This window comes from Empedobacter tilapiae (assembly GCF_004785645.1).
GTDB classification, from domain to species: Bacteria; Bacteroidota; Bacteroidia; order Flavobacteriales; family Weeksellaceae; genus Empedobacter; species Empedobacter tilapiae.
The window spans coordinates 230687-346029 of record NZ_SRPE01000002.1; the positions used below are offsets into that span (position 1 = coordinate 230687).

The 115343-nt window shown below is 30.6% G+C and carries 111 protein-coding genes and 1 riboswitch; of the genes, 54 read left to right on the top strand and 57 right to left on the bottom strand.

All coding sequences use genetic code 11. The annotated features are described in order from the left end of the window. The first annotated feature begins 223 nt into the window (after positions 1-223). Positions 224-652 carry a cold shock domain-containing protein gene (locus E4J94_RS03190; protein ID WP_135834426.1) on the top strand — a complete coding sequence of 143 codons (429 nt, stop codon included), beginning with the start codon at positions 224-226 and terminating at the stop codon, positions 650-652. 13 nt (positions 653-665) lie between these two features. Here E4J94_RS03190 and E4J94_RS03195 read toward each other — a convergent pair whose 3' ends face one another. The 5 genes from E4J94_RS03195 to E4J94_RS03215 form a co-directional block, all read right to left on the bottom strand. Next, entirely contained in the window at positions 666-869 is a 204-nt protein-coding gene (locus E4J94_RS03195) for a (4Fe-4S)-binding protein (protein WP_135834427.1), read from the bottom strand. Positions 870-896: 27 nt separating this feature from the next. Further along, a complete protein-coding gene (locus E4J94_RS03200; RefSeq protein WP_168801818.1) occupies positions 897-2168 on the bottom strand; it encodes a sensor histidine kinase in 1272 nt (423 codons plus the stop codon). A 115-nt stretch (positions 2169-2283) separates the two neighbouring features. Beyond that, positions 2284-2967: a response regulator transcription factor gene (locus E4J94_RS03205; protein ID WP_135834429.1), complete on the bottom strand. Its 684-nt coding sequence runs from the start codon at positions 2965-2967 to the stop codon at positions 2284-2286. Between the two features lie 3 nt (positions 2968-2970). Then, positions 2971-3858 carry a diacylglycerol/lipid kinase family protein gene (locus E4J94_RS03210; RefSeq protein WP_135834430.1) on the bottom strand — a complete coding sequence of 296 codons (888 nt, stop codon included), beginning with the start codon at positions 3856-3858 and terminating at the stop codon, positions 2971-2973. Then, positions 3848-5812, bottom strand: coding sequence for an LTA synthase family protein (locus tag E4J94_RS03215; protein ID WP_168801819.1), 1965 nt, complete (start codon positions 5810-5812; stop codon positions 3848-3850). The genes E4J94_RS03210 and E4J94_RS03215 overlap by 11 nt, the downstream gene beginning before the upstream one ends. Positions 5813-6004: 192 nt before the next feature. Between E4J94_RS03215 and E4J94_RS03220 the strand changes: the two genes are divergently transcribed. From E4J94_RS03220 to purM, 5 genes are all read left to right on the top strand, one after another. After that, positions 6005-6250 carry a hypothetical protein gene (locus E4J94_RS03220; protein ID WP_038332385.1) on the top strand — a complete coding sequence of 82 codons (246 nt, stop codon included), beginning with the start codon at positions 6005-6007 and terminating at the stop codon, positions 6248-6250. 195 nt (positions 6251-6445) lie between these two features. Then, positions 6446-6544: riboswitch (purine riboswitch) on the top strand. Between the two features lie 104 nt (positions 6545-6648). After that, positions 6649-10356: a phosphoribosylformylglycinamidine synthase gene (locus E4J94_RS03225; protein ID WP_135834431.1), complete on the top strand. Its 3708-nt coding sequence runs from the start codon at positions 6649-6651 to the stop codon at positions 10354-10356. 542 nt (positions 10357-10898) lie between these two features. Continuing rightward, positions 10899-11621 (top strand): phosphoribosylaminoimidazolesuccinocarboxamide synthase, encoded by a 723-nt coding sequence (purC, locus tag E4J94_RS03230; protein ID WP_135834432.1) that lies wholly within the window; start codon positions 10899-10901, stop codon positions 11619-11621. 19 nt (positions 11622-11640) lie between these two features. Further along, positions 11641-13146, top strand: a complete 1506-nt coding sequence (gene purF / locus E4J94_RS03235; protein ID WP_135834433.1) for an amidophosphoribosyltransferase — start codon at positions 11641-11643, stop codon at positions 13144-13146. Between the two features lie 46 nt (positions 13147-13192). Further along, positions 13193-14185, top strand: coding sequence for a phosphoribosylformylglycinamidine cyclo-ligase (gene purM / locus E4J94_RS03240; RefSeq protein ID WP_135834434.1), 993 nt, complete (start codon positions 13193-13195; stop codon positions 14183-14185). Between the two features lie 68 nt (positions 14186-14253). Here purM and E4J94_RS03245 read toward each other — a convergent pair whose 3' ends face one another. From E4J94_RS03245 to E4J94_RS03265, 5 genes are read right to left on the bottom strand one after another with little or no spacing between them, the layout of a single operon-like run. Beyond that, a complete protein-coding gene (locus tag E4J94_RS03245; protein ID WP_135834435.1) occupies positions 14254-15399 on the bottom strand; it encodes a DUF6620 family protein in 1146 nt (381 codons plus the stop codon). Between the two features lie 16 nt (positions 15400-15415). Next, complete coding sequence (locus tag E4J94_RS03250) at positions 15416-16432, bottom strand: hypothetical protein (protein WP_135834436.1); 1017 nt, start codon at positions 16430-16432, stop codon at positions 15416-15418. Next, positions 16432-16680 (bottom strand): hypothetical protein, encoded by a 249-nt coding sequence (locus tag E4J94_RS03255; protein ID WP_135834437.1) that lies wholly within the window; start codon positions 16678-16680, stop codon positions 16432-16434. Before E4J94_RS03255 ends, E4J94_RS03250 begins: the two co-directional genes overlap by 1 nt. Positions 16681-16686: 6 nt before the next feature. Further along, positions 16687-16887, bottom strand: coding sequence for a hypothetical protein (locus E4J94_RS03260; protein ID WP_135834438.1), 201 nt, complete (start codon positions 16885-16887; stop codon positions 16687-16689). Between the two features lie 19 nt (positions 16888-16906). Continuing rightward, positions 16907-17890 carry an SPFH domain-containing protein gene (locus tag E4J94_RS03265; protein ID WP_135834439.1) on the bottom strand — a complete coding sequence of 328 codons (984 nt, stop codon included), beginning with the start codon at positions 17888-17890 and terminating at the stop codon, positions 16907-16909. 176 nt (positions 17891-18066) lie between these two features. On the opposite strand from E4J94_RS03265, the gene E4J94_RS03270 reads away from it, so the two are divergent. The 9 genes from E4J94_RS03270 to E4J94_RS03315 all read left to right on the top strand — a co-directional run bounded on the left by E4J94_RS03270 (position 18067) and on the right by E4J94_RS03315 (position 28282). Then, entirely contained in the window at positions 18067-19746 is a 1680-nt protein-coding gene (locus E4J94_RS03270) for an AAA family ATPase (RefSeq protein ID WP_135834440.1), read from the top strand. Positions 19747-19877: 131 nt separating this feature from the next. Next, positions 19878-20378 carry an FKBP-type peptidyl-prolyl cis-trans isomerase gene (locus tag E4J94_RS03275; RefSeq protein ID WP_135834441.1) on the top strand — a complete coding sequence of 167 codons (501 nt, stop codon included), beginning with the start codon at positions 19878-19880 and terminating at the stop codon, positions 20376-20378. A 159-nt stretch (positions 20379-20537) separates the two neighbouring features. Continuing rightward, positions 20538-21098, top strand: a complete 561-nt coding sequence (purN, locus tag E4J94_RS03280) for a phosphoribosylglycinamide formyltransferase (protein WP_135834442.1) — start codon at positions 20538-20540, stop codon at positions 21096-21098. Positions 21099-21187: 89 nt separating this feature from the next. Then, entirely contained in the window at positions 21188-22699 is a 1512-nt protein-coding gene (purH, locus tag E4J94_RS03285) for a bifunctional phosphoribosylaminoimidazolecarboxamide formyltransferase/IMP cyclohydrolase (RefSeq protein WP_135834443.1), read from the top strand. Positions 22700-22756: 57 nt separating this feature from the next. Next, the gene (locus tag E4J94_RS03290) at positions 22757-23128 is read left to right on the top strand and encodes a four helix bundle protein (protein ID WP_135834444.1); all 372 of its coding nucleotides are present in this window, start codon (positions 22757-22759) and stop codon (positions 23126-23128) included. Continuing rightward, positions 23115-24407, top strand: a complete 1293-nt coding sequence (gene purD, locus E4J94_RS03295; protein ID WP_135834445.1) for a phosphoribosylamine--glycine ligase — start codon at positions 23115-23117, stop codon at positions 24405-24407. The genes E4J94_RS03290 and purD overlap by 14 nt, the downstream gene beginning before the upstream one ends. Positions 24408-24564: 157 nt before the next feature. Further along, positions 24565-26439 carry a glycosyltransferase family 9 protein gene (locus E4J94_RS17805; RefSeq protein WP_246034245.1) on the top strand — a complete coding sequence of 625 codons (1875 nt, stop codon included), beginning with the start codon at positions 24565-24567 and terminating at the stop codon, positions 26437-26439. A gap of 53 nt (positions 26440-26492) precedes the next feature. Next, positions 26493-27371, top strand: coding sequence for an ACP S-malonyltransferase (gene fabD / locus E4J94_RS03310; RefSeq protein WP_135834446.1), 879 nt, complete (start codon positions 26493-26495; stop codon positions 27369-27371). Between the two features lie 5 nt (positions 27372-27376). Further along, positions 27377-28282: a GYDIA family GHMP kinase gene (locus E4J94_RS03315; RefSeq protein WP_135834447.1), complete on the top strand. Its 906-nt coding sequence runs from the start codon at positions 27377-27379 to the stop codon at positions 28280-28282. Positions 28283-28320: 38 nt separating this feature from the next. On the opposite strand, the gene E4J94_RS03320 is transcribed toward E4J94_RS03315, so the two are convergent. Both E4J94_RS03320 and E4J94_RS03325 read right to left on the bottom strand, forming a co-directional pair. Further along, the gene (locus E4J94_RS03320) at positions 28321-29097 is read right to left on the bottom strand and encodes a lipopolysaccharide kinase InaA family protein (RefSeq protein ID WP_317129207.1); all 777 of its coding nucleotides are present in this window, start codon (positions 29095-29097) and stop codon (positions 28321-28323) included. 71 nt (positions 29098-29168) lie between these two features. Continuing rightward, on the bottom strand, positions 29169-29930 hold the full coding sequence (locus tag E4J94_RS03325; RefSeq protein ID WP_221411277.1) for a hypothetical protein: 762 nt from the start codon (positions 29928-29930) through the stop codon (positions 29169-29171). A 301-nt stretch (positions 29931-30231) separates the two neighbouring features. Here E4J94_RS03325 and E4J94_RS03330 point away from each other — a divergent pair, with 301 nt between their 5' ends. The 5 genes from E4J94_RS03330 (at position 30232) to E4J94_RS03350 (ending at position 40807) form a co-directional block, all read left to right on the top strand. Then, positions 30232-30780, top strand: coding sequence for an L-threonylcarbamoyladenylate synthase (locus tag E4J94_RS03330; protein ID WP_135834594.1), 549 nt, complete (start codon positions 30232-30234; stop codon positions 30778-30780). 31 nt (positions 30781-30811) lie between these two features. Continuing rightward, entirely contained in the window at positions 30812-32233 is a 1422-nt protein-coding gene (locus tag E4J94_RS03335; RefSeq protein WP_135834450.1) for a CCA tRNA nucleotidyltransferase, read from the top strand. A gap of 3 nt (positions 32234-32236) precedes the next feature. Beyond that, on the top strand, positions 32237-32749 hold the full coding sequence (locus E4J94_RS03340) for a plasmid pRiA4b ORF-3 family protein (RefSeq protein WP_135834451.1): 513 nt from the start codon (positions 32237-32239) through the stop codon (positions 32747-32749). A 150-nt stretch (positions 32750-32899) separates the two neighbouring features. Then, on the top strand, positions 32900-38950 hold the full coding sequence (locus E4J94_RS03345) for an alpha-2-macroglobulin family protein (protein WP_135834452.1): 6051 nt from the start codon (positions 32900-32902) through the stop codon (positions 38948-38950). Between the two features lie 210 nt (positions 38951-39160). Beyond that, complete coding sequence (locus E4J94_RS03350) at positions 39161-40807, top strand: dipeptidyl-peptidase 3 family protein (protein WP_135834453.1); 1647 nt, start codon at positions 39161-39163, stop codon at positions 40805-40807. 46 nt (positions 40808-40853) lie between these two features. Here the strand turns inward: E4J94_RS03350 and E4J94_RS03355 are convergent, their stop codons facing one another. The 4 genes from E4J94_RS03355 to E4J94_RS03370 all read right to left on the bottom strand — a co-directional run bounded on the left by E4J94_RS03355 (position 40854) and on the right by E4J94_RS03370 (position 45467). Beyond that, complete coding sequence (locus tag E4J94_RS03355; protein WP_135834454.1) at positions 40854-41045, bottom strand: hypothetical protein; 192 nt, start codon at positions 41043-41045, stop codon at positions 40854-40856. A 330-nt stretch (positions 41046-41375) separates the two neighbouring features. Then, on the bottom strand, positions 41376-41879 hold the full coding sequence (locus E4J94_RS03360) for a YqiA/YcfP family alpha/beta fold hydrolase (protein ID WP_135834455.1): 504 nt from the start codon (positions 41877-41879) through the stop codon (positions 41376-41378). Between the two features lie 114 nt (positions 41880-41993). Continuing rightward, positions 41994-45116: a preprotein translocase subunit SecA gene (gene secA, locus E4J94_RS03365; protein WP_135834456.1), complete on the bottom strand. Its 3123-nt coding sequence runs from the start codon at positions 45114-45116 to the stop codon at positions 41994-41996. A gap of 129 nt (positions 45117-45245) precedes the next feature. Then, positions 45246-45467, bottom strand: coding sequence for a DUF2795 domain-containing protein (locus E4J94_RS03370; protein WP_019976296.1), 222 nt, complete (start codon positions 45465-45467; stop codon positions 45246-45248). Positions 45468-45638: 171 nt separating this feature from the next. Here E4J94_RS03370 and E4J94_RS03375 point away from each other — a divergent pair, with 171 nt between their 5' ends. Both E4J94_RS03375 and E4J94_RS03380 read left to right on the top strand, forming a co-directional pair. Further along, complete coding sequence (locus E4J94_RS03375) at positions 45639-46580, top strand: NAD(P)H-dependent flavin oxidoreductase (protein WP_135834457.1); 942 nt, start codon at positions 45639-45641, stop codon at positions 46578-46580. 58 nt (positions 46581-46638) lie between these two features. Beyond that, on the top strand, positions 46639-47409 hold the full coding sequence (locus E4J94_RS03380; RefSeq protein WP_135834458.1) for a GH12 family glycosyl hydrolase domain-containing protein: 771 nt from the start codon (positions 46639-46641) through the stop codon (positions 47407-47409). Between the two features lie 32 nt (positions 47410-47441). On the opposite strand, the gene E4J94_RS03385 is transcribed toward E4J94_RS03380, so the two are convergent. From E4J94_RS03385 to E4J94_RS03395, 3 genes are all read right to left on the bottom strand, one after another. Then, entirely contained in the window at positions 47442-48341 is a 900-nt protein-coding gene (locus E4J94_RS03385; protein ID WP_135834459.1) for an MBL fold metallo-hydrolase, read from the bottom strand. A 1-nt stretch (position 48342) separates the two neighbouring features. Next, positions 48343-48798: a hypothetical protein gene (locus tag E4J94_RS03390; protein WP_135834460.1), complete on the bottom strand. Its 456-nt coding sequence runs from the start codon at positions 48796-48798 to the stop codon at positions 48343-48345. Positions 48799-48871: 73 nt separating this feature from the next. Next, positions 48872-49357, bottom strand: a complete 486-nt coding sequence (locus E4J94_RS03395; RefSeq protein WP_135834461.1) for a TlpA family protein disulfide reductase — start codon at positions 49355-49357, stop codon at positions 48872-48874. A gap of 117 nt (positions 49358-49474) precedes the next feature. Here E4J94_RS03395 and E4J94_RS03400 point away from each other — a divergent pair, with 117 nt between their 5' ends. Continuing rightward, positions 49475-49942, top strand: a complete 468-nt coding sequence (locus tag E4J94_RS03400; RefSeq protein WP_135834462.1) for a DUF4268 domain-containing protein — start codon at positions 49475-49477, stop codon at positions 49940-49942. Between the two features lie 39 nt (positions 49943-49981). Here the strand turns inward: E4J94_RS03400 and E4J94_RS03405 are convergent, their stop codons facing one another. Next, the gene (locus E4J94_RS03405) at positions 49982-50833 is read right to left on the bottom strand and encodes an ATP cone domain-containing protein (RefSeq protein ID WP_135834463.1); all 852 of its coding nucleotides are present in this window, start codon (positions 50831-50833) and stop codon (positions 49982-49984) included. Positions 50834-50943: 110 nt separating this feature from the next. Here E4J94_RS03405 and E4J94_RS03410 point away from each other — a divergent pair, with 110 nt between their 5' ends. Next, complete coding sequence (locus E4J94_RS03410; RefSeq protein WP_135834464.1) at positions 50944-51522, top strand: PhnA domain-containing protein; 579 nt, start codon at positions 50944-50946, stop codon at positions 51520-51522. A 33-nt stretch (positions 51523-51555) separates the two neighbouring features. On the opposite strand, the gene E4J94_RS03415 is transcribed toward E4J94_RS03410, so the two are convergent. The 10 genes from E4J94_RS03415 to E4J94_RS03460 all read right to left on the bottom strand — a co-directional run bounded on the left by E4J94_RS03415 (position 51556) and on the right by E4J94_RS03460 (position 63449). Continuing rightward, complete coding sequence (locus E4J94_RS03415) at positions 51556-52383, bottom strand: hypothetical protein (RefSeq protein ID WP_135834465.1); 828 nt, start codon at positions 52381-52383, stop codon at positions 51556-51558. Positions 52384-52445: 62 nt separating this feature from the next. Then, positions 52446-53249, bottom strand: a complete 804-nt coding sequence (locus E4J94_RS03420; protein ID WP_135834466.1) for a helix-turn-helix domain-containing protein — start codon at positions 53247-53249, stop codon at positions 52446-52448. Between the two features lie 82 nt (positions 53250-53331). Beyond that, entirely contained in the window at positions 53332-53805 is a 474-nt protein-coding gene (locus tag E4J94_RS03425) for a hypothetical protein (RefSeq protein ID WP_135834467.1), read from the bottom strand. 109 nt (positions 53806-53914) lie between these two features. Continuing rightward, positions 53915-55546 carry an ABC-F family ATP-binding cassette domain-containing protein gene (locus E4J94_RS03430; protein WP_135834468.1) on the bottom strand — a complete coding sequence of 544 codons (1632 nt, stop codon included), beginning with the start codon at positions 55544-55546 and terminating at the stop codon, positions 53915-53917. A gap of 158 nt (positions 55547-55704) precedes the next feature. Then, complete coding sequence (locus E4J94_RS03435) at positions 55705-58296, bottom strand: T9SS-dependent M36 family metallopeptidase (protein ID WP_185145627.1); 2592 nt, start codon at positions 58294-58296, stop codon at positions 55705-55707. Positions 58297-58447: 151 nt separating this feature from the next. Then, positions 58448-59332, bottom strand: coding sequence for a Ppx/GppA phosphatase family protein (locus E4J94_RS03440; protein WP_135834469.1), 885 nt, complete (start codon positions 59330-59332; stop codon positions 58448-58450). Next, positions 59322-61388, bottom strand: coding sequence for a polyphosphate kinase 1 (gene ppk1 / locus E4J94_RS03445; RefSeq protein WP_135834470.1), 2067 nt, complete (start codon positions 61386-61388; stop codon positions 59322-59324). The genes E4J94_RS03440 and ppk1 overlap by 11 nt, the downstream gene beginning before the upstream one ends. Then, positions 61385-61870 (bottom strand): SixA phosphatase family protein, encoded by a 486-nt coding sequence (locus tag E4J94_RS03450; RefSeq protein WP_135834471.1) that lies wholly within the window; start codon positions 61868-61870, stop codon positions 61385-61387. The genes ppk1 and E4J94_RS03450 overlap by 4 nt, the downstream gene beginning before the upstream one ends. 89 nt (positions 61871-61959) lie before the next feature. Further along, positions 61960-62391, bottom strand: coding sequence for an acyl-CoA thioesterase (locus E4J94_RS03455; RefSeq protein ID WP_135834472.1), 432 nt, complete (start codon positions 62389-62391; stop codon positions 61960-61962). Positions 62392-62414: 23 nt separating this feature from the next. Beyond that, positions 62415-63449, bottom strand: a complete 1035-nt coding sequence (locus tag E4J94_RS03460; protein WP_135834473.1) for an AI-2E family transporter — start codon at positions 63447-63449, stop codon at positions 62415-62417. Positions 63450-63595: 146 nt separating this feature from the next. On the opposite strand from E4J94_RS03460, the gene E4J94_RS03465 reads away from it, so the two are divergent. The 4 genes from E4J94_RS03465 (at position 63596) to E4J94_RS03480 (ending at position 66779) form a co-directional block, all read left to right on the top strand. Continuing rightward, positions 63596-64615, top strand: a complete 1020-nt coding sequence (locus E4J94_RS03465) for an isoaspartyl peptidase/L-asparaginase family protein (protein WP_135834474.1) — start codon at positions 63596-63598, stop codon at positions 64613-64615. Between the two features lie 35 nt (positions 64616-64650). Further along, the gene (locus E4J94_RS03470; protein WP_135834475.1) at positions 64651-65433 is read left to right on the top strand and encodes a hypothetical protein; all 783 of its coding nucleotides are present in this window, start codon (positions 64651-64653) and stop codon (positions 65431-65433) included. Positions 65434-65517: 84 nt separating this feature from the next. Further along, positions 65518-66093, top strand: coding sequence for a hypothetical protein (locus tag E4J94_RS03475; RefSeq protein ID WP_135834476.1), 576 nt, complete (start codon positions 65518-65520; stop codon positions 66091-66093). Between the two features lie 86 nt (positions 66094-66179). Then, the gene (locus E4J94_RS03480) at positions 66180-66779 is read left to right on the top strand and encodes a hypothetical protein (RefSeq protein ID WP_135834477.1); all 600 of its coding nucleotides are present in this window, start codon (positions 66180-66182) and stop codon (positions 66777-66779) included. 61 nt (positions 66780-66840) lie between these two features. Here E4J94_RS03480 and E4J94_RS03485 read toward each other — a convergent pair whose 3' ends face one another. After that, positions 66841-67722, bottom strand: a complete 882-nt coding sequence (locus tag E4J94_RS03485; RefSeq protein WP_135834478.1) for a NifU family protein — start codon at positions 67720-67722, stop codon at positions 66841-66843. 59 nt (positions 67723-67781) lie between these two features. On the opposite strand from E4J94_RS03485, the gene E4J94_RS03490 reads away from it, so the two are divergent. Next, positions 67782-68294, top strand: a complete 513-nt coding sequence (locus E4J94_RS03490) for a gamma carbonic anhydrase family protein (protein WP_135834479.1) — start codon at positions 67782-67784, stop codon at positions 68292-68294. 175 nt (positions 68295-68469) lie between these two features. Here the strand turns inward: E4J94_RS03490 and E4J94_RS03495 are convergent, their stop codons facing one another. Together E4J94_RS03495 and E4J94_RS03500 are read right to left on the bottom strand one after the other, a co-directional pair. Continuing rightward, positions 68470-69312, bottom strand: coding sequence for a DUF4197 domain-containing protein (locus E4J94_RS03495; RefSeq protein ID WP_135834480.1), 843 nt, complete (start codon positions 69310-69312; stop codon positions 68470-68472). A gap of 53 nt (positions 69313-69365) precedes the next feature. Beyond that, positions 69366-70952: a peptide chain release factor 3 gene (locus tag E4J94_RS03500; RefSeq protein ID WP_135834481.1), complete on the bottom strand. Its 1587-nt coding sequence runs from the start codon at positions 70950-70952 to the stop codon at positions 69366-69368. A 116-nt stretch (positions 70953-71068) separates the two neighbouring features. Between E4J94_RS03500 and E4J94_RS03505 the strand changes: the two genes are divergently transcribed. The 3 genes from E4J94_RS03505 (at position 71069) to E4J94_RS03515 (ending at position 75783) form a co-directional block, all read left to right on the top strand. Further along, positions 71069-74206: a T9SS type B sorting domain-containing protein gene (locus E4J94_RS03505; protein WP_135834482.1), complete on the top strand. Its 3138-nt coding sequence runs from the start codon at positions 71069-71071 to the stop codon at positions 74204-74206. Positions 74207-74222: 16 nt separating this feature from the next. Further along, positions 74223-75182, top strand: coding sequence for a PorP/SprF family type IX secretion system membrane protein (locus E4J94_RS03510; RefSeq protein ID WP_135834483.1), 960 nt, complete (start codon positions 74223-74225; stop codon positions 75180-75182). A 208-nt stretch (positions 75183-75390) separates the two neighbouring features. Continuing rightward, entirely contained in the window at positions 75391-75783 is a 393-nt protein-coding gene (locus tag E4J94_RS03515; RefSeq protein ID WP_135834484.1) for a hypothetical protein, read from the top strand. A gap of 33 nt (positions 75784-75816) precedes the next feature. Here E4J94_RS03515 and E4J94_RS03520 read toward each other — a convergent pair whose 3' ends face one another. The 3 genes from E4J94_RS03520 to E4J94_RS03530 form a co-directional block, all read right to left on the bottom strand. After that, entirely contained in the window at positions 75817-76758 is a 942-nt protein-coding gene (locus tag E4J94_RS03520; RefSeq protein ID WP_135834485.1) for a PstS family phosphate ABC transporter substrate-binding protein, read from the bottom strand. Further along, complete coding sequence (locus E4J94_RS03525; protein WP_135834486.1) at positions 76742-76936, bottom strand: C4-dicarboxylate ABC transporter; 195 nt, start codon at positions 76934-76936, stop codon at positions 76742-76744. Before E4J94_RS03525 ends, E4J94_RS03520 begins: the two co-directional genes overlap by 17 nt. Positions 76937-77120: 184 nt before the next feature. Next, a complete protein-coding gene (locus E4J94_RS03530) occupies positions 77121-78122 on the bottom strand; it encodes an energy transducer TonB (protein WP_135834487.1) in 1002 nt (333 codons plus the stop codon). 64 nt (positions 78123-78186) lie between these two features. Between E4J94_RS03530 and E4J94_RS03535 the strand changes: the two genes are divergently transcribed. The 10 genes from E4J94_RS03535 (at position 78187) to E4J94_RS03580 (ending at position 87529) form a co-directional block, all read left to right on the top strand. Further along, positions 78187-78849 (top strand): carboxypeptidase-like regulatory domain-containing protein, encoded by a 663-nt coding sequence (locus E4J94_RS03535; RefSeq protein ID WP_246034246.1) that lies wholly within the window; start codon positions 78187-78189, stop codon positions 78847-78849. Between the two features lie 111 nt (positions 78850-78960). Then, positions 78961-79935, top strand: a complete 975-nt coding sequence (gene trpS / locus E4J94_RS03540) for a tryptophan--tRNA ligase (protein WP_135834488.1) — start codon at positions 78961-78963, stop codon at positions 79933-79935. 161 nt (positions 79936-80096) lie between these two features. Beyond that, the gene (locus E4J94_RS03545; protein ID WP_114999854.1) at positions 80097-80426 is read left to right on the top strand and encodes a HesB/IscA family protein; all 330 of its coding nucleotides are present in this window, start codon (positions 80097-80099) and stop codon (positions 80424-80426) included. 1 nt (position 80427) lies between these two features. Next, positions 80428-81282: a hypothetical protein gene (locus E4J94_RS03550; protein WP_135834489.1), complete on the top strand. Its 855-nt coding sequence runs from the start codon at positions 80428-80430 to the stop codon at positions 81280-81282. A gap of 4 nt (positions 81283-81286) precedes the next feature. Next, positions 81287-82744 carry a Fe-S cluster assembly protein SufB gene (gene sufB / locus E4J94_RS03555; RefSeq protein ID WP_038333579.1) on the top strand — a complete coding sequence of 486 codons (1458 nt, stop codon included), beginning with the start codon at positions 81287-81289 and terminating at the stop codon, positions 82742-82744. Positions 82745-82843: 99 nt separating this feature from the next. Next, positions 82844-83599: a Fe-S cluster assembly ATPase SufC gene (sufC, locus tag E4J94_RS03560; protein WP_038333580.1), complete on the top strand. Its 756-nt coding sequence runs from the start codon at positions 82844-82846 to the stop codon at positions 83597-83599. A 149-nt stretch (positions 83600-83748) separates the two neighbouring features. Beyond that, entirely contained in the window at positions 83749-85068 is a 1320-nt protein-coding gene (gene sufD / locus E4J94_RS03565; protein WP_185145628.1) for a Fe-S cluster assembly protein SufD, read from the top strand. A 101-nt stretch (positions 85069-85169) separates the two neighbouring features. Then, positions 85170-86393 (top strand): aminotransferase class V-fold PLP-dependent enzyme, encoded by a 1224-nt coding sequence (locus E4J94_RS03570; protein ID WP_135834490.1) that lies wholly within the window; start codon positions 85170-85172, stop codon positions 86391-86393. 81 nt (positions 86394-86474) lie between these two features. After that, complete coding sequence (locus E4J94_RS03575) at positions 86475-86723, top strand: hypothetical protein (RefSeq protein ID WP_135834491.1); 249 nt, start codon at positions 86475-86477, stop codon at positions 86721-86723. A 14-nt stretch (positions 86724-86737) separates the two neighbouring features. Beyond that, positions 86738-87529 (top strand): DUF3667 domain-containing protein, encoded by a 792-nt coding sequence (locus tag E4J94_RS03580; RefSeq protein WP_135834492.1) that lies wholly within the window; start codon positions 86738-86740, stop codon positions 87527-87529. 57 nt (positions 87530-87586) lie between these two features. Here E4J94_RS03580 and E4J94_RS03585 read toward each other — a convergent pair whose 3' ends face one another. The 3 genes from E4J94_RS03585 to E4J94_RS03595 all read right to left on the bottom strand — a co-directional run bounded on the left by E4J94_RS03585 (position 87587) and on the right by E4J94_RS03595 (position 89147). Then, entirely contained in the window at positions 87587-87913 is a 327-nt protein-coding gene (locus E4J94_RS03585) for a single-stranded DNA-binding protein (RefSeq protein WP_135834493.1), read from the bottom strand. An 81-nt stretch (positions 87914-87994) separates the two neighbouring features. Beyond that, positions 87995-88378 (bottom strand): DUF3037 domain-containing protein, encoded by a 384-nt coding sequence (locus E4J94_RS03590; protein WP_135834494.1) that lies wholly within the window; start codon positions 88376-88378, stop codon positions 87995-87997. Beyond that, on the bottom strand, positions 88356-89147 hold the full coding sequence (locus E4J94_RS03595) for a HipA family kinase (protein WP_135834495.1): 792 nt from the start codon (positions 89145-89147) through the stop codon (positions 88356-88358). Before E4J94_RS03595 ends, E4J94_RS03590 begins: the two co-directional genes overlap by 23 nt. Before the next feature lie 109 nt (positions 89148-89256). Between E4J94_RS03595 and E4J94_RS03600 the strand changes: the two genes are divergently transcribed. Then, positions 89257-89904, top strand: coding sequence for a SanA/YdcF family protein (locus E4J94_RS03600; RefSeq protein ID WP_135834496.1), 648 nt, complete (start codon positions 89257-89259; stop codon positions 89902-89904). 37 nt (positions 89905-89941) lie between these two features. On the opposite strand, the gene E4J94_RS03605 is transcribed toward E4J94_RS03600, so the two are convergent. The 3 genes from E4J94_RS03605 to E4J94_RS03615 form a co-directional block, all read right to left on the bottom strand. After that, complete coding sequence (locus tag E4J94_RS03605) at positions 89942-90472, bottom strand: adenine phosphoribosyltransferase (RefSeq protein ID WP_135834497.1); 531 nt, start codon at positions 90470-90472, stop codon at positions 89942-89944. A gap of 93 nt (positions 90473-90565) precedes the next feature. Next, positions 90566-90994, bottom strand: coding sequence for an acyl-CoA thioesterase (locus E4J94_RS03610; RefSeq protein WP_135834498.1), 429 nt, complete (start codon positions 90992-90994; stop codon positions 90566-90568). 84 nt (positions 90995-91078) lie between these two features. Further along, positions 91079-91339 (bottom strand): hypothetical protein, encoded by a 261-nt coding sequence (locus E4J94_RS03615; protein ID WP_135834499.1) that lies wholly within the window; start codon positions 91337-91339, stop codon positions 91079-91081. Between the two features lie 257 nt (positions 91340-91596). Between E4J94_RS03615 and dnaA the strand changes: the two genes are divergently transcribed. The 3 genes from dnaA to E4J94_RS03630 are packed head-to-tail and all read left to right on the top strand — an operon-like array spanning position 91597 to position 94203. Continuing rightward, a complete protein-coding gene (dnaA, locus tag E4J94_RS03620) occupies positions 91597-93021 on the top strand; it encodes a chromosomal replication initiator protein DnaA (protein WP_135834598.1) in 1425 nt (474 codons plus the stop codon). Between the two features lie 18 nt (positions 93022-93039). Beyond that, positions 93040-93486 carry a low molecular weight protein-tyrosine-phosphatase gene (locus E4J94_RS03625; protein ID WP_135834500.1) on the top strand — a complete coding sequence of 149 codons (447 nt, stop codon included), beginning with the start codon at positions 93040-93042 and terminating at the stop codon, positions 93484-93486. 9 nt (positions 93487-93495) lie between these two features. After that, complete coding sequence (locus E4J94_RS03630; protein ID WP_135834501.1) at positions 93496-94203, top strand: SAM-dependent methyltransferase; 708 nt, start codon at positions 93496-93498, stop codon at positions 94201-94203. A gap of 146 nt (positions 94204-94349) precedes the next feature. Here E4J94_RS03630 and E4J94_RS03635 read toward each other — a convergent pair whose 3' ends face one another. Next, on the bottom strand, positions 94350-94649 hold the full coding sequence (locus E4J94_RS03635) for a type II toxin-antitoxin system RelE/ParE family toxin (protein WP_135834502.1): 300 nt from the start codon (positions 94647-94649) through the stop codon (positions 94350-94352). Further along, a complete protein-coding gene (locus E4J94_RS03640; RefSeq protein WP_135834503.1) occupies positions 94642-94893 on the bottom strand; it encodes a type II toxin-antitoxin system ParD family antitoxin in 252 nt (83 codons plus the stop codon). Before E4J94_RS03640 ends, E4J94_RS03635 begins: the two co-directional genes overlap by 8 nt. Positions 94894-95196: 303 nt before the next feature. On the opposite strand from E4J94_RS03640, the gene E4J94_RS03645 reads away from it, so the two are divergent. After that, positions 95197-95589 (top strand): HU family DNA-binding protein, encoded by a 393-nt coding sequence (locus E4J94_RS03645; RefSeq protein WP_135834504.1) that lies wholly within the window; start codon positions 95197-95199, stop codon positions 95587-95589. Between the two features lie 167 nt (positions 95590-95756). On the opposite strand, the gene E4J94_RS03650 is transcribed toward E4J94_RS03645, so the two are convergent. Beyond that, the gene (locus tag E4J94_RS03650; protein WP_135834505.1) at positions 95757-96146 is read right to left on the bottom strand and encodes a hypothetical protein; all 390 of its coding nucleotides are present in this window, start codon (positions 96144-96146) and stop codon (positions 95757-95759) included. Between the two features lie 121 nt (positions 96147-96267). Between E4J94_RS03650 and E4J94_RS03655 the strand changes: the two genes are divergently transcribed. Then, positions 96268-96741, top strand: coding sequence for an Mpo1 family 2-hydroxy fatty acid dioxygenase (locus E4J94_RS03655; protein ID WP_135834506.1), 474 nt, complete (start codon positions 96268-96270; stop codon positions 96739-96741). Between the two features lies 1 nt (position 96742). Here E4J94_RS03655 and E4J94_RS03660 read toward each other — a convergent pair whose 3' ends face one another. From E4J94_RS03660 to E4J94_RS03675, 4 genes are all read right to left on the bottom strand, one after another. Continuing rightward, complete coding sequence (locus E4J94_RS03660) at positions 96743-97810, bottom strand: SGNH/GDSL hydrolase family protein (RefSeq protein ID WP_135834507.1); 1068 nt, start codon at positions 97808-97810, stop codon at positions 96743-96745. An 87-nt stretch (positions 97811-97897) separates the two neighbouring features. Beyond that, positions 97898-99325: an adenylosuccinate lyase gene (gene purB / locus E4J94_RS03665; RefSeq protein ID WP_038333596.1), complete on the bottom strand. Its 1428-nt coding sequence runs from the start codon at positions 99323-99325 to the stop codon at positions 97898-97900. Between the two features lie 21 nt (positions 99326-99346). Beyond that, on the bottom strand, positions 99347-100201 hold the full coding sequence (locus E4J94_RS03670) for a fructosamine kinase family protein (RefSeq protein ID WP_135834508.1): 855 nt from the start codon (positions 100199-100201) through the stop codon (positions 99347-99349). Between the two features lie 56 nt (positions 100202-100257). Further along, on the bottom strand, positions 100258-101547 hold the full coding sequence (locus E4J94_RS03675; RefSeq protein WP_038333598.1) for an adenylosuccinate synthase: 1290 nt from the start codon (positions 101545-101547) through the stop codon (positions 100258-100260). A gap of 229 nt (positions 101548-101776) precedes the next feature. Here E4J94_RS03675 and E4J94_RS03680 point away from each other — a divergent pair, with 229 nt between their 5' ends. Beyond that, complete coding sequence (locus E4J94_RS03680) at positions 101777-102466, top strand: DsbA family oxidoreductase (protein WP_135834509.1); 690 nt, start codon at positions 101777-101779, stop codon at positions 102464-102466. A 55-nt stretch (positions 102467-102521) separates the two neighbouring features. On the opposite strand, the gene E4J94_RS03685 is transcribed toward E4J94_RS03680, so the two are convergent. Then, positions 102522-103127 (bottom strand): N-acetylmuramoyl-L-alanine amidase, encoded by a 606-nt coding sequence (locus E4J94_RS03685; RefSeq protein ID WP_135834510.1) that lies wholly within the window; start codon positions 103125-103127, stop codon positions 102522-102524. 125 nt (positions 103128-103252) lie between these two features. Here E4J94_RS03685 and E4J94_RS03690 point away from each other — a divergent pair, with 125 nt between their 5' ends. Continuing rightward, the gene (locus E4J94_RS03690; protein ID WP_135834511.1) at positions 103253-105649 is read left to right on the top strand and encodes an outer membrane beta-barrel family protein; all 2397 of its coding nucleotides are present in this window, start codon (positions 103253-103255) and stop codon (positions 105647-105649) included. A gap of 49 nt (positions 105650-105698) precedes the next feature. Here E4J94_RS03690 and E4J94_RS03695 read toward each other — a convergent pair whose 3' ends face one another. The 6 genes from E4J94_RS03695 to E4J94_RS03720 all read right to left on the bottom strand — a co-directional run bounded on the left by E4J94_RS03695 (position 105699) and on the right by E4J94_RS03720 (position 111592). Next, entirely contained in the window at positions 105699-106316 is a 618-nt protein-coding gene (locus tag E4J94_RS03695; protein WP_135834512.1) for an N-acetylmuramoyl-L-alanine amidase family protein, read from the bottom strand. 76 nt (positions 106317-106392) lie between these two features. Next, a complete protein-coding gene (locus E4J94_RS03700) occupies positions 106393-107721 on the bottom strand; it encodes a DUF58 domain-containing protein (protein ID WP_135834513.1) in 1329 nt (442 codons plus the stop codon). Beyond that, positions 107721-108707 (bottom strand): AAA family ATPase, encoded by a 987-nt coding sequence (locus tag E4J94_RS03705; RefSeq protein ID WP_135834514.1) that lies wholly within the window; start codon positions 108705-108707, stop codon positions 107721-107723. The genes E4J94_RS03700 and E4J94_RS03705 overlap by 1 nt, the downstream gene beginning before the upstream one ends. Next, positions 108707-109951 carry a hypothetical protein gene (locus E4J94_RS03710; protein WP_135834515.1) on the bottom strand — a complete coding sequence of 415 codons (1245 nt, stop codon included), beginning with the start codon at positions 109949-109951 and terminating at the stop codon, positions 108707-108709. The genes E4J94_RS03705 and E4J94_RS03710 overlap by 1 nt, the downstream gene beginning before the upstream one ends. Continuing rightward, positions 109948-110610 (bottom strand): hypothetical protein, encoded by a 663-nt coding sequence (locus tag E4J94_RS03715; RefSeq protein ID WP_135834516.1) that lies wholly within the window; start codon positions 110608-110610, stop codon positions 109948-109950. The genes E4J94_RS03710 and E4J94_RS03715 overlap by 4 nt, the downstream gene beginning before the upstream one ends. Then, entirely contained in the window at positions 110597-111592 is a 996-nt protein-coding gene (locus tag E4J94_RS03720; protein WP_135834517.1) for a stage II sporulation protein M, read from the bottom strand. Before E4J94_RS03720 ends, E4J94_RS03715 begins: the two co-directional genes overlap by 14 nt. A 29-nt stretch (positions 111593-111621) precedes the next feature. Here E4J94_RS03720 and E4J94_RS03725 point away from each other — a divergent pair, with 29 nt between their 5' ends. Both E4J94_RS03725 and E4J94_RS03730 read left to right on the top strand, forming a co-directional pair. After that, a complete protein-coding gene (locus E4J94_RS03725) occupies positions 111622-112344 on the top strand; it encodes an RDD family protein (protein WP_135834518.1) in 723 nt (240 codons plus the stop codon). Between the two features lie 30 nt (positions 112345-112374). Continuing rightward, positions 112375-112746: a YchJ family protein gene (locus E4J94_RS03730; protein WP_135834519.1), complete on the top strand. Its 372-nt coding sequence runs from the start codon at positions 112375-112377 to the stop codon at positions 112744-112746. Positions 112747-112780: 34 nt separating this feature from the next. On the opposite strand, the gene E4J94_RS03735 is transcribed toward E4J94_RS03730, so the two are convergent. Then, a complete protein-coding gene (locus tag E4J94_RS03735; protein WP_135834520.1) occupies positions 112781-113626 on the bottom strand; it encodes a glycoside hydrolase family 25 protein in 846 nt (281 codons plus the stop codon). 88 nt (positions 113627-113714) lie between these two features. Here E4J94_RS03735 and menA point away from each other — a divergent pair, with 88 nt between their 5' ends. Together menA and E4J94_RS03745 are read left to right on the top strand one after the other, a co-directional pair. Then, positions 113715-114641, top strand: coding sequence for a 1,4-dihydroxy-2-naphthoate octaprenyltransferase (gene menA, locus E4J94_RS03740; protein ID WP_135834521.1), 927 nt, complete (start codon positions 113715-113717; stop codon positions 114639-114641). A 17-nt stretch (positions 114642-114658) separates the two neighbouring features. Beyond that, positions 114659-115339: a metal-dependent hydrolase gene (locus E4J94_RS03745; protein ID WP_135834522.1), complete on the top strand. Its 681-nt coding sequence runs from the start codon at positions 114659-114661 to the stop codon at positions 115337-115339. Positions 115340-115343: the final 4 nt, after the last annotated feature.

Consider the following 115343-nt stretch of genomic DNA (forward strand, 5'->3'; position numbering starts at 1 on the left):
TTATGCTTTCAGCTACTAAATTTTATTATCAAATCATACATTTATAAAAAATATTCTTGTTCTGTAAAATTAATTTTGAATATTAGATGTATGATAAATTATTTTTTAAATAGCAATGAAAACAAATGAACTATTCTAAAAGCAATTAAAATTGCTAGATTTTAAAATATACTAGAAGTTTATAATCAGTTAAGAAAATAGAGAAATTAAAAAATATATAAATATGGCAGATTCGTATTCTAAAAAAGAGAATATTAAGAAAAAAGAGAAAAAAAGAGAAGAAAAACGTCTTCAGAGAGAAGAAAGAAAAACGAATAATAACAAAGGTAAATCATTAGAAGATATGATTGCTTATGTTGATATTAATGGAAATTTAACAGATGTTCCACCTCATTTACAGAATAGAGAAGAGGATTTGTTAAGTAGACAAGAAAATCCAAATGAAGCAATTGATCCTGCAAAAGTATATACAGGAGTGATTAATTCTTTAAATGATAAAGGTTTTGGTTTTATTACAGAAGAAAAATCAAACGATAGCATATTTTTTCACCAAAGTCAATTGAAACAAGAAGTGAAAAAATATGATAAAGTTACCTATAAAAAAGAAATTTCTGAAAAAGGCTTCAGAGCTATTGAAATCAATAAGAAATAATACTTTATAGAAATTATTTTAAACTTAAAGCACCAGAAGGACATTGAGAAACTTGTTTCTTAATTTCTTCGCTGCTTGCATTTTCCGCTTTTATCCAAGGTTTTTCTTTTGGATGGTAAACTTTTGGAAGCATTTTAGTGCAAATACCAGCATGTTTACATAATTCTGGTCTCCAAATAATCGTAACTTCTCCGTTAGTGTACTCGTGTTGGTTCATTGTAGTAAATTTATTCCTTGAATTTACTTAAAATTCTTCAATATTAAAAGTTAAAATTATCTTTGTACCTTTCTGTAATTGACTTCCAATAGTCATGCTAATATTAGACATTTTAGCTAATTGAGTAGCTATATTTAAACCTAATCCAGAACCAGAAATATGTAAAGTTGAATTATTTTTTACACGAAAAAAACGTTCTTGTACAAACCTCAAATCCTCTTTATTCATTCCAATACCATTATCTTCAAAAATCAATTCATAAATATTATTTTTAATGTTTGAATAAATATTTATTTCGCCTTTTAGATTGGAATATTTAATAGCATTTGATAAAATATTATCAATGATAATTTCAAAAAATTCTTGATAATTATCTATTTTAACATTTTGAAGCTGATCTGTTTTAACCAAAACTTGTTTTTCTTGTAATAAAACATCAAAGCGTTCAATTGATTTTAAAACTTCGGATTTTAGCTCAAATAAAGAAGTTTTTAACTCTAAACTATTATTTTCAACACGAGAAAGTAATAAAAATTGCTCAACCAAACGGTCTAAACGATTAACTTGTTTCAAAGTATAATCAATTTTTTCATTGTATTGTTCAGGAGTTCGTTCTCGCCGAATCAAAATCTCTAACGTTCCTTTTATAATTGCTAAAGGTGTACGAAGTTCATGTGAAGCGTCAGCCGAAAACTGTTTAGCTTTTATAATTTGAAATTCTAATCGATCTAAAAGTGAATTTATTGTCGCTGAAAGTTGAAATAATTCATCTTTATTTTTTGGTAATTGAATGCGTTCTGAAAGATTATTTTCTGTTATAGATTGTGCTGTATGAATAACATTGAAAACAGGTTTAATTGATTTAGCAGCGATAAAACGAGCCAAAAGAAAAGTCAATAAAACTGAAATCGGAAAAATAATTAACAATGTTGTTTTAAGGTAATCTAATGCTAACTGATTATGTTTTGTAGAAACTCCAACAACTAAATATCCAACAATTTCTCCATGATGAATTAACTTTGCTTGAGAAACTAATAACTGAATTGAATTGTATTCTGCATAAAAAGGTATCTTTTCAGGCTCTTGTTTATTCCAATCCAATTGATTTTGAACCAAATTTGGAGAACTTTCAACTAAATTATAATTTTTGTCATAAATCGATATAAAAACAGGATTTAAGGCAATATCTGTATGCTCTACTTCTTCCCATTCTCGTGGTTGAACAAAACTTTCTAAAGTAGGTTCATGTAAGATATAATCTAAATGACTATTTATCTCTTCTTCTAAAGTTTCGTACATTGTTTTGTTAATACCTTGATTAACTGAGAAATATATCAAATAAAAGATAATTAGTAGAATAACCGAAAAGGATATACTATAAAAAAGTGCAATTCTATTTTTTACAGATAAATTTTTAAACATCTTTCGAAATATAGCCAACTCCGCGTATTGTATGTAAACGAGAATCTTCTTTTTTTAGATTTAATTTTTTACGAATAGCATTAATAAAAACATCAATTACACTTGTATCGTATTCAAAATGAATGTCCCAAATATTTTCGATGATTTCTTTGCGTGTACAAATTCGATTTTTATTTTTAAAAAGATAAACAAGAAGCTGAAATTCTTTCAAAGTTAATTCAACTAAATTGTCATCTAAAAAAGTTTGATGTGTTTCTGTATTTAATGAAATATTTCCGAAATTTAAGATGTTATTCAATTTATTTTGACGAAGATAAACATTAATTCGTGCTACTAATTCGTTGAAGTCGAATGGTTTTTTGATGTAATCATTTGCACCTGCATTCAAACCTTCAATTGTATCTTGAACTGTATCTTTCGCTGTGATGAAAATAATTGGCGTTTTTTTATTAGGATTTTCGGTAGATCGAGTTGTTTGACAAACTTCTAATCCAGAAATGTTTAACATCATCCAATCCAATAAAATAATATCAAATTTTTCGTTGTTTATTTTCAATAAAGCATCCTCGCCACTTAAACTATGAGTTGGTGATAGATTTTCTTCTTCTAAGCCTTGAAGCATAAAATTAGCAATTCCCAATTCATCTTCAACAATTAAAACTTTTGGTTTGTTCATTTTCTAATTCGGAACAATAACATTTAAAGCATTCGGAACAATCGAAACTTCAATAGAATTTTGATTAAAAATAACGGCTTCACCATCAACTTGAGCAATTGTTTTAGGTTGGTTGGAATTGAACTTCACTGAATTTACTTGTAATACTTTCGCATCATTCATTTTTTCAATTTGTTTTCCTAAAACACAAGCCGAAAACTGAATTTGTTTTATAAAATTAAGCTTTTTTACCGCAAGAAAGTCTAATTTTCCATCATTTAATTTTGCATTAGGGGAAAAAGAAATTCCATAACCCGCTTCGTTAGAGTTGGAGCAGAATACAAAATAGAAATCATCATCTAATATATGTTCATTGTCTAATTCGATGCTAAATTTTTTCGGTTGAAAGTTGAAAATTGCTTTTGTACTGGCAGATACATATCCCAAAAAGTTTCTGGTTTTGGTTTGCGCATAATTGTTAATCACATCTGCATCAATTCCTAATCCCATGTTGCTAAAAAAGTATTTTTCGTTGATTTTTCCTGCGTCAATTTTATTGATTTTTGCATTCAGAATCATTTCAAAAGCTTTTTCGGTAGATTTAGGGATATGCAAATTAGCCGCTAATCCATTTCCAGAGCCAATCGGAATAATTCCTAAAGCAACATTACTACAAACCAAAGCTTGAGCGACTTCGTTTATTGTTCCGTCGCCGCCACAAGCTACTATTATTTCAGGATTTTTTGTGAGAACTTGATTTGCAATTTCAGTTGCATGACCAATACTTTTAGTCAAAAATGTTTCGAATTCAACATTTTTTTGACTAAAATAATGTTGAATTTCAGTTTCAATCACTCGTCCTTTTCCTTTTCCAGCAATAGGATTGATGATAAAAATGATTTTATTTTTCATTTAATAAATGATTGCTAAATAAATAATCGGCTGTTTGATAATTAGATATGATAGAACGTTCGAAAATAGGATCGACCTTTGTGTCAATTAAATTTTTATTAATCCATTTGTATTGATTGATTTTCTTTTGATCGGATAAAATCGAAACATCTTCGCCTTTTTTCATTCCCAATTTAATGTATGTGCCAACAAAAGAGCGCGATTTGTATTGCGGATCGAAAATATCTTTTCCATAAAATTGAGATGTATATTTCCAATTGAACAACGAAAATAACGTAGGAAAAATATCAATTTGAGAAACTTCTTTTGTGACATTTTCGTTGGCGTGCGATTTCAAATTATAAATAAATGCAGGAATATGATGATTCTTAACATCAATCGCATCTTTACCTGCGCTACTTGCACAGTGATCAGCAATAAACACAAAAACGGTATTACTGAACCAAGGTTTTGTTTTCGCTTTTGCAATTAAATCTCCAATCGCATAATCGGCATATTTTACTGCACCAGGACGACCAGTTCCAGACGGAATATCAATTTTTCCATCTTCGTATGTATAAGGTTTGTGGTTAGAAGTTGACATTACAAAAGCAAAAAATGGTTGTTTTGTTTTGTATTTTTCGTCAGCAACTTTGATTACTTTTCTGTAAATATCATCGTCTGCAATTCCCCAAGCATTTTCAAAAGTAACTTCATTATCATTAATATTGAAACGATTGGTGTTGATTTTATCACTTAAAACGCTACCACGACCGCGATCGTAAATATCAAAACCATTTCCACCATAAAAAGCATTCATGTTGTCAAAATAACCATCACCACCATAAAAGAACATATTGTGATAACCTTTTGCTTTGAAAACATTTGAAATAGTATACAAATTTTGATTATCAACACGTTTTACAATACTGTTTCCAGGCGTTGGAGGAATTGATAATGTAACAGCTTCCATTCCACGTACAGTACGGGTTCCGTTGGCATACATATTCGAAAAATAGATGCTGTTATTTGCAATATCATTCAGGTTTGGAGTGATTGATTTTCCGTTGAATTGCTCTTGCAAAAATGAAGCGCTCATACTTTCCATTAACACAAAAATCACGTTTGGTTTTTGTTCTGCTTGTGAAGGATTACTCGCTAAAATTGTTCTTCGTATTGGATTTTTGAATTGTTGATCGAAAACAGTTTTCGAATCTTGCAATTCAGATTTCATTACAGCAAAAGCATCTTCAATCGGAATAGATTTATAATGTTCGTCGTATTTTAAATGATTATTTCGGAAAGCTGAAAAGAAAGAAAAGATTCCTGCTTTTGAAATTTCATTGTTGTATCGGTTCTCTGATGTTGAACTGCTATCGTTGTTTAAAAGGAATAATGAGCCAATCGCAAGTAATAAATTGAACACAAAAACGCCAACTTTTTGACTTGTTTTTGGTTTGTTATGAAATGTGTTGTAAAAGAAGTAACCTTTTTTTGTTGCGAAAATTGTCAAGCCTATAATCAGCACAATTCCACCAATTAAAATGGGTAATGGATATGATTCTTGAATATTTTTGACAACTTCGTATGTGTAAATCAAATAATCGACCGCAATAAAATTGAATCGACTTTTGAATTCGTCCCAAAATGTAACTTCCGCAAAAAATGTAAAATAAATGATTACCAAATACAATGTATAAACGAAATACACGAAAATTCGATCAAATAATGAATTGACGAATTTGTTTGGTAAAATCATAAAATAAAATGACAAGAATAACGTGAAGCAGCTTACAACACTAATGTCGTAAACTAATCCATAAAAAATAGAGTGGAATAACGAGCCAATATTCCAATCGAAATCACCCTTTACCCAAACCGCAAAAATTAAGCGTAGAATAAATGAAATTAGAATAAATAACGAGCTGAAAAATAGTAAAATACTGTAACGTCCTTTTAAATTATTTGTAAACATTTTGTTTTTGAATTATTGTTCAAATGTCTTGATATTTAATAGATTATTAACATGTTAAAGTGAATCTTAAGCGAATCTTAAGTTTGCGAATTTTGAATGAAAGATAGAAGCTGAAAACGTTAATAATTCGTGAAAAAATGGTTTTGATTAGAAATAGTTGTAAATTTGTAATTGGTTTATAAAGTAGGTATAATGGAAGAGATATTAATCAATGAAAAAGAAGAAAAGTTTTTAACATATTGGGAGAAAAGATTCTCTACAATTTTTAAAGACAATACAAGTTGGACAACTTTGTTTATGACAGTTAACAAAGCTACTTTTCCAGATTCATTAAATATAGAAACGTTTTGCAAAAAGTTTATGCAAGATTTCAATATGAAATTATCATATAAATATGATGAATCAGACAACGAATACGATTTGACAATTACAAGATAATTACGGAAAACGAAAAATCCTTATCAATTTTGATAAGGATTTTTTTTTGTTGTAAAATTTGACATTTAATTGATAATCATGCTTAAATTTTAAGAAAAATATTTAACCAAAAAATTAAATAAAATATTGTTGATTTAGATTTGATTTTACTAATTAAAATGTTTAATTTTGCAGTTCACTTTTAAAGGTGATTTAGTTTTTAAAGTTTACAACATTTGTATAGCTCATAATAAGGTTGAGCGTCTCTACGGCAGACCATAAAAAATTGCCACTACAAATGAATTTTTTTTCTACAAAATGAGTCTTGAACCACTCTTGTTAGAAAATAGTTTGTTTGTTGATGTAGATGATACAAATGGTTTAAACACATTAAACCAAATAGTACAGCAAACAATACAATGAACCACAGACTTTTCATTCAGAAGAAATCGAATTTTGACGTTATCAGTCAGAAGACTACAATAGAACTCAAAAACCTTGTACCTACAATTGTGTGCAAGGTTTTTGTTATTTATGATCTATTTAATATAGAAGAAAGCCAATTACAAGAGGTTCAAAATAAGGTGTTTGTCGATCCTGTGACAGACGTTGTTTTCAAATACGTAGAAGACGCAGTTAACGAAAGCATTCCTTATTCTAAAAACTATTTTGCAACCGAATTTTTACCTGGTCAATATAATCAACGCGATGATTCTTCGGAACAATGTTTAGTGTTGATGAATGTTGAAAATGTAACCGTAAAATCTGGTTTATTATATGTTTTCAATGATGATTTGTCTGCGGAAGATTTAAAGAAAGTAAAAGATTACTTAATCAATCCAATTGAGTCGCGCGAGAAAGTTCTTTCTAAAATGGAAATTCCAGCAAATCCAGAAGCTACAGAAGTTCCAATTATTGAAGGTTTTATTTCTGCTGACGAAAATAAACTACAAGACATTTACAACCAATTTGGATTATCATTAGAAATGGATGATTTAGTTTTTATTCAAGACTATTTCAAATCAATTAATCGTAATCCAACAGAAACTGAGTTAAAAGTTTTAGATACTTATTGGTCTGATCACTGTCGTCATACAACTTTTGAGACAGAGATTACAGATGTTCAATTTAATTCTAAATTTAACGAAACACTTCAAAAAACATTCGATTATTACCAACAAGTTCGTCAAGAATTAGGAACAACTAAACCAATTCGTTTGATGGATTTAGCAACTGTGATGGGGAAATATCTTTCTCGCACAGGAGTTGTAAAAAATATTGATGTTTCAGAAGAAATCAATGCTTGTTCTATTGTCGTTCCAATCGATGTAGATGGTGTTGAGGAAGAATGGTTATTACAATTCAAAAACGAAACACATAATCACCCAACAGAAGTTGAGCCATTTGGTGGAGCTTCGACATGTGTTGGTGGAGCAATTCGCGACCCTTTGAGTGGACGTTCTTACGTTTTTCAAGCGATGCGTATTACAGGAGCTGCAAATCCTTTAGAAAAAATTGAAGATACGTTACCTGGTAAGTTACCACAGCGTAAAATCTCTAAAGAAGCAGCAAACGGATACAGTTCATATGGAAATCAAATTGGTTTAGCGACAACTTTTGTGAAAGAAATTTACGACGAAGGGTACAAAGCAAAACGCATGGAAGTTGGTTTTGTGGCTGGAGCTGTAAAAAAAGAATATGTTCGTCGTGAAGAACCAGTTGCAGGTGACCGAATTATTTTATTAGGAGGAGCAACAGGTCGTGATGGAGTAGGAGGAGCTTCAGGTTCGTCTAAAACACACGATGGTTTAAAATTAGACGATTTATCAGCAGAAGTTCAAAAAGGAAATGCAATTGTTGAACGTAAAATTCAACGATTATTCCGTAATCCAGACGTTTTAACATTAATCAAAAAATGTAACGACTTTGGTGCGGGAGGTGTTTCTGTTGCAATTGGAGAAATTGCACGTGGAATTAATGTTGATTTAGATTTAGTTCCATTGAAATATGCTGGATTAAACGGAACAGAATTAGCGATTTCTGAATCTCAGGAACGTATGGCTGTTGCAGTTGAGGCAAAAGATGTGGAAACATTTATTGCATTAGCAAAAGAAGAAAACCTTGAAGCAACTTGTGTTGCTGAGGTAACGGGAGATGATACAATGACTTTGGTATGGAAAGGAACAAAGATTGTTGAATTAGACCGTAAATTTTTAGATACAAACGGCGTTCGTAAACAAGCTAAAATCGAAGTTACGGAGGAAGAATATAAAAATCCTTTTGAGAATAAAGCTTTCAATAAAGAAGCGTTTATTGCAATGATGCAAGAGTTAAATCATGCGTCACAAAAAGGTATGGTAGAAATGTTTGACAACAACGTTGGTCGTTCTACTATTTTGAATGCTTTTGGTGGACAAACGATGGATACGCCAGAAGATGTTTCAGTACAAAAATTCCCAACAGATGGGTTTACTAATGCGGTTTCAATTGCTTCATTTGGTTACAATCCTACAATTTCGCGTTGGTCAAATTATCACGGAGCTTATTTCGCGGTAATTGATTCGATGACAAAAATTGTTGCTGCTGGTGGAAATTACGCTGATATTCGTTTAACTTTTCAAGAATATTTTGAAAAATTACGTGATGAAGCAACGCGTTGGGGAAAACCATTTGCAGCTTTATTAGGAACGATTGAAGCTCAAAAACAATTCGGAATTCCTGCAATTGGAGGTAAAGATTCGATGTCTGGTTCTTACCAAGATATTGATGTTCCGCCAACGTTGATTTCTTTTGCAGTTGCGCCTTCTAAGGCTGAAAAAATTGTACAAGGAACTTTAGTAGGAAAGAATTCTAAACTTTCAGTTTTTATTCCAAAATTGACTGAAGACTATTTAATCGACGAAACAAATACAAAAGCTATTTTTGATTTTATCGGAACAATTAATGATGATGTAAAATCAATGATGACGGTTAAATTTGGTGGAATTGCAGAAACTGTAGCGAATATGGCTTTTGGTAATGAAATCGGATTTGAAATCAACACTGATTTAGATTTAGGAAAATATTATCCAGCTTCGATAGTGATTGAACATTCAGAAGAATTAAATATTCCTGCTGAAATTGCTCAAAATTATCATGTTTTAGGTCAGACAAATGATTCAACTTCATTTAAATTTAATGGAGAAGAAATTAATTTGAACGAATTAAAACAACAATGGAAAGAAACATTCAATTCATTGTTTCCATATAAATCAACCTCTGAAACAGTCGTTGAAGAAAAAGATTTGAAAGCTGAACAAATTTGTTTTGCCTTCGCAGATCATAAAGTAGAAAACCCGAAAGTTTTTATTCCAATTTTCCCAGGAACAAATTCAGAATATGATTCAGCAAAAGCGTTCCGTAGGGAAGGAGCAATCGTTTCGACTTTGCCTTTCCGTAATTTAACACAACAAGATGTTGAAGAATCGGTAGATGCTTTTGTAAATGAAATCAATCAAGCCAATATTTTCTTTGTACCAGGAGGTTTCTCAGCTGCTGATGAGCCAGATGGGTCAGGTAAATTTATTGCAACGGTTTTACGTAATGAGAAAATCAAAAATGCAATTCATAATTTATTAGAACGTGATGGATTGGTTTTAGGAATCTGTAATGGTTTCCAAGCCTTGATTAAATCAGGATTATTACCTTATGGACGTATCCAAGATTTGGAAGAAGATACACCAACATTAACGTTCAACGAAATAGGTCGTCATATTACGCAATTAGCAAAAATTCGTGTAAATAAATCGCATTCACCTTGGTTGAAAGGAATGGAAGGACAAGAATTCTGGATTCCGTTTTCACATGGAGAAGGTCGTTTCGTAGCAAATGAGGTTGAATTAGAAAAGTTAATTGATAAAGGACAAATTGCAACTCAGTTTGTAGATTTGGACGGAAAATTAGCAGGGAAAATGCCTTATAATCCAAATGGATCTACGTTTGCGGTAGAAGGAATTGTATCGCCTTGTGGAAAAATTTATGGACGAATGGGACATCCGGAGCGTTACGAAGAAGGATTATTCAAGAACATTCCAGGAAATGGATATATGAATATCTTCAAAAATGCGGTAGAATATTTTAGAGGGTAAAATATAGATTTGAGATATTAGAAGTTAGATTTGAGATAATTTAACTCTTAAAAATTAAATAAAAAAATGTCATTCCGAGCTTGTCGAGGAATCTAAAAAAGATTCTTCATTACGCTAAAGTTTCATTCAGAATGACAATTGAAAAATAAAGTTTGAGTCATCCTGAACTTGTTTCAGGAACTCATCCTAAAAGAGTAAGAAGCTGAACTAAATTCAGCTTGACATTGAATAAAAATAAGGAATTTTGAAGCTAGAAATTAGAAGTAAGAAAAAATCTAAATACTAATATCTAACATCTAAATACTAAAAAGAAACAAACAACAAACTAATACCAATTTCGATCCTGAACCAATCGAAATTAATTTCGAAAGTTAACCTTGAACAAGTTAATTTTCAAAGCAAACAACAAACACGAAGTGGACTTTTTCATTTCAAACAAAACAAAAAAACGATGTAATGAAGTTAGAAACTAGAAAGTAGAAGTTAGATGAATATTAACTTCGAATTTCGAAAATCGAGCTTCGAAAAAACAAACAACAACGATGAGCTTAACAAAAAAAGACTTCATTTACGAAGGAAAAGCAAAACAAGTTTACTCAACAGAGGAAGCAGACAAAGTAATTGTGTATTACAAAGATGACGCGACTGCATTTAATGCACAAAAGCGTGGAACTGTTGAGGACAAAGGAGAAATGAACAACAAAATTTCGACTTTAATTTTCAACTATTTGATTGAAAAAGGAGTTAAAACTCATTTCATCGAGCAGTTGAATGATCGTGAGCAATTGGTAAAAAAAGTATCAATTATTCCAATTGAAATGGTTGTGCGCAACTATGTTGCTGGGTCTATGGCTCAACGTTTAGGATTAGAGGAAGGAGCGAAATCTCCAGTTACAATCTTCGATATCTGTTACAAAAAAGATGAATTAGGAGATCCATTAATCAACGATCATCACGCAGTTTTATTAGGTGCTGCAACGTATGATGAGTTGGATGAAATGTATGCTCAGACGGAAGTAATTAACGAAGCGTTGAAAGAATTGTTCTTAAAAGCTGGATTAATTTTAGCTGATTTCAAAATTGAGTTTGGTAAAGATGTTGATGGTAATATCATTTTAGCTGACGAAATTTCTCCAGATACATGTCGTTTATGGGATGTTGAAACAGGTAAGAAATTAGATAAAGACCGTTTCCGTCGTGATTTAGGTGATGTTTCAGAAGCTTATCACGAAGTATATAATCGTTTGACAGAAGTTTTAAAATAAACATTTTTTTCATTCTATAATGATTGATAAAAAATTACATAAAAGCCAATTCAAAGCTGAATATTTAACGAATTTCTACGAAAGAAATTTATTAAAAAAATATGCAGCTGATACTGTGGATAGTGTAAACGAAGAATGTGGTGTTTTTGGGGTTTATTCGCCAAATAATATCAACACGTATTCTATTGCGCAGTTTGGTTTATTTGCGCTTCAACACCGTGGACAGGAAGCGTGTGGTGTTTCTTTCTTGAAAGATGGAAACATTAAAACGGTGAAAAAAACAGGTTTGGTATTGGACGTTTTCAAAACAATGGAAGCCGAAATTGAAGAATACCAAGGAAATGCTGCGATTGGACATACACGCTACACAACTGCTGGAGGTGGAAGTCGTCGTAACATTCAGCCACTTTACACGTACAATATTTACGGAAAACCTCATTTCTCTATTGCACATAACGGAAATTTAATTGAAGTTGAAGCATTGAGAGCTGAATTAGAAGCAGAAGGTTTACCATTTTTAGCAACTTCGGATACGGAGGTTTTATTACGTTCTATTCAAAAATATTCGCATTTAGATATTGTAGAAGCTATTCAGAAAGGTACAGAAAAGGTAAAAGGCGCTTATTCGGTTTTGTTATTAGCGAATAATCAAATGGCAGCTTTTCGCGATCCAAATGGTATTCGTCCTTTATGTTTAGGTAAATTGGACGATGCCTATGTTTTCTGTTCAGAAACATGTGCATTAGACGCTGTCGGAGCTGAATTTATCCGCGATGTAGAGCCAGGTGAATTGATTGTAGTAAATAAACAAGGTTTAAAATCTTATTCATTAAATCAACCAACGCAACGTAATATTTGTGCTTTTGAGTACATTTATTTTGCACGTCCTGATTCGAATATAGAAGGAAATGAAATCTACGATTTACGTGTAGAATCTGGTCGAAAATTATACGAACAATCTCCTGTTGATGCCGATATTGTAATTGGTGTTCCAGATTCTGGAATTCCATCTGCAATTGGTTATTCAGAAGCTTCGGGTATTCCTTATGAACCAATTTTAATTAAGAATCGTTATATGTCGCGTTCGTTTATCGTGCCTTCTCAAGAAATGCGTGAGCGTGTGGTAAACTTAAAATTGAATCCTATCAAAAATAAAATCAAAGGAAAACGTTTGGTTGTTTTAGATGATTCTATTGTACGTGGAACAACTTCGAAATTATTAATCAAAATATTAAAAGAAGCAGGAGCAAAAGAAATTCATTTCCGTTCTGCTTCGCCTCCTATTATTGCACCTTGTTATTTAGGAATTGATATGCCTTCTAAAGCAGATTTAATTTCAGGAAATAAGTCAATTAAAGAGGTTGAAGATTATTTGAATGTTGATTCGTTAGATTTCTTAACAGTTGATAATCTGATTGATTTATTAGGAAGTAAAGAACATTGTTTTGGATGTTTTACAGAAAAATATCCCGTAAATTATTCTAATGAAGAGTGTAAAGAGGTAAAACCTTTGCATATAGATTAATAAGTTATACGAATTTCGTATTTCGAAAAACTAAATCATAATTAAAATGAGCAATACATATAAACAAGCCGGAGTAGATAAGGAAGAAGGTTATCAAACGGTATCGAAAATTAAAGATGCAGTTGCAGCAACACACAATTCAAACGTGTTGAATGGAATTGGAAGTTTTGGTGCATTTTACCAATTAGGAGGTTACAAAAATCCTGTTTTGGTATCTGGAACTGATGGTGTAGGAACTAAACTACGTGTGGCTTTAGATTCTAAAGTTTACGATACAGTTGGGATTGATTGTTTCGCGATGTGTGCAAATGATATTTTGTGTCATGGTGCAAAACCATTATTTTTCTTAGATTATTTAGCTTGTGGAAAATTAGATTCTGATATTGCAGCAGAAATTGTAGGTGGAATTGCACAAGCGTGTAAAGAAACTGGAACAGCATTAATTGGTGGAGAAACAGCAGAAATGCCAGGAATGTATCAAGTTGGTGATTATGATGTTGCAGGATTTTGTGTTGGAGTAGTAGAGCGTGATGAAATTATCGATGGTTCTAAAATAAAAGCTGGACAAGTAATTATTGCGTTACCATCAAGTGGTTTCCATTCGAATGGATTCTCTTTGGTTCGTAAAGTTTTTCCAGATTTTAACGAAGAATTTGAAGGTAAACCTTTGTTCGAAACTTTATTAGTTCCAACAAAATTATATCAAAACGATATTTTCAAAATCAAAGATGCTGGAATTGAAATGTCTGGAATTGCTCATATTACAGGAGGTGGATTAATCGAGAATGTTCCTCGTATTATAAATGACGGTTTGACGGCTGTAATAGAAAAAGCAAAAATAAATGTACCAACAGTGATGCAAGAATTAGCGAAACACGGAGGAATTGCAGAAAACGAAATGTTTGGAACATTTAATATGGGTGTCGGAATGGTTGTCATCGTTGACCAAACTGACGCTGAAAAAGTATTGAATATTATTGATGGAAGCGCGTTGATTGGAGAAATTCAAGAGGGTGCTGACAAAATTATATTGAAATAGTAGATTAAATAGTTTAAAAAAGCCGGATAAGTTAGTTCTTATCCGGTTTTTTTGTTTTAGATAGAATATTAAAAATCAATATCATCAGCGATTGTTCCGCCCATTTCATTTTGAAATTGTTTTAAATATTCTTCTTTTTTTTCCATTTGATAAGTAATCATCGAAGAATAATTTCCAGAACGAGTCCAAATAACAGCTTGCGCTTGAAAATCTACAATTCCGATTCCGTATTTATCTAGAATATATTGCGCACCATCTTTTCCAACTTCTATTGCAGCATCTCTTTCGGCAGCTAAATCATAGAAGAAATGTTCATCCGTTTTCAAACGTTCTAAGTTTGGATTTGAAGCTGTATCAGCAGAAAGATTTCCGTTATTTCCTAATGTTGGATGTTCATTAATTTTTGTGAAATATTGGCTATATAAGGTCATTACAGTCATTTCTGTATCTTGTTCCATTCGTTGATTCCAAATCAAATTTGCTTCGTCCCATTGAGGTTTATCAACTCCCAAAGCCTTTAATACATCTACTTCCGGAATATTAGAACCAATTTTCACAACTCCTGCAGCATAATCGTACAAAGAAATTCCATGAATCGGCTCTAACAAAGGATTATCTTTAGAATCTTCAAGCACTTTTGCGTCATGTTGTTGATACATTTGTTCAATTCCAATATCCGAATTTTTATCTTCATATTTCTGAACAAATTTTTCTAATTGATCATTAATACGATCATACAAAGCCATTTTATTGTCCTCAGCTCTGTCATATAACTCTTGTTGATTTGTAGCATCCATTAAAAAAGCTTCTGCATAAGGCTCAAAATCATTTTCAATGTTTTTTATTTTATCATCAAAATATGCAATCGCATGTTGTTGTAACGAATCATCACCTTCATAAGGTCCCATTTTATGCACTTGCTCTTTGTATTTTTCAAGATCGCTTTTCCAAATTGAAATTGCTTTTTCTACTTTTTGACGATTATTTGAATTCAAAGCATTGTAAAAATTCTCGTAATTGTCTACATAATGTTCATCAATTTCGGGAATGATGTTACTATAATCGATGTAATCTTCAAAATAAATTGGTTCTGGTTGATAAGAACTTTGAACAGATTCATTTTCTGAATTTGACGATTGTGTTGTGTTATTTTCTTGTAAATTTTCAATTGCTTCTTCTGCTTTATTGAAAATGTTTTTTAATTTTCCGAACATAGTTTTGAGTATTTAATTAATAATTATTTTGTTGTTTTAATGATTGATAATAGTTTTCTAAATCAGTCAGAATTGTAGTTTTTTCTACAGCTTCTTTCATGAAATTCATACTGAGTAATTCTTTGTTCAAAAGCGTTTCAAAAGCAAGATTGTCTTGTTTTTCTAAATCATTTATAGTTGAATTTTGATTGATAAATTTTGTTCCAAATTGATCAATAATGTTTTGATAAAAAGATGCTTCCGTTTCCGTTTCATGCTGAAAAGTTTGTACAAAATCATTAATCTCTCTTTTATAAACTTCTTTGTAAGAATTGGTTAATTCTGGAAGTAGATTCTTTTTGATAAAGAATTGTTGTCTTGCATGTTTTTCATTGTTCAAAAATTTTTTAAAAACTGAATTTCCAGGAATTGGATAATCTAAAATCCCCGTTTTTTCTGTTGCAATTTCTCTTACTAAATCTGGTAAAAGTGACATTCTCGTCGAAGGAACAAATGTGTTTTGTGTTTGACAAAATTCGCATGTAACATAAGCAGAAACAAAATAGACTTTCTCGATTTTTAAATTTGCACCACATTGTGTACAACAGAAATTATTCTTTGTTGATTTGTATTCTGCTAATAATTTTTTGAGTTTATCTTCTGAACTTTCAGCTTTTACTTGACTAAAAATATTCTCCAAAATCAAATCAATTTTATCATTAAAATCGTCTAACAAAAGTGAAGTTTCGTAAATCTTAGTGTCATGAGAATACATATAATCATCCACTCTTACATCTTCATCTGAGTAATAATATGAAAAAGATTTTTTCTCAATTTGCTCTTTAAAAACCTCTTTAGCTTTAACTTTCAATGTTTCATATTGTCCTGTAATTCCAGCTTTGAAATGAATGAATCTTATTTCATCCAAATCATTTATTTGTTGTCCAGCTTCTATCGTTTCAGTTTCTAATTCTAAAGCGCGTTGTTCTAATTTCAATAAAAAGCTCTTGAAACGATCAATTAAGTTGTCTAATTCTACAAAGTTATTTTCCATTATTCTCTCGAATTATCTGAGGTTTTAATATGTATTCCATCGTCCAATTTTCCACTAATAAATTCGTAATTGCAATAGGCACATTTGGTAACGCCATCTTGTTTTGCACGACCAGCACCGCAATTTGGGCAATCTACAGTTTCTAGCTTTGATTGATTTTTCATGAAATTTCCTCCAAGATTCGTTTGATTTTCCGCTTGAAATTTCAATTTTTCAATCAATGATAATTTTGGCTTTTCGTCATTCATATCATTTTAATTTGCGATATTTTCTTCTTGTTTTCTTCCCATAAAATAGAGAATCGCACCAATGATAACGAACGCAATTTTAATTCCCCACGCAACGCCATCGCCCCAATTGTAGATCCAAGCCAAAAGACGAGGAACGGCATTAAAAAAGTTCAAAACGATTGCTAATAATCCGAAAATAGCCATGTAAGTTCCAATAGTTTTCATAAAATTTAGTTTTTAGTGGTTATAATTTATCTAATAATTCAGCTTTTTTTGATTGGTATTCAGTATCTTCAATTAAACCTAAATCATAGATTTCTTTTAATTTTTTTAGTTTATATACAACAGATTCTTCTTGATGTTGAGCAGGTTGTTGAGGTGTGTTCTGTTGAATGTTTTGTTGCGTAATTCCTTGCATCATCAATCCAAGCGCAGCTGCATCTTGCACACTTTGTTGTATCGGATTTCCATCTTTTCCAATCGCTAAAGAAGTATTGAATTGTTGAAACTTGTTTATATCATCAATCATATTCATACTACTTATTTTATCAATATTGTCGTTCACCTCTTTTGGTAAAGTCGCAGAACTAATGGTGAATTGAGTGACATAGATTCCGAATTGTTCGAAATGCGGAGCGATCAATGGCTGGATTTTTTGATTAAGTGTAGAAAGATTTTCCGCAATATCAAGCGCAGAAATATTTGCTTGAGCTAAAACTTCAGCAAAAATAGGTGCGATAAAATCACGTAATTGATGCTCTAATTCGAAAACAGTCAGGATAGGAAAAGTTCCTGCATATTTTGAAAAGAATTTTCTGACATCAGAGACTTTAATATTATAACTTCCAAATGCTTTGATACGAATTGGTCCAAATTGCGGATCGCGAAGTAAAACTGGAGCAGGAGTTCCCCATTTTAAATTGACAAAATCTTTTGTTGAGAAATAGTAAACATCTGCTTTAAAAGGTGATTGAAAACCATATTTCCAACCTTTTAGTTTTGATAAAATAGGAATATTTTCGGTTGATAAAGAAAATGTTCCCGCTGAAAAATCATCTGCAAAAACTCCTTGATTAAGAAATAACGCGGCTTGACTTTCTCTTACAATTAATTTCGCACCATTTTTTATCTCCTTGTCTTGATCAGGAAATTTTAACATCAACAAGTTTGGATCTTGTTCTATCCACTCGATGATTTCGATAAAAGGTCCGCTTGATGATAAATTCATGGTAGTAGTTTTTTGAGTTGTTGTATTACAAAGTTGTAAAATCGTCACTCAAAAAAACTCACTATTTTTAGCTAAATATGGAAGAGGTTTATTTAAAATATTTATCATTTCCTCACTTCATTCAATCTTCGTATCTTTGCTGTTCATTCAAAAAACTCCAAATTCACTCATAAGTTATGCAACAATCTAAGGCTTTGGCAATTCTAAAATCTGGTCGAAATGTATTTTTAACAGGTTCTGCGGGTGCCGGAAAAACTTATGTGTTAAATCAATACATTACGTATCTTAAACAACATGGCGTTCCTGTTGCTATAACGGCTTCTACGGGAATTGCAGCAACGCACATGAATGGTCAAACGATACATTCGTGGGCTGGAATTGGAATAAAAGATTATGTTTCAGATCGATATTTAGCTTCGCTTCGTGACAAGAAATATTTTCGTGATAAGATGGACAAAGTAAAAGTGTTGATTATTGATGAAATCTCGATGTTGCACCGAAATCAGTTGGATACGGTTGATCATGTATTGAAATTTTTTAAGCAAAATGATGAACCTTTTGGAGGAATTCAAGTAATTTTTTCGGGAGATTTTTTTCAGTTGCCACCGATTGGTGAAGAGTGGGAAGAATCGAAAGATAAATTCTGTTTTATGTCCGATGCTTGGGTGCAATCAAAAGTGCATATCTGTTATTTGACAGAACAATATCGTCAGACAAATAATGCGTTAAATGATATCTTAAATGAAATTCGTTCGGGACATATTTCGCAAAAAACGGTTGATTTATTAGAATCTCGAATTGAATATTTTCCAGATGAAATAGATTCACAAACGCGTTTGTATACACATAATATGGATGTTGATCGAATTAATAAAGGTCAATTGATTAATATTGATTCTTCTTCCAAAACTTTTGAAGCAAAAGTTGCGGGAAATCCAGCCTTGGTTGAAGTTCTGAAAAAATCTGTTTTAGCTGAAGAAGTTTTAGAATTGAAGATTGGAGCGAAAGTTATGTTTGTTCGTAACAATTTCGAAGTTGGTTTTGTAAACGGAACGCTTGGAAATGTCTCGGGTTATACTGAAAAAAATGAACCAATTATAAAAACGTTGGACAACGAATTTTATGTTGCAAAACCAGAAACTTGGGCGATAGAAGACGAAAGCGGAAAAGCGTTGGCTTCATTCACACAAGTTCCGTTGCGTTTGGCTTGGGCGATTACGATTCATAAATCTCAAGGAATGACCTTAGATTCTGCTTTTATAGATTTGTCGAAAGCATTCGAAAAAGGACAAGGGTATGTTGCACTTTCACGTTTACGAGATTTAAATTCGTTGATGCTACATGGATTAAATCAAACAGCTTTAGAAATTGATTCACTTGCAATGAAGGCTGATAGACGTTTTCAGGTTTTATCGAATGAAATGGATGAGTTTTTAAACGAAAAAGAATTGCAAAATTCTTGGGCAGCTTTTATTCGATATTCTGGTGGAACGTTAGATAAAAAGCAAATTGCAAAAAATATTGAAAAGAATAAAACGAAAGAAAAAGGTCAAAAGAAATCGACTTACGAAATCACATTAGAATATGTGAAAGAGGGGTTGACTTTGGATCAAATTGCAGAAAAAAGAGGGTTAACAACTTCTGCAATTGTCGATCATATAGGTAAAATAAAAGAAAGTGAACCTGATTTGGATTATTCAAAATTTAGACCTTCTGACAAAATTATTGATAAAGTTCGATTGGCTTATAGTGAAATTGAATTTGAAGAGAATAAAGTTTTAAAACCAATTTACGATTATTTTAATGGTGAAATCGGTTATGAAGACATCAAAAAAGCATTACTTTTTATTGATTAAAATAGATTATTGTCAGTTCGAAAATCTAAATAACTGACAAAATTGGTTAAATCCTTCGAAAGGAATAATTGTTGTTAAAAGATAAGTATTAAAAATGAACGCTTTTTTAAAGCATCCATAATTTATAATTTATGTCAATAGAAAACAACAATGTAGTTTCAGTAAACTACTCATTACATACCATCGAAGCGAATGGTGAAAAAGTATTTGTAGAACAATCAAATGCACAAGAACCATTAACTTTCTTATTCGGAGCAGGAATGATGATTCCTAAATTTGAAGAAGAATTAAAAGGATTAACAGTTGGTGACAAAAAATCATTCGTAATTACTCCAGCAGAAGGATACGGTGAAAGAGTAGAAGAAGCTGTTGCTCAATTACCTTTAGATATGTTCAAAGAATCTGGATTACCACCAGTTGGAGCACTTTTACCTTTAACAGATGACGCAGGAAATCAATTCCGAGCTTCAGTTGTAGAGGTGACAGAAGAAGCTGTAATTGCAGATTTGAATCCTCCAATGGCAGGAAAAACGTTAGAATTTGAAGTTGAAATTTTAAATGTTCGTCCAGCAACTGAGGAAGAATTATCTCACGGACACGCACATGGAGTTGATGGAACTCAAGGTCACTAAAAAATATTTTTAAAAGGCTATTTCGATAAGAGATAGCCTTTTTTATTTTTAATTGTGAATAAATCATTAATAAATAGATTAAATCCAAGTTATATTTTTCGGCTTGCTTCAACTAAAATCTTATCTTTGTAAAACAAACAAGATTACTTACAAACAAACATGAAAATAGCTGTATTTGTTTCCGGTGGCGGAACAAATCTTCAAAATATTATTGATGCAGTTGAAGACGGAACATTACCAAATGTCGAGATTTCGATGGTAATGGCAGACCGCGACTGTTATGCAATAGAACGATCGTTGGATAAAGATATCCGAACGTATGTCTTAGACCGAAAAACTTTTTCGCAAGATGCCGAACATAATTTAGAAGGAGAAGAAATCGACTTAATTGTTTTGGCAGGTTTTTTAACCATATTATCTCCAGAATTTACCTCGAAATGGGGCTCGAAAATGATTAATATTCATCCTGCATTATTACCAAAATTTGGTGGAAAAGGAATGTATGGAGCAAAAGTTCACCAAGCAGTTTTAGAAGCTGGTGAAAAAACATCAGGAGCAACTGTACATTTTGTGACAGCTGGTGTAGACGAAGGACAAATTATTTGTCAAGGAACTTTTGAGATCGAAGAAGGTGATGAAGTAGCAGATTTACAGCGTAAAGTTGCTGAGGTAGAAAGCGAAATTTATATCAAGGCAATCAAGCAAATCAGCGAAGCATAAAATATAGAATGCCTCAATGTCGTGTACATTGAGGTTTTTCATTTCCAATAAAATAGTAAACAAACAATAAACTTTAAAAACTAAACACAATGCAAAAACAAGCGCTAATCAGTGTTTCGGACAAGTCGAACTTGTTAGAATTTGCAAAATTCTTGGTTGAACAAGATTACAAAATCTTATCAACTGGAGGAACTTACAAACATTTACAAGACAATGGAATCGAGGTTACAGAAGTAAAAGATGTAACTGGTTTTCCTGAGATTTTGGATGGTCGCGTAAAATCTTTACATCCTGCAATTCATGGTGGTATTATGGCGCGTCGTTCGGACGAAAACCATATGGCAACAATTGCAGAACATGGAATTAACCCAATCGATATCGTTATTGTAAATCTTTATCCTTTCTTCGAAAAGATGAATACAGGACTTTCTGAAGCGGAAATGATTGAGTTTATTGACATCGGAGGTCCATCAATGTTACGTTCTTCTGCAAAGAATTTTTATGATGTAACGGTTGTAACGGATGTGAATGATTATGAAGTTGTGATGAATGAAATTCGCGAGAATGGTTCAACTTCTATCGAAACGCGTAAATTATGTGCTGGTAAAGTGTTCAACTTAACTTCTGCTTACGATGCGGCGATTTCTACTTACATTTTAGGAGAAGATTTTCCTCAATTTTTAGAGTCTTCTTACGAGAAAGTGATGGATTTACGTTACGGAGAAAATCCACATCAAAAAGCAGCTTATTACGTTGATAAAACGAAAAATGGAGCAATGAAAGATTTCGAATATTTACAAGGAAAAGAACTTTCTTTCAATAATATTCGTGATATGGATTTAGCTTATAAAGTAGTTTCAGAATTCGAAGAAATAACTTGTTGTGCAGTGAAACATTCAACGCCTTGTGGAGTGGCGATTGGAGATAATATTTTAGAAGCTTATGAAAAAGCGTATGAATGTGATCCAATGTCAATTTTTGGTGGAATTATAGCTTTCAATAGAGAAGTTGATGGAAAAACTGCAGTTGAATTAAATAAAATTTTCTTAGAAATTGTAATTGCGCCTTCATTTACAGAAGAAGCGTTAGAAATTTTCAAACAAAAGAAGAATTTACGAATCATAAAAGTGAAAAATCCTGTTTCGGACAAAGTTACTTATGTAAAAGTTGATGGAGGATTAATTGTTCAGTCTACAGATAATCAGTTTTCAACAGATCTTAAAGTAGTAACTGAAGCTCAACCGACTGATCGTCAAATGACAGATTTAGTTTTTGCTCAAAAAATTGTAAAATGGGTAAAATCTAACGCGATTGTTGTAGCAACGAATGGTCAAGCTTACGGAATCGGAGGAGGTCAAACAAACCGCATTTGGGCAGCTCAACAAGCGATTGCTCGTGCAAAAGAAAAAGTGGAAGAAGATTTAGTTTTAGCTTCAGATGCATTTTTCCCTTTCCGTGATGTAGCAGATTTTGCAGCAGAAAATGGAATTAAAGCAATTATTCAACCAGGAGGATCAATTAAAGATCAAGAATCTATTGATGCTTGTAACGAACGCGAAATTCCGATGGTTTTCACAGGAATGAGACATTTTATGCACTAAAATTCGATGTGCGATATTTGTTTTGCGATGTGGGGATTTAAGATTAACTTAGTGTAAATGAGAAGTTATAGAAATTTAGACATATGGCAAAAAAGTTTGGAGATTTTGAGATTGGTTTACGATCTTTCGAATAAATTTCCAGAATCAGAAAAATATGGATTAACTGTTCAAATAAAAAGAGCCGTTGTTTCAATTCTTTCAAATATCGCGGAAGGTTCTGGAAGAAATTCAAATCAGCAAATGATTAATTTTCTATCTATTTCAAAAGGTTCTGCTTTTGAGGTTGAAGCTCAATTAATAATAGCTTTTGAGTTGAATTATATAACAGAATCAGAATTAAATGAAGCTTTAGAATTAATTGATCATTATTGTAGAATGAATCAAAATTTTCAAAACTATTTAATAAAGAAAAACAATGGAACAAAATAATAGCGCAAACCGAGAATCGCAAACTGCAACTCGCATCTTAGTAATAGGTTCAGGAGGTCGTGAACACGCAATCGGATGGAAATTTGCTGAAGACTTTAAACAAAAAGGTCAAGAAGTAGAATTATTCTTTATTCCAGGAAATGCAGGAACAGCTCAAATCGGAACAAATGTTTCGGTTTCTTCGATTGAAGAAATGAAAAATTACGCGAAAGAAAATCAAATTGATTTAACTTTTGTTGGACCTGAAGCTGAATTATCGGAAGGTATCGTTGATATTTTTCAGAAAGAGAATTTAAACGTTTTCGGACCTCATAAAGCAGCTGCACAATTGGAAGCTTCTAAAGCTTTTGCAAAGGATTTTATGGATAAGTATGGTGTGAAAACAGCAAAATATAAGAATTTTCAAGGACCAATGTTGGCGATTGATTATTTGAAAACACAAGAGTACCCAATTGTAGTGAAAGCCTCTGGTTTAGCAGCTGGAAAAGGAGTGATTATCTGCCAAGATTTCGAAGAAGCGAAGCAAGCTGTTTTAGATATCATGGAAGATAAAACCTTTGGAGATGCAGGAAATGAAGTGGTTATTGAAGAATATTTAGAAGGTTTTGAAGCTTCTATTTTGTCTTTCTTTAACGGGAAAAAAATCGTTCCATTTGTTTCTGCAAAAGATCACAAGAAAATTGGAGAAGGAGAAACTGGTCTTAATACTGGTGGAATGGGCGTTATCGCTCCAAATCCATTGTTTACGGATGAACATTTCAAAATGTTCGAAGAAGAAATTATGGAGCCAACAAAATGTGGTTTAATCAAGGAAGGATTAGAGTTTGCTGGAGTTATTTTCTTTGGATTAATGATTACGACAAAAGGAGTTTATTTGTTGGAATATAATCTTAGAATGGGTGATCCAGAAACACAAACGACTTTACCTTTGTTAGAAAATGATTTGGCTGAGGTTGTAAATAAAGCAATCAAAGGAGAAGATTTCGACTTGACTTTCAAAAATCAACATGCATGTTGTGTTGTAATGGTTTCAGGAGGATATCCAGGTAATTATGACAAGGGTTTTGAGATTCGTGGTTTAGAAAATGTAACTTGTCCTAATTTTATTGCTGGTGCAAAATTATCAGGAGAACAAATTTTGACTTCTGGTGGACGTGTAATCAACATAGTTGGATTAGGAAATACATTAGAAGAAGCACGTGAAACTGCTTATGAAAACATCAAAAAAGTACATTTTGATTACGAATATTATCGAAATGATATTGGAGTAATTCAATAAATTGTTACTGATAAATATTTTTATAATCAGATTAAGGATTTCTTTAATCTGATTTTTTATATAATTTTTACAATTACGCTTTATTTAAAATTAAACTTAATTTAGTAGTTTTGTTAGATAACTATGTTTTATGAAAATTTTGATCATCCAACACAAAATGATAGGAGATGTATTGTTAACTTCATTATTGTGCGAAAATATCAAAAAAGCTTTTCCAAATACTATTGTAGATTATTTGATTAATAGCAATACATTACCTGTTTTAGAAAATAATCCTTATATCGATAATAAAATTATTTTTGAAGAAAAGGAAATAAAAGGTTTAATAAAATTGGTGAAATTCTCTAAAAGAATTAATCAAAATCAATATGATGTTGTTATTGATGCTTATTCTAAATTACAAAGTTGGGTAGACGTTTTTATTAATGATGCGCAAAAAAAAATATCATATAAAAAACCAGGACGTACACTTATTTATACGGATAATGTAGAAAAACATAACGAACCTCATTCATATTTAGGATTAGCAATAGAACATCGCTTAGCTTTGTTAAAACCTTTAGGAATAGAGACTCCTTTGATTACTGAACCAAAGTTATATTTGACAATTGATGAAATAAATTTCGCAAAAGATTTATTTGAAAAACATCAAGTTGATACAACGCGTAAAACAGTTATGATTAGTTTGCTTGGTTCTGATCCTTCAAAAACTTATCCTCTAAATAAAATAGCGGAAATGGTTGATTTTATTGGACAAAATTATAATGTCAATATTTTATTCAATTATTTTCCTAAACAAATAAATCAAGCAAAAGAAGTTTACAATCAATTATCAAAAGAAACGCAAGAAAAAATTTATTTTGAATTGTTAGGTAATGATTTACGTGAATTTATTGCTATTGCTAACGAGTGTGATTTGATAGTAGGAAATGATGGTGGAGCGATTAATATGTCAAAAGCTTTAGGTAAAAAATCATTTATTATTTTTTCGCCATGGATTGATAAGAAAGTATGGGCAACTTTCGAAGATGGAATAAATCATACAAGTGTTCATTTAAAAGATTATTTTCCCGAAAGGTTTAAGAAATTAAACAATCGTCAAATAAAAAAACAAGTAAATGAATTTTATTCAGTGTTTGATTTCGAGTTGTTTAAAGATAAATTAGATGGTTTTCTAAACAATAATCTATTAGGTGAACAATTTATAAATAAGAATAACGTTGAAATAGAAACTAAAAAGGAATATTCTATAAGATCAATGTCTACCAAAATCTCAGCATTACTGATTACTTATAATGAAGAAAAAAATATGCGTCGTTACTTAAATGATGTTGATTTTGCTGATGAAATTATTATAATAGATTCTTATAGTATAGATAAAACGGAAGAAATTGCTATTCAAAATCCGAAAGTGACATTTATAAAACGAAAGTTTGATAATTTTACCAATCAACGTAATTACGGACTTTCTTTGGCAAAAAATGATTGGGTTACATTTTTTGATGCTGATGAAGGAATTTCGACTCAATTAAAAAAAGAAATTATTTCGATTTTTAATAATCAACCTAAATTTGACGCTTATTTTGTATATAGAAAGTTCTTTTTTAAGAAGAAACATATTAAATATTCGGGTATGCAAAATGATAAGGCTATTCGAATTTTTAAGAAATCTAAATCTCAATATAGATTAGACCGTATGGTGCATGAAATTATCGAATGTAATGGTGAAGTAGGCTTTTTAACAAATAAACTAGATCACTATACTTTTGATAATGAGCAAGAGTATTTAGATAAATTAAATAGTTATTCGAGTTTAAGAGCTCAAGAGCTTCGTCTAAAAGGTTTAAAACCATCATTTTATCATTATAAAATAAAACCTGCTTATCGTTTTTTAAATTATTTCGTGATGAGACTTGGTTTTTTAGATGGAAAAGATGGTTACACAATTGCAAAACTACATGCAATTTCTGTTGCAAATCGCTACAAATATTTAGACGAAATTTATAGAAAAGAGAATCAAAACTTAGGTTAAATAAAGAAGTTTAAGATTTTATTATACATTTGTCATACATTAAAAATAATACAATGAAAGCATATGTTTTTCCAGGACAAGGAGCTCAATTCTCTGGAATGGGTAAAGACTTGTACGAAAATTCTGAAATCGCAAAAGAATTATTTGACAAAGCAAACGAAATCTTAGGATTTGATATAAAATCAATTATGTTTGAAGGTTCTGCAGAAGACCTAAAACAAACAAAAGTTACACAACCTGCAGTTTTTTTACATTCTGTTATTTTAGCTAAAACTTTATCAGATTTTAAACCAGAAATGGTTGCTGGACATTCTTTAGGAGAAATTTCTGCTTTAGTTGCAAATGAAACATTAGATTTCGAATCTGGATTGAAATTAGTTTACAAACGTGCTTTAGCAATGCAAGCTGCATGTGAAGCTAACCCATCTACAATGGCAGCAATCTTAGGATTAGAAGATAAAATTGTAGAGGATGCTTGTGCAGAAATTGATGGAGTTGTAGTTGCTGCAAATTACAATTGTCCAGGTCAGTTAGTGATTTCTGGAGAAATTGAAGCGGTTAATTTAGCATGTGAAAAATTGAAAGAATTAGGAGCTAAACGTGCTTTAGTTTTACCAGTTGGTGGAGCTTTTCACTCACCATTGATGAAACCTGCAGAAGAGGAATTAGCAAAAGCTATTGAAGAAACAACTTTCAATACACCAATTTGTCCTGTATATCAAAATGTAAGCACAACAGCTGTTACAGATCCTGCTGAAATAAAGAAAAATTTAATTGTACAATTAACTGCTCCTGTAAAATGGACACAATCAGTTCAAAATATGATTGCTGATGGAGCGAAAGCATTTATTGAGGTTGGACCAGGTAATACTTTACAAGGTTTAGTGAAAAAAATTAACAGAGAAGTTTCAACTTCTTCGGCACAAATTTAAAATAAATGAAAACATACCGTTCCAATGGAAAATTATTCCTTATAGGGGAATATATTGTGATTGATGGAGCGAAAGCATTTGCATTGCCCACTAAATATGGGCAATGTTTGTTTGTAGAAAATTCATCAGAAACTGAAAATTTAATCACTTGGAAAGCGATTAAATTTGATGATTCTATTTGGTTTGAAGCCGAAATTAGATTGAATGATTTAGAAATAATTTCTACTACAAATGATAGATTAAGCAAATCATTACAGACAATTTTAAAAAAAGCTAAAACATTAAATTCTGATTTTTTCAATTCTAATAATAGTTACCAATGTTTAACGAAGTTAGAATATCCACAAGAATGGGGATTGGGAAGTAGCTCGACGTTGATCGATCTAATTAGTCAATGGATTGAAATAGATCCTTTTGAATTGAATCAATTAACATTTAATACAAGTGGTTATGACATTGCTTGTGCACATCATTATCAACCAATTTTATTTTCTAACAATCCTATTGAAGTAGAAGAACTAGAATTGAATTGGAATTTTAAAGATCAACTTTATTTTGTTTATCTTAATCAAAAGCAAGATACGCAAGCTGTTGTTGGAAATCATTACAAAAACAAACCAAAAGATTGGAAGATGATTCATGAACTTTCTGATTTGGTTGTAAAAGCGACTAAAGTTGAACATTTATTTGATTTAGAAGCTATTTTGAATGAGTATCAAGCTCGATTAGGTGATTTCATGCAAATTCCGCAAGTCAAAGAATTGTTTTTTTCTGATTATTTAGGAATAGTAAAAAGTCTAGGTGCTTGGGGCGGAGACTTTGTTTTGGTGACGTACAGAGAGGGAATGTACGATTATTTTAAAGAAAAAGGATATGATATTATTATTCCATTTTCTGAAATGATAAAATAAATAAAAAAGCAGATTTGATCTCAAATCTGCTTTTTTATTTATTTTTTACCAATTAAGGCTTTTAATTTCTTTTTTTGAGCTTGTTTTGTCAGAAATTTGTATTGAAACTCTTGCGTTTTATTCCACATTACTTCAATAACTTCTTGCTCAGGTTTATTGATTAGTTTCGCATATTCTTTTCCCATAATTTCTATCATTTCCTTTTGAGGAGTTAGACGAGAAAAATTTTTCATTCTATTTTCAAAACTCATTGAATCATGAAAATTCATACGATTCAAATCAACCAAATAAAACTCATATTGATTTTCTCCAACTTGCTTAATTAAAGTATTACCTGGAGAGTGATCCAAAAACTCAATTCCAGCTTCATGTAAATCAAAAGTGAATTTTGTGAACTGTTTCAAGATTTCGTTTCGATTTTCCCAAGTTGGTATTTCAACTAATTCACGATATGTTAAATCAGCTTCAACTAGTTCACAAAAATAATAGCTATCTCTAAAACTAACAGCTGTTTTGTTTTCGACAAAAGCAATAGGATAAGGCGTTAGAAAACCTAATCTAATCAATTCTTTTGCATATTCGTAAGATCGTTCTGCTTTTGATTTTCTAAAGAATCGATAAACAAATTTATTGACTATATTAGGAATTTTGAATGATTTAATCGTTACAATTCTTCCTGATTCTAATCTCTTTTTTTTGATAGAATTTCTTGTACCTTTTGCAATATAATCATCAATCAAATTAAAATTTTCAATAATGGATTTGATTTCAGTTTGCGTAGTTTTATAATTATTATTTACGACAATTTTTTGCATCATTTTTATTAAATCTTATGATTATAATAGAGTTAATCTATTATTCACTTTGATGTGTTAAAGATAGAATATTATTTAGAGATTTCTTTAAACCATCCATCAATAGTGTATTTATAGTAAATGTTTTCTGAAATTGATTCATATTTTTTGTTAAAAAATTCTGAATCAATTATAGGATTATCCTTGTTTATTATGAGAATATTTGAAGGATTATAAAAGTCGTAACTTTTAATATCTTCATTAGTAGTGATTAATTTTTTATTATAACCTAAACATTCAAAAACTCTAAAAGATAAACCACTTTGATTAGCTCGGTTAATATCTAGTAATGTTTGACTTTCATTATTTAATTGATTTATTTCTTCTAAAGAAAGTTTATTTTTAACAATTTCTAATGAATCACTTTTGTAATTCTTTTTATTTTTTAGAACAATAAATTTATATCTGACAGACATTTCTTTTAATTGAGATGAAATGGAGTTCAGAATATTGAATCTATTGTCCATTGAACTAACATTTGATATTTCGTATAAATATTGATTCTTAATATCAGGTTTTGTAAATATCCAATTAGTTAGGAATGACATTTTTAAATTTTCACAATCATCTTTTTCAAAAGAATAAGATTTATCAAATAAATGGTAGACTCTTTTTATTTTAGGACATCTTTTTGAAGAATCGTTAAAAAAAGCAACTGTTTTTTTTGAATGAGTTTTTATTTTATGAATATATTCTGGATCAATAAAATCACCCTTTATTGTAATGATTAAATCTTGTTGTTTATTTAAATTTAATTTTTTTAATATCTCTTTTCCATAAAAAATATTTTTCAAATTTTTTTTGAGAAAAGTTTTTAAAATCACATTATAAATTCGTTGAATAGGACTAGAATATTTAAATTGAAATGAGTGAAAATTAATATGTGTAACATTATATCCTCTTTGTTGTAAATGGTCCACTACTTTTTGATTTAGTCCCCAGTTATCATATGAAATAATTGTAATGTTCATTATAATAGTTTATTTATACAAATGTCAGAATAAAAAGTATTATAAATAAAAATAAATTTACATATTTCAACTTTCCTGCAATACCTTTGTAATTAAATTTATAAAAACAAAAAAGATGTCAGATATAAATGAAATTGTAGTCAAACTAAAACAAGGCGAAACAATGCTTTATCCAACAGATACAATTCTTGGATTAGGCTGTGATGCAAAGAATGAGGCTGCAATTGAAAAAATTTATCAGATAAAAAATCGTCCTTCATCAAAATCGTTAATTATTTTAGTAGATTCTCCTAAAATGTTGCAAGATATTGTTGAAGTACCTGAATTAGCATGGGATTTGATTGATTTGAATGAAAAACCGATTACAATTATTTATGATAATCCAAAGGGTCTACCAAAGTCATTGGTTGCAGAAGATAATACGATCGCTATTCGTTTAACAGAAGATTTATTTTGTAAAAAAATCATAGGAAAATTAGGAGGACCAATTGTATCTACATCTGCAAATTTATCAGGAGAACCTTCTCCAAAAGTGTTTTCCGAAGTTAATCCTTCTATTTTAGAGCGTGTTGATTTTTATCCTGAGGAAATAAAAACCTTTGTACCTCAGTTTACTGCATCTACAATAATTAAATTAGGTCTAGATAACGAAGTAAAAGTTATTAGAGGGTAGTTTTTTATTTCAAAACTTATACTTTTGCAGAATGAAAATCTTAGAAGCCGTATCAAATCCAATTTTTAAAAATGTAGCAGAGGTTGCTGATGAAATTAATCAAGAAACTTATGTAGTTGGTGGATTTGTACGCGATTATTTATTAAATCGTGGTCAGAAAAAAGACATCGATTTTGTAACAGTTGGAAATGGAATTTTATTAGCTAAAGAATTAGCAAATAAATTAGAATATACATCACAAGTTTCAGTTTTTAAACGTTTTGGAACAGCAATGTTCAAATACAAAGATACTGATTTGGAGTTTGTTGGTGCGCGAAAAGAAAGTTATTCAGAAGATAGTAGAAAACCACATGTAGAAGACGGAACTTTGGAAGACGATCAAAAACGTCGTGATTTTACGATTAATACATTGGCAATTTCGATGAATAAAGAGAATTTTGGCGAATTAATAGATCCTTTCAATGGAGTAGAAGATTTGAATAATAAAATCATTAAAACACCATTAGAACCGAATGTTACGTATTCTGATGATCCTTTGCGTATGATGCGTGCGATTCGTTTTGCTGCTCAATTGGGTTTCGAAATAGAAAAAAAATCTTTTCAGGCAATAATTGATAATGCAGAACGTATTAGTATCGTATCTTTTGAACGAGTAATGGATGAGTTTCAAAAAATTATGATGACAGATAAACCTTCAGTCGGATTATTGTTATTGGAACAATCAGGATTAATGCAATATATTTTACCAGAATTGGTTGCGTTAAAAGGTATCGAAGAAGTTGAAGGTCAAAAACATAAAGATAATTTTTATCATACGTTAGAAGTTGTCGATAATATTTCTGTGAATACTGATAATGTTTGGTTGCGTTGGGCAGCATTGTTGCACGATATTGGAAAAGCAGTTACCAAACGTTTTGATAAAAATGTAGGTTGGACATTTCATTCGCATGAATTTGTTGGATCTAAAATGGTATTAAAATTATTCAGACGATTAAAATTACCATTAGGACCACAAGTAAAATATGTTCAAAAATTGGTGATGATGAGTTCTCGTCCAATTGCAGTTGTAACAGATGATGCAACAGATTCAGCATTACGCAGACTATTATTTGATGCTGGAGAAGATTTTGATGATTTAATAACGCTTTGTAAAGCTGATATTACAACAAAAAATGAACGTAAACAGAAACGTTTCAAGCAAAATTTTGAAGTTGTAGAACAAAAAATAAAAGATGTTGAAGAACGTGACAGAGTACGTAATTTTCAACCACCAATTTCGGGTGAAGAAATTATGAAAATATTTGATATTCAACCAGGAAGAGAAATTGGGATATTAAAAAATGCCATTAAAGAAGCAATTTTGGAAGGAGAAGTCGAAAATAATTATAATTCTGCATTAGAATTTGTAATTAATATGGGAAAAGATTTAAATTTGGAACCGAAAAATATTTAGAAAGTGATATATAAAATTCGTGTATTCCTTGATGCAAAAGAGGATGTTTTTAGAGACATAGAAATTAAAGAGAAGCAAACATTATTCACATTATACAAAGGTATTATTAGTGCTTTTAGTTTACAAGGTGAGGAGTTAGCGTCGTTCTATGAAGTAGATGAAGATGGAAAACAAACAAAAGAAATTCCTTTAGAGGATATGTCTGATGATGGAACTGATGAAACAATGGCTGATTTTTATATAAAAGAAGCTTTTGCTAATCAAGGAGATCGTATGGCTTTTGTATATGATTTTATGGAAATGTGGACATTTGTGGCTGAATTAATTTCTGTAGAAGATAAACCAGCTGTTCTTAATTACCCTTTAACGGTTTACCGTTTTGGTTCAATGCCTCTTAAAGCACCTAAAAAAGACATGCTGGTTGATTTAGACGATGAAGATGATATCGATTTTGCTGAGGATGCAGAATTAAATGATTTACAAATTGACGAAGATTTAGACGTAGATGATTTATAAAAACTACAACTAATCTACTTATATATCAAAAAATCTGAATGTTAACATTCAGATTTTTTTTGTGCTATATATCAACCATTTGATAATTATTTTACTTCCATAACCAACCATTTTTCCGTAACTTGCATCTACTGATAAAAGAAAGAATCTATGAAACAGCTACTGTTTTTATTATTAATTTTAACCAATTCGATGCTTATGGCTCAATCCCCAACGATTGATCAAAAGTGGAAAGAAATTGACCAACAAATGCAAAATGGTCAATTCAAATCAATCCAACCAAAAATTGATGAACTAAAAGCTTTATCAAAAAAGCAAAATAATCAACAAAGTTATATGAAAGCTTTGTTTTATGAAGCAAAAATAAAAGTCGCAACTTCTGATGAAAAAGATGATGTAAACTTCGTTTTTGATTTGTTTAAAAAAGATTTAGACGAAAAATCAAACGTAAATAATGCGATTGTTTATTCATATTTAGCTGAACTATATCAATTGTATTACAACGAAAATCGTTGGAAAATTCAAAGTCGTACAAATGTCGAAAATCAAGCGACAAATGATCTGAGATTTTGGACAGAAGATACTTTTAAGAAAACGATTAATGATTATTTTTCGAAATCAATTCAATCAAAAAATGAATTAATTAATGCTAAATCTCAAGATTATAAAATGATTTTGAATTTTACTGAGGATAAGAAAAATGCGCAACAACAATTAGATTTATCGCCAACTTTGTATGATGTTTTAGCGAAAAAATATATCAATTATTTGAATCAGAATGATGAAAAAGATAAAGCAAATCAATTGCTTGCTGATTTGGTTCAATTGAATACACAAAAAAATAACGAAAATGCTGTTTTGTATAACGAATTGATTTTAATTGATTCAAAACGTGGTTCAATTTCAGTTCAAGAAATTATTAAACAAAAAGAATCTTTAGCAACAAAATATCCAAAAGCGTGGTATTCGTCTTATGTGTACGCAACTTTAGCGACAGATTATTATGGATTGCAAGAAGATAAATTGGCTAACACAAATAAGATTTTTGAAATACAACAAAAAGTTGCTAAGCTTTATCCAAATTCGGAAGAATTAGAGAATATAAATAATTTAGTTTCGAAGATCAAATCGCAAGAATTAAGTGTGCAAGTAGAGCGATATATTAACGAAAATCAGAATACGCCAATCCAATTAACGCATAAAAACTTGTCGCAAGTTTTTGTGAAAGTTTTCGCTTATAATGAAGGTTTTGATGGAAAAGATAAAATACAAGCGTTAAATGTTTACAACGAAAACCGAATTGCAGAAGCTCAAAAATTTCTGAATAGTTTAAAAGTTGTTGATCAATATACAATTGATGTCAAATCGTTTGAAGATTATCAAAATCATTCGACAATTGTCAAATTAAATCCACTAAAATCTGGTCGTTATATTGTCCTTTTTTCGAATAATTCTGAATTCAAAATCAACACAAAAGACGATATTGATTATTTAGATATAATGGTTTCGAAATATGCGATAAACTCACTGAATGAAAAGGCTTCGGTTGTAAATCGTGAAACTGGAAAACCAGAAAGTAATGTTGCAGTTGAGTTTTCTAATTTGTCAGATTATAATAAAAAGGAATTTAAAATTTTAACGTCGGATAAAGATGGAATAATCACTTTTCCTGTGACTTGGAGAAACTTTCAATATCGTGTAAAAGACGAAAATACAATTTATTCAACGTATTACTACGATTACGATCGTTATGATAACGGCGATTATTCTACTGTTAAGATTTTCACAGATCGTGCGATTTATCGTCCTGGGCAAACGGTTTATTTCAAAGGAATTTATTATTCATCACAAGATAAAGCTCGAAAAGTAATTCCAAATTCTAAATTGACGATTGCTTTGTATGATGTTAATGGCAAAGAACTTTCTAAAGTTGATTTAACAACAAATGAATTTGGTTCTGTAAATGGAAGTTTTATTTTGCCAAGTTCTGCTTTAACAGGTAACTTTTCGATTAGTGCTATTGATAAAGATGGTCATTATTCATTCAAAGTTGAAGAATATAAACGTCCAAAATTCAAAGTAGAAATCGAGAAAAACAAAGGCGTTTATAGTTTAAATGACAAGGTAAAAGTAGAAGGGAAGGCGATTGCTTTTTCTGGTGCTAATATCGATAATGCAAAAGTTTCGTATCGCGTTTATCGTCAAGAAATTTTTACGTTTTGGCCTTGGTATCGTTCAATTCCAGCAGGTCGTGGCGAGCGAGAAGAAATTACTTTTGGAGATATAAAGACTGATGCAGAAGGGAAATTCAATTTCGAATTTGTTGCAAAACCAGCCTCGGAAAAAAAGAAAGATGAGGTAAGAACGTACAATTATTTTATCGAAGTAAATGCAACGGATATCAATGGAGAAACACAATCTGAGTCTTCTTCGGTAAAAGTTGGTGATACGAGAATGTCGTTGAATGTGGCTATTTCAGAAAAAATAAAAGCTGACGATTTAAAAGCTTTCAAAGTTGAGGTAAAAAACTTGAATGATGAAAAATTAGATGGAAAAGGTCATATTGAAATTTATTCGTTAAATGCGCCAAAAGAAGTTATTCGTCGTCAAAAATTTACAACAGATTATAACTTTTATTCGAAAGAAGAATTCAAGAAATTGTTTCTAAATGAACCTTATGGTGATGAAATGAATCCAAAAACATGGACAACCAATCAAAAGATTTTCGAAAATGATTTTGATACAAAAGTTTCAGATGAAATAAAATTCAATCAAGCGTCAAATTTAGAAGAAGGTTATTATGTCATCAAAGGTTTTGTGTTAGATGGAACGCAAAAAGTTGAGGTAGATAAATTGATTTATGTTTCGAATGAAAAGAAAGCAAATGAAATCAAAACGCTTTTAGCAGTTTCGCCAAATCAATCAAGTTATCAGCCAAAAGATGTTGCAAAAATTGAATTCAAATCGGGTTCTAAAAATACATTTGTGTATTATGAAGTAGAGGCGAATCAGGTAATTATAGACAAAGGTTTCTTGGATTTGAGTAAAAAATCGGTGGTTGAAATTCCAATCAAAGAAGAATATCGTGGCGGAATTTACATGAATTATGCGATGACGAAATTCAATGATGTGCAAACAGGAAGTCTTCATTTGGCGGTTCCTTTTACCAATAAACAACTGAAAGTAACGGCTGAAGTTTTACGTGATAAATTGACGCCAGGTGCAAAGGAAAAATGGCAATTAAAAATTGAAGGACCAAATAAAGACAAAGTTTCAGCTGAGGTTTTAGCAAGTATGTACGATGCTTCGTTGGATCAATTTGCGTCGAATTCTTTAGATTTTAATGTATATAATTTCACAAATTCAAGAAGAAATAATCCATTTAATCTCTATCAATTTTATTTAACAAATTCTTCTCGAGCAATTTATTATCGTACAAATTATGATTTTTATGCAAGAGGATATGCAGGATTAGACCTTAATTTATTTGATTTTGGATTTAACCAATATCGTATGAATCGTATGATGAGAAAATCGGTAGCTGCTCCAGCTCAAATGAATAATGAATTGGCTGGAAATGTAGCAGGTGTACAAGTTGAAGCAGCTGATGTAGCTTTAGAGGAATCTTTAGTTGGTGTTCCAGGTTCAGTAAATAATATAACAATACGCGGAGCATCATCATTACAAGGGAATGAAAATTCACTTTATATAGTAGATGGAGTTGTATATGATAAAATGTCAGAACTTAATCCAGATGATATTCAGTCTATGAATGTATTGAAAGGAGAAGACGCAACTGCATTATATGGAGCAATAGGAGCAAATGGAGTAGTGGTTATTACAACTAAAAAAGGGGCAAATACAGCATTGGATAACGTAAAAGCGCGTACAAATCTAAATGAAACAGCGTTCTTTTATCCAAATTTAAAAACAGATGCAAAAGGAAATATTATTGTAGAATTTACAACGCCAGAAAGTTTAACGGAATGGAAATTTATGGCAATTGCGCATACGCCAGATCTTAAAACAGGTTATTTAGAACAAAATGTTCGTACGCAAAAAGACTTGATGGTTGTACCAAATATGCCACGTTTTTTACGCGAAGGCGATCAAATTTCGGTTTCGTCTAAGATTAATAATTTATCAGATAAAGTATTAAATGGTTCTGCAAAATTGATGTTGTTTGATGCATTTACCAATCAACCAATTGATACGCAATTCAAGTTGACTAATGCAATTCAGAATTTCTCTGTTGCAAAAGGAAGTTCGAATCAAGTGACGTGGACAATTGATGTTCCTAAAAATGTACAAGCGGTTGTTTATCGTGTGGTGGCTTCAGCTGGAGATTTTTCTGATGGAGAGGAATCGGCTTTACCAATTTTGACAAATCGCATGATGGTGACAGAGACGTTACCAATTTATGTGAAAGAAGGTCAAAAGAAATCGTTCCAATTTGAGAATATGATCAATAATAAATCGACTTCTTTGGATAATTTCAAATTAACCTTTGAGATGACAACGAATCCAATTTGGTATGCGATTTTCTCGTTGCCTTATTTGCGCGAATATCCTTACGAATGCGCTGAGCAAGTCTTCTCGCGTTTATATGGGAATATGATTTCGGAAAAAGTGATTAATTCGAATCCAAAAATTAAAGCTGTTTTTGATGATTGGAACAAAAAAGGTGAATTGAAATCTAAATTACAATTGAACCAAGAATTGAAAAATATCATTTTAGAAGAAACGCCTTGGGTTAAAAATGCGGAAAGTGAAGAGGAGCAAATGAAACAAATTGCGGTTTTATTCCAATTAAATCAAATGCAAACGGAAATGAAATCGGCTTTCCAAAAATTAACGGATAAGCAACAATCAAATGGTGGTTTTGCTTGGTTTGATGGCGGTCGTCCAAACGAATATATCACAACGCATATTGTTTCTGGTTTCGGAAATATGAAGAAAATGGATGTGAATTTCAAAGCATTTGAAATAGATGTGAATCCATTAATCAAAAAAGCGATTCAGTTTATTGATGATGAGAATTTAAAACGTTTCAAAGAGTTCAAAAAAGATCAGAAATTATTCAAGGATGTTACGTATTCAGACGGTTTACATTATTTATATGCGCGTTCTTTCTTCCTAGAAGAGTATCCGATGTCGAAAGAGTTGGAAGAAATGAAAACGGCGATGTTAAAGAATTTGAATGATACAAAATTGGATTTATCGTTGCAACAAAAAGCGATGGCTGCAATTGTTATGAATCGTTTCCAAATGCAATCTGCTGCTAAAATCGTTGTGAATTCGATCAAAGAAAAAGCTGTAGAATCGGATGAAATGGGTATGTATTGGAAAGAAAATCAACCGGGTTGGTTTTGGTATCAAGCGCCTGTTGAAACACAATCGTTGTTAATTGAAGCGTTTGATGAAGTTACAAAAGACGAGAAATCAGTAGAAGAAATGAAAGTTTGGTTATTGAAAAATCGTCAAACAAATCAGTGGAATTCTACAAAAGCAACAACAAAAGCGGTTTATGCTTTAATGAATTTCGGTAAATCTTGGATAGATGCAGACAAAGGAATTGATGTAAAGATTGGAAACCAAAAATTTGATTTAGATAAAAATACGCAAGCTGGTTCAGGTTATGTAAAAACTTCTTGGAACAAAGAAGAAATAAAACCTGAAATGGGTAGAATTGAGGTTTCAAAAACTTCTCCTGGTGTCGCTTGGGGAGCAATGTATTGGCAATATTTTGAAGATTTGGATAAAATAAAATCTGCTGAAACTGGAATCAAATTCAATAAGAAATTGTTTGTTAAATCGAATTCTGCAAATGGTCCAATTCTGAAAGAAATTACAACGTCAACGCCGATAAAAGTTGGTGATATTGTAACGGTTCGTTTAGAGATTTCGGTTGATCGTAACATGCAATTTGTACATATTAAAGATATGCGAGCAAGTGGTTTCGAGCCTGTGAATGTGCTTTCTGGTTACAAATGGAAAGGAGAATTTGGGTATTACGAAAGTACACGTGATGCGGCAACAAATTTCTTTGCAGATTATATGAGAAAAGGAACCTATGTTTTCGAGTATGATTTGAAAGCGAATAATGCAGGTAATTTCTCGAACGGAATTACATCGATGCAGAATATGTATGCACCAGAATTGAGTACGCAAAGCGAAGGAATTCGTGTTGAGATTAAATAATCAATTCAAATTAATAAATAAAAAAGAGCAGAGATTATTCTCAGCTCTTTTTTTATGAAGCCTATTGTTTTTTATAGAGTTTTTAAATTTATTTTAACTGTTTTGTATCTTTTAAATCTCCAATTTATGTATTTAAGTTGATGAATCAATCAATAACAAAAAGGACTTTGGATTAAGACTTTTCTTCTTAAATTTATCAAAACATTCAAAATGAAAAAAACATCAATATTCTTAGGTATAGTTGCTTTTGCTGGAATTGTCAGTTCTTGTTCAACTCAAAAAACAGCATCGGAATCAACTCAAACTTCAACAGAAATGACAAAAGATTACGCTTATCAATATTATGCTCAAGTTCCATTAACAACAGATATATCGCATTTAACAAAGAATGAAAAAGAAATTTTGCATTTAATGTTTAAAACAGCTGATATTATGGACGATTTATTTTGGCAACAAGCTTATGGTGCTAAAATAGATTTGATGGATGAAACCAAAGGTGAGGCCAAAGAATATGCAAAAATAAATTATGGTCCTTGGGATAGATTAAATAATGAAGCGCCTTTTATAAATGGTGTTGAAGCAAAACCAGCTGGCGCAACTTTTTATCCTACAAATATGACAAAAGAGGAATTTGAACAAGCTAATATAGAAGATGGTAAATCTCCTTATACAATCATTCGCCGTAACCGCGAAGGTAATTTATATTCAATTCCGTATCACGAAAATTTCAAAAATCAATTATCAAAAGCAGCTGAATATTTGACAAAAGCTTCTGAATTAGCTGAGGATGCTGGACTTAAAAATTATTTAAAATTACGTGCTGTAGCTTTGATGAACGATGATTTCTATGAAAGTGATTTAGCTTGGATGGATATGAAAAATGCGAATATTGATATGGTAGTTGGTCCTATCGAAAATTATGAAGATCAATTATTTGGATATAAAACCTCTTATTCGGCGTATATTTTAGTAAAAGATATCGAATGGTCGAAGAAATTAGCCAAATTCGTACAATATTTACCAGAATTGCAAAAGAATTTGCCCGTCTCTGCAAATTATAAAAAAGAAGTTCCAGGCACAGATTCTGATCTTAATGCGTATGATGTTGTGTATTATGCGGGAGATTGTAATGCGGCAGGTAAAACAATTGCGATTAATTTACCAAATGATGAAAAAGTTCAATTGGAAAAAGGAACCCGTCGTTTGCAATTAAAAAATGCTATGAAAGCAAAATTTGATAAAATTCTTGCACCTATTGCAACTGCTTTGATTGATGAAAGCCAGCAGAAGAATATCAAATTTGATGCTTTCTTTTCTAATGTCATGTTTCACGAAGTGGCACATGGTTTAGGAATCAAAAATACAGTAAATGGAAAAGGTTCTGTTCGCGATGCTTTAAAAGAAGCTAATTCAGCTTTAGAAGAAGGAAAAGCAGATATTCTTGGTCTATACATGGTCAATCAATTGTTAAAAAAAGAAGAATTGACAGGAACACAAGAAGATTATTTTGTGACTTTTTTAGCTGGAATCTTACGTTCTGTTCGTTTTGGAGCGAGTTCTGCACACGGACAAGCAAACATGATTGCGTTCAACTATTTTGCTGAAAATGGTGCTTTCGAAAAATCTGCAAATGGACGTTACAAAGTAAATGTAGCTAAAATGGAAAAAGCAATGAATGGTTTATCAGAATTGATCTTAACATTGCAAGGAAATGGAGATTACGATGGTGTGAAAAAATTATATGCTGATAAAGGAATTATTCACGACGATTTACAAAAAGATTTAGATGTCTTGAAAACGAAAAGTATTCCAGTTGATGTTGTTTTTGAACAAGGACCTAAAATGTTAGGATTGTAATAATAACCGATATTAAATAAATTAAAAGCCACTTTATAAGTGGCTTTTAATTTACTTTTTCAAAATATATCACTTCATTATTATCTGGATCACCAATAAAAAAGTCTATTTCAAAGTTGGTGAAATTTCGTTTTATCCCTTGTACATTGATTACATTTCCGCAATAAAAAGATAAAGCATTTATATCTTCAATTTCTGATGAATATTCAAATTTTCCTTGTGGACAAAATCTTAACATTTGGAATATTTTCATTCAAATAAAAAGTCCCATCAGAACTCATTTTTAATCTTACTTTTTCTAAATGACTAACATCAACTGTTGAAGATTCAGAAACTTTGTAAGTTCCCACAATATTCTTATCAGTTACTTCATAGAGCAATAAAGGCTTTATCGAATAATAAATAAAAATTAACAAAAGAAAAATGAATAAACTAAATCCTTTTAAAATTTGGTTTTTATTCATAGGACTTCTCCAAAAACTAATAACCATTAAAATTATTCCAATTAAAAATGAGATTGCTAAAATAATAATTATTAAGCCCTGAAAAAGTAAAGAAAATATAGTCATTAAGCTTTTTTATTCTCCAAAAAAGTTCCAAACGCTTTTTCGAATTCTTCTAATGTGATTAAATGTGTCATTTCAGCATCAAAAATTTGTTCGATATTTCCGTTTTGTTTTTGAAGATTTTCTACAAATTCAATCTGAAATTTTGGTTCGATCACATCATCTTTTAAACCTGTGAAAATTAAATTTGATTTTGTTGGAACTCCTTTTAATAATTGTTCTGGCAAAAATGGTTTTAAACGTTCTACTGCAATTACAGCAGGATTAAACATCAAAACTGGAACATTTAATAGTAATCCCAAATAATAACTTATCATTCCTCCTAAACTTGTTCCTGCAATAAATTCGATTGGTTCTTTTGTAAAATGTTCTACCAAATCTTGAATCAAAGTTGGAGCATTATCGTAATCAATTGATGGTGCGTAACATTCTCCCAAAGAGTCTAAATATTCTCTCTTTTCATCTGTTACAAAACCTTGGTAGCCGTGTAAGTATGCAAATTTCATTTGTTTAAAATTTTAATAATTTGATACTGAAAACTTTCAGTAGTTAATGTAAAAGTACTAAAAAACCCTTTCTAAAATTTTCAGAAAGGGTTAAAGTTATATAAAAAAATCTTTTTAGTTTACTGATTCAGTTTCCTCTACAGATTCTTCTTTTTGAGCATTTGGTAATTCTCCTTTGAATAAGAACGAAATGATTTCTTTGTTCACTGTATCCAACATTCTTTGGAAAATATGGAAAGACTCTTGTTTGTAAACAACCAATGGATCTTTTTGTTCGTAAACCGCATTTTGAGATGTTTTACGTAAGTCATCAACATCACGTAAGTGCTCTTTCCAGTTATCATCAATCAAACTTAAAACAACAGATTTTTCGAAATCTTTGATTAAAGTTTTGCCTTGAGATTCGTAAGCTTCTTTCAAATCACAAACAACTGTCATTTGACGGATTCCGTCTGTAAACGGCACTTGAATACGAGAGAACATATGTCCTTGATTTTCGAAAACATTTGAAATTACTGGGAAAGCAGTTTCTGCAACATACTTCATACGTGCTTTGTAATCTTCAATTGCTGCATCGTACGTAATATTTGTTAAATCTTTAATTGATTTAGATCTAAATTCATCTTCTGTAACAGGAGTTCCCATTGTAAAGAATTTAATTAAATCTAATTCATATTGACCAAAATCTTCGAAATCTTTGTTTGATTTTACAACAGAAGCCGCAACATCATAAATCATGTTTGCGATATCCACTTCCAAGCGATCTCCGAATAATGCATTGTGACGACGTTTGTAAATTACTTCACGTTGTTTGTTCATTACATCATCATACTCTAACAAACGTTTACGAATACCGAAGTTGTTTTCCTCAACTTTTTTCTGTGCACGTTCGATCGACTTAGTAATCATAGAATGCTCAATCACATCACCATCTTTGTGTCCCATACGGTCCATTAATTTTGCAATTCTTTCTGAACCGAATAAACGCATTAATGAATCTTCTAATGAAACGAAGAATTGAGATGATCCTGGATCTCCTTGACGACCAGCACGACCACGTAACTGACGATCTACACGACGAGAATCGTGACGTTCTGTACCAATAATTGCTAAACCTCCAGATTCTTTTACTTCTTTCGTCAATTTAATATCAGTACCACGACCAGCCATATTCGTTGCAATTGTTACAGCTCCTGGTTTACCTGCTTCTGTTACAATGTCAGCTTCGCTTTTATGTAATTTAGCATTTAAAACATTGTGATTGATTCCACGTAATTTTAATGCTTTTGATAATAATTCAGAAATCTCAACATTAGTTGTACCAACTAAAACTGGACGTTTGTCATCTTGGGATAAACGAACAATTTCTTCGATTACTGCTTTATATTTTTCACGATTTGTTTTGAAAACAATATCATTTCTGTCATGACGCAAAATAGGGCGGTTTGTAGGAATAGAAACAACATCTAATTTGTAAATTTCCCAAAACTCACCAGCTTCAGTTTCTGCTGTACCAGTCATACCACCCAACTTGTTGTACATACGGAAGTAATTTTGTAACGTAATTGTAGCAAAAGTTTGTGTCGCTGCTTCAATTTTCACATTCTCTTTCGCTTCAATTGCTTGGTGTAATCCATCAGAATAGCGACGACCATCCATGATACGTCCAGTTGATTCGTCAACGATTTTTACTTCACCATCTACAACAACGTACTCGATATCTTTTTCGAATAACGTATAAGCTTTCAATAACTGACTTAAAGTATGAATACGTTCAGATTTGATAGAGAAGTTACGGAAGAATTCTTCTTTCATTTGAAGAATCTCTTCTTTATCTTTTCCAGAATTTTCAATCGCTCCAATATTTGTAGAAACGTCTGGTAAAATGAAAAATTGATCATCTTCCATACCTTTTGACAAATACTCGATTCCTTTATCTGTTAAATCTGATTGATTTTGTTTTTCATCAATTACAAAGTATAAATGCTCATCAATTTTCGGCATTTCACGATTGTTGTCTTGAATGAAATGCGCTTCTGTTTTCTGTAATTGGGCACGAATACCATCTTGAGATAAGAATTTGATTAATGGTTTGTATTTTGGTAAACCACGGTAAACTTGGTATAATTTGAAACCACCTTCTTTTAAATCTCCTTGTTTGAATAATGTTTTTGCTTCGTTTAATGTTTTTCCTAACATCTCACGTTGCATTTGGTATAAACGATCAATTTTTGGTCTTAGTACGTCAAATTCGTGACGATCTCCTTGTGGAACTGGACCAGAAATAATTAATGGTGTACGAGCATCATCAATTAAAACAGAATCGACCTCATCGACAATCGCAAAGTTTAATTCACGTTGTACCAAAGCATCTGGCGTGTTTGCCATATTGTCACGTAAATAATCGAAACCAAATTCGTTATTTGTTCCATACACAATATCAGATGCATACGCATCACGACGACCTGGAGAGTTTGGTTGGTGATTATCAATACAATCTACAGATAGCCCATGGAAAGAGAAAATTGGACGCATCCACGCCATATCTCGTTTAGCCAAGTAATCATTTACCGTTACTAAGTGGACTCCACGTCCTGTCAATGCGTTTAAATAGATTGGTAAAGTTGCTACTAATGTTTTTCCTTCACCTGTTTGCATCTCTGCAATACGACCTAAGTGTAAAGCAGATCCACCAATAAACTGAACATCATAATGAGACATATCCCATGTAACTTGACGACCAGCTGCATCCCAAGAATTTTTCCATACGGCAGTATTGTCGTCTTTTAAAGACACGAAATCATGACCACGATTTACCAATGTTTTATCGAAGTCAGAGGCAGTTACTTCTAACGTTTCGTTTTCTGTAAAACGTTTACCTGTCTCGCGCATTACGGCAAAAGCTTCTGGTAAAATTTCTAATAAAATCTTTTCTTCAATCTCGTAAGCTTGCTTGTTGATTTTATCGATTTGAGTATATAAATCTTCCTTCTCTCCAAAGTCTTCAGTTTCTTCAACTTTTAATTTTAACTCATCAATTTGAGTTTTAAGATCTTTTGTTGCTTCAACTAATTTAGTTTTGAAATTTGTTGTTTTTTCTCTTAATTCATCAATTGTTAATGAACCAAGTGATTGACCTGCTTGATTAGCAAGGTCAACATATTTTTGTAATTCTTTTACATCTTTGGCATTCTTATCACCTAAGAAACCTTGTAAAATTTTGTTTAAAATATTCATATTTTTCTGCGTTCTTCGTCAAAATTAGCTACAATATATTTGATGACTAATTCAGATGCAAATATACGTTAACTATGTTATTTATAGATTATAGAATCGAAAAAAGCCCCAATTTGGGCTTTTTTATTTTTAATATTCGTCCTCGTTCCAAAGGAAATCGTCATCCGTTGGATAGTCAGCCCAAATCTCTTCAATGCTTTCGTAAGAATCTCCTTCATCCTCTATAGATTGTAAATTTTCTACAACCTCCAAAGGAGCACCAGTACGAATTGCGTAATCAATTAATTCATCTTTTGTTGCTGGCCAAGGTGCATCACTTAAATAAGATGCTAATTCTAAAGTCCAATACATAGCTTATATTTTTTTATTATTAGTAGAGATAGTTAAACTCTAAATTCTTATCAAAAAATTTGATTTTTGCAAATCAAATAATCTGCCAAAGTCAAACTGTCAGTATTTATGTTAAAATTAAATTTTTTCCTTCTCTATATTTCATTATTTTTATGCCTAAATATAATGAAAATGGACACGAATATAACAAAATTATTTGCAATAAAATATCCAATTATTCAAGGAGGTATGATTTGGAATAGTGGTTGGCGATTAGCTTCTGCTGTTAGTAATGCTGGAGGATTAGGTTTAATAGGTGCTGGAAGCATGTATCCTGATGTTTTGCGTGAACATATAAAAAAGTGTAAAGCTGCTACAAATCAGTCTTTTGGAGTTAATGTTCCAATGCTTTATCCAAATATTGAAGAGATTATGCAGATTATTATGGAAGAAGGTGTAAAAGTTGTTTTTACTTCTGCTGGAAATCCCAAAACATGGACAGAAATATTAAAAAAAGAAGGAATTATTGTAACACATGTTGTCAGTAGTGCCAAATTTGCATTAAAATCTCAAGATGCAGGAGTGGATGCTGTCGTGGCAGAAGGTTTTGAAGCAGGTGGACATAATGGCAGAGAAGAAACGACTACACTTTGTCTTATTCCAAATGTCAAACGTCAAATCGATATTCCATTAATTGCTGCTGGAGGAATTGGTACAGGTTCTCAAATTTTGGCAGCATTTGCTTTAGGTGCAGAAGGTGTTCAAATAGGTTCTCGTTTCGCTGCAACTCAGGAATCTTCTGCTAATCAAGCTTTCAAAGATGTGATTGTAAATACACAAGAAGGTGATACGCAACTTACATTAAAGGAATTAGCGCCTGTCCGTTTAATTAAAAATGAATTTTACAATCAAGTTCAAGAAAAATATCAAAAAGGAACAACTGCTGAAGAATTAAAAAAACTTTTAGGAAGAGGTCGTTCAAAAAAAGGAATGTTCGAAGGTGATTTGGTTAATGGAGAATTAGAAATTGGTCAAGTTTCTTCTTTGATTAATTCTATTCCGACAGTTGCAGAAGTTTTTGACGATCTATTAGCAGATTATCAAGTTGCCAAAGATAAATTAATTCGATTATAATCATCACAATTTCATATTTTTACAAGGATGCTTTTGTATCCTTTTTTAATTAGCATAAATGAGGAAACAACTTTTAAATATTTTATTCTTCTCTTTTTCAGTTATCAGTTTTAGTCAACAATCTGATCAAGAAATGGCAGAAAATGGAGCGACCATAAAATGGCAGAAATATGAAATTAACAACAATAAATGGGGCGAACACAAAATAAAAAAAGGTGTTTATTCACAAACAATTTTCGCAACTGACACAGCGGCTGGTTGGAAATGGCAAACGCCTGGTAAGAAATATGGCGTAGTTGGTTATCCTGAAATTTGGTTTGGGGAAAGTGCTTGGTTTAATTTAGCTGACATCAAAACTGATAATTATTTCAAGAATATAAATGAGGTAAAAACTTTTGAAGTTGAGTATAAAACGAAGTTAGAAGTTAATGACAAAAAATATAATTTAGCTTTTGATTTTTGGTTGCACAATTCACCAAAAGTCGCTCTACAAACCATCGGAATTGAAGTGATGATTTGGGAAGATTACAATAAATTTAAGCCTTTTGGTAAAAAAGTTGGAAATATTTCTACCACATTTGGACAATATGATATTTACAGAGGTCATATCATCAAAAAGGATTTGAAAACAAGCTGGGATTATATTGCTTTTGTACGAAAAGAAAAACGAACTTCGGGAAAAGTAAATGTGATGGAGTTGATAAATCAGATGAATAAACGAAATTATATTGGGCAAAACGTCTATTTATCTTCGTTTGAATTTGGAACTGAAATTTTAAATTCTAGCGGAAATATTTTGGTTGAACATTATGAATTAAAAATAGAATAAAAAAAGCTGTCAAATTTTGACAGCTTTTCGTTTTATAATCTTCCTTGTTCCTTTAATTTCCAATAACGCAAAAGTCCATTGACAGACATCCAACATGGATTGGCATATTCATACACCTGAATTTGATCTTCTGTCAAACCTAGATCGTTATAATTTTTTGTGACATAATCGACAAAAACAGGCACAATTTCTTCGGTCGGAATTTTATCATCATACATTGGCTTGATATAATTTGACCAATCATCCAACGATTTTTCTAATTGATCAAAATGATTTTCTAAATCTTCGTGATAACCATAATGCGTCGGATAAATTCCTTTTGCATTAATTTTTCTCAATTTAGCAATCGATTCTTTCCACAATTCAATATTAATATCAGGTGGAGGACATGGAGGAGAAACTGGACCATTCTCAATTTTAACTCCAGCAACATCTCCTGTAAAAATAACATCATTTAACACATAAGCATTGTGATGAACAGCATGTCCAGGCGTATAAACAGTCTGAAAAACAGCATCACCAAACTCCACACTTTGACCATCTGCCAAACCAACCAAATATTCTTCGTCAATTGGTTTCATTTCTCCCCACAAACGATCCATATCATCTCCATAAATCATTTTTGCAGATTCCCACAATTTTTCAGGATTTTTCAGATGTGGTAAACCAATTGGATTTAAGAAAATTGTTGCACCATGTTCTGTAAATTTCCATGCAGCACCAGCATGATCAAAATGAATATGTGTAATTAATATGTTTTCGATATCAATTACTCCCCAACCTAACGCTTCGATTCCTGCTTTCAAATTCTCAAAAGTTGAATATGGTCCTGGATCAACCAAAATTGGTCCTTGTTCAGTTTCGATTAAATAAGTTGCGATAGCTTCATTTTCATTCTGAAAATTAAGATCGATTGTATGTATTTTTGGCATGTTATAATATTTCTTCTATGGTATAATTGATTCCATTAAATTCTAATTTATCTCCAGCTCGTTTTCCAACTAAAGCATCAAAAATAGGCGCTTGCGTACTAATTCCAATAAACTTTTTATTTTCCCATTCAAAATCTTTGAAAGATAAACCAATTACAAAATTCACTTTATCTGTAAACACAACATTTCCTTCTGTAATTTCGTCAACCAATTCAGGTTTTAACGCTTTGAAATTTTCTAAATCTTCATTTGCTTGATTAATACGAATTCGTAAACTTCTCGCCGCATCAGTCGACTGACTTTGTTGTGCAAAATCATCTAACTCTAAACTTGATTCTTCATCTAAATCTGCACCTTCTGCATAAATTCGTTCAGATTCTTTTAACGCATCAATTTCATTTTGTTTCAATTGAATTAAATGTTGAATAACATCTTTTCTAATATGTTTTTTATTCATTTTTGTAGTTTATGTTAGTATAAACTTACAAAAAATAAAAAACTCCTAAAAGTATTTTCAGGAGTTTTATTGCTTAATTAAGATATTGGGTAATGTAATCTTCTAATTCAAATTTTGTCATGGCTTGATCATGGAAAACCTTTTTCTCGCCTTTATTATAAATGATTGTTACAGGAATATTTCCTGCCCATTTCGGATCAAATGAAGGAATCCATTCATTCATTCGTTTGGTATCATCCAATAAAACAACTTCTGCATTTATCTTATTGTCAACCATAAATTTCTTTACTTTATCGATAATTTTTGGTCGATCCAACGAAACCAACAACATCTTGAAATTGGGATTATCTTTGTATTTTTCATTAATTTCCATAAACGCAGGAATCTCCTCTACACAAGGTGCACACCACGTTGCCCAAAAATTAACCACCACAATTTTATCTTTATAATTTGCTATTTTTTCGTGCAAAGCTTCATATTTTACAGTTTCCACAGATTGTGCATTTACAGTAGAAAAAGCTAAAAATCCTATTAAACCAAGGAAAGAAAATAGTTTCATATTTACTTTTTAAAAATATTTGTTCAAATGTAATAGAACAAGAATCAATCCAAGCTATTTTTCTCGAAATTTTGTTGAATAGAATATTAGACCGATTTTTGTAAAAAAATAATCAATTTGTTTTCAAAAGAAGATGCTTATCGCATAAAAAAGGATTTTTGGATTTCGTATGGAACGTATATGAAATTGCAGATGAATGCCGAAGGAACGCGTATTAATTGGGTAAATTACAAAACGGATGTAAAAGGTGTTTATTTTAGAACAGATGTCGAACGCAAGTTTGCAGAGGTTTCTATTGAAATTTCGCACCCTGATCCGTCAGTTCAATTGATGATTTATGAACAGTTTGAGGAATATGAAAATGTTTTAGAAAGTTATCTTGGCGAAAAATGGATTTGGACAAAAGAAGATTATGACGAAGATGGAAAAATGATTTCGACGATAAAAATACGTTTAGAAAACATTAGTATTTTTAGAGAGACTGATTGGCCACAGATTATTCCGTTCCTAAAAGATCGAATGATTAATTTGGATGAATTTTGGTGCGATCACAAAGATAGTTTTGAAATTTTTAAAGAATTATAAAGTAAAAGAAGCTCAATTGAGCTTCTTTTTTATTTCAGTTTAAGCAATTTCGCAGGTGAAATTCTCGATTTCTAACAATTCATTCGCTTCTTCCAAAACTTCGTTTCGTTGTTCTTTAGATAAGTTTAATGAATCTAAAAATTTATTATTTTGTTGTAAATCTTTCACCAAAATACATTCCTTTGACAAAAGAACTTTTTCTTGCTCTGGCGTCAAAGTCGTTAAACATGTAATTGGATACAAAGCTGCATTATCAACCAAATATTTAATACTATTTGTTTCTGGATAATCCCAAGAAATCAATCCAATTCCATAATAATTTGCAAAATCTATACTATCAGTTGTTAAATACGCATTTGTTACCAAGAATCCTTTTGTTGGTTTCATATCTCGTCCAAAAAAATGATACGTATGATTTTCTACATCTTTCATTCGTGATAAAAAATACATCGGTGTTGTCACCGAAATTTTGGCATCTTCGTCATTTCTAAATTTACATTCGCAAAAAAGTAACTGATCACCTTTAGAAGCTACCACATCTATTTCGTGCGTCACCGCATTTCCTTGTACAATTTCTGAATGTAAAGATTGATAACCTGCAGCTTGCATTAACTTTCCTATCCATTTCTCAAAATAATAGCCTTCTGGTCCCAAATCTCGCAAAGCACGTTTCAAGCTATAGCGAGCCGCATAAGAATTTCTATAATTTTTGAGATGAGAAAAAGCGATGCGATACAATTCTCTTGTTGGAATCTCATTGTAAATATCTTTCGAAACTAATTCAAAAACTTCCTCAACTTCTTCCTTTTTTGCGCCAGATTTCGTTAATGAGCGTTTTAATGCTTTTGGATTATATGGAATTAACTCGCCTGAGTTTTTCTTTACTAACATAATTATAAGGTTGAATTTATTCTTAACGAATTTAAATAATTCTAATCAAAAATCCTTAAAAGTTTAAATTCTAAATAAAGGTTATCTTTGCAAAGCTTTAAAATCAACATATGAAATTAGAAACATTTTTACAAGAAAGAAGTGGCAACCAATGTGAGTTGACAGGAGTTACAGAGGATTTAGCTATTTATGAAGTGAATCCTGATGCAAGTAGTAATCCAGACAGAAATGTCTATATAACTCAAAAATGTATTAATCAGATTGAAAAAAGAGAAGAATTGGATGCATCTTTTTGGGAATCATTTTTACTTTCTTCTATGTGGAGCGAGGTTCCTGCTGTACAAGTGCTTTCTTGGAGAATATTGAATCGCTTTAGAAACGAGTCTTGGGCTGCAGATGCTTTGGATATGATGTATTTAGATGACGAAAATATGGAGTGGGCAAAAGCTTCTGGAGATCATGAAGGAGATGGGAGTGTTGATTTGCACAAAGATAGCAACGGGAATATTTTAGTAAATGGAGATACTGTTACATTGATTAAAGATTTAGATGTAAAAGGTTCTTCTATCAATGCTAAAATAGGAACTGCTGTAAGAAATATTCGTTTGGTACATGATAATACAGAACAAATTGAAGGAAAAGTTGACGGACAATTAATCGTTATTTTAACGAAGTTTGTAAAGAAATAAATAAAATCCACTCAATTGAGTGGATTTTTCGTTTTATCTAATTCTTTTATAGATTTTGACTCCTTTCGTTGTTTCTATTTTCAACTCATTATTATTGATATTAAACTTTCCTTTAAGAATAATTTCAGGAGTTTGATTTTCTTCTTGCGTTCCTTTTAAATAAATTGAATCTTTTTCAAAATTATACACTCCTGAATTAATTGGTTTAAATGTTGAATTATTCACTTTTTGAAATGTATTAGCAGATTCAAAATAAATTCTTTCATTACTTTCTACATTTTCCCAAGCTCCAAAAAAATGATTTTGACTTAAAAATTTATCTTTAAGTGTCGTAATCAAAACAAATAATCCGATGAAAACAAGAGGTATATAGATAAATTTCAGGTTACTTATTTTATTTATTCTTGTAGTTCTTTCTTCCTCAAATAGTGGAGGCGTTTTTATAAAATATTTAATTAATTCTTTATAATCAGAGAAAAAAACGAATAATGCCATTATGGTTAAAACTACAGCCATTCCTTTTGCTCCATCAATATCATAAGCAAAATCCATCAGCAAAATATTAACCATAAATGTTAAGAAAATGATGATGCCAATTCTTGTTGTTTGTCTAAAAAATAGAAGCAAAGAACTGATAATTTGCGTTGAGGCAATGATTAAACCATACCAATATGAATAACCATAATAAAACCACGTAAGTTCAAATCCTGAAAGATTTCCAATTGGCTTGTCATAAACACTTGGTTGCGATATAAATTGAGTTTCAAAAATTTTTGCAAAAGCGTAAGAAATAATCATGGTTGCTAAAAAATAGCGACAAAATGTATAAGTAAAATAATGAATCTTTTTCCAATTGATCATATAACAATAATTTATTGGCTAAAATATTTTAATAAAATGATTCAAAATTGTAAGAATGTAAACTAATCAAAAAATTTTAAAGCTGTTTCGTTTTCTAAATCAACTTCTTTAAAAAATTGATTTGGTTTTAGTTTTGTGATTGATTTGAAATCTTTGATAAAATGTGATTGATCGTAATAATCATTTGATGACAATTCAGTTAAATTTTTACTTTCTTTTTTATTGAGTAAAGAATTTCTGAATCGATATACTTTTCTATATTCAGAAGGAGATTTTCCTAAATGTTTTTTGAAAATTCGGTTCAAATATTGCCTTGAAATTGAATATTTAGCTGAAATATCTTCAATTTTAATTTCATCTTCGACATCTCTAATTATATTATCCAGAAAAGATAAATCAACTTCAATCAACTTTGAAATTAAATATTGTTCCAATGCAACAGCCTTTTCATTAATAGTTAAATCAAATAATTTGGCAGAAAACTCTGTTATATCTTCAAACAAATTATAATCAATTAATGTCTTTTTACTTTTTGAACTAAAATCAGTTATATCAAAATGAAATATTCCTAATGGTTTAAAACAAATTGTTATTTCGTCTATTAAATGTGTATAGAAAATTTTCATTGGTTTAGAATAACTCAAAACCAAAGAACAAATAATCATATTATTTTCAGAAGAACTAAGAAAAATATTCTCTTTTTCTTCCTTGACAATTGTGTTTTTATTGATTGTATAAAAGATATTGTTATTCGGAAATGTTTCATATTCTACACTTCCAGATAGTTTATCTTTTTTTATAAAATAATAGCCGTCTACGTATTTTTTTAAAATATCATTTTTAGGCTTGTAGTATTCAATATTCATTGATTAAAGTCTGTAATTTTATTGAATTTAAAGTTAATTTGAAACAATAAAAAAACCACTCAATTGAGTAGTTTTTTATTATTTAATTTTTAGAATCATTATATCTTGTCAGAATATCTAATAAATCGATATTATCCATTCGTTGATCTTCAATTTCTTTTAATAGTTCAGGGTGATTAGCGATAGCCTTACTTAACTGATTTTTTCTATGATTAAATAAACCTAAAGGAAAAACTGTTCCAGATTCATTTACCAAATAATCATGATAGCTTATTGAGCCGTCCATGATGTTTTGTGATATACTTTTATACCACTTTATTTTTCCATTATAGACCAAAATTTGTAATTGATTTCCATCGTTTACATAAGTCATTTTATTATCAAAAAGGTTTGTGAAAGACAAAGATTTAATGTCTTTAGCTTTTATCTTAGCTTTCTTTTTATCGTTGTCATCAACTAAGATTACTTTTTTATAAAAACTAGCATCATTAATTAATTTTTTATTAAAAAGATTAACAGTTACTATCATTTTTGAATGAATTGTATCATTATTCATTTTTATTAATTCAACATCTACATATCGTCTTTGAGCGAAAGTTAGATTTGATATTATCAAAAATAATAATACAAATAATCTATTTTTATACATATATAATAAAGTGTTTTTATTTTTCTATTTCTTTTAAATTTTCCATTTTCTTTGTTGCTAAGAAACCTTTGATGTCTTCAAAATGTTCTTTGACACGTTTGTTTCCAAATTCAAAAATTTTTTCCGCCAATCCATCTAAGAAATCACGATCGTGGGAAACTAAAATAACTGTTCCTTCAAATTCTTTCAATGCATCTTTGATAATATCTTTTGTTTTCATATCTAAATGATTTGTTGGTTCATCCAAAATCAATACGTTATAAGGTTCTAACAACAATTTTACCATTGCCAAACGAGTTTTTTCTCCACCAGAAAGCACTTTTACTTTCTTGTCGATATCATCACCTTTGAACATAAATGCACCTAAAATACTTTTGATTTGCGTTCTGATATCACCTTCTGCAATGCGGTCTACAGTTTCGAAAATAGTTAAATCTTCATCTAATAAAGCTGCCTGATTTTGAGCGAAATATCCGATTTGTACATTATGACCAATTTCTAATTTTCCTTCGAAATCAATTTCATTCATAATCGCTTTAATCATTGTAGATTTTCCTTCACCATTTTTTCCAACTAAAGCAACTTTTTGACCTCGTTCAATAACCATGTTTGCATTTTTAAATACAATATGATCACCATAAGATTTGTCTAAGTCTGCAATAACAAGAGGATATTGTCCAGAACGTGCAGCTGCTGGAAATTTTAACTTTAAAGCTGAAGTATCAACTTCATCAACTTCGATAATATCTAACTTTTCTAACATACGAACGCGCGATTGCACTTGTTCTGTTTTAGAAAAAGTCCCTCGAAAACGTTCGATAAATAATTTATTTTCGGCAATGAATTTTTGTTGTTCATCATAGGCTTTTTGTTGATGAATTCTACGATCTTGACGCAACACTAAATAGTCAGAATATTTTGCTTTGTAATCATAAATTCGTCCCATTGTCACTTCAATTGTACGATTCGTAATATTATCGACAAATGTGCGGTCGTGCGAAATTACCATTACAGCTTTGGCTTGATTTTTCAAGAAATCCTCTAACCATTGAATAGATTCGATATCCAAGTGGTTTGTTGGCTCATCTAATAAAATTAAATCTGGTTTACGCAAAAGAATTTTCGCCAATTCGATTCGCATACGCCAACCTCCCGAAAACTCAGAAGTAGATCTATCCAAATCTTCTTGCGCAAATCCCATTCCTTTCAAAACCTTTTCCACCTCGGCTTCGTAATTTACTTCTTCTATCGAATAAAATTTTTCACTGACTTCCGAGACACGCTCGATTAACTTCATATAATCATCACTTTCGTAATCAGTTCGTACAGTTAATTGCTCATTTAATTCATCAATTTCATTTTTCATTGATAAATATTCTGCAAAAGCTTTTGAGGTTTCTTCTCGAACAGAACAATTATCTTCTGTTAATAAATGTTGTGGCAAATAAGCGATGACAGCGTCTTTTGGGGCTGAAATATTTCCCAAAGAAGGTTTATTGATTCCTGCAACAATCTTAAGCAAAGTAGATTTTCCTGCTCCATTTTTACCCATTAAGGCAATCTTGTCGTTTTCGTTAATTACAAAACTAACTCCACTAAACAAAGTTGTAGAACCGAATTGAACGGCAATATCATTAACTGTAATCATAAATTTTATCGAATAATTGCGGCAAAGATAATTGAATTGATTAAAAACTTGATAATAAAATTATGGGTGACTTAATTATAATAAATAAGTTTATTCTGTAAAAAAAAACCGAGAAATTTACTTTCTCGGTTTTGTATTTTTTATTTGAAAAACTAGAATTAGTTTTTTATTAATTTTTTTGTAACAGTTCCGTTACTAGTTTCGAACTTCAATATGTAAATTCCCTTTGATAAATTGTCAGTTGAAATACTCCCTTTTTGACCATCAAATTTTACAGTTTTAGTAGATACAACTCTTCCTGTCATATCTACAATATCTACTTTGATATCTTTTTTGATTGATTTATCTACAATATAAACAATATCTTTAGCAGGATTTGGATACATTTGGAAAGTAGATTCTTTGATATCTGATGTAGCTAATTTACATTCTAAAACACTTGCAGGAGGCATATCAAATGCTTCAGTTCCATCAGATCTACTGTTTGAACTTCCTTGTTTTGCACTATAACCTAAACCTCTGTCAGAGAAAGCTTGCCAAATTTCACATTTATTTACACCATCATTTAATTGTTCATCAGCTTTTAAGATAGCATCACGACCATCAACAAATCCAGGAGAACAAGGCTGTAATTTTAATCCAGTCATTACTAATTGTAAAGCTAAATTATTTCCTGCTTTTCCATTATATAAATCTGGAGAAAAACCATATTTATCTACCAATTTCCAATTTAAATCCCAAATCATAGTTGCCCATAAATATCCTACATTATGAGGAGATGTATCAGAAGCATATTTCTTCAAATCACTATATACAGAAGGGTTAATTTTCATATCTGTAGTGTATACTGTAGGACGAATACCTTTGCCAGAAGAAGTTTCTCCAGAAGCAAATGTACCGATACCTCTTTGTGTTTTTCCTGTATCTTCAGGAAGTTGAGTAATCATTAATCCAAAGAAATCTGACCAGCCTTCTCCCATTTGTTCAGCATTATTTAAACAACTTGATGTATATAAAGGACCTGTTAAACGATTTGAAATTCCATGTCCATATTCATGAGCAATAATACCATTATCCAAGCTTCCGTCAATATATTCATCTTCCATTTTAGTTAAAGATCCATTGACAGTTATCTTATTCTTTAATTCTTTAACGATAGAATCTCCATCAGCTTTACTGATGGCAATGACAGGAATTGTAATTGTAGGATCATCTCCTCCCATATTTATCATTCCATCTGCATTGTTTACGATGATAGCAGCTTTTGCTCCTGCATTCTGAGCATTCTTAGCCTTTATTGCAAAAGAACAATCTCCACGGTAAATTACGGCAATTTTATCATTTACTTCTGTTGTATTAGTGATTGTTCCACATCCATCGTATGGTGTGCCAGTAGTTTCACTTTTTAAGATCAAAACTAAATCTTTCGTAAGTGAAGTAGATGTTAAACTTCCTCCCCAAGTAGGAATTGAAGTTTTGTATTTTCCTGAAATATTAGAAGGGTTATTTATTGTAAGTGATTCTGGAGTTTTACTCCATAAATACATAGACATACGAGGAGATCTACCATCTGCAGGAGTAGCAAAAGTAGCATTGTTTATAGATCCAATAGCTAATCCTGTTTGAGCTAGGGCAATAACATCATCATTTCCTGTACCTCCTTTATCAAAATTGACTTTTTGAAAATTTCCATTTGCTTCTGTAAAACCATAATTATAGAAAATGTCATGCATCATATTGTTCATATAGAACAAATTTGTAGTAGCAGCTTCCCAATTTGTATAAGGATGATTATCTAGATTCATAGGGAAATCAAAATTTAAAGAATTTCCTCCATCAGCATAATCTGAATCTTTGATTGTAATGGTATTTGAACTAGAATTATAAGTTTGATATCCTTTAGAATCATGATCTCTTACAGCTCTTACATTATTACCTTCGGTTCTACTTTTTATCGTGCCTTCTGTAGTGTTATGCCAGCCATTAGGAGAAGCATTTGTATTGGAAACTGATAAATCTGCAAAAGATCTATCACCACGATTAGGTGCTTCAAAAGGTAATTGATAAACATTGTATTGAGGAGAAGCAGCTGTATTGTTAATATCTGTATACAACCAGTTCCAATCTTCTTTATTAAATGTAGCTAAATTTTCATTATAAAATGATTCATGATTAAAACCACAACTTAACGTATTGTTATGTTTTTCTAATATTTTTCCAGTGTTAGCATCTATAACTACATGTATAAGATCATTTTGATTATCATTTACCAATTGATAGCTAAATGTATAACTTAAAATAGGTTCTTGATCTTCATTAATGTAATATACAATTTCTTGAACATCATCATTTGAAAGATAAATTCCTTTTTTTGTGATTTTTGTATCAGAAATTATATTCAATCCTTCATTTTGAGAAATCACATTAAGTGCTTGATTAAAGCTAAGAGATGGAGTTGTATTGGCTCTTTTTAAAGAGATATTAAAGTTATCAGAAGAAGCTTTTGAAACAACTTGATTGTTTTTAATTATATAAGTAGAGTAGCTATTATAAATAGGTATTCCTTGATAAGTTCTTTGAGTATAAACTCGTTGTGTTTGATTATCATCAATCGTTTGAGCAAACTTATACTCTACATTGCTTGCTACTGCTCTTGTTTCGTAATTATCTACAATTTGCTCCACTGTTTGCGCATGAGCAGTCATCGATAAAAGAAACGCAGAGAATATCAGCGTTAAATTTTTCTTCATTTTAAAATATTGTGTTAATAATTAATCTAAAGTAATTATTACTTTTTAGTAAAAAAAATTGAATATTTAAGATAAAGCTGGTTTACTAGAGTTGGTAATTTGGATTAGATAATTAATCTATAAAAAAGATCAGAGAACCTCTGATCTTTTTTTATTTCAAATCTTTATAAATTTTTCGAATTATACCATCTGAAAGTCCTATTTTAGGAACATGTATTTTCTTTGCATGTGACCATTTTAAGACATTATTATATATTTCTAAGGCAAAGACAACTACATCAGCTCGATCAGGTTTCATGTTGAAGTTTTGCATACGTTCCTCTGTAGTCATTGTTTGTAAAATTTGATATTGTTTTTTTACATAAATACTACTTAAAGGAATTCCTAATTTTACACCAGAATATTTGTAAACATGATTAATATTCCCTCCAGAACCAATTAATTCGATATCGTTATTACCTATGTTTTCAATAATCCAATGTTTCATTTCGTTAAAAGCATTGGGAGACACTTTATTTTCTAATAAGCGAACTGTACCTACTTCAAAGGATTTTGAAGTAAAAACTTTGTTATCTTTTAATAAAGTTAATTCAGTGCTACCGCCGCCAACATCAACATATAAATAAGTCTTGTCATCTTTTATAAAAGAGCCTAATTCTGTATTGAAAAGTAATTCCGCTTCAGTTTTTCCATCAATTATTTCAATGTTAATTCCTGATTTTTTCATTACTTTTTTTACAACATCTTTTCCATTTTTAGCTTCACGCATTGCAGATGTAGCATAAGCCTTATATATTTCGACATCATAAACTTTCATCATTAGCGCGTAAGATAACATTGCGTCACAAATGCGATTAATATTACTTTCGCAAATTTCTTCATCAATAAAAACATCATGTCCTAAACGAATTGGCATGCGGACAATACTTGTTTTATTGAAAATTGGTGCTCGACCTTCTTCTTCATAAACATAATTAATCAACAATCGCATTGCGTTAGACCCAATATCTATTGCTCCTAATTTTCTAATCTTCATTTTCTTGTTCGTTTAATTTTTTTAAATATTCATACGTAGTGAATTGAGAGCGGTTAGGCTTTTTATTATTTCTTTTATATTCTAATGATGAGTTAGCTGTAATTTGTCGACCTTTTACATTATCTTCAAAGCTTAGATTAAACGTATCCATCACAATTTTTTTGAATTTGTGATCATAAATAGGACAAGCAACTTCAACACGATTATCCAAATTACGTTCCATCATATCTGCAGAAGAAATATAAACTTTGTCATCTCCAGCATTTTTAAACCAATAAACACGAGGATGTTCTAAAAATTTATCAATTACACTTACACATTGAATGTTTTCAGACAGATTTTTAACTTCAGGAATTAAACAATTAATTCCACGTACAACTAAGCGTACTTTTACTCCTTTTTGAGAAGCTTTATATAATAGATCAATTATTTGTTTATCGCTTAAGCTATTTAACTTCATATTAATTTCTGCAGGCAAACCAGCTTGATGATTTTTTATTTCTCGTTTAATCATCTTTACAATTTTTTTGCGCGTACCATAAGGAGAAACTAATAAATGATTGTACGTTAAGTTTAAATAATTTGCTCCAAAGAATTTAAAAATTTGTTCTACATCTTTTGTTATTCCAGGATTTGTTGTGAAATATGTATAATCTGTATATATTTTTGCAGTTCCAGCATGAAAATTTCCTGTACTAATAAACACATATTTTTGCGCTAATCCATTTTCAGGTTTACGTTCTATATAACCAATTTTTGAATGAACTTTTAAGCCAGGAACGCCAAAGATAACGTTAACTCCAGCTTCTTGCAGCTTTTTTGACCACATTGCATTATTTGATTCATCAAAACGCGCGCGAAGTTCTAAAATAGCTGTAACTTCTTTACCATTCATTGCTGCATTAATTAGCGAATGCATTACTTGAGAATCTTTAGCAACACGATAAATTGTTATTTTAATCTTAGTCACTTTAGGATCAATTGCAGCTTCTCGTAAAAACTTTAATAACAACGAATAATCGTGATAAGGAGCCATCATCATTTCTTCGTTTTCTGAAAAAGCTTGAAAATAACTATTGTATTTGAATGGTTTATTTAAAATGATAGGTTTTATTTTATCATATATTAAATTGGGCATATCAAAACTTGGAAAACTCATCAAATCACGCTTGTTGTGATATTTACCTCCAGGATTGATACTATCATATTCGTCTAATCGTAATTTTTTTAAGAAAAATTTCAATGTATCTGGCGCAATTTCAGCATCATAAACCAATCGAACAGGGACACCTTTTTTACGATTTTCTAAACTATTGATGACTTTTTCTAATAAACTATGTTCTAAGTCATTATCAAAATCAAGTTCGCTATCTCGAGTGATTTTTATAGAATGTGCTTCGATTGTTTCGAAATCAAACATTTTGAAAATATCTTTCAAATGATAACGAATAATATCCTCTAAATACATGACGTATGTGTTTTCGTCGAATTTCGGAAGAACGATAAAACGAGGAAACAAATGTGTTGGAACAATCAAAAGTGCATATTGTACTTTGTCTTTTAACTGCATTTTTACAGCTAAATAAAACGATCCATCTCTTAAAGGTGGAGCTTTTTTTATATCATCTAAAATAAAAACTCCAACTGTATGGATAAATTCATTGTAAAAATATTCGGAAATAAATTCTAAATAATTTTCAGGAATAGAAGTGTCATCAACAACATAAATATTATAGTTTTCTAATTCTTTAAATAATTGATTGTGTAAATCGTCATATTGAACACGCTGTTGACGAACAATTTCGTTGATTTCATCAATTAATTCTTCGTCAGTTTGATCTGGTACTATATTTTGATAAACAATTTCTACATCTTTAAATTGAATAGAACGTAAAATAGTAGAATATCGAACAGAATAAAATTCGTCTAAATTGTTAGAATAAATTCCTAAAAATCTAATTCTTTCTAGCAATGGTACAGTTTCATCAGAAGCTTCTTGTAGTACACGCGCATTGAAAGAAAGCCAACTAATTTCACGATTTATATATTTTTTCATTTAATTTCTTTAGGTTTAATAATTTTGATTGTTTTACCTGTTTCAATTGTTTTCCAGTCATCAGATTCAAACTGAATCCAAACAAATGCTGAGGTTGAAAGATTATAAATCATTTTATTTCCTAGTTGATTAGTTACGTCAGTAAAAGCTGGATTATGTCCAAAAATAAGAACATTTTGTAATTGATTATCTAAATTTCTAATCCATTTATCTAGTAAATAATGAGAAAAAGTGTATAATTCTTCTTCAATATGAATTTCTTGAAAATGAAAAAGAATCGGTTTTACAAGCTGAGAGGTTTCCTTTGCGCGAATAGCTTTGCTTGAAAATACTTTGTCAAATTTCAATTCAAAATTATCTTTAAGAAAATGTGCAACTTTTTCAGTTTTAAACTTACCATTTTCTGTAATAGAACGAAATTCATCTGATAGATTTTCATCCCACTTACTTTTTGCATGACGCATTAAAAATAAATTTTTCATAACGCAAATAATTAAAAAAGAAACAGTAGTTAAATCTACTCATTATCTAACGAAAAGACTTAACTACTGCTGAGTTTTTTTAGTACCTATTAAAGATTACCTTCGTAATTCTTAAAATCGTTTTTCACCCAATCAGGTAATTCTATCGATTTTTTTTCTTCCATATCATACATTACTTGTGTACTTTTTCCCATACAATGAATAAGGTCTTCTCCATTCTCACTTTTGCTGGTAACGATATATTCGAAGTCGAAACTCTTGTTTCCTAACTTTGTTACTCTTACTCCAATTCGAGGGTTGATTGCATTTGGGCGTAATTCCTTTTGGTAATTTGCTTCCATATGAGCAATAACAAACATATGTCTTGTCCATTGCCATTTTTTGCTAGAAGTCATCATATAATATGCTCGACCAATTTGAAAATACTCAAAATAATAAACATTATTTACATGTCCAATTGGATCAAAATCACTCCAGCGAGGTTCTAAATTTTTGAAGAATTTAAAGTTTTCTAAGCTCATTTTTTAACAGGTTTTATATTAAATTAATCTTCTGGGTTTGGGTCAATAAATTCATATTTATATAATTTAACTAACCAAAAGAATACAGAAAATAAGATTGGTCCAAAAATAATTCCGATAAATCCAAATAAATTTATTCCAACGATTACCCCAAAAATAGTAATTAATGGATGAACATCTGCCATTTTTTTCTGTAAAACTAAACGGATTAAATTATCTGATAATCCAACGATTACAAAACAATAAATTAATAAACCAACAGCCTGCCCAGTATCACCACTAGCTAACAAAAATAGAGCTAATGGAACGTAGATTAGTGCAGCTCCAACTACAGGTAACATTGCCGCAAATATTGTTAATATAAACCACGTAAAGGCATCATCTACACCAAAAATAAGATACCCAATATAAGCAATAATAGCTTGTATAAATGCTGTCAATGGCATTCCTACAGCATTTGAAATAACTAAGTCTTTAAGATCTGTATTCATCTTCTTTAGGTTACTTGTTTTAAGTGGAATTGTTCTATAAAACCAATTTTCTAGTTTGTGATGATTCATTAACATGAAATATAAAATAAGAAAAGCAACTCCAAGTTGAACTGTCATGTCCATGGAAGCATTCAATGTTTTTTCTAATAATTTTCCTCCAACTTGTGTTATTTTTTCAATATTTGTTGCACTAAAAACATCAATATGAAACTTAGTTTGTAGCATTTGAATAATTTTATTTACATCAGTTTTTATTTGAGCAGTATCATTTAATAATACTAATACTTTATTTGTAAGCATTTGAATTAATAAATATAAAGGACCAATAATAAGAATTGCACTAGCAAACATTAATAAAATAACACTTCCTGTTTTATTCCATTTTTTTACTTTCACCATCCATTGAAGTGGATTTAAAAGTAGAACGTACAAGCATAATGCTCCAAGAAAGCCTGGAAAAAAAGCTAATAAATTTTTGGTGATTAATCCAAAAACTAAAAGAATAATTGCAATAAAAGCTAATTGCAATAATACATTATTAGAAAGATAATGTTTATTTGGATTCATAGATGTCTTTACTTGTTTTATAGCAGTTGTTAATATTCTATTTTTTATCAAATTCAATGCTAAAGATTATCCCTCATTAAATTTTTTTAAAAATAGTTAAATTCTATAAACTTTTCTATTTTTAAATATTGAATAAAATTTTACACATGAAAAAAATAATAGGTTTTATTTTATCAGTTTTGACAATTACTACTTACGCTCAAATGAAACAAGATAAAGTTGTTTTAGTAATTCATGGCGGAGCTGGAACAATTCTGAAAAAAAATATGACTTTAGAAAAAGAAAAGGCTTACCGAGAAGCTTTGATAGAAGCTTTGACAAAAGGTTATGAGGTTATCCAACAAGGCGGTGAAAGTGAAAATGCAGTTATAGAAGCCATAAAAGTAATGGAAAACTCACCATTATTTAATGCAGGAAAAGGCGCTGTTTTTACACATGAAGGAAAAAATGAGTTGGATGCTTCTCTAATGATTGGACATTCAATGCAAGCTGGTGCAGTAGCTGGTGTAACAACGATTAAAAATCCTATTTTAGCAGCCAAAGCAGTTTTACAAAATTCTGCTCATGTAATGATGGTTGGAAAGGGAGCTGAAGAATTTGCTCAAAATCAAGGTTTAGAAATAGTTGATCCAAGTTATTTTAAAACAGAAGAACGTTGGAATTCTTTACAAAAAGTATTAGAAAAGGATAAAGAAAAAATGGAATTAGATCACGATGCTAAAACGCAAGCTTATATTCCATTTAATTTTGTTGATGAAAAATTTGGAACTGTTGGAGCTGTTGCTTTAGATAAAAAAGGACATATTTCTGCAGGAACCTCTACTGGTGGAATGACCAATAAGCGTTTTGGACGAATAGGAGATTCACCTATTATTGGTGCAGGAACTTATGCAAACAACGAAGTTGGTATTTCGACTACAGGTTGGGGCGAATATTTTATAAGAGCTGTTGCTGCTTACGATGTCGCGGCTTTGATGAATTACAAAAAACTTTCTTCGAAAGAAGCAGGAGATGAGGTTATCAAAAAAATTGGTGAATTAGGAGGAGATGGAGGAATGATTATTTTAGATAAAAATGGTCAAGCAAGTTTTCCTTTTAATACAGCAGGAATGTATCGAGGAAGTATTACACAATCGGGTAAGATAATTATCGAAATTTATCAATAAATTTGAGAATATTTAAAATTAAAAGAATATAATACATGATAAAGCAATTTTTACTTACAACAGCTGTTTTTCTTTCAAACTTTGCAACAGCTCAAGTAACATCTATGATTAATGATAAGAATGTAGATGCATCAACTAAAGTATACGGAATGGCTCCTTTAAATGATGTCACAAAAACTTATGAGAAGTTCAATTTTATGTTAGAAACCGCTTCAGCTATTCAGTCTGCAAAACCTATTTTAGAGTATGGATATCAGTCTTCTAATTTTCAGGCAGAAGAAAATGGATTGATGGTTTATATGGTGAAAGATAAAAAAATTGTAGATCAATGGTTAATTAATCCAGCTCTTTATAATACATTTCATGATGGAACTCCGTACTCTTTTGATGCTGATAAATTAGTTGTTCTTGCAGAAAAATATCCATTGATTTATAAAGAAGAAAAACGTCAATATAAAAACGAAAAAGAATATCAAAAACAACGTCAAGCATTGTATGCAGACCCTTATAATTTAATTATTACTGAACCTGATTTTACATATGAAGGTTATTTTGAAGTTCAGTTTCCTCAAAACGAACAATTCAAAAATCCTGAAGCTACGATTGCTTATTTAAAACCTTTAGTTGAAAAAGTAACGAAAAAGAAATTTGATATTAATTATTCTTTATCTGAGAAAAACATTTTAGATCGTACACAATTTACAATGACAATAGCAGGTGAAGAAAATATTTATAAAAAAATAAAATTAGATAATTTGAAGAAAGGAGACTGGCAGACATTAAGTTATGAAGCTTCGATTCTTAGAAAAGAAAATTAACACAAAGGAAAAGGTTTTTGAAATTTCAAGAACCTTTTTTTATGTGTAAAAGATTCGTATTTTCAATTTTTAACTCGAAATAGTATGAACTCTAATTTCTATAAAATTTTACAAAAATCTAAAGAAAATCAATCTATTATTGCTATTTACAATGATCCAGAAGGAGATAATTTTTGGGCTGGATATATTCTAGATTTTAATGATGAATTTTTTACTATGCAACATATTTCAAAGTATGGTAAAAAAGATGGAATCTTAATTGAACCTTATTTTAAAATTAGCCGAATCGATGTAGATGATTATTGTAAATGTTTAAATTATTTAAAAGAACATCATACAGATTTAGATGAAGAGAATTTAGTGACATTTAATGTTACAACTGAAGAGAATTGGATGAACCAAATTTTAGGAGAAATAAATAATCAAAGTGAATATGTATCCAGAATTCAATTTAATAATAATAGTCGTTTTGCTGGATTTATTAGAAATTTAACAGAAGATGATTTTGAATTGAAATGTATTGGTTCAGAAGGAACAGATGAAGGTTCTTTGTATTTTCAAATTGATGATATTTCATCTATTAGAGTGAATGATTTAGAAGCTCGCCGAAGATTGTTTTTATACAATTATCGTCGTTCTATCGACTTTTTTGATGAGTAAATATTTTTTATAATAATTAAAATGTGATAAAAGTTAATCGTTATTTTTATAGCTGTATTATATTGATTGTAAAAAAATAGTTGATTTTGAAAATAATTATAAAAATTTGTATTCTATTGTTCGTTTTGTCATGTACTGACAAAGCAAAAGAAGATACGAAACAAATAAAAGATTATTCAACTTTTAAGAAATATAAAATAGATTCACATCTTAATGAAACGGCCATTTTTAAAAAAATGGATAAAATGATTGAAATTATAAATGTTGATTTGAAACCAAATGATAAATCAAAAAGATCAACAATTGTAATATTACAAACTAATAATTCACTTGATTTTTCTAAAACTTATGAAGATTCTATTTTTAGTTGTAGAACAAAATTGATTAATGCAAATGAAATAGTAATAAATATTGGATATAAAAATATTGAAACAGAAGATGGTTTTGATATAAAGGTTGTAAAGAATGATTTCTTTATAGAACCATATTTTTATTTAGTGAAAGAGGATAAAAAGAAAAAAAAATACAATACAATTATAAAACAAGAATTGACTTTGAATAAAGAATCGTATCAAAAAGGAGATAGCTTATATGGTAAATCTCAATTTTTAATTAGGCAAATTTCTAAAGAGAATGATACTATTTATTTCAGAGGTAAAGGTTTTTTCAGATCAATTGTTGAATAGAAAAAGCCTTCTAATTTATTAGAAGGCTTTTATTATTATTTAGATAAAATTTTTTTTGATTTTATCCATTTACAGCTTCTACGTTATCTACAACATTAGGCATCATTTGTTTTAAAATTCCTTCGATACCATTTTTAAGCGTCGCTGTAGAAGAAGGACAACCAGAACAAGCTCCTTGTAATAACATTTTTGCTGTACGAGTTTCTTCATCAAATTCAATTAATTCGATGTTTCCTCCATCATTAGCAACCGCTGGTTGAACATATTCGTCTAAAATAGCTTTGATTTGTTGCTCAACAGAAGAAAATTCTTCTGCAGATTTTACAACAACATGTTCTGGAGCTTCTGTCGTGAATTCATAAAATTCATCAAAAACAGGACCGCCAGCTTGTAAATAATTGGTAATAAAAGAACGAACATCCATCGCCCAAAGTGACCAATCTTCTGTTTCATTTTTTGTCAAAGAAACATAATTATCAACAATAAAAACTTCCTCAACAAAAGGATATTCTTTGAAAATAGCAACAGCTAATGGAACTCCAGCAGCTTTTTCTCTCGATTTTATCTCGATAATTTCTGGCGCTAACATAGAATTTGAAACGAATTTCATCGCAGCAGGATTAGGTGTCATTTCTGCATAAATAGAAATAGGAGCCTTTTTCATTGGCGCTAAAATTGCATTTTCTTCTAAATGTTCATTGATAATTTCTTTCAAATCTTCTGTAACATCGGCCCAATCAACAGCATCTATTTTTTCTATCGCAACAAAATTTGCTGTGATAAATATTTTTTGAATAAATGGTACTGTCAATAAAACTTGCGCTAAAGGAGATTCGGTAGCTGTAGATTCTTTATCGAATTCAACGCCACCTTGTGTTAAAGTCTCGTCACAAACGAACTTCATCACATTATTATTTGGTGTAATTTCTTCGTATACTCTCATAGTTTTACAAAAATACGCTATAAAAATGTATCTTTATCATTAGAATTATAGATTTTGTTATGGCAATAATTAAAGAATTAAATGGGCACACACCAAAGTTCGGTGAAAACTGCTTTTTAGCGGATAATGCAGTAGTTGTAGGAGAAGTAGAAATGGGAAATGATTGCTCAATTTGGTTTTCTGCGGTTGTGCGAGGAGATGTACATTATATCAAAATGGGAAACAAAGTAAATATTCAAGATAATGCAACAATACATGCAACTTACCAAAAATCGCCAACAACAATTGGAAATAATGTTTCGATAGGGCATAATGCAATTGTACATGGTTGTACAATACACAATAATGTATTGGTTGGAATGGGCGCAATTGTGATGGATGACTGCATTATTGAATCTAATTCTTTGATTGCCGCTGGTGCGATTTTAACCAAAGGAACACATGTAAAAGAAGGTGAATTGTGGGCTGGAATTCCTGCTAAAAAAATTAAAGATGTTCCAAAAGAATTGAAAGAAGGAGAAATTGAAAGAATCGCTAACAATTATTTGATGTATAGTAGTTGGTATAAATAATTATGAAATAATATATTTAATAAGTCAAATAACACTAAATGAAGAAACACTTCTTTTCAACATATTATTAATCCTTTTATTGGAAAAGAATTTCAGAAGTTGTTGATGAAGAAGAGTTAATCAAAAAGACTCGCTGCAAATCGTAGCGAGTCTTTTTTTATAAAATATAAGTATCTTACTTCTTATTATCTTGTGCTCCAAAAACCTGCTGTAACAATGATGTTGTACGCAACGCTTTATTTCCACGAATTCCTTCTTCTTTTTCTGCAACCATGTTAAACACACCATTTATAGTTTGTTGTGTTACATATGCATTCAGATTTGGATCAATTTGGTTTCCAGTTAACGTATTGTATTTTGTAATCAAATTATTCCAAACTTTATCCGCACCAACTTTCCCTAAAGAAGCTTCCACTTTTGGTTGGAAAGCCTTTGTTAAATCAGAAGTTGTTTTTAGTTTTAAATAATTGGTAGCCGAATTATTTCCGCCTACTAAAATATCTTTTGCATCTGTAATCGTCATTGATGTCACAGCGTTTACGAAAATAGGAGCAGCTTCAGAAACAGCATCTTCAGCAGCCGAATTCAATAATTTAATTCCTTTATCTGCCAAACTTCCCATTCCCAAAGAACGCAAAGTTTTTTCTACATTTTGCAATTCTTCTGGCATCAAGATTTTTGCAACTGAATTATTGTAAAAACCATTTTTTTGACCCAATGATTTTATCCCGTCTGTCAAACCTAATGACAAAGCTTCTTTCAATCCAGAGGCAACAGTTGCGTTAGATAATCCGTTTAATTTTGTTAAGGATTCAGCAGAAATTGTTTTAGATTCTTTTGAACCATTTACAACTTTTATTGAATCAACTTTTACTGTTGAATTATTTTGTGTTGTCGATTGAGTGTTTACTTTTTCGACTTCTTTTTTTAATGTTCCAAAAATTGATTTCAAATCTTGTGCTTTCGTATTTACTGCGAACGCTGAAATCAATGTTAAACTTAATATGGTCTTTTTCATTTAGATTTTTTCAAAAAATATTCCAGTCCTTAATTCAATTATCTAACCAAAATTTAAAACTCACTAACAAAATGTAATTTTACTGACGGAAATTTATCTTGCGTCATTTGAATTGTAAAAGCAGAATCCGCTAAAAATACCAATTGATTGAATTTATCTCTTGCTAAATAACGTTGTTTAACACGTTTGAATTCTAAGAATTCTTCAGATTTTTCATCTTCAACTTCTACCCAACACGCTTTGTGAACAGAAAAAGGTTCGTAGGTTGCTTTTGCACCATATTCGTGCTCTAAACGGTATTGAATTACTTCGTATTGTAATGCACCAACCGTTCCGATAACTTTACGATTGTTCATTTCTAATGTAAATAACTGCGCAACACCTTCGTCCATTAATTGATCAATTCCTTTCTCCAATTGTTTTGCTTTCATTGGATCAGCATTGTTGATGTAACGGAAATGTTCTGGCGAGAAAGCTGGAATTCCTTTGAAAGAAAATTTTTCACCTTCTGTCAATGTATCACCAATTCTAAAGTTTCCTGTGTCATGTAAACCAACGATATCACCCGCAAATGATTCGTCAACCACTTCTTTTTTATCAGCAAAGAAAGCATTTGGCGCAGCGAATTTCATGTTTTTACCTTGACGAACATGGAAATAGTTGGTATTTCGTTCAAATTTTCCAGAAACGATTTTGATAAACGCTAAACGGTCACGGTGTTTTGGATCCATATTCGCGTGAATTTTGAATACGAAACCAGAAAATTTATTTTCATAAGGTTCAACAATTCTTAAATCTGTTTCTTTAGATTGAGGAGTTGGAGCGATATCAACGAATGCGTCTAACAATTCGCGAACACCAAAATTATTAAGAGCAGAACCAAAAAATACAGGTTGTAAATTTCCGTCCATATATTCTTGCATATCAAATTCTGGATAAACTCCGTCAATTAAATCAATCTCATTACGAAGATTTTCTGCGTAAGTTGTTCCAATTAATGTGTCTAAATCTGAGCTTGATAAATCTTCAACTTTCGTCGTTTCAGAAATTTTTTGTTTATTATCTCCAGAAAAAATATTGATGTTTTTCTCCCAAATATTATAAATACCTTTAAAAGTTGCTCCAATACCAATTGGCCAAGAAAGTGGCGTAACCTGTAAATCTAATTTTTGTTCAACTTCATCCATCAAATCAAAGGCGTCCTTTCCTTCGCGGTCCATTTTGTTAATGAAAACCAACATCGGGATTTTGCGCATACGACAAACTTCTACCAATTTGATTGTTTGTTCCTCAACCCCTTTAGCAACGTCGATTACAACAATCGCTGAATCTACGGCAGTTAAAGTACGGAAAGTGTCTTCTGCGAAATCCTTGTGACCAGGCGTATCTAAGATATTAATTTTTTTTCCTTTGTATTCGAAAGCCAAAACCGAAGTTGCAACAGAAATCCCACGTTGACGTTCAATTTCCATGAAATCGGATGTCGCTCCTTTTTTAATTTTGTTACTTTTTACAGCTCCAGCCTCCTGAATTGCACCTCCAAAAAGTAATAACTTCTCTGTTAAAGTTGTTTTACCAGCATCGGGATGGGCGATAATACCAAAGGTTTTTCTTTTATTTATTTCTTGTTCTAAAGACATCTTAATCAAATTTTCAGGTTGCAAAGATAGTTTATCTCACGAAAATTAGAAACATTATGATAGATAGAATATTCTAAAGTAAATTGCGTTATTCTAAAATAGATGACAAAAGAACTATGAAAAAGATTTTTTACTTTTTATTGTTGATGATTAGTGGAATTGTTTGTGGACAAAGACCTTTTATTAATCCATTAAGAGGAGGTTTTACTTTTGAGAATCAGACATTAGATTTCTATCCAAGTACCATAAATTTTACACCAGTAGTAACAGATGGATGTGGTTTTAATCCTACTCAAACGTATAAATATTTTTCTTTTGAAGCTAACTTTGATATGGTATTTGCATTTGATTTAAAAGCGAAAGTACCAGATTTTAAATTTTTAACATGGAAGTTACCAAAAGGAAAAGTTGCAGAAGATGTTTTTGTAGGTAATAGTACAACTATAAAAGCAATTAGGTCGGTAGAAGGAATGTTTAATATAAAAGGAATGAATGAAGGAGATGCTAATTCTTGTGAAACATATTCAACTTCGGGAGCCAATGGTTATGCAAAAGCATTTGAAGGATCAGAACTATTAAAGAAAGGAGAAATAGTCATAATAGCAGTTTATGGAGGAAGTACTACGGAACTGTTTGATATGAAAGTAAATGTGGCAGAAGATAGAACAGTTACAACTTTTAATAATTTATGTTTTGGTCAATCCTACACAGCAAGTCAAATTTATAATGCTATACAAAATGATTCTGGTTATAATGATATAAAATTATATACAGATGATACATTTAGTACAGAGATTCCGATTGGGACTAGTATAAGTTCAGATACTAGAATTTATGCACAAGTAAGAGATGCTGCTGGAAATTTAAAATTTATTTATACAATTCCGATTGTTTTTATTCCAGAACATCAATTTAATTTTAATTCAACAATTAATCAAATTTTTGAATGCTCATTGAATTATACATTAAATGAAAATACACTTTTAGGATTATTATTTCCAACAGGAACAGATACTTCAAAATACATAATAAAAACGGTGAATGGAGCTGTATTTTCAGAAGGCTCTCAAATCAATTTAACTACTGGAGAAAATAAAGATTTAAAAATTATAGTTTCATATACAGGGAGTTGTCCAATAGATTCTCATGAAAAAATAATAAAAATACAACAAGGAACACCAGTAATAAGACAAATTAAAGACGATGTTACATGTGATTTAACTTATAAAATTAGCTTTGATTATATTTATTCAGAATTATCGAAATTAGGAATTGATAAAGCCCAATATGATTTAATTGTAACCTTAGGCGGTTTACCGATTTTTAATGGACAAGCAACTCCAATTACTACAACTTTAGATTATAAAGTAAAAGTGAAATCTAAAATTGCGGGTTGTGAAAGCAATGAAGTTAATTTCGTAGTTACTAAAACTCAACCTGCGGATATTATAGATGCTTCGATTAATGGAATTTGTTTATCAGATTTTACTCAAACAGATGTAGATAATGCAATTAATATCATTCAAAAAGGAAATTCGTTTCATTTAAGATTTTATCAAGCAGATGGAATTACTGAAATTGTTGAATCTAATTTATTCAACTATATAAAAACAGCTAAAAATGGAAAAATCATCGTAAAAGCGTTGGCTGTTGATAATGGAAATACAATTTGTGATACGGAAGTTGAATTAAATTTTGCTTTAGACGAGTCGGATATTGCTCTACCTACAACAATTCCAGTTTTTGAAAAAAAATGTATGGAAGCAGCTTCGGTTACAAGATTTGAAGTTTCTGAAATCGAGAAGTATTTAGAAGATAATGTTTATCATCAAGATTTAGAGTTTAGAAATTTTGATTTAGCAGGTTATTCACTTAATGAAAATTCTGAATTAGAAATAGCATATGATTTAAGAAAAGCTGGTGAATGTTGGACTTCTTCGAAAATAATAATTAAAACGATTAATAAACCAAATGTAATAGATATTACACAAGAATTAATGGCAGATTGTGATGATAAAATTACAATTGATACACAAGTTTTAAGTGATTTGTTTGGTGCAAATTCTATTGTTGATTATCATTATGAAATTTTACATAATAATTCAACGCCATTAACTTTTGATGCAAGTGGAAAAGCAAGTGTAAAAGTTCTTTTCAAAAATAAGTTAGACAATTTGTGTTTTGTAGAAAAAGATATTATTATCAATAAAAAACAAGATTTAGTTGTTGATACTGATGCTTTAGAAACGTATACAAAAGACCATTCTATTATTTATTGTGAAGGCGCTGATGAAAATGCAAAGAATCAAATTCAAACTATTTTAGATTATATTAAAACGAATTATTCTTTAACAAGTTCTAAAACAAAAGATCAAATTTTTGATCAATTTAATTCTAATAATACTGAAGTTACAATTGATTTTGAAGATCCTAATTTTTGTGGTATTGTCTCGATAAAATTCTTTTATCAAAAAAATACTTTACCAGATTTTAATATTCCATCTTCATCTGAAATCTGTTCAGATACAAAATATATTTTAGATTTTGAGGAATTAGCAAAAGAGAAAGGATTAGATGTGAATGAGTATACTTTTGTAGTAAATGGATTTGATAAAACTCAAATTTCAATTTATAAATATGAATTAGGAGTAGGAGATTATACGATAACAATTAGTAATAAAGATTCAGGTTGTCCTAAAGAATTTACTTTGAAATTGTTAAACTCAGAAATTCCAATAATTAATAAAATTACTATTAATGAAAAGAGCATTATTGTTTCAGCTAAAGGAAATGGGAAATTAGAATATGCATTGTTTGATTCTACAGGAAAAGTAATTGTAGAATGGCAAACGAATAACGAATTAATGATTCCAGATAATATCAGAGATAATGATTTTACAGTAAAAGTAAGATTAAAAAATTGTGGAGTTTCGGAACGTAAAAATGTAATTTATCTTTCGTTACCTAATGTTGTAACGCCAAATAGTGATGGTTTTAATGATGTTTGGCAACCAATGACAAAAGATGGGAAAGTCAGTGATACATCAAATTCGTATAAATTGATTATTTTTGACCGCTTTGGAAAACAAATTTTATCACAAGAAGGAATAGGTATTATAAAATGGGACGGAACGCTTAATGGGAAACCTGTTGCGGATGGAACTTATTGGTATATGTTAGAGTTTTCAAAACAATCAGATGATATGCAAGTTTTATATTCTGGAAGCATTTTACTTAAACGTAAAATCAAATAATTGATTAAACACATTTATGAAGAAATTATCACTAATTATATTCGCTTTATTTTCAATTACAAAAGTAGAGGCACAGCAAGGATTACCATTTTACAATCATTACTTAGTAAGTGATAGAATGTTAATTAATCCATCTTATGCTGGACAAGATCCTAATGTGATTTCTATAACAGGAACACATCGCAATCAGTGGGACGATTTGCCTGAAAGTCCAAGTACACAAACAGTAAGTGCTCATGGAATTATTGTAGATCGTTTGGCTTTAGGAATGCAATTTTTTAATGATAGAAATGGTGCTGTTAAAATGACTGGTTTCGGGATTAACGCGGCATATCATATTCCGATTGATGATAGAAGTTATGATGGAGACGAAATAAATGTCTTTTCTTTTGGAGTTGGAGCTTCTAACGTTTCTCAGCGTTTTGATTATTCTAAAATTATTGCAGAAGATCCAAATGACCCTGCTTTACAAGAAGATAAATATTCTACTTATTTTGCGAATTTAGGATTGTCTTTCAAATATGCAGGTTTTTTTGGAGGAGTTTCTGTTTTGGATATTCCATTAAGTCAAAATATATATTATGTTAATAATATAGAACCTTTGCCAACATGGTATTATTTCAATGTTGGATATAAATGGAATGTTGCAGAAGGGATTGCTTTAGAGCCTTCTTTGGTATATAATTTAAATTCAAATTCTGAGCGTCATTTGGATATCAATTTAATGTCGCATATTGGTTTTGGAGACAATAATCAAGGTGTGGACATTGGAATAGGATATAAGCAAGGTATGGATTCCAAAAATAGCAATCCGTTATTTATTTCGCCAATTCTAAAGTTTAAAGTTGGTTCTTTAAAAGCTGGAATCTCCTATGATATTGGCTTGTCAGATTATCAAGTTGATGGTCGAAAAAATGGAATGTTATTTAGTTTAGGTTTCGATTTACAAAACCCTTGGGGAGCAAGGTTTTATTAATATTATGAATAATGAATAAAATTTTATTTTTATTTTTCTTACCTTACCTATTATTTCATTTGGACAATTATCTTCGAAGAATCAAAGATTAATTAGACCTTTATTAATTGAAGAGAATGCGGAATCTTCTCATGTAGGGATAGGAGGAAGTAAAAGCAAAGTCTATCAAAAATTTGAGAACATCAAAAATCAATTATCGAATGATGATTTGTTTTATTTAGCAAAAAATTCTAATGATGTTTTAAGAATTTATTCAAGTAAAGAATTTGTTTACCGAGATGATATTCGAATTGTAGAATTATATCAACATTATAAAGATTATCCGATGGTAGTGTCTTACACTTTAGGATGCGTAACAATGCCTAATGATTTGGCACAATTAATTTTTGATACTTTTGAAAATATTGTAGAAATAGATAAAAGAGCAACAGAATTATTAAGTGAAGTTGATACAACTAAAATAAATAAAGGAAGTCCAATGGAAGATTGGTTGATTAAACAACAAGAAATAAAAAAGTTGTTTAATGGAAATTTTAATTCAAATTTCGAAAAGATTAAAAAGATAAAAGAAAATCATAAAGATTTCCCCGTTAAAAAGTAAAAAAAAACCTTCCAATTCGGAAGGTTTTCTGTTTTATTGTAAGGGTTGTTCTAAATTATTAATCTGAACTTCACGTTTATAAATATAATAAGGTTGAAGACTTTCGCGCGTTACAATTTTTTGTCCACGTTGCGAACCTGCAAACCTCGTAAAACCAGCTCCAATTCCAAAACCAACTTCGTTTTTCAAAATATAAATTTGACGATAAAAAGGATAAACACCATATTTCAAATTCGGGATAGTTGGCAAAGCCAAGTTTCCTTTATCATCTGCAATAGATAATATTTTTACCTTTTTAAGATATTCCTCAACTTTCGGATTTCCTTTATCACTTAAAATATTCAATCCAATAATTCCGATTGCAGTTTTATCTTTTTGTACAAAATCAATCACTTTTTCTGCATCGCCCATAGCTGTTACTTTTGCGCCATTTTCTACAGATAATTTTAATTTATCATTTATTGTATTGTAATTGGCAGAGTTTGGATGATCGTAAACAAATGTTATTTTCGGATCATTTTTATACAAATTATCCTTAATATCATTCATCGAGATAGAGTTGATTGAATTATCAACAGAGGTAATAAAAACTGTTGCGTCTAATGCAATTACAGAAGAAATATATTTTGTTGTTGTTTTATTGAATAAATGTTGTTGTTGAGCTTTTGTTAAAGGCTTACTTACCATCAAAATAGGAATCTTCCCTTCATAAAAATCTTTGATAGCTTTTTCTTCAATCTCTTCGTTAATCGTAATTTTTACATCTGGATAATCAACCATATACATATTTGCTAACGATTGCGCCAAATTCTTAAAGCTTGGATCTACCGTCATTGCCAAATCTCCGTATTCGTGTAAAGCGCGTTTTACAGCAGTTTTTTGTTCAGCTTTTGTCTGTTTTTCTTTGTCTTTACAACTAAAAGTGGAAAAAATAAGAAAGGCCGAAAGTGAAAGTAAACTAATTTTTTTGATCATTTTTATAAGATTTTATACCGCGATAAACACGAAAAGCGCCATAAACAATAAATAAAATACCCAATAACATCGCTTTTATTTCATCTAATTTGATGATGAAAAACTGATATTTCCAAGTAAAAATTCCGATCAAAAAATAACCGAAACCAATCAATCCGTAAACAATATTCTTATTCATAATTCGCAACGAAGTTACAATTTTATTGTGTTAAGATTGACTTAAAACTTAAATTTTATACGACAAATATGTGTTTTTAGTAACTATTTTTGAATGGATATTCAATTCTTTAAATAATTAAGAAACCATCACACTCAAAAAAATGAATGCAATGGTTTCAGAAAGAAAAGTATTATTAATTATTTTATTCTGTTGTTTGGAATTTTACTGGAATTGAGAAAATTAAATTTGCATCCGAACCATCTTCTAATTTTGCAGGTGTTATTTTTTTACCTTTTCTTAGAATTTGTTTATTGATTCGCTCCAATGCAGATTTAGCTTCTTTCCCTAAATCTTGATTACTTCCGCTTAACGGTTTTACTTGTGAGATTTCTCCATTTTTGTTTACGATAAATTGCATTTTTGCAACGGCTGAATTTAAATTGTTACGAGAAGCATTTTCGGCAAAATCACTTAATTCACTTCCTAATTCTTTCGAGATTTTATCACTCATACATTTTGTCAATGCAGCGTTTCCTTTTTTGCTTTCGCTTTCACAGCCAGGATAAATTGCCATTACGGCAGCATTCTTTGCTGTAATTGTAGCATTTGTATTGATAACAGGTTTTACTTCTTTTGGTCCTTCTGGAATATCCGTGTTTGGACCACCAGCTTTATTTCCTGTATCACTTACTTCGCCACCACCAACTTGTCCATTCGATTTATCACCATCTCTATCAAAAGTGCCTAAATCTTTTCCTTTCAGTTCGTCAACAGATTTTATAGTTTCTTCAATTTTCGGACTTTCTGTTGGAGTTGGAATAATATGTTTCGCCTGATCTGTTTTCAATTGAATTGTTTTTTCTTCCATCGGTGGATCTTCTTTTGGAGGAGTTACTTCTTCGACTTTTTTATCAGGAGGAGTTACATCATCTAAAATAACAATTACACCATCACCTTTTTTTGTTATTTCATTATTCATTGTTCTATTATTTGCATAAATAGTTCCACCAGTAATTAATGCAACAATACCAATCCCTACAAAAAGAGATTTCATCAAATCTTGGCTTGCAACTTGTCTTAGTTGATAAGCACCATATTCTTTGTTTCGATTTTCGAAAAGAATGTCTAAAAAAGCTTTGTTACTCATATCAATATAATTTAAGGTTAATGAATCTTTTTTCTTTATAGATTCATCTTTTTGCAAAAAGGTTGGTTGAGGTTTGAAAAATTTTCGAAAAAAGTTTAATTTTATTGAAAAGTAGATTTTTATGCAGCTACAAATTGATAAAAAATGTAATCAGAATTGGGACGAAATGAAGGATTCAGATTCGCAACAAAAGTTTTGTGATGTTTGTTCGAAATGTGTTCACGATTTGGATCATTATTCATTCAAAGAATTAAAAATTTTTCTGAATGATAATCCTACTGCTTGTGTAAAAATTAAAACTAGAAATTTAGAACAGTTTAATTCATACGAAGCTTCAAAATCTATTTCTAATCAATCCAAAAGATGGTTACAGCTTTCATCTTTAGTGGGATTTTTAAGCTTTTCAACTATCACAAAAGCACAAACTGAGAATGATTCGATTATTGTACAAGGGATTATTAATGATAATAATAATTTTCCAGTTGCTGATGCTGAGGTTAATTTAAAGAATTCTAATAAAATAGTTTATACAGACGAAAACGGAAAATTTGAGTTAAAAGCTTTAAAAAATCAATCTTATTATGAGATTGAATATTCTTATTTAGGAAGTGAAAAACAATTGTTTGTGATAGAAGACACTACTGTTTGTAAGATTATTATTAATGAAAAAGAAATGAATAATATAGAATTAGGAGGTCCAATTATTTTTAGAAAGAGGACTATTGTTGGTAAAACATTAAGAAAAATCTCTTGGCCATTTCGACAAATAGGGAAGCTTTTTTAGTTGATCCATATGTTTTTCGTCATTCTTGTCAATTAATTCAAATAAACTTCTCATTACAATTGGTGCATTTCGTTGATTAAGTTTATCTTTGCTTCTTAAATTTTTAAACAAATGCCAAGAATACTTACAGGAGTTCAAGCTACTGGAACTCCGCACTTAGGAAATATTTTAGGAGCAATTTCTCCCGCAATCGAATTAACGGAGAAAGAAGGAAATGACTCTTTCATTTTTATTGCTGATTTACACGCTTTAACGCAAATTAAAGATGCAGAAGTGTTAAAACAAAATACGTACGAAGTGGCTGCAACTTGGCTGGCATTAGGTTTAAATCCTTCGAAAGTAGTTTTTTACCGTCAATCTGATGTGACTGAAACAACAGAATTAACATGGTATTTATTGAACTTCTTTCCATTTCAACGTCTTACTTTAGCACATTCTTTCAAGGATAAAGCAGATTATTTAGCAGATGTAAATGCAGGATTATTTACGTATCCAATTTTGATGGCTGCTGATATTTTATTGTATGATGCTGAAGTTGTACCTGTTGGCAAAGATCAATTGCAACATTTGGAAATCACACGTAGTGTAGCAGAAAAATTCAATCACCAAATGGGAGAAACATTTGTTTTACCGCAAGCTGCAATCGACGAAAATATTATGTTGATTCCTGGATCTGATGGTCATAAAATGTCTAAGTCAAGAAATAATTTCATCAATATTTTCTTACCAGAAAAACAATTACGCAAGCAAGTAATGTCAATTGAAACGGATTCAACGCCATTAGAAGATCCCAAAAATCCAGATACAGACAATGTTTTTGCATTATACAAATTATTGGCAACACCAGAACAAATAGAGGAAATGCGTCAAAATTATTTGAATGGAGGTTACGGATATGGTCATGCAAAACAGGCTTTATTCGAATTGATTTTAGAGAAATATGCAGATGCAAGAACTCGTTTTGATGAATTGATGAATGATAAAGCAACATTAGATGCTTTTTTAGAAAACGGAGCGTTAAAAGCAAGAGAGGTAGCTCAAAAAGTATTGAAAAGAACAAGAGTTAAGTTAGGATTAAAAGCCTAAAAATATACTTGTTTAAGTTTTATACGGGAAGTTATCTTTTTTCAAGAAGATATAAAAAGGTTATTATAAATATTAAAACTTAAGTGATTGTTAATATTTATATCGTTCGTTATTTGAAGTCATTTTAAATAAGTATCTTTGCAATATAAAATTAGAATCAAATGATTAAGGTTTCAGAATCAGCAAAAAATAAAATAATTTCACTTTTACAAGAAGAAGGAACTTCTATAGAAGAATCTTTTGTACGTGTAGGAGTAACAAGTGGAGGATGTTCAGGTTTAAACTATAATTTAGAGTTTACAAAAGAACAAAGTGCAGATGACAAATTATTCGATGACAATAATGTAAGAATTTTGGTTGACAAAAAATCATTCTTATATCTTGTTGGAATGACGTTAGAATATTCTGGAGGATTGAATGGAAAAGGTTTTGTATTCAATAATCCAAATGCATCTCGCACGTGTGGTTGTGGAGAAAGTTTTGCAGTTTAAGATGAAAAAAATAGCTTTATTCGTTACGTTTTTGATTGGTTTTGTTGCTTTTGGACAAAATACAATTGTAGAAAAAGATTTGATGGTTTTTCAACCAACTGAATCTTCAAAAAAGTTGAATAAAGCTTATTCAGAACATATGTTTTTCGGTTTGTTTAATGTAAAACCTTTTATAAAAGCGTTGGATTTAGACGAATCAAAAATCAAAACAATCACCATTACCAATGCATCAAATAAAAAAGTTGCGTACAAAGCAAATTATGATGCAACAGGAAATCTTCTTGATTTTGAATTGACAGATGAGGTTGCAACACCAACTAAAGTAAGTTATACGTACAAAGATGGTGTAATTTCTGCCGAAGCAATTGCAAGAAAAGGAAGTGAAGCAAAAACAAATCAATTCTTTTACGATCAAGAAAATATGTATGTCAAAAACGGGAATAAACTTTTTGATATCATTTGGTTAGAAGGAGATGTGATGTTGAAAAAAACCTATATGGAGCAGAAAATTGGTTTCGAGGATCGATTAATGCACGATTGTAGAATTACAAAATCATTAGGTCAAGACATTAATAAGATTTGTTATAGCAATTCGACATTTAAGGTGCCATTCAAAATAAAAGAATACACACCAGATGTTGCGCCAAAAACAGAAAGAATTAATTTGAAAGAAGGACCTTGGTCAGAAATTAAATTAATTTCTCAAAATAAATATCAGATTTTGAGAAATAATCTACCGCAATTTGAGGTGATTTTAGATCAAAATCAACGATTGAAAGAATTCAAATTTTTAGGAAATAAAGCTGATAAACAGCAACCTTTACAGTTTAATTTTACCTATACATTTTATAAATAATAAGATGAGTAACACAAAATATACAGAAGACGATCTACGTGAAGATCTTGCTAGCCAAAAACAATATGAGTTTGGTTGGACGACTGAAATGGAATATGAAGAATTCCCAGTTGGATTGAATGAAGATATCGTGCGTGCTATTTCAGCCAAAAAAGAGGAACCTGAGTGGATGACGGAATGGCGTTTGGAAGCTTACCGTGCTTGGGTTAAAATGGAAGAACCAGAATGGGCAAACGTAACTTATGAAAAGCCAGATTTTCAAGCTATTCAGTATTACGCAGCTCCAAAACCTAAAAAAGAATTAGCAAGTTTGGACGAAGTTGATCCTGAATTATTAAAAACTTTCGAGAAATTAGGAATTTCTTTAGATGAACAAAAACGTTTGTCTGGAGTTGCGATTGATGTGGTTTTTGATTCAGTTTCAGTAAAAACAACTTTCCGCGAAACTTTAGCAGAAAAAGGAATTATTTTCATGTCAATTTCGGAAGCAATTAAAGAGCATCCAGAATTGGTGAAAAAATACATTGGTAAAGTAGTTCCACCAACAGATAACTTTTATGCAGCTTTAAACTCGGCAGTTTTCTCGGACGGATCATTCTGTTATATTCCAAAAGGTGTTCGTTGTCCAATGGAATTGTCAACTTATTTCCGTATCAACTCAGCAGGAACAGGACAGTTTGAACGTACATTGTTAATTGCGGATGAAGGTTCTTATGTTTCGTATTTAGAAGGTTGTACAGCGCCAATGCGTGATGAAAACCAATTACACGCTGCTGTGGTTGAGTTAATCATTATGGACGATGCTGAGATCAAATATTCTACAGTGCAAAACTGGTATCCAGGTGATGATAAAGGAAAAGGTGGAGTTTTCAACTTTGTAACAAAACGTGCAGTTTGTGAGAAAAATGCAAAAGTATCGTGGACGCAAGTTGAAACAGGTTCTGCGGTAACGTGGAAATATCCTTCTTGTATCTTAAAAGGTGATAATTCGGTAGGAGAGTTTTACTCAATTGCGGTAACAAATAATTATCAACAAGCAGATACGGGAACAAAAATGATTCACATCGGTAAGAATACGAAATCAACAATTATTTCGAAAGGTATTTCTGCAGGAAAATCTCAAAATTCTTATCGTGGTTTGGTTAAAGTAATGAAGAATGCCGAAGGAGCACGTAATTTCTCTCAATGTGATTCATTGTTGATGGGTAATGAGTGTGGTGCGCATACTTTCCCTTACATCGAGATCGAAAATAAATCAGCTCAATTAGAGCACGAAGCAACAACTTCTAAAATTGGTGAAGATCAATTGTTCTATTGTAATCAACGTGGTATCGATACAGAAAAAGCGATTGCATTAATCGTAAATGGTTTTAGCCGAGAAGTATTAGACAAATTACCAATGGAGTTTGCCGTTGAAGCGAAAAAATTATTAGAAATCTCATTAGAAGGTTCTGTAGGATAGTTCTTAGAAACTAGAATTGAGAAGTTAGAAATTAACAATAATAAATAGATAACATAGTTGGAGGATTCTAAAATCTAACATCTAAAATTTAAGATAAAAATGTTATTAAATATAAAAGACTTACACGCTCGTATCGAAGAGCGCGAAATTTTAAAAGGTTTAAACCTTCAAATTAATCCAGGTGAAGTTCACGCGATTATGGGACCTAATGGTGCTGGGAAATCAACTTTGTCTAACGTTATTACAGGTAAAGAAGAATACGAAGTAACAGATGGTGATATCGAGTTTGATAATGAATCAATCTTAGAATTAGCACCAGAAGAAAGAGCACAAAAAGGAATTTTTATGTCTTTTCAATATCCAATCGAAATTCCTGGAGTTTCTGTAACAAACTTCATCAAAACTTCTATCAACGAAACGCGTAAAGCGCAAGGTTTAGAAGAAATGGGAGCTTCTGAAATGTTGAAAGAAATTCGTGCGAAAGCTGAATTATTAGGGATCAAAAAAGATTTCTTATCTCGTTCGCTTAATGAAGGTTTTTCTGGAGGTGAGAAAAAACGTAACGAAATTTTCCAAATGTTAATGTTAAACCCAAAATTAGCGATCTTAGACGAAACTGATTCTGGTTTAGATATTGATGCTTTACGTATTGTTGCGGACGGTGTAAATGAATTCAAAAATGAAAACAATGGAGTGTTAGTAATTACACATTACCAACGTTTATTAGACTATATCGTTCCTGATTTTGTACACGTTTTAGCAGATGGGAAAATCATTAAATCTGGTGGTAAAGAATTAGCTTTAGAATTAGAAGCAAAAGGTTACGACTGGGTAAAAGAAGAAGCAGGAATCTAATTAATTTAGAAGTTAGATATTAGAAGTTAGATATTAGATATTAGAAGTTAGAAAGTGGTGAAAAAATATTTTTAAATCCAGAATCTAAAATCTAAAATCTGAAGTCTGAAATCTAAAATCTGAAATCTAAAATCTAAAATCTTATAAAGATGATTGATTTAAAAGAAAATTTAGTTTCTCGTCATTTAGTGTTCAACGAAAAAAATAAAGTGAATAAAGGAATCGAAGGTTTACGTCAAGAAGCCATCGAAATCTTTAATCAAAAAGGTTTTCCGACACGTAAAGACGAAGAATGGAAATATACAAATCTTGCTCCTTTGTTGAAGGTGGATTACAAATTGTTCCCAGAAGACGAAGTTGCAGTAGAGTACAAAGACATCAAGAAATATTTGATTAATGATATCGATACATACACAATCGTATTTATTAACGGAAAATATTCTTCGTTTTTGTCAAATACAACACACGATGAAGCTGATATTTGTGTCTTGTCAAGTGCAATGCATAAAACAACTCATCAAGCTGTAATTGAGAATTATTACGGTAAAATTGCGAAAAAAGGTGAAAGCTTAGTTGCGTTAAATACAGCTTTTGCAAAAGATGGAGCTTACATTTATGTTCCAAATAATGTGATTTTATCTAAGCCAATTCAGATTGTTTATTTCTCAACAGGAGCTTCTCAAGAAGCAATGTATCAACCACGTAATTTGGTTGTAGTTGGAGATAATGCGCAAGTTCAAATTATCGAAAGACATCAAACATTAGACGAAAAAGCAAACTTAACAAATGTTGTTTCTGAGGTGAATGTTGGACGTAATTCTGAAATTCATTGGTATAAATTCCAAAATGATTCTAACGATGCTTCTTTGGTTGATAATACATACATCAACCAAGAAAGAGACTCTCGTGCAAATGTATTTACGTTTGCTTTTGGAGGGAAAATTGTTCGTAACAATTTGAATTTCTTCCAAAATGGAGAAAATTGTAACTCTGTAATGGACGGAATTACGGTGATTGATGGAAAACAACATATCGATCATCATACATTTGTGGAACATAATTTCCCGAATTGTGAGTCACACGAATTGTACAAAGGAATTTACGATGATAAAGCACAAGGAGTTTTCAATGGTAAAATCTTTGTTCATAAAGAAGCACAAAAATTGAATGCATTCCAACAAAATAATAATGTTTTATTATCTGATGGAGCTTCAATTAATACAAAACCTCAATTAGAGATTTTTGCTGATGATGTAAAATGTTCTCACGGATGTACAGTTGGGCAATTAGAAGAAGAATCTTTATTCTACATGCAACAACGTGGTATTCCGAAGAAAGAAGCGAAAGCAATGTTATTGTATGCTTTTGCTGCAGACGCTTTGCGACATGTACAAATTCCGCAAATCTCAAATAGAGTAAACTCTATAATTGCAAAAAAATTAGGAGTTAGTTTAGATTTCGAATTATAATTGAATGTACGAAAGTATTAAGTCATAAGTATAAAGTTGTAAGTTTACTTACAACTTTTTTTAACCTAATACATTTTACAAACTACATAATACAATAAAAAATGTCAATAGATATTCAACAAATAAGAAGTCAATTTCCAATTTTAAATAGAGAAGTCAACGGAAAACCATTGGTTTATTTAGATAATGGTGCAACTTCTCAAAAACCGAAAGTTGTTTTAGATGTTTTAGACGAATATTACGAAAAGTACAATGCAAATGTACATCGTGGAATTCATACATTAAGTCAAGAAGCAACAGATTTGATGGAAGAATCACGCCGTAAGATTCAGAAATTTATCAATGCGAAACATGATTACGAAATCATTTTTACGCGTGGAACAACGGAAGGAATTAACTTAGTTTCTAATTCACTTCGTAATGTTTTAACAGCAGATGATGAAATTATTATTACCGAAATCGAGCATCATTCTAACATCGTTCCTTGGCAATTGTTGTGTCAGCGAACTGGTGCAAAACTGAAATATATTCCGTTAACTGCAGAAGGTATTTTGGATATTGAGAAGTTGGATGATTTATTGACAGAAAAAACCAAATTAGTTTGTGTTAATCAAGTTTCGAATGCTTTAGGTGTTGTAAATCCAATCAAAACGATTATCGAAAAAGCGCATGCAAAAGGTGCTTGGGTTTTGATTGATGCGGCACAATCTGCTCCACATACTGCAATAGATGTACGAGCAATGGATTGTGATTTCTTGGTATTTTCTGGACACAAAATGTATGGACCAACAGGAATTGGCGTTTTGTATGGAAAAGAAGATATCTTGAATGAATTACCGCCTTTCCATGGAGGAGGAGAGATGATAAAAGATGTCACGATGGAAGTTTCGACTTATGCTTGTTTACCTTTTAAATTTGAGGCTGGAACACCAGATATTGCAGGAATTATCGGACTTGGAGCTGCGGTAGATTTTATCAATTCGATAGGAATACAAAACATTCACGATTATGAAAAAGAATTGGTAGATTATACAATTCAACGTTTATCAGAATTTGATGAAGTGGAGATTTATGCAAAAGATGCAGAACATTCTGGCGCTGTTTCATTCAACTTAAAATTTGACGGCGTTCACTCATCAGATGTCGGAATGATTTTAGACAAAAAAGGAATTGCAGTTCGTACTGGTCATCATTGTGCGCAACCAATTATGCATCATTTCAATATTCCAGGAACGGTACGCGCTTCATTCGCTGTTTATAACACAAAAGAAGAAATAGATACATTTATCGATGGTTTAAAAACCGCGATTAGAATGTTAGGATAGTATTAAAAGGATTTCATTTTTTGAAATCCTTTTTTGTTTCATTTAATTTTTTATTTTTGATGTAATTAATACTAAAAACTTATGCAAACTGAAAATAAATTATTAGAACTAACATTAGATAAATTACAGGCTAAACATAAAAAAGTTAATAAACTAACAGTTAAGATTCAAGTTATATTACTTATAATTTCCATTTCACTTACTCTTGGAATTTTTGCAAATTATTTAAAACTTATAAATGTCGTTTTTGTTTCTTTATCTGTCATTTTTATTCCATTTATTACAGATTTAAATCAAATCAACCAAGAATTAAAAAATAGAAGAAATTAATTCTTAAGATTTTTATGAGTGATAAATGTATGACTTGTGGTAATCTAATTACAGAAAATTTCTGTGGAAATTGTGGTCAACGTAAAAATAAGAGAATTAATAAAACTTATATATTGGATGAATTACAAGATTTGTATGCGCATACAAACAAAGGTTTCTACTACACATTAAAGAAAACAGCAATAAATCCTGGTAAAACAGCAAGGGAATTTATTGAAGGAAGTCGTGTTAATCATTATAAGCCTTTAATGTTTGCTTTGGCACTTTCTGGTATTGCATCATTTTTAAGTTATCAAGTAATTGGTCTAAATGACATTTTTAAAGAGACTTATAGGTCAATGGGATTTAATAATAAGTTTTCAAATGATATAATTACTTTCTTAGCTAGTAATAATGCATTATTGATGTTAGCATTACTTCCATTTTTTGCTATACTTACAAAAATTGTTTTTAGAAAATGGGGTGAAAATTATTATGAACATGTAGTGATGAATTCATTTATTTTATCGTTTTATACAATAAGTTCAATATTGATAATATATCCACTAATGTATTTTTTTAAAAATGATTTGGAAATTATTTTTAAAATTACTTCATTAAGTTTTTTATTACTTCCATTTATTTTATTCTTCTTTTATAAGAATTATTATTCAACAAAATCAGTAAAATTGATTATATGGAAAATCTTTTTAATTTTTTTGTTAATGATACTTTCATATATCGTTTTAATAATCATATTTAGTCTAATAGTAGGTTTAATGATTGTAATAAATCCAGAGTTTGGAAACTATTTTAGAAAAAGTTAATTAATAAAACAATAAAAGGGAAATAATTCAACAATTACTTCCCTTTTATCTTAAACGCTAAAGAAGCACAATTTCATCAATTATAATTTCTGTAATCGTTTTTTGTTGACCATCTTTATCTTGATAATCTCGGTAAGTCAATTTACCTTCTATAGCAAGTTGCTTCCCTTTTTCTACGTGTTTTTCGATCACTTTTACAATTGGTCCGTAAGCAATTAAATTGTGCCAAGTTGTTTGCTGAACTTTTTCACCTTTGCTATTAGTGTAGCTTTCGTTTGTTGCTAGACTAAATTTAGCAAACTTCTTTTCGTTTTCTAATGTTTTAACTTCAGGACTACTACCTGCATTCCCAATTAGTTGAACTTTGTTTCTTAATGTACTCATGGCGATAAATAATTTAAAAATTAATGTATTACCAAATTTAAGAAATTGTTTTTAAAATATTCGTTTTTAAGTATTTAACTATTATAAAACATGTTCTTTAAATAATTTATCCAATGTTTTATCAAGGTTTGTTGTTTTTCCTGGATGCGGACGAGAGCTTTGTATAGACGAACTTCTAACAGCGGTTAACCAACGAAAACGCTCTGGCGTTTCGAAATCAGAAATAGCAGATTCAGGATGAATTCCTTCTGCAATTTTAGATAAAGCATTCAAATTACTGTCAATAAAATCAAGGTCTAATTCGTGGCAAAAAGCATTGATTCTATTGTCGTTAATAAAATATTTTACTTTCAAATAATTTTCCTTTTTCGAAAATAAAATCACTCCAACATTGATAAATTCTTCGCGTTCAACTTTCGGAACCAAACGAAGAATTGCATACTCATATAAGATTTTTTCTGGCATTATTCGCTTCGTTTATAAAAAGTTCGGTATGTTGTAATCGTGTTTTGATAAATGTTTTGTAAACTGTTCTCATTTCCTTGTGAGTAGAATGTGTAACTTCTGTTTCTAACCATTCATCAGGAATCAGATTAACAATTTCATCTATGATCTCATCATTTAAAACAACTTTAAATTCTGTGTCAACTTCTTCAAGTTTTGTCGCATTTTTCAATAAAACATGGTCTTTTATTGGAGTAAAAGGAGCAAGAGCAGCTTTTTCCCAGTTGTCCCACGAATGATGAAAATAATAAGAAGCACCGTGATCAATTAACCACAATTCTTTGTGCCACATTAACATATTTGTATTACGAAAAGTACGATCGACATTCGTTAAAAAAGCATCTAACCAAACAATTTGCGAAGATAGTTTATCATTAATTTTCATCACAGCAGGATCATAATTAATAGCACCAGATAAATAGTGTAGAGCTAAATTTGTTCCTTCGCTAAATTTTAACAAATCCTGAATTTCTTCGTCGGCTTCAGATTGACCAAAATATTCGTCCAAATTTGCAAAAACTAATTCAGGGACTTTAAATCCTAAAACACGTGCAATTTCACCTCCTAACAATTCGGAAATCAACATGCGAGGTCCATGACCAGCACCTTTAAATTTTAAAACATATTTAAAACCGTCATCTGCATCAGCTAATGCAGGCAAAGAACCACCTTCGCGCAAAGGTTGTAAATAGCGTTCAACAGTAACTGTTCTTAACTCAATTTTATTCATTCTCTAAAATTACGATGAAAAATTTAAAATAATTTTCACATTTATAATTTTTAAATATCATTAATCTTATAGATTTTTGACTGTTAAAATTTTTAAAAGCAAAATATAGTTGAGTAAACTTGTCAAAATAGGAAGATTTGTAGTGCGAAAAAGTATATTAATTGTTGGATTAATAGCGATTTTCACTTTGATTGTGGCGTTGATTATTCAAATTTTTGCTTCATATTACATTTATAATTATCAAGGAAATATTCCGTCAGATTATCGTGTGGCAGTTGTTTTTGGTGCAAAAGTGCAAGCTAATGGACAACCAACTCGTTTTTTGAAAGATCGTTTGGATGCTGCTATTCGACTTTATAAAGAAGATCAAGTGGATGTAATTTTACTTTCTGGAGAAAAACTTCATGAAAATTTTAACGAAATAGATGTTATGGAAAAATATCTGTTAGATAGAGGTGTTAAAATAGAAGATACATATCTTGATGGAGCTGGTTTAGATACATATAGTACAATATATAGAACTAAAAATATTTTTAAGTTTGATAAAGTTATTTTAATCTCTCAATCTTATCATCTTAAAAGAGCACTTTTTTTGGGTAAAGTTTTTGCATTGGATTGTATTGGATATAATGCGGATAGTGGACCTTATAAAACAGAAAGTAAACAGAGTTTTAGAGAGATTTTAGCGAATATAAAAGCTTTGTTGGATATTGGGAATGAAAGAACACCAGAAGTGATTATAGCCCCTAAAAAATAAAAAACTCCGCTCAAAATTTTGAGCGGAGTTTTTTATTTTAATATTCTATCAATGTAATAATATCTGTTGTAAAAGAAGTTAATTTATCTTTTCCGTTTAAGAAAGTCAAATCAACAATAAACGAAAATTGTGTTGTTTTACCACCACATTTTTCTACTAGTTTAGCACAAGCTTCAGCAGTTCCTCCAGTTGCTAAAACATCATCATGAATTAATACACGTGCACCATCTTTGATGTAATTCGAATTTACCTCGATGGTTGCTTGTCCATATTCCAAATCATAGGACTGACTAATAGTTGGAGGAGGTAATTTACCAGCTTTACGAATTAATACAAAAGGAACTTTTAATTTTTGCGCAATCTGAATTCCATACAAAAATCCACGGCTTTCAATTCCACAAACAATATCCACTTTACCTTTAGCTTTTTCTACAAAAGCGTCTACAATTTCGTCCGAAAGGTCAGGATTTAAGAACAATGGAGTAATATCTTTGTAGACAATTCCTTCTTTTGGAAAATCGATAACGTCTACAATCGTTTGATTGATTTTTTCTTGAAGTGTTGACATTCGTTTTTAATCATGTTTTGTTAAGGAACAAATTTAATGAGAAATCATTTGTTAGAATTTGTTTTAACGAATAATTAATCATTCTAAATAATATTATAAGCCTAAACTTGTCCAAATACGTTCTGGAATACGAACAGGGCGACGAGTTTCAGCATCAATACAACATAAAATAGTATAGCCTTGATTAATTATTTTTCCAGCTTCATTATAAATATTGTAATCAAAACGAATGCGAACACCTTTGTCGCGTTCAGGAACTGTTGTTTCAATTTCTATTAATTCATCGTACAAAGCGCTTCCAATGTATTTTGTATGCATTTCAATAATTGGCATCTGAATTCCCATTGCTTCCAATTCGGAATAAGGAAAGCCACGTTCACGCATCAACTCTACACGTCCAATTTCATAAAACTCGGGATAGTTTCCATAATAAACCACTTTCATTTGATCGGTGTGTTTATATAGAATACGAGTTTTGGTGCGAAAAACATTCAATTGTTCAGTTTGTTCTATCTTCTCCATAATTTTCTAAAACATCATTTTAATCTTCAAAAGTAGAGAACAAAAAAAAGACTTTATCATTAATTATATAAAAAATGAAAAAGTCTATTCAGTAATTTTTTTGTAATCCATCCAACTAAAAGAAGTTTGTGAAGAATCTTTTTGCTCTTCTTTTAAGAAATCATATTGAATTTGAATGTTCGTTTTGAAAGTAGGATTTGCGATTTCGTAATAAAAAATCTTTACGTTTTCATCTTCACCTTGTTCAATTCGTAAAAGAGAAAAATTATTTTTGATTCCTAAATCATTTAAATGATTTTCTACTTTGATAATTGCAAAATCAATTTTTTCTTGTGTAATTTCCATAATGAAACAAAAATAAGAATTATAAATATTATAAGACAAAATATGGCTGAAAAAGATTATCTTTGCAGGACTTTTTTTATCTAAAACTACTTGTTGAATATTTCTAATTATACAAAGTATTTTTTAATATATCAATACCCTTTTCATTTTTTTTATTCAAAATTTGTTCACAATTTTGTAGAGAAGCTTTTGTTAAAAAACTTCATTGAATATCAGTAAATTACATTAAAACTTAAGCACTTTTGGACAATATTACAATGATAACTGCAAATTCTGTGTGGGAAAAATGTTTGTCGTTTATTAAAGACAACATTGCAGAAGATGCATTCAATACTTGGTTTGTTCCGATTCGTCCGGGCAAGCTAAATAATAATGTTTTAACAATACAGGTACCAAGTAAATTTTTTTACGAATGGTTAGAGGAGCATTATATCAAAATTTTAAAAAGTGCATTACAAAAAGAATTAGGCTCTGAAGCGAAATTAGTTTACAGTATTTTGATGGATCAAAAGTCTCAAGGACGTGAACCATTTACAGTTCGTATTCCAAGTTCGAATAAAGAAAAACCTCGCCCACAAGAGGTTGAAGCGCCAATTAATTTGCAGGCTGGTAAAATGATGAATCCTTTCATTATTCCAGGATTACAAAAATTAAAGATTGATTCGCAATTAAATCATAATTATACATTCAATAATTTTATCGAAGGAGAATCAAACCGATTAGCTCGTGCAGCTGGTCGTGCTATTGCCAAACGTCCAGGAGGAACTTCGTTCAATCCACTATTTATTTATGGTGGAGTAGGATTGGGGAAAACTCACTTGGTGCATGCGATAGGTTTAGAAGTAAAAGATTTACACCCAGAGAAAACTGTTTTGTATGTTTCGACAGAGAAATTTACTCAACAATTTATCGAAGCTGTAAAAAATAATAATCAAAATGATTTCATTCACTTCTATCAAATGATTGATGTTTTGATTATGGATGATATTCAGTTTTTATCTGGAAAAGCAAAAACGCAAGAAGTTTTCTTCCATATATTTAATCATTTACATCAAAGAGGAAATCAAATTATTTTGACTTCGGATAAATCTCCAGCAGATATTCAAGACATGGAAGACCGCTTGATTTCACGTTTTAAATGGGGATTATCAGCCGATTTGCAAAATCCTGATTACAATACACGTCTTTCTATTTTGAAGCAAAAATTAGAAAACGATGGCATCGAATTCCCTGATGAAGTAATGGATTATATTGCACAAAATATTGATACAAATGTGCGTGAGTTAGAAGGTTCATTAAATTCAATCATAGCGCAAGCAACGTTGAATAAACGCGAAATTACGTTAGATTTAACAGCACGTACTTTATCAAAATTAGTACAAACTGCTCGTAAAGAAATCTCGATTGATTACATTCAGAAAACAGTTTGTGAATACTTCAAAGTAAAAATGGAAGATATTCAGTCTAAAACACGTAAGCGTGATGTAGTTCAAGCGCGTCAATTAGCGATGTATTTTGCAAAACAATATACAAAAGCGTCGTTGGCAAGTATTGGGACACAAATTGGTAAACGTGATCACGCAACAGTTTTACATGCTTGTAAAACTGTGAAAAATTTACAAGAAACGGATAAGCAATTCCGTGGTTATATCGAAGATATTTCACGTAAAATTGCAGATTAATCTATAAATACTTTTTCAATGAAAATTTTGATGGTTTGTTTAGGTAATATTTGTCGTTCTCCGTTGGCAGAAGGAATTTTACAAACAAAGGTTGGCGACAATCATTTGGTAGATTCTGCTGGTACGGGCGATTGGCATGTTGGTGAACAACCAGATAGACGCTCGGTTGCGGTTGCTAAAAAATATGGTGTTGATATTTCTGATCAACGTGCGATGCATTTCAATCCAGTTTTTTTCGATGAGTTTGATCTAATCTTTGCAATGGATGAACAAAATTTAATCGATTTGCAAAAATTGGCTCGAAACGAAGAGGAGCAAAGCAAAATTAAATTGATCTTGAAAGACGGAATAGGGCAAACGCAAAATGTACCTGATCCTTACTACGATGGTGAAGATGCTTTCGAGCATGTTTATCAATTATTAGATGAAGCCACAGACGGAGTCATCAAAAAATACAATCTTTAAAATTATACAATGAAAACGGCTAAAGTTTATTTGATTCCTTCACTTTTAGGTGAAAGCGAACACAGTAGAGTATTGCCTTTATACAATCTTGACGTTATTCGAGCAATTGATACGTTTGTGGTAGAAAACGAAAAATCTGCACGTAAATTTATCAAACAAGTTTGCCCCGAAAAAGTTCAAGCCGATTTAGATATTTACATTCTAAACAAAGATACAGAGCCAGAAGAAATGTTAGATTTGATCAAATTATTAGATCAAAATAAAACCTTGGGAATTATTTCCGAAGCTGGTTTGCCTGCGGTTGCAGATCCAGGAGCACAATTGGTAAAAGTTGCGCAACAGAAACGCATTCAGGTTGTCCCTTTGGTTGGGCCATCGTCAATTCTTTTGGCGTTAATGGCTTCTGGAATGAATGGTCAAAACTTTGCTTTTCATGGTTATTTACCAATTGATAAAACGGAACGTAAAAAGAAATTAGCCCATTTAGAAGCTGAAAGTGCTAAATCTGGAATTGCTCAAATTTTTATGGAAACGCCATACCGTAACAATCAAATGGTAGACGATTTAACGAAAATTCTTCGTGCCGAAACCAAGATTTGCGTTGCATGTCACATTACATTAGAGGATGAAGATATCCGCACGTTATCGATTAAAGAGTGGAAAAACGAAAAGTATGATTTTCATAAACGTCCCGCAATTTTTGTCATGCAAGCTTAAAATTTTTATAATATAGATCAACACTTCGTGTTTCTTTTCGCGAGTCGTTGCTCCAAAGTATACGAGAAAGCCAACATATAGATGTTGGCTTTCTCGTATAATCATTTTTTGCGGTGAAAATAATTGAAGTGAGAAAATTAAAAAGTTTATTCTTTTATACGATTTTTCAAATCCATTTCCGCACCAAGAATTCTTGTTATTTCAATTTCATCTTTAGTTAGAATTCTATAAAAGATAATATGTTGATTGGCTAAAAATCCATAAAGTTCAGAATTAACCTCATTATAACTTCTTCCAATCATCGGATTTTCGGCTAATAATTGACAAAAATTGATTAGTTCTTCATAATATTTATCCGCTTGATTCTCTGACCAAAACTCAAACGTATATTCATATATTTTCGAAAGATCTTCAACAGCTTTATTTGTCAAGAAATAGTTAGCCATTATTTTTCATTTTGGCTTTTAAAGTTTCGAGGTGTTTCTTTGCATCAAAATCCTCTGCAATTCCACTATCTATACCTTCTTGTATTGAATTTTTCAATAACTGAATTTTATCTTCTTCTTCTTCCAAAAGTCTCAAACCAGCTCTAATAACCTCACTTGCATTTTTGTATCTACCTTGAGAGACTTTTGTATCAACAAATTCTTCAAAATAATCTCCCAAAGAAACAGATGTATTTCGTCCCATAACTTCTTATTAAGTTTAATAAAATAAAGTTACCAAATTTTGGTAACTATTACTAATGTTTTAATATTGAATTTGTTTTCCGTCATATGTTAACTATTTTTATCTAGTTTGCAAACCTCTTCTATAATGATAAAATGGAATTGTTGGACAGAATTTAATTCAGTTTTTCATCATTTTAATCATCTTACTTAGATAAAAAAATGATAAGTTGCTTCGCTATTTATATTATCTATTTATGTTTTGTTGAGTATGAATAAAGAAATAACTATCTTAATACGAATTAATTAACTAAAACAATATGCTATGGCAATAAAATTTAACTTAGTAGAAAAACCGCAACCAGGTGTCGCTGGAGGAGGTGTAAAAAAATGGTATGCAAGCGCAAAAGCCGATGGAGAAATTAGCATTGATGAATTGACTGTAGAAATTGAAAAGTTTTCGGCACTTTCTGAAGCTGATATTCGAGGTGTTATCATTGCGTTAGAAAATGTAATTATTAACCAAATTGTAAATGGAAAGATTGTACGTTTGGATAAGTTAGGCAGTTTTTATCCTAGCTTAAGTAGTGAAGGCGCAACTTACGAAACTGATTTTAATGTTAGTTTAATTAAAGGTGCAAAAATTAATTACCGACCAGGTAAACGTATTTCTGAAGCGTTAAAAGTTGCTAAATTTCAGAAGGTAAAGAGAGTGTAGTAAAAAGGAAGCTTCTTGTTGGTTGAAAAGAAGCTTCCTTTTTACTAATTAGAAGCCTCTCGTTGATCAACGAGAGGCTTCTTGTTTGATGGTTGCATATTGATTAGATGATGTAAATAGCTAAATCGTGTAATATGCTATTTTTTTAAGAAGATAAATTGATTCGTTCAGTTTCTATTTCTGTCATTCTCTTTTAGTAATTTTATAATTAATCTGAAAAAACCAAAACCAAAAAAAAATATTCCTATAATTCCAACTACCCAAGCAATAGTAGGATTGTATTTTCTAGATCCATCAAATAGATGATTAAAAGGCAAAATAAAATAGCTAGTTATAGTAAAAATGAGAGCGCCTAATATATTAGCAATGTTTTTAGTTGAGTTACCATAAAATCTATTAATTAGAATGTAGAATACAACAGCTCCTCCACCAAAAAATAATAGAGATAAAAGCGCTATTATATTTGTTTGCTTTTCTTCCGAAATAATTAATAATGTAATAGATAGAATTACAAATAGAATACTGATAAAGAAAAATATATATTTTTTTATAATCATTGTGCAAGATAATAGTTTAAACTTTTTGATTGAAGTGGAGATAAATTTACAACTATAATTTTGGTTTTAAAGTTTAATAATAACCCAAATTCAACCTATATTTAATATAAAATCATCCAAAATGAGAAAAATAGAACAACTTTTTAGTGAATATGGAGAAAGTCATCAAAATGGGACAAACAAAACCATTCATTGGATTTGTGTTCCTTTAATCTTTTGGACGATTCTTGGTTTTATTTCCTACATTCCAACACCACATTTTTATATTCCAAGTTTTGGTTATATCAGTATAGCTTCAATCATTGCGTTGGTAATTGTTTCAATTTTTTATTTTAGATTATCGGTTGTCGTTGGTCTAATTATGATTTTTCTAATGCTGCTGATGGAATATTTTATTTCGTTGTGCAATCTTCAATTCGGTACAAAATCATGGATAGTTTATTTGGTGGTATTTATTATCACGTGGATTTTACAATTTGTCGGACACAAAATAGAAGGGAAGAAGCCAAGTTTTCTCAAAGATTTACAATTTTTGTTGGTCGGACCAATTTGGTTGTTAGGTTTTATTTTACGTAAAATCGGAGTTAAGTATTAATCTATTTCTTACTCAAAATTTCATTTACTTTTTTCTCAATAGCTTCTGATAATCTGCTAAAACCTAAATCATTTGGATGAATTCCGTCTGTAGAACCTTCATTATCCGAACCGATTAAATTATCACCTTTCAATAAATACAAATCTTTTATACCATCTTTTGTCAACGCATCGTATTGTGCGCGATAGGTTTGATTTTGTCTTGTCATATCTTCGTGAGCTGTTAAATCAAATTTACTCATTGGTCGAATCAAGCTTTCTACCATCAAGATTGGCGTTTTTGGATGATATTTTCGGAGTAATTTGACGAACGGAATTGTTCTACTTTTGATTTCTTCAGGAGAACTATTCGGAACACAATCCAAGATAAACAAATCAACACCTTGAATATCTTTAATCATTTCAGCTAATTCAATTTCAATTTTAGCATTTCCACTCAAACCAAGATTAATGAATTCGTAACCTGTTTTTCGCGTTAAAATAGAAGGATAATTCATTCCAGGACGACTTGCTGACGCACCTTGTACAATGCTCGAACCATAAACCACGATTTTCTTTTTATACGCAATCGGTTGATTGATAAAATTAGCAGAAGCATCAATTCCTATTTTTAAGTCTGTAATTTCGTTCCAAAGTGGTAAATAAAGCATGAATTCCTTTTCTGTTTTAGATAAATTCTTGACAATATCATATTCACTTTTGATATTTTGCTGATTTGGTAAAGCCGCACCCGCAAAAATCCACTTTCCGTTTTCTTTGATATACAAATCCAATCCACGAGCCATAATTCCAGTTGTATTCGCACCCAAATAAGTAGAACGAGTTGTCCAATCTAGTTTTATTTGCGATGTATTCGATTTAAATGTAACATATAATCCAGCGGAAGCAGTAAATAAACCTTTTACTTTTTCGGGAAGATTTGCGTATTTGTTGGTATCGATTCTGTGATAAAAAGGCGCATTATCAAAGGCTTTTCCTTGTAGAGTAAATTCTTTATTTGTGATATATTTGATTTGTCCAAATACTTGAAAAGAACAAATAAGTGCAAAAAGCAGAAAGAAATTTTTCATTGATTATAATTGATTAAAGGTTAAAATTAAAAAAAGACTTCCAATTCGGAAGTCTTTTTTTGTTTCATGTGTTTGTCTTAAGCGTGTTTACACTTTAAGGTCTGTATGAGCGCCTAAAAGTGCTTTATTTTCTTCGATAATTGGATCAACCAAATCTTTTAAGAATTCCTCTGTTTGTTCAGAAGCAAATCCTGTAAAGTTTTTTGGATCTAATAATTCGACTAATTTTTCTTTATCAATTTTTACATTATCATCAGCAATAATACGCTCAATCAAATCGTTAGATTTTCCTTCCATTTTCACTTGTTTTGCAGCTTCCATAGAGTGTGTACGAATAATTTCGTGTAATTCTTGACGATCTCCACCATTTTTAACACCTTCCATAATGATATATTCAGTTGCCATAAATGGTAATTCCTCTGCGATATGCTTCTCGATGATTTTAGGATAAACGACTAAACCATCTAAAATATTGTTCCAAATGATTAAAATTGCATCAATCGCTAAGAAAGCTTGAGGAACCGCTAAACGTTTATTGGCAGAATCATCTAACGTTCTTTCGAACCATTGAGTAGACGCAACCATTGCTGGAGAAGTTGCCAAAGACATCACATATTTCGCTAAAGAAGCAATACGCTCAGAACGCATAGGATTGCGTTTATATGCCATTGCAGAAGATCCAATTTGATTTTTCTCGAAAGGCTCTTCAATCTCTTTTAAATTTTGTAATAAACGTAAGTCGTTTGTGAATTTATGAGCAGATTGTGCAATGTTTGATAATAATTCTAATGCTTGTGCATCAATTTTACGATCGTAAGTTTGTCCTGAAACTGCAAAAACATTTTTGAATCCGAAACGTTCAGATAATTTTTTGTCTAATGTTTTTACTTTTTGGTAATCTCCATCAAATAATTCTTTGAAAGATGCCGCTGTACCAGTTGTTCCTTTTACTCCACGAAAACGTAATGTATCTATTCTGAATTCTAATTCTTCTAAATCTAATAAAACAGATTGTAACCAAAGTGTTGCACGTTTTCCAACGGTTGTTAATTGTGCTGGTTGGAAATGAGTAAATCCTAAAGTAGGTAAATCTTTGTATTGACGTGCAAATTTAGCTAAACCATCAATCACATTGATTAATTGTCCTTTTACGTGTTGAAATCCATCACGAATCTGAATCAAATCTGTGTTATCGCCAACAAAAGCTGAAGTTGCACCTAAGTGAATAATCGCTTTTGCGCTTGGTGCAACATCTCCGTACGTATGCACGTGAGCCATTACATCATGACGAAACTTCTTTTCGTAAGCCGCAGCAACATCATAATCAATATTAGTTGCGTTATCTTTCAGCTCTTGAATTTGTTCGTCTGTAATATCTAATCCAAGTTCCTTTTCAATTTCTGCTAAAGCAATCCAAAGCTGTCTCCATGTTGTAAATTTTTTCTCAGGAGAAAAGATATATAGCATTTCGTCGCTACAATATCTCGATTCTAAAGGATTTTGATACTTGTTCATTGTATTTGTTTGTTTTGTTTTTTAAAATTTTTTCAAAATGGTTTGCACATCTTTCACATAATAACCTTCGAAAAGGTAAGCGTGTATCAGCAATGGAAATAATTGTGCAATCGGTAAACGCTCTTCAAAATTTGGTGCTAAAGGACTATTTTCGTGATAAGCATCAAAAAATACATCATCAAATCCTCCAAAAAGCTTTGCAATAGCCAAATCCATTTCGCGATGACCATAATAAATTGCAGGATCTATAACCGAGAATTCACCTTTTTTATTGGCTAAAATATTTCCGTTCCAAAAATCTCCATGCAATAAAGCTGGCTTTTCTTCTGGAAATATCGAATTCAATTGTTTACATAAATTCTCTGCAGATTTTATTTGTTTTGAATTGATTAATTGTTTGTTTTGCAGTAGTTTCATCATTGGCATGATGCGATTTTTTGCATAAAATTCGCTCCAAGAATCCGTTAAACTATTCGGTTGAACGACAATAGCAATGTAATTATCTTCTGACCAACCAAATTGTTTACTTGTATTTTGATGAAGTTTTGCTAAATTTTTTCCTAAGTTTTCCCAATTTACAACAGTTGGAGTAGAGGTTTCCATCCATTCTAATAATAAATATTGAAAATCTTTTCCAGCTTCACCAACATTTACCACTTTCGGAACCGAAAATGTTTTGGTCTTTTTAATAGCTTCTAAAGCACGTGCTTCTTTCTTGAAAAGATGAGGAAAGTTGTTTGCGGAATTTACCTTTAAAAAATATTTTTTATCAAACGATTCTAATCGAAAAGCATCATTAATATCACCACCTTTTATTGGGACGATAGAATCTATATCTAAATTCAATTGTTTTAATCGTTCTAAAATTTCATTCATAAAAATATCTCATAAAGTTATAGCCCAACAAAAGTCAGGCTATACTATTTAATTTATTAAAATAAAGTTGTTCTAATAATGTTTTGAGAACGCTCTGGGCCAACCGAAACTAAATAAACTTCGATTCCTAAGTATTTCTCAATGTAGTGGATGTAGTCTTGCGCTGTTTGCGGTAACTCATCAAAAGATTTTACATTTGTAATATCTTCTTTCCATCCTGGTAATTCGTCGTATTGCGCTTCGTAATCAGCTAATTTAGTTGTAGAAGAAGTGAAATAATCAATGATTTTTCCGTCTTCCGTTTTGTAACCTGTACAAACTTTTACTGTATCAATATTCGACATTACATCTAATTTAGTAATTACTAAATGTGTAATTCCATTAATCATACAAGCGTGTTTCAACGCTACTAAATCTAACCAACCTGTGCGACGTGGACGACCTGTTGATGCTCCGAATTCGTGACCAACTTGACGAATTTGTTCTCCTAATTCGTTGTCCAATTCTGTTGGGAAAGGGCCGTTACCAACGCGTGTACAATATGCTTTCGAAACTCCGATCAAATTTTTCAATTTTGTAGGAGGAACTCCTGCACCAACACAAACTCCACCAGTTGTAGGAGAAGATGATGTAACGAATGGATATGTACCAAAATCGATGTCTAACATTAATGCTTGTGCACCTTCGAATAATACATTTTTACCTTCGTCAATCGCGTGATTGATTTCTAATTCAGAATCCATGATACGTTCTTTCAAACGCTCTCCGTATGCTAAATATTTTTCGTAAATATCTTCGAATTTTAATGGCTCTTTATTGAATAATTTTTCGAATAAAGCATTTTTAACCACTAAATTTTCTTTGATTTTTTCTGCTAAAACTTCAGGATTTAATAAATCAATTGCACGAATACCAACACGAGCTACTTTATCCTCATAACAAGGACCAATTCCGCGTTTTGTTGTACCAATTTGACTATCTTTTCCTGCAAATTCTTCACGATATTCGTCTAACAAAATGTGATAAGGCATAATTATATGCGCTCTTCTCGAGATAAAAACGTGATCTGTAGAATAACCTTTTGCTTCTAATTGTTCAGTTTCTGCAAAAAAAGCTTCAGGATTTACTACGACACCATTCGCAATAATACATTTTCCTTTGCATTGTAAAACTCCAGAAGGTAATAAGTGTAAGACAAATTTATCATCACCTACATAAACCGTGTGACCTGCGTTGTTACCACCTTGGTAGCGTACAACATAATCCGATTTTTCGGCTAATACATCTGTAATTTTTCCTTTTCCCTCGTCACCCCATTGAAGACCGACTACTACGTGTGTTGACATATTGTTTGTTCGTTATTTGATTTGGAATAAAAATGAAACTAATCATCTTTTCTTGGTTCACTGCAAAGGTAATTTAAACCTTGTCTTAAACAAATTTTAAACTCAATTTAGCACGATTATTTTTCAAGATTTTGTTAATAATTTTTGAAGATTAAATTAACCGAAAATTAACCGAATTCATTAAAATAAATAACGTATTTTTACAAACTTTTACACCAAAAATTTCCATATGAAAATTGAAATCTGGTCGGATGTAATGTGTCCATTCTGTTACATCGGAAAAAAACATTTTGAACAAGCTTTAATGCAAATTCCTTATCAAGATAAAATACAGGTTGAATGGAAAAGTTTTCAGTTAAATCCTGATTTATCTAAAACTGAAATTACTTCTGTGAATGATTATTTAATCGAAGCAAAAGGAATTTCGGAAGAACAAGTTTCGGCAATGAATAATCAATTGGCTGAGATGGGAAAAGCTGTTGGAATTGATTTTCAACAACAAAATTCTAAAGTTGTCAATACAGGTGATGCTCATCGATTGATTCATTTTGCGCAAGCAAATGGAAAAGGTTCGGAGGCAGAAGAAAGACTTTTTAAAGCATATTTTACAGAAGGTAAAAATGTAGCTAATTATGAAGTTTTGGCTGAATTGGGAGAAGAAATTGGTTTGAACAAAACCGAAGTTCTTGAAATGCTAAATTCTGATGCAAATGTTTTTGAAGTTGCTTCGGATATTTTAGATGCACGTAATATTGGTGTTTCTGGCGTTCCATTTTTCGTAATTGACCGTAAATATGCACTTTCTGGTGCTCAACCTGTCGAATATTTTGTTTCTGCTTTGACGCAAGCTTACGAAAAAGATCATTTGGATCAACCACAAAATGGTGCTTCTTGTGATGTAGACGGAAATTGTGATTAAAACAATTTGCAAATAAATATAGAAAAGGACTTCTATTGAAGTCCTTTTTTTCGTTTTATATCGATTGATAATTCTCTAAAAATTGTACAATTTTTTCTGCTAATTGATTTTTATGAAAAGTGCTTTTCAAAGTTTCGGCATCAGTAGGATTGCTAGCGAAACCTAATTCGATGAGAAAAGTTGGCTTTTTAGAATCTCTTAATATTTTAAAATTAGCTTTTTTCAAACCTCTGTTTTCGATAGAATTCATGCTAACTAATTGTGCTAATTCAGCTCCAATTTTCTCTGTATGAGGATCAGTATTATCTTTATTGATAAAAACTTCAGATCCTTTTAGTTCCTTATTCGAAGAGCTATTCAAATGCAAAGAAATAACTAATTCAGGATTCAATTCATGCATTTTATTAACACGAGATTGTAAATCTAAATTATCATTTCTATCTCTTGTTAAAATAACATTGATATTTTTCTTTTTAGCTAATTGTTGAATTTTTTGAGCCAACTCTAAAGAATATTCACTTTCTACAATATTTCCATTATTTGAACCTTTATCAAAACCGCCATGTCCAGCATCTATGACAAAAGTTTTAGCAGTTTGTGCAAACATGGTAGATGTTGCGAATAAACTTGTAATAGCAAATAGATATAGTTTCTTTTTCATAATAATCGTAATGATTTAATTAATATAAACATAATCAATTATTTATAAAAAATTACATTTTAGACTAAAAAAAGATGTAACATTTTAACTACTCAAGCGTCTATAAGGTATAAAAATTAACACAAATGAAATTTTACGTATCCATTCTAACGCTTTTTTTACTCCAGAATTTTTTATCTGCTCAATATTCTATAAAAGGAAAAATTGTCAATCAGGAAAATCAACCTGTCGAATTTTTAGATGTTTCTATTATTCAAAATGATTCTATTATAGATTTTATTACAACAAATACAGATGGAACTTTTCTTATTAAAACTCCAAAAGGAGAAGTCGAATTATTAATAGAAGAAATGGGAAAAGTTGTAGAACAACGAAAAATAGCTGTATACAATGATTTGGATGTAGGAAATATTGCGATAACGAGTCAACAATTAGGCTTGAAGGAAGTTTTGGTGCAAGGAAAAGCGAAGACGTATGAACGATTAGTTGACCGTTTGGTTTTTAACGTCGAAAATTCCATTGCGGCAATAGGTAGAGATGCTTTAGATGCTTTGAAAAATACACCTTCTGTCAAAATTAAGGATGATCAAATTTCTATTGTTGGAAAGAGTACGGTGAATGTTTTGGTGAATGATAGAATAGTTCAGATGAGTGGAAATGATTTAACAAATTATCTCAAAAGTATTCCATCTGCAAATATCAAAAAGATTGAAGTGATAACAAATCCTCCTGCAAAATATGAAGCTGAGGGAAATAGTGGATTAATCAATATTGTATTGAAAGAAGCAAAGCAAAATGCGTGGAGTACAACGTTGAGAAGTTCGTATACGCAAGGTATTTATGGGATATTGAATAATGGAATTAATTTTTCATACTCTAAAGATAAATTTTCTGCTTTAGTAGATTTGTCACATTATACAGGAAATAATATCTACACAAACGATATGAATTATGATTATCCAACTGAACATTGGAATCAAAAGGTAAGAAATAAAAATATGTATAGAGGTTTATCTGCTTTAACAACTTTAAGTTATAAGATAAATGATAAGAATACAGTTGGAATTCAATTTAACGGAGGGCATGATTTTTCGGCAAAGAGAGAAAAAACGAAAACAATTAGTAATCAAAATGAGCAGATTATCAAAGATTTTTCTACTAATTCTCGTACAAAGGGAGATGGAGATAACTATAATTTTAATTTGAATTTTACTCACAAGTTTGATACAATTGGAAAGAAATTTTCTGTTGATTTAGATTATATGTCGAATACAGGAGCTAATGGAAATGATTTTATTTCGGATATGTATTTCAAGAAAGAGCGCAAAACAATTTTAGCAAATAATCTAAATGATAAGGATATTCAGAATATTTCGGGGAAAATTGATTTTTATTTCCCATACAAAAAAGGAACGTGGGAATTTGGTTCAAAAGTAAGTTCTACAGAATCTGATTATAAATTGAATTCAGTTTTTACAGATATCAATACCAACGAGAATTTGATGACGCAAAATGATCATTTTAATTATACCGAGAATGTAGAAAGTTTGTATTTATCGTATCAACGAAAATTATCAGATAAATGGTCAACAAAAATTGGACTTAGAGGAGAATTTATGCAATCTAAAGCCAACTCGATTACCACAAATACTATTACGGAGAAAGAATATTTCAAATTATTTCCAACATTTTATATTCAATATCAGCCAACAGAAGATCATTCGTTCAATTTTAATTTTGGGCGAAGAATTCAACGACCAGCTTTTTGGGAATTAAATCCAAATAAATGGTACAGTAATCCTATTTCTTATACAGAAGGAAACCCTTTTATTCAACCAGCTTTTGTGTATAATTTCGAGTTAAGTTATGGATTCAAAGATTATTTACAAGCAAAAGTTTATTATCAAAATATACAAGATGGTTTTGGTCAAATTGCCTTTCATCAAGAGCAAGAGTTGGATGGTGAATTGACGCAAACACAAATATTTAAGCGATTAAATTATTATAAAATGTCTAATTATGGAATTAGTTTGTCATCAACTTTAAAACCTTATAAATGGTGGGAATCTAATCTTGAATTTAATTTTGGATTTAATAAATCAATCAATGAAATTGATGTGCTAGATAAAGAATATACAGGAAATGGAGCGAATTTTTCGGTTTATAATAACTTGAATTTAAATACTAAAAAAACGTTTACAGCACAAGTTAATTATACATTTGTACCAAAAGGAAAAAACAGAGAATTTGATTATAGTTCAAGTTCTTCGTTAGATATAGGCTTTAAATATTTAGCGATGGATAAGAAATTAACGTTGTCGTTGATGGCGTATGATATTTTTAAAACAGATCTTTCAACATTGTCGACAAATGTGCAAAATATTCCGCAATCGTTTAGACAATATTATGATTCGCAATCAATACGTTTTTCGGTTTCATATAAATTTGGTAATTCAAAAATCAATGTGAGTAAACGTCAAACTTCTAATGCAGAAGAAGCAAATAGGAGTGGAGGTAAATAGAGAAAAAACAAAAAATCTCAGAGCATTTTGCTCTGAGATTTTTTTATGTCTAATTTTTCAATGCTTCAAAAATTTTATCTGCTATTTTAGGGTAATTACTTTCGTTTGTTAAGATTTTTCGGTCATCGTCATTTGTCAAATAACCGATTTCAATCATAATAATTGGAACTTGTGAATCTCGTAATATTTTCGAATTTGTTTCAACAATTCCTAAATTTTCAAAACCTAAAGTACTTATACTTTTTCCAATTTTTTCGCCAAGTATTTTCGATTCCTCAAAAGTAGGATTCAATGGAGAAAGATGAATTTCTGTTCCTTTTTTAGAATCTTTTACATTATAATTTGCATGAATTGACAAAACTAAATCTGGTTTAATTTCGTTAATCATTTTTGCACGACTTGTATTGATAATTTGTTCATCACCTTTTCTCAATAAAACAAAATCAACATCTGCAAAAGGATTTTTTTCTTGAATAATAGTTGCAATTTTCAGCGCAATATCTTTTTCCTGAAATTCATCTTTTTTAACACCAGTATCTGTACCTCCATGTCCAGCATCTAAAAGAATTATTCGTTTTGTAGAAGGAGTATTATTGTCAATAAAGTTTACTTGTGCATAAAGACCTGTTGTTACAATTAAACAAAAGATTTGGAATATTTTTTTCATAAGTTATTTAGATTAGACAATATTTTTAGCAATAATTATGCTTTTTTTTCTAAAAATTTGGTTAAAAGATATTTTCTTAAAACAAACCACGTGCCTTTATTTCTAAATACTTATTGATAAGGTTAATAGATAATTCTTGTGGCTCGCAATAAATGGTTAAAATTCCGATTTGATGCAAACGGTTTATGATTAATTCTTTGTCATAATTAAATTTTTCAGCAATTGTTTGATCATAAATATCAGTTGTAGTATTTGCTTTCTGATGATTTAACTTTTTCAATTCCGAATTTTTAAAAAGAATCAAAACCACAACATGCGATTTTTTAATCAATTTTAGATAAGGTAATTGACGTTCCAAACCATCAATTGTCTCGAAATTGGTGTAAATAAATAAAAGCGATCGTTGCGTTAATTTTCGTTTGATATAAGCATATAATTGTCCAAAATCACTTTCAAAAAAATCAGTTTGTACATTGTATAATATCTCCAAAATCAATTGCATTTGATGATTTTTTCTATCCGCAACAACATGATCTTGAATTCTTTTATTAAACGTAATTAAACCTGCTTTTTCATTTTTTTGAAGTGAAATATTTGCAACAACTAAACTAGAATTGATTGAATAATCCAACAATTTTAAACCATCAAAAGGCATTCGCATCGTTCTTCCCAAATCAATTAACGAATAAACAGGCTGCGATTTTTCTTCCTGAAATTGATTGACCATCAATCGATTTGCTTTTGCCGTTGCTTTCCAATTGATTAAACGATATTCGTCACCAATCGTATAATTTTTTATATTTTCAAATTCTGTATTTGTTCCAATTTTTCGAATTCTTTTCATTCCAAATTGATTCTGTAAATGAGCGGTAGAATACAGTTGAAATTGTTTTAATTGCAAATAAGAAGGATAACACGCAATCGAAATTGGTTCGTTTATTTTAATTTTTTTCTCAATCAATCCAAAAACAGAAATAAATACATTTGTTAATCCAAATTTATACGAACCTCGCTCTGTTGGTCGAATTTTAAAATCAAATTTAGTATTTTGACCACTTTTAAATCGTTTTCTAAACTGAAAATCTCTTAATTGTAATTGAACAGGAAACTCTTCTATAATCTTTACATTCAGCGGAAATTGATAATGATTTGTTACAAAAAGTTCCAATTCATTTTCATCACCATTTGATAATCGTTCTGGATAATTTCGAAGAACTTCAATGGAAGTTTTAGGAATATAAACCAAAAATATTTCGACAATAATACTAACGATAAAGACAAGTGTCAAAATCTTTGCAATAATGTAAATAGGAGGTAGAAAAAATGCGATTACATAACAAAATGCAATCAATAATCCCGCATAAAAAAAGCGATTGGTAAGAAATAAGCTTCTGAAAAATTTCATTAACGTGGAATTTCTACGCGATCAATAATTTGCTGAATAATATGTTCTGTTGTAAAACCTTCCATCTCTTTTTCAGGAACCATCACAACGCGGTGTCCCAAAATTGTATGTGCAATTTGTTTGATATCTTCTGGAATCACAAAATCACGTCCATTCACTGCTGCATTAGATTTTGCAGCATCTAAAATTGCGATAGAAGCACGTGGCGATGCGCCCATATATAAGGTTTGATCGATTCTGGTTTGATGAACAATTGTTGCGATATACGTAATTAGCGCTTCGTGTACGAAAACCGATTTTATGCGATTTTGGAATTCTATAATTTCATTTCCTGAAATTACTTTTTCTATCAATGATTCTTTGTCGATATTTTTGCGTTCTTGCTGTTCTTTCAATAACTCAATTTCACTTTCTAAGGAAGGATATTTGATATAAATCTTAAACATAAAACGATCCAATTGCGCTTCTGGCAAACGATACGTTCCTTCTTGTTCAATCGGATTTTGAGTTGCAAAAACTAGAAAAGGAGCTTGCAAAGGATAAGTTGTCCCATCAACCGTCACTTGTCTTTCTGACATCGATTCGAATAAAGCTGCTTGAGTTTTTGCAGGCGAACGGTTAATCTCATCAATCAAAATAATATTTGAAAAAATTGGTCCTTTTTTGAACTCAAATTCATTGATTTTAGAATTTAAAATAGATGTTCCAATCACATCAGAAGGCATTAAATCTGGCGTAAACTGAATTCTACTAAAACCAGAATCGATCGTTTTTGCTAACAATTTTGCCATCATTGTTTTGGCAACTCCAGGTAAACCTTCTATCAGAGAATGTCCATTAGAAAGCAAAGCTAAAATCAATTGATCGATAATATCATCTTGTCCGACAATAACCTTTTTCAATTCATTTTTTACGGCTTGCATTTTATGTTGTACATCCGAAAAAACGACTCTATTTTCGAATGGTTGATATGTATTTTCGCTCATTAGATATTTGCTTTTTGTTTATAGTTTTCGATGATTTGATACACAGTTTTCAAATCGTGTTCATTTGGTTGATTTTTTTGATAAATATTTTTCAGAATCGTGAATTTTTCAAGACATTCTTCTTGGCTCAAATTTGCTTTTTGTGCAACAATTTCAATGAATTGTTTATTCGTAATATCGTCTGTTTCGATTAAAAATGTTTTTCTTAATTTGTATAAAAAATAATCGATTTTCTTTGAAACAATGTCTTTTACTTCTCCATTTTCTTGGTATAAAGAAGAAATTGTCTTAGCAAATTCGACTGTATGATTTTCTTCTTTGGCATAAATTGGAATGATACGTTGCTCACGTTTACTTCTAAAAATTAAAAAGAAGAAAAGTAAAACCAATAGTGTTATCCAAGCAGCTTTTAGAGCTGGTTCGCCCATTATGAAACGCATCATTGACGAACTTCCTGCATAAGTTTTCGAGGTATTGTACCAAAAAATAGTTTTCCCTTTTAATGGTTCTAAAACCGATTTTACATAGAAATAACTGTCTTCATTTAATAAATAGTAATTGGTAAAATAAAGCGGTTCTGCATGATACAAATAATAACCTTTGTAATCTTTTGGTTTGATTTTTAAATAATTTGGATAAGCTTTATCTTTATAAGTAATTGTTCCAAGAATTTCAGAATCACTCGTAATCTCACTAAAATAGTGATGTTCGATTTCTTTTTTCTTATTTATTTTGAACAATTTATTTGTTCTAAGCTCGAAATTATCATTAATATTTATAGTCTGATTGTACAACATATTCTCTTCAGATTCCTTAGAATCAGCTGTTATTGTATCTGTAGAATATGTTTCGTCGTTAATGTCTTCTTTTCCATTTGTATCATCACCAAAATTGTCATAATAATCTGCAATCATTACAATTCCACCATTTTCGGCAATTTTGCTCAATAAATTTTTAGAAACTGTATCAAAATAAATCTCAGAACCAAGCACAACAACTGCATAATCTTTAGCTTTTTTAGGATCAATTTTTAATTCAGAAAGTTTTTCCAAATCTTTCATTTTTCCATTGGATAAATTTCCAAGTTCTTCGTGCATAATAAATAATCCGTACGGATCTTTACTATTTTGATAAAGGCTAACATCCCATGATTTAGGAAGTTTATAACGAAGTTTTGAGAAAGAAAATACAAAAATTCCGACCAATAAAACCATGCCTAATAGAATACCTAATTTCTTTTTCATGAAGCTAAATATTGATTAAATTGATTGAAATTTGTCTTGAATTCGTGGTATTGATTTTCATCAATTTTAAATTCTCCAAACCAAACTTGATTAAAAATTTTAGTATTTTGATTGAATAAAATTTTTGATTTTTTGTCTTCAATTTGATTGATAAATTGCTGATTTGTTTTCTTTGGATCCCATTCAATCCAACCTTTTTTATCTAAATTTTGTAGATTTTGATAATGCAAATAACGAATTGCTAAAGCAAAGTTTTGCTCCGTTTCTGCTTTATTGATTAAAGAGTTTAAATTGACTTCTGCTAAATTTTCTTCGATAAAATCAAAATCCGATTCGTTATATAATTTTTTCGAATTTCGTTTAAGAATTCCTCCATTTTTATAAATACGTGTGGCAAGAAAAATTAAAAATAATCCAATCACAAAATAGAAAATGATTTCCCAAGGTAAATAAGAAAGAAATCTAAAAATCCCTTCGATTATTTTTGAGAAAAAACCAGGTTCGAATTCTTTTTTAGGTTTTGGAACATCTTCGTAATTAAATTCTTTTCCAGTATATTTTTCTTTGAATACTTGAAATTCTTCCGTTTTTTCTTGTGCGAAAACAACGAATTGAATCAATACTAATGTTAATGTAAAAAATAATCTAAATTGTTTCATTCGATCCTAAAGTTTGATTGAACGAAAAAGTTTTTTGTCTATTTTTTTGAATCGGATAAATGATATAATACCAAATAATTAAGATTAATGAAAGGATTATAACCGATAAACTCAATGCAATATTTACATCATATAAACGCGTAATAAAACCTTCGATAAATCCAGCTATAATAAACATTGGAACAGTGCTTAATAAAATCATAACTGCTTCTTTTGCTTTGATTGTGAGTGATTTTTTTCGCGATAAAGTTTTTGGAAACATAAAGCCATTTCCTAACATCAAACCGCAAGCTCCTGCAATAATAATCACCGATATTTCGATTGTTCCATGCATCCAAATTGCTGACATTGCCTTTCCCAAAACGCCTTCTTTGAAAAACATATAATGAAATGCGCCTAACATAATCCCGTTCGAAAATAGAATATATCCCGAACCAATACTGAAAAACAAGCCCAATGTAAAAGCCAAAAAAGCAACTCGAATATTATTGATTGTAATTGCTAATGTGCTTCCCGTCTGACTTCCTGATTTATAAATTGCTGCAGGATCGCCTTTTTTGATGTTCATTAACGTTTCGTCTACGTATTGATTTCCTAAAATTAATCGTGTAAAATCTGGATCGAAATGCGATGATAAAACACCAATTAAAACCGCTAAGGCAAAAATCAGGAATGAATACAACAACATTTTGTGATTTTTGTAGACTACATTTGGCACATCTTCTTTGAAAAACTGTACAAATTGATTTCCAGAAGTTCGTTGATCTTTGTAAATTGACTGATGCGCAAATAAAGCTAGCTCGTTCAAATAATCTTTTGTCTTACTTTTTGGGTAATAAGTTTGAGCAAACGCCAAATCATTTGTAATTTCGATGTAGTTTTTTGCTAAAATATCTGGATGAACATCAATTTTATTTTTCAAATTATGTTCAATATCAGACCATTTCGCCTTATTTTTATCAATAAAATGCGCTTCTCTCATAGTAGAGTAGTTGTTAGTGAACCAAATATATGAATAAACTTTTAGTCAATACACCACAAAACGTGCAAATTGCTTATAATATTGCGCCACTCGGAAAACGTCTACTGGCTTATATTATCGATATGATTATACGAATCGTATTAGTCTACGGTATGTCTTATTTTTCGGAGTTTATTCCGAACAGAGACGAATGGTTTCGAATGGGAATTTATAGTATAATAGGTTTTATATTTTTACTTTATCCGTTGATCTTAGAGATTTTGATGAAAGGGCAAACTGTAGGAAAATGGATCATGAAGATTCGTGTGATACGAATGGATGGAAACCGCGCTAATAATTTCGATTATTTCTTACGTTGGGTGATTGGAATTGTAGAATTGTTTTTATTTACTGGACTTATCGCGTTGATAACGATGATTGTTAATAAAAATGGACAACGTTTAGGCGATATTGTGGCGAATACATGTTTGATTGATTTGAATCCGAAATTAGATTTATCACAAACCATTTTTGCTGAAGTTTCTGAAACTTATAAAATTCGTTTTCCCGAAGTTTATCGATTATCTGATCGTGATATTAATATTGTAAAAGAAAACTTTACGTCAGCATTGCACAATAATAATTATGATATTCTACTAAAATTAACGCGAAAACTGGAGGAAATAATGGAAGTGAAAAGTGATGGTTTAGGGAATATTGATTTTATTCAAGTGGTGATTCAGGATCATTATCATTATCACAGAGACAAGTAAACAGTATCTTTGTAAAAAATAAAGAATAAAATGAATTGTCCTTGTTGTTCTGGAAAAGAATATAAAAATTGTTGCGAACCTTTTCATTTGAATAAAGAATTGCCAAAAACTCCCGAAGAATTGATGCGTTCTCGTTATACTGCTTTTGCAATGGTTTTGCCTGAATATTTAGTTGATACAACACATTCTTCTACGCGAAAAGATAATGATTTTAGCGATATCGAAGATTGGGCAAAATCGAATAAATGGTTGAAGTTAGAAATTGTTTTTGCTAAAGATAATAAAGTAAGATTTAGAGCTTATTACCAAGATAGACAAGGCGAAATCTATGAACATGATGAACTTTCTACATTTGTGCAAGAAAATGGTAAATGGTTTTATATAGATGGTGAGTTTTATTAAAACAAAAATTTTGTTAATGAGTAATTTATAAATTTTATAAGGTCAATCTTTCCAAGTCATCAATTGTTCCATTGTAAATATTTACATCAACCTTGTATCGTTCAACACCTTCTATGGTTGCTTTTTCCGTAAATTGCCAAAAATCCCAATGTCCTTTCATTTCTTGTACCCAAAAATTATAATTTGCAATCCAAATAATATAACCTTCAAAATGATTTTGTAAATAATCTTCAAAATATTTATCAGAAGTATAAATGATGGGTTTTATATCATAATGATCTTCAATAATTTTACACCAATTTTTTATTCCTTCAACTAAACGTTCCATGGATTGTGTTCTTGGTAAAGTTTCTATATCTAATACAGGAGGTAAATCACCATTTTCTAGTTTTACCTTTTTGATGAAATTTTCAGCTTGTAATGTAGAATTTTCATCGGGTCTATAAAAATGATAAGCACCGCGCAAAATATTGTTTTCTTTTGCTCCTTTCCAATTATCTTCAAAAGTATCATCAATAGAAGTTGTTCCCATTGTAGAACGAATGAAAGCAAAGTTTATCGGATATAAATGGTAAATTGTATGCATTTTCGTCCAATCAATCTTACCTTGATAATGTGAAACATCAACTCCAAAAGTTTTGAGATAATATTTATCCATTACCTCAATATTTCTAATGTCATATTTTGTTACTTTATCATCTGTTATTTTTTCACCTTTTAGTGATTTTTCGATAATAACTAAATAATAATGAATCCCATGACGGTATCGGTAAGAAAAATATAAAACACATAAAATCATAAAACTAATAACATATGTAGAAAGTTTTATTTTTTTTAAAATATAAAAAAGTGATTGTTGAGTTTTCTTTTTACGAGGCATTTTAGTAGTTGAAATAGATAAATTCTATGCAATATTACTTCAATTTTCGATGATAAAAAAAGTAAAATCTTCATTATATTTGTTCGGTATGAAAAAATGGATATTAGCTGCAAGGCTTCGCACATTGCCACTTTCTTTGAGTGGATTATTATTAGCAGGATTTATTGCAAAATCGGAAGGGATATTTCAGAATAATATATTTTTATTATCTCTATTAACAACATTAGCTTTTCAAGTATTATCAAATTTTGCTAATGATTATGGAGATGCGATAAAAGGAACAGATGCAAATAGAGTAGGAGAGCAACGGGCTGTTGCTTCTGGTTTAATTACTCAAAAACAGATGAAAATTGCAATTGCAATTATGATTTTTATTTCTATGATATGTATTGCTGCATTACTATATGTTTCGTTCTATCCAAATGATATGAAATATATCTATATATTCCTAGGTTTAGGTGTAGCATCTATTTTTGCTGCAATAGCTTATACAATGGGAAAGAAACCATACGGATATATTGGGTTAGGAGATATTTTTGTGTTCTTATTTTTTGGAATTTTAGCTGTTGTTGGAGGAGAGTTTCTATATTCTAAAGTTTTTCAATGGCAAATTTTATTGCCTGCAGCATCTATGGGATGTTGGAGTGTTGCTGTATTAAATTTGAACAATATGCGCGATGTCAAAAACGATGTCAAAAACAATAAAATTACAGTTGCTTCAAAGCTCGGATTTCAAAATAGTAAATATTATCAAATGGCATTAATGACAGCTCCATTTGTTTTAAGTGCGCTTTATGTTACAATGATTCCAGAAAAATCAGGGAAATTATCAGGATTAGTTTTCTTAATTTTAATCTTTTTTGCGAATGCAATTCGGCGTCAAATTTTTGCAGTAAAAGATCCAAAAGATTATGATCCTTTTTTGAAACAAGTAGCTATGTTAGCATTATTTTTTGCTGTGTTATTAGGTTATAGCTTAATAGGATTTAATTTTATAGATACATTAACACGTTAATCACAAAAAAATATATAATGAAAATTCAATATTTAGGTCATGCTTCTTTAGCTATAGAAGCAAATGGAAAACATATTGTAATAGATCCTTTTATTACACCAAACGAATTAGCTAAAAGTATAGATTTTGAGAATTTGAAAGCTGATTATATTGTAATCACTCACGCACATCAAGATCATGTGTACGATGTTGAAGAATTGGCAAAACGTACTGGAGCTTTAATTATTTCAAATGCAGAAATAGCAACTTATTATGGTACAAAAGGATTAAATGCTCATGGAATGAATACTGGAGGGAAATTTAATTTTGACTTTGGTTCAATTCAGTCTACGATAGCATTTCACTCAAGTTCTTTCGCAGACGGAACTTATGGAGGTGATCCAAATGGATATATTATAGAAAGTGAAGGGAAACGAATTTATATAGCAGGTGATACAGCTTTGACATATGAGATGAAATTGATTCCAGATACAATAGGTCAATTAGATTTAGCTATATTACCAATTGGAGATAACTTTACAATGGGCGCAAAAAGTGCATCTATTGCTGCAGAATATGTCCAAGCAACTAAAGTTTTGGGATATCATTATGATACATTTCCGCCAATTAAAATTGATAAAGCCGAAGCAAAATCAATTTTCTTTTCAAGACATATTCAATTGATTTTATTGGAAATAGGAGAGGATTTAACTGTTTAAAATA

What these genes read in the sequence shown, in the direction of transcription:
- E4J94_RS03335 (WP_135834450.1), top strand. Translation starts at nt 30,812, where the DNA reads ATGAAAATCTTAGAAGCCGTATCAAATCCAATTTTTAAAAATGTAGCA.
- E4J94_RS03615 (WP_135834499.1), bottom strand. Translation starts at nt 91,339, where the DNA reads ATGGAAATTACACAAGAAAAAATTGATTTTGCAATTATCAAAGTAGAA.
- E4J94_RS03440 (WP_135834469.1), bottom strand. Translation starts at nt 59,332, where the DNA reads ATGAAGATTAGAAAATTAGGAGCAATAGATATTGGGTCTAACGCAATG.
- E4J94_RS03320 (WP_317129207.1), bottom strand. Translation starts at nt 29,097, where the DNA reads ATGCAAAAAATTGTCGTAAATAATAATTATAAAACTACGCAAACTGAA.
- E4J94_RS03355 (WP_135834454.1), bottom strand. Translation starts at nt 41,045, where the DNA reads ATGTTAAGATTTTGTCCACAAGGAAAATTTGAATATTCATCAGAAATT.
- E4J94_RS03500 (WP_135834481.1), bottom strand. Translation starts at nt 70,952, where the DNA reads ATGTCTTTAGAACAAGAAATAAATAAAAGAAAAACCTTTGGTATTATC.
- E4J94_RS03460 (WP_135834473.1), bottom strand. Translation starts at nt 63,449, where the DNA reads ATGAATCCAAATAAACATTATCTTTCTAATAATGTATTATTGCAATTA.
- E4J94_RS03590 (WP_135834494.1), bottom strand. Translation starts at nt 88,378, where the DNA reads ATGCCAGAAAAAATCTTATATGAGTATGCAATTCTTCGTTTGGTTCCG.
- E4J94_RS17805 (WP_246034245.1), top strand. Translation starts at nt 24,565, where the DNA reads ATGATAGGAGATGTATTGTTAACTTCATTATTGTGCGAAAATATCAAA.
- E4J94_RS03245 (WP_135834435.1), bottom strand. Translation starts at nt 15,399, where the DNA reads ATGTTCGGAAAATTAAAAAACATTTTCAATAAAGCAGAAGAAGCAATT.
- E4J94_RS03520 (WP_135834485.1), bottom strand. Translation starts at nt 76,758, where the DNA reads ATGATCAAAAAAATTAGTTTACTTTCACTTTCGGCCTTTCTTATTTTT.
- dnaA (WP_135834598.1), top strand. Translation starts at nt 91,597, where the DNA reads ATGATAACTGCAAATTCTGTGTGGGAAAAATGTTTGTCGTTTATTAAA.
- E4J94_RS03670 (WP_135834508.1), bottom strand. Translation starts at nt 100,201, where the DNA reads ATGAATGAAATTTTAGAACGATTAAAACAATTGAATTTAGATATAGAT.
- trpS (WP_135834488.1), top strand. Translation starts at nt 78,961, where the DNA reads ATGCCAAGAATACTTACAGGAGTTCAAGCTACTGGAACTCCGCACTTA.
- E4J94_RS03275 (WP_135834441.1), top strand. Translation starts at nt 19,878, where the DNA reads ATGTCAATAGAAAACAACAATGTAGTTTCAGTAAACTACTCATTACAT.
- E4J94_RS03435 (WP_185145627.1), bottom strand. Translation starts at nt 58,296, where the DNA reads ATGAAGAAAAATTTAACGCTGATATTCTCTGCGTTTCTTTTATCGATG.
- E4J94_RS03455 (WP_135834472.1), bottom strand. Translation starts at nt 62,391, where the DNA reads ATGAGCTTAGAAAACTTTAAATTCTTCAAAAATTTAGAACCTCGCTGG.
- E4J94_RS03595 (WP_135834495.1), bottom strand. Translation starts at nt 89,147, where the DNA reads ATGAATAAAATTGAGTTAAGAACAGTTACTGTTGAACGCTATTTACAA.
- purD (WP_135834445.1), top strand. Translation starts at nt 23,115, where the DNA reads ATGGAACAAAATAATAGCGCAAACCGAGAATCGCAAACTGCAACTCGC.
- E4J94_RS03575 (WP_135834491.1), top strand. Translation starts at nt 86,475, where the DNA reads ATGCAAACTGAAAATAAATTATTAGAACTAACATTAGATAAATTACAG.
- E4J94_RS03255 (WP_135834437.1), bottom strand. Translation starts at nt 16,680, where the DNA reads ATGAATGACGAAAAGCCAAAATTATCATTGATTGAAAAATTGAAATTT.
- E4J94_RS03605 (WP_135834497.1), bottom strand. Translation starts at nt 90,472, where the DNA reads ATGTCAACACTTCAAGAAAAAATCAATCAAACGATTGTAGACGTTATC.
- E4J94_RS03680 (WP_135834509.1), top strand. Translation starts at nt 101,777, where the DNA reads ATGAAAATTGAAATCTGGTCGGATGTAATGTGTCCATTCTGTTACATC.
- E4J94_RS03345 (WP_135834452.1), top strand. Translation starts at nt 32,900, where the DNA reads ATGAAACAGCTACTGTTTTTATTATTAATTTTAACCAATTCGATGCTT.
- sufB (WP_038333579.1), top strand. Translation starts at nt 81,287, where the DNA reads ATGAGTAACACAAAATATACAGAAGACGATCTACGTGAAGATCTTGCT.
- E4J94_RS03640 (WP_135834503.1), bottom strand. Translation starts at nt 94,893, where the DNA reads ATGGGACGAAATACATCTGTTTCTTTGGGAGATTATTTTGAAGAATTT.
- E4J94_RS03270 (WP_135834440.1), top strand. Translation starts at nt 18,067, where the DNA reads ATGCAACAATCTAAGGCTTTGGCAATTCTAAAATCTGGTCGAAATGTA.
- E4J94_RS03685 (WP_135834510.1), bottom strand. Translation starts at nt 103,127, where the DNA reads ATGAAAAAGAAACTATATCTATTTGCTATTACAAGTTTATTCGCAACA.
- E4J94_RS03405 (WP_135834463.1), bottom strand. Translation starts at nt 50,833, where the DNA reads ATGTTAGTAAAGAAAAACTCAGGCGAGTTAATTCCATATAATCCAAAA.
- E4J94_RS03700 (WP_135834513.1), bottom strand. Translation starts at nt 107,721, where the DNA reads ATGAAATTTTTCAGAAGCTTATTTCTTACCAATCGCTTTTTTTATGCG.
- E4J94_RS03510 (WP_135834483.1), top strand. Translation starts at nt 74,223, where the DNA reads ATGAAGAAATTATCACTAATTATATTCGCTTTATTTTCAATTACAAAA.
- E4J94_RS03675 (WP_038333598.1), bottom strand. Translation starts at nt 101,547, where the DNA reads ATGTCAACACACGTAGTAGTCGGTCTTCAATGGGGTGACGAGGGAAAA.
- E4J94_RS03715 (WP_135834516.1), bottom strand. Translation starts at nt 110,610, where the DNA reads ATGAAACAATTTAGATTATTTTTTACATTAACATTAGTATTGATTCAA.
- sufD (WP_185145628.1), top strand. Translation starts at nt 83,749, where the DNA reads ATGATTGATTTAAAAGAAAATTTAGTTTCTCGTCATTTAGTGTTCAAC.
- E4J94_RS03475 (WP_135834476.1), top strand. Translation starts at nt 65,518, where the DNA reads ATGAACTCTAATTTCTATAAAATTTTACAAAAATCTAAAGAAAATCAA.
- E4J94_RS03550 (WP_135834489.1), top strand. Translation starts at nt 80,428, where the DNA reads ATGAAAAAAATAGCTTTATTCGTTACGTTTTTGATTGGTTTTGTTGCT.
- E4J94_RS03430 (WP_135834468.1), bottom strand. Translation starts at nt 55,546, where the DNA reads ATGATTACAGTTAATGATATTGCCGTTCAATTCGGTTCTACAACTTTG.
- menA (WP_135834521.1), top strand. Translation starts at nt 113,715, where the DNA reads ATGAAAAAATGGATATTAGCTGCAAGGCTTCGCACATTGCCACTTTCT.
- sufC (WP_038333580.1), top strand. Translation starts at nt 82,844, where the DNA reads ATGTTATTAAATATAAAAGACTTACACGCTCGTATCGAAGAGCGCGAA.
- purF (WP_135834433.1), top strand. Translation starts at nt 11,641, where the DNA reads ATGATTGATAAAAAATTACATAAAAGCCAATTCAAAGCTGAATATTTA.
- E4J94_RS03585 (WP_135834493.1), bottom strand. Translation starts at nt 87,913, where the DNA reads ATGAGTACATTAAGAAACAAAGTTCAACTAATTGGGAATGCAGGTAGT.
- E4J94_RS03375 (WP_135834457.1), top strand. Translation starts at nt 45,639, where the DNA reads ATGGACACGAATATAACAAAATTATTTGCAATAAAATATCCAATTATT.
- E4J94_RS03495 (WP_135834480.1), bottom strand. Translation starts at nt 69,312, where the DNA reads ATGAAAAAGACCATATTAAGTTTAACATTGATTTCAGCGTTCGCAGTA.
- E4J94_RS03360 (WP_135834455.1), bottom strand. Translation starts at nt 41,879, where the DNA reads ATGAAATTTGCATACTTACACGGCTACCAAGGTTTTGTAACAGATGAA.
- E4J94_RS03635 (WP_135834502.1), bottom strand. Translation starts at nt 94,649, where the DNA reads ATGGCTAACTATTTCTTGACAAATAAAGCTGTTGAAGATCTTTCGAAA.
- ppk1 (WP_135834470.1), bottom strand. Translation starts at nt 61,388, where the DNA reads ATGAAAAAATATATAAATCGTGAAATTAGTTGGCTTTCTTTCAATGCG.
- E4J94_RS03610 (WP_135834498.1), bottom strand. Translation starts at nt 90,994, where the DNA reads ATGGAGAAGATAGAACAAACTGAACAATTGAATGTTTTTCGCACCAAA.
- E4J94_RS03190 (WP_135834426.1), top strand. Translation starts at nt 224, where the DNA reads ATGGCAGATTCGTATTCTAAAAAAGAGAATATTAAGAAAAAAGAGAAA.
- E4J94_RS03410 (WP_135834464.1), top strand. Translation starts at nt 50,944, where the DNA reads ATGAAATTAGAAACATTTTTACAAGAAAGAAGTGGCAACCAATGTGAG.
- fabD (WP_135834446.1), top strand. Translation starts at nt 26,493, where the DNA reads ATGAAAGCATATGTTTTTCCAGGACAAGGAGCTCAATTCTCTGGAATG.
- E4J94_RS03690 (WP_135834511.1), top strand. Translation starts at nt 103,253, where the DNA reads ATGAAATTTTACGTATCCATTCTAACGCTTTTTTTACTCCAGAATTTT.
- E4J94_RS03730 (WP_135834519.1), top strand. Translation starts at nt 112,375, where the DNA reads ATGAATTGTCCTTGTTGTTCTGGAAAAGAATATAAAAATTGTTGCGAA.
- purN (WP_135834442.1), top strand. Translation starts at nt 20,538, where the DNA reads ATGAAAATAGCTGTATTTGTTTCCGGTGGCGGAACAAATCTTCAAAAT.
- E4J94_RS03650 (WP_135834505.1), bottom strand. Translation starts at nt 96,146, where the DNA reads ATGATTATAAAAAAATATATATTTTTCTTTATCAGTATTCTATTTGTA.
- E4J94_RS03720 (WP_135834517.1), bottom strand. Translation starts at nt 111,592, where the DNA reads ATGAGAGAAGCGCATTTTATTGATAAAAATAAGGCGAAATGGTCTGAT.
- E4J94_RS03630 (WP_135834501.1), top strand. Translation starts at nt 93,496, where the DNA reads ATGAAAACGGCTAAAGTTTATTTGATTCCTTCACTTTTAGGTGAAAGC.
- purC (WP_135834432.1), top strand. Translation starts at nt 10,899, where the DNA reads ATGAGCTTAACAAAAAAAGACTTCATTTACGAAGGAAAAGCAAAACAA.
- E4J94_RS03290 (WP_135834444.1), top strand. Translation starts at nt 22,757, where the DNA reads ATGAGAAGTTATAGAAATTTAGACATATGGCAAAAAAGTTTGGAGATT.
- E4J94_RS03660 (WP_135834507.1), bottom strand. Translation starts at nt 97,810, where the DNA reads ATGAAAAATTTCTTTCTGCTTTTTGCACTTATTTGTTCTTTTCAAGTA.
- secA (WP_135834456.1), bottom strand. Translation starts at nt 45,116, where the DNA reads ATGAATATTTTAAACAAAATTTTACAAGGTTTCTTAGGTGATAAGAAT.
- E4J94_RS03215 (WP_168801819.1), bottom strand. Translation starts at nt 5,812, where the DNA reads ATGTTTACAAATAATTTAAAAGGACGTTACAGTATTTTACTATTTTTC.
- E4J94_RS03200 (WP_168801818.1), bottom strand. Translation starts at nt 2,168, where the DNA reads ATGTACGAAACTTTAGAAGAAGAGATAAATAGTCATTTAGATTATATC.
- E4J94_RS03420 (WP_135834466.1), bottom strand. Translation starts at nt 53,249, where the DNA reads ATGAATATTGAATACTACAAGCCTAAAAATGATATTTTAAAAAAATAC.
- E4J94_RS03350 (WP_135834453.1), top strand. Translation starts at nt 39,161, where the DNA reads ATGAAAAAAACATCAATATTCTTAGGTATAGTTGCTTTTGCTGGAATT.
- E4J94_RS03470 (WP_135834475.1), top strand. Translation starts at nt 64,651, where the DNA reads ATGATAAAGCAATTTTTACTTACAACAGCTGTTTTTCTTTCAAACTTT.
- E4J94_RS03580 (WP_135834492.1), top strand. Translation starts at nt 86,738, where the DNA reads ATGAGTGATAAATGTATGACTTGTGGTAATCTAATTACAGAAAATTTC.
- E4J94_RS03655 (WP_135834506.1), top strand. Translation starts at nt 96,268, where the DNA reads ATGAGAAAAATAGAACAACTTTTTAGTGAATATGGAGAAAGTCATCAA.
- E4J94_RS03315 (WP_135834447.1), top strand. Translation starts at nt 27,377, where the DNA reads ATGAAAACATACCGTTCCAATGGAAAATTATTCCTTATAGGGGAATAT.
- E4J94_RS03195 (WP_135834427.1), bottom strand. Translation starts at nt 869, where the DNA reads ATGAACCAACACGAGTACACTAACGGAGAAGTTACGATTATTTGGAGA.
- E4J94_RS03645 (WP_135834504.1), top strand. Translation starts at nt 95,197, where the DNA reads ATGGCAATAAAATTTAACTTAGTAGAAAAACCGCAACCAGGTGTCGCT.
- E4J94_RS03450 (WP_135834471.1), bottom strand. Translation starts at nt 61,870, where the DNA reads ATGAAAAATTTATTTTTAATGCGTCATGCAAAAAGTAAGTGGGATGAA.
- E4J94_RS03485 (WP_135834478.1), bottom strand. Translation starts at nt 67,722, where the DNA reads ATGAGAGTATACGAAGAAATTACACCAAATAATAATGTGATGAAGTTC.
- E4J94_RS03395 (WP_135834461.1), bottom strand. Translation starts at nt 49,357, where the DNA reads ATGAAACTATTTTCTTTCCTTGGTTTAATAGGATTTTTAGCTTTTTCT.
- E4J94_RS03570 (WP_135834490.1), top strand. Translation starts at nt 85,170, where the DNA reads ATGTCAATAGATATTCAACAAATAAGAAGTCAATTTCCAATTTTAAAT.
- E4J94_RS03380 (WP_135834458.1), top strand. Translation starts at nt 46,639, where the DNA reads ATGAGGAAACAACTTTTAAATATTTTATTCTTCTCTTTTTCAGTTATC.
- E4J94_RS03745 (WP_135834522.1), top strand. Translation starts at nt 114,659, where the DNA reads ATGAAAATTCAATATTTAGGTCATGCTTCTTTAGCTATAGAAGCAAAT.
- E4J94_RS03385 (WP_135834459.1), bottom strand. Translation starts at nt 48,341, where the DNA reads ATGCCAAAAATACATACAATCGATCTTAATTTTCAGAATGAAAATGAA.
- E4J94_RS03390 (WP_135834460.1), bottom strand. Translation starts at nt 48,798, where the DNA reads ATGAATAAAAAACATATTAGAAAAGATGTTATTCAACATTTAATTCAA.
- E4J94_RS03425 (WP_135834467.1), bottom strand. Translation starts at nt 53,805, where the DNA reads ATGAATAATGATACAATTCATTCAAAAATGATAGTAACTGTTAATCTT.
- E4J94_RS03205 (WP_135834429.1), bottom strand. Translation starts at nt 2,967, where the DNA reads ATGAACAAACCAAAAGTTTTAATTGTTGAAGATGAATTGGGAATTGCT.
- E4J94_RS03370 (WP_019976296.1), bottom strand. Translation starts at nt 45,467, where the DNA reads ATGTATTGGACTTTAGAATTAGCATCTTATTTAAGTGATGCACCTTGG.
- E4J94_RS03265 (WP_135834439.1), bottom strand. Translation starts at nt 17,890, where the DNA reads ATGAATTTATCATCAAGCGGACCTTTTATCGAAATCATCGAGTGGATA.
- E4J94_RS03415 (WP_135834465.1), bottom strand. Translation starts at nt 52,383, where the DNA reads ATGATCAATTGGAAAAAGATTCATTATTTTACTTATACATTTTGTCGC.
- E4J94_RS03695 (WP_135834512.1), bottom strand. Translation starts at nt 106,316, where the DNA reads ATGAAAAAAATATTCCAAATCTTTTGTTTAATTGTAACAACAGGTCTT.
- purM (WP_135834434.1), top strand. Translation starts at nt 13,193, where the DNA reads ATGAGCAATACATATAAACAAGCCGGAGTAGATAAGGAAGAAGGTTAT.
- E4J94_RS03625 (WP_135834500.1), top strand. Translation starts at nt 93,040, where the DNA reads ATGAAAATTTTGATGGTTTGTTTAGGTAATATTTGTCGTTCTCCGTTG.
- E4J94_RS03545 (WP_114999854.1), top strand. Translation starts at nt 80,097, where the DNA reads ATGATTAAGGTTTCAGAATCAGCAAAAAATAAAATAATTTCACTTTTA.
- E4J94_RS03710 (WP_135834515.1), bottom strand. Translation starts at nt 109,951, where the DNA reads ATGAAAAAGAAATTAGGTATTCTATTAGGCATGGTTTTATTGGTCGGA.
- E4J94_RS03225 (WP_135834431.1), top strand. Translation starts at nt 6,649, where the DNA reads ATGAACCACAGACTTTTCATTCAGAAGAAATCGAATTTTGACGTTATC.
- E4J94_RS03705 (WP_135834514.1), bottom strand. Translation starts at nt 108,707, where the DNA reads ATGAGCGAAAATACATATCAACCATTCGAAAATAGAGTCGTTTTTTCG.
- E4J94_RS03735 (WP_135834520.1), bottom strand. Translation starts at nt 113,626, where the DNA reads ATGCCTCGTAAAAAGAAAACTCAACAATCACTTTTTTATATTTTAAAA.
- E4J94_RS03465 (WP_135834474.1), top strand. Translation starts at nt 63,596, where the DNA reads ATGAAAAAAATAATAGGTTTTATTTTATCAGTTTTGACAATTACTACT.
- E4J94_RS03725 (WP_135834518.1), top strand. Translation starts at nt 111,622, where the DNA reads ATGAATAAACTTTTAGTCAATACACCACAAAACGTGCAAATTGCTTAT.
- E4J94_RS03260 (WP_135834438.1), bottom strand. Translation starts at nt 16,887, where the DNA reads ATGAAAACTATTGGAACTTACATGGCTATTTTCGGATTATTAGCAATC.
- purB (WP_038333596.1), bottom strand. Translation starts at nt 99,325, where the DNA reads ATGAACAAGTATCAAAATCCTTTAGAATCGAGATATTGTAGCGACGAA.
- E4J94_RS03505 (WP_135834482.1), top strand. Translation starts at nt 71,069, where the DNA reads ATGAAAAAGATTTTTTACTTTTTATTGTTGATGATTAGTGGAATTGTT.
- E4J94_RS03535 (WP_246034246.1), top strand. Translation starts at nt 78,187, where the DNA reads ATGCAGCTACAAATTGATAAAAAATGTAATCAGAATTGGGACGAAATG.
- E4J94_RS03250 (WP_135834436.1), bottom strand. Translation starts at nt 16,432, where the DNA reads ATGGAAAATAACTTTGTAGAATTAGACAACTTAATTGATCGTTTCAAG.
- E4J94_RS03490 (WP_135834479.1), top strand. Translation starts at nt 67,782, where the DNA reads ATGGCAATAATTAAAGAATTAAATGGGCACACACCAAAGTTCGGTGAA.
- E4J94_RS03210 (WP_135834430.1), bottom strand. Translation starts at nt 3,858, where the DNA reads ATGAAAAATAAAATCATTTTTATCATCAATCCTATTGCTGGAAAAGGA.
- E4J94_RS03525 (WP_135834486.1), bottom strand. Translation starts at nt 76,936, where the DNA reads ATGAATAAGAATATTGTTTACGGATTGATTGGTTTCGGTTATTTTTTG.
- purH (WP_135834443.1), top strand. Translation starts at nt 21,188, where the DNA reads ATGCAAAAACAAGCGCTAATCAGTGTTTCGGACAAGTCGAACTTGTTA.
- E4J94_RS03220 (WP_038332385.1), top strand. Translation starts at nt 6,005, where the DNA reads ATGGAAGAGATATTAATCAATGAAAAAGAAGAAAAGTTTTTAACATAT.